Raw genomic sequence first — 100,507 nt, 5'->3', positions numbered from 1 at the left:
CTACTTCTGCGACCCCCACAGTCCCTGGCAACGCGGCACCAACGAGAACACCAACGGGCTCTTGCGCCAGTACTTCCCCAAGGGCAGCTACGACTTCCGCACCATCGACCAGAACGGCCTGGACAACATCGCCCACGAACTCAACACCCGACCCCGCGAAACGCTGGGCTGGGCCACCCCAACCCAACGCCTCGCGGAAGTCATCGCGCCCTAACGATTGCACTCAACCCTTGACCCCAAGCGGCGTGTCAGGGCAATAACTTCATGATCACCGGGGTTGGAGCTGCGGTGGCACTGTCCACTGTGGTTGATGGGTATGGTTACGGGGATACTTCGGGCGCGTTTCATTGATTGTCTTGACAGGGGTTGTTAGCGATAACACGATGGCCTTCACGCCGCTCTCGCGTTTGGAGCTCGCCTTGGCCGTGTCGGTTCGCTCGCGTGTCCTGAACTCCGCCCGCAGATTCGCTGTGAACAGGCTGAACGTTGTCGCCCGCCGCACCTCGCAGGCGCTGGTCGGCTGGGTGTCCACAGTGTTTCCGCGTCGTTTTCGTCCGCTGTGCGCGTTCGCATCGGCAGCCGTTCTCGTCGGTGCGAGCCTGGTTGCCGCACCCGCTGCCGCGCACGGCGACGACGGATGGTCGCCCCGGTCGTCGTACACCTCGACCGACACCGGCGCCGGCACCTACTCGGTGCCACTGCTCAACGCCGACGTGCCGGACATCAGCGTCGAGCGGGTGCCGGCCGCCGAGAACGACGAGGGCCGCGACACCTACTACATGATCAGCACGACAATGCACCTGAGCCCGGGCGCGCCGATCATGAAGTCGTACGACCTCGTCAACTGGGAGATCGTCAACTACGTCTTCGACCGGGCGAGCATCGGCGACTCGTTCTCGCTGCGCAACGGCCAGAACTCGTACGGCCAGGGCCAGTGGGCGTCGTCGTTGCGCTACCACGACGGCATGTTCTACGCCGTCTTCAACACCAACAACCTCAGTGGGGCGTACCTCTACCGCACCGACGACATCGAGAACGGTCCGTGGCAGCGCACCGCCCTCGGCCGTGGCCTGCACGACCCGTCGCTCTTCTTCGACGTCGACGGCACGCCGTACATCTTCTACGGCTCCGGCGGCACCAGTGCAGTACGCCTCAACGCCGACCTGACGGCCATCGCGCAGGACTACCCGAACATCTTCACGGCCAACAACTACGCCGGGCAGCCGTTCATCGGCGGGCTCTTCGAGGGCGCGCAGGTCTACCACATCGACGGCTGGTACTACGCCGTCATCATCACCTGGCCGTCCGGGCAGGGCCGCCAGGTCGTGATGTTCCGGTCGAAGGACCTGCTCGGCCGCTACACCTCGGCCGGTGGGGTCAACACCTACGAGGCGCGCGGAGTGCTCAACTCCAACGGCTTCGCGCAGGGCAGCCTGGTGCCGATCAGCCGCGCGGGCGGCGGAACCGACTGGCACAGCATGTTCTTCCGGGACACGTTCCCGATCGGTCGGATCCCGGCGCTCATCCCCGCCACCTGGCAGGACGGGTGGCCGACCTTCGGCACCAACGGGGTCGTGCCGGTCAACGGCCTGTTCGACAAGCCGATCCGGCTCAGCCCGGCCGAGGAGGCGTTCGAGCGGCAGAAGAGCATCGTCGCCTCGGACGACTTCGCCAACGACGCGCCGCACAGGGCGTACCAGGACGAGCAGTGGACGGTCCCCGCGCCGCTCGACCCGGCGGAGATCGCTCCGAACGGGTCACGGCTGGACCTGGCGTGGGAGTGGAACCACGCCCCGGACAACAGGTACTGGTCACTCACCGACCGCGAGGGCTGGCTGCGGTTGACGGCCGGCACTGTGGTCACCGGCCAGTACGTCTACACGAAGCTGTCCAACCGGGCCGAGTTGGCGTGGTTCGAGGAGGCGCGTAACACGCTCTCGCAGCGGACGTTCGGGCCACGGCAGTCGGTCCAGACCCGGATGGACATCTCCGGGATGAAGAACGGCGACGTGGCGGGCCTGGCGGCCTACAACCGCGGATTCTCGTACGTGGCGGTGAAGCGCGTCGGCGGGGTGAACGCCCTCGGCGTCGTGAACCGGTCGCAGCCGTTCGCTGTCGACCTCGACCAGTCGACGCTGGAGAACTTCGTGTCGGGCACCACTGTGTCGCTGGACGACGCGACCGAGGTGCACGTGAAGGCGGACCTCGACTTCTCGTCGCCGATGGGCCAACTGTGGACGACGTTCTACTACAGCCTGGACGGGGTCCAGTGGACCCGGCTCGGCAACCGCGTCGGCCCGCAGGCGCTCGACGGCAGCCTCGCGCACTTCATGGGTCACCGGGTGGGCCTGTTCAACTACGCGACCCAGGAGACCGGTGGCCACGTCGACTTCGACGACTACCTGCTCAGCGACGTGCTCACGGCGCAGGCCCGGCCGCTGGACACCACAGCCCTCGACGCGGCCATCGCCCACGCGCGGTCGCTCGACGCGCGCCACTACCCGGCCGACGCCTGGGCCGTGACACAGGCCGCGCTGGCGGCGGCGACGTCGGCACGGGCCGGCCAGTTCGGCACCCAGAACGAGATCGACGCACCGGAGCGGGCGCTCAGCTACCAACTGGCCCGACTCGGAGTGCTGGCGGCGCTGCCCGTGACGGCCACCGCTCAGGTCCGCTGTCTGAGCGGCAAGGCGTACGTGGCGGTGCAGGCACGCAACGACTCTTCCGAGCCGGTCGAGATCACGGTGGAGACCCCGTACGGGAACCGGTCGTTCGCGGCCGTCGCGCCGGGAGCGAATGTCTACCAGTCGTTCAACACGCGTGCGGCGTCGGTGGCGGCCGGCTCGGCGACGGTTCGGGTCAGGGGCACTGTCGCCGCCCGGGACGTGACCACTGTCCACTCCGCACAGCACCCCGCCAACGCCTGCGGCGGATAACCCCACCACCAGCCCTCGGCTCACCGACCAGCACCACCGGCGACCGGCGACCGACCGGCCGGGCGGCGCGGCACAGCGGAACTGTTCCGCGCCGCCGGCCACTGTCGGACCGGTGGCGGCGGTCGACCCCTGATGTCCGGACCACCCACGGAAGCGCACCCACCGATCCCCCGTACACCGATGACCGCACGTCAGAGATGAAGGAGGATGTCTCGTGGAACAACGAATGCGACGGGCGACCCGAGGACGGGTCGCAGCGCTCGCGACAGTCGGCCTGATGCTGGCCACGGGGTTCGTCGCCCCGGCGGCGCCGGTCCAGGCCGCCGACACGAACCTCGTCGTCAACGGCGGGTTCGAGGACGGCCTGACCAGCTGGTTCGTGAACAACGGAAACGCCACCGACGGCGCCCAGTTGTCGGCCACGTCGGACGCCTACGCAGGCGCGAACGCCGCGCTGGTCACCAGCCGGACGACCACCGGATCCGGCCCGATGCAGGACCTCAGCGGCAAGGTGCAGGCCGGTCAGGCATACACCCTCACGGCCCGCATCAAGTACGAGAACGAGAGCGGACCGGCCACGAAGCAGTTCTTCGCCACCATGCACTACGGCGGTGGCACCTACACCAACCTGGTCAGCGTGACGGCGACGAAGGGCCAGTGGGCGCAGTTCAACGGGACGTTCACGATCCCGACGACGCAGAGCGTGTCGACGGCGCGTCTGTTCTTCGAGACCCCCTGGACGAGCACCCCGTCCACGGACCCGGCTCTGCACCTCATGGACTTCAAGCTCGACGACGTGTCGGTGGTCGGCGCCGCGCCGCCCGCGCCGGCGTCGAAGACCATCGAGGTCGTCGGCAAGCTGCCGGGAGAGCACAACCCGTTGATCGGGCACAAGTTCGGGGCCGACGGCTTCGGCCTCGTGCACGACGGCCGGGTGTACATGTACATGACAAACGACACCCAGGGCTACGCCCCGAACCCGACCACCGGCGTCTCGCCGGGGATCAACTACGGCGACATCAACCAGATCACGGTGATCTCCTCGGAGGACCTCGTGAACTGGACGGACCACGGTGAGATCCAGGTCGCCGGCCCGAACGGGGTGGCCCCGTTCACCGCCAACTCGTGGGCTCCGGGCATCACCAAGAAGGTGGTGAACGGGGTGGAGAAGTTCTTCCTCTACTACGCCAACGGCGGTGGCTCCAGCAACGTGATCACGGGTGCGTCGCCGCTCGGCCCGTGGACCAGCGAGCGCACGAGCACGCTGATCGACGGCCGTACCCCCGGTGCCGAGGCCGTCGCGTGGAAGTTCGATCCGGCCCCGTTCGTCGACGACGACGGCCAGCCGTACCTCTACTTCGGTGGTGGCCCCGCGTCGACGAGCATGCCGCCGGCCGAGCGCTTCAACAACCCGAAGAACATCCGCTCGATCGAGCTCGGCGACGACATGGTCTCGACCGAGGGAACCGCGGCGGTGGTCGACGCCCCGGTCGCCTTCGAGGCGGGTCACGTCTTCAAGCGCCAGGGCAAGTACTACCTCTCGTACTCCTCGCACTTCGGTGGGAACGACTTCGGTGGCAGCCAGCAGCCGCTTCCGGGTTACCCCGGGGGTGGCCAGATCGGCTACATGATCTCCGATGGCCCGATGTCGTGGCCGAAGGAGACCTACGCCGGTGTGCTCTTCCCGAACCAGTCGCAGTTCTTCGGGTCCGGCACCGGTGGTAACAACCACCAGTCGGTGTTCGAGTTCGGGGGCAAGTACTACTTCACCTACCACGCCCCGACGCTCAACAAGCGCATCAACGGCAACACCACCCAGGGGTACCGCAGCCCGCACATCCAGGAACTGACCTTCAATCCGGACGGCACGATCCAGCAGGTCGTCGGCACCTACGCCGGCGTGGACCAGGTCCGGGACTTCGACCCGTACCGCGTCTTCGAGGCCGAGACCTTCGGCTGGAGCAAGGGCGTCGCGACCGTGACTGTCGACGGCAGCTCCGCGCAGTTCGGTGGCGCGGCGCCGAACCTGGTGGTCCGTGACATCGACAACGGCGACTGGACCGCGCTGTCCTCGGTGAACTTCGGGGACAACGGTGCACAGAGCCTGACGGCGCGGGTGCGTGCGCTCGCCGCCGGCGGGCAGATCCAGGTCCGGCTGGACGACGTCAACGGTCCCGTCGTCGGCACTGTCGCGGTGGACACGCCGGCCGGGCAGTGGGCCGAGGTGACCGCCGAGCTTGAGGGCGTCAGCGGCGTGCACGACGTCTACTTCACCTACACCGGCCCGGCCGGCGTCGACCTCGTCGAGATCGACAACTGGGCCTTCCAGGCGGCCACCCTCGACGTGCCCGTCACGGTCACGGCGTCGACGCGGTGCGTGGGCGGCAAGGTGTACGTGGCGGTGCAGGCGCGCAACGACCATGACGCGCCGGTGGGCATCTCCCTGGAGACGCCGTACGGCGAGCGGTCGTTCGCGGCCGTCGCGCCGGGCGGGAACGCCTACCAGTCGTTCAACACCCGTGCCGTGTCGGTGGCGGCGGGTTCGGCGACGGTCCGGGTGACCGGGGCGATCGGCGGACAGGACGTGACGACCGTCCGCACCGTGCAACACCCCGCCGGCACCTGCGGCGGCTAACCCCTCATGGCGGAGAACGGAGATCACATGAACACATACAAACGGCGGCAGATGCTCGCGGCCTGCGCCGTCGGCGCGGTGCTGACCGGGGCGGCGGTGCTGCCGTCGCCCGCACTGGCCGAGCCCGGTGACGACGCCAGCGTGCGGGTCACCGTCGACATCGACGAGATCAGGGAACCGGGAGTGCTCGCCCTGTCGATCGCCGGCGACGCGGTCGCGCTGTCCGAGGACGGCTCGACCCTGCTGGTTCGCCAGTTCGTCGGTACGCTGCCGACGGTGACGGTCACCGACACCCGTGTCGCCGACGAGGTGCCCGACGGCGCCGGCTGGGCGGTGCTCGGCAGCGCGACCGACTTCGCGGGCGCCGCCGGCCAGGGGCCGATCACCGCCGACCACCTCGGCTGGAAGCCGCGCCTGCTCGACGGCGGGGAGACCGGCCTGGTCAGCGAGGGCGAGGAGGTGGTGACCAGCCTGGACGAGGCGACCCAGCCGGGTAACAATGTCGGCCTCGTCGACCAGGAGCTGTTGGTCTCGGCCTTCGACTCCAAGGCCGTCGTCAGCGACTCGTACTCGGTGAACGCCGACCTGTATCTGCGGACCCCCGCGGAGGTCGCCGCCGGCGAGTACAGCTCCACCCTCACGCTCTCACTGTTCGAGTAGTGGCCTGGGCGGGGGCCCAAACCGGGCCCCCGCCCAGCCCCGTGCCGAAGGGCCGCCCCATGACCGTCACCCCGCTGCGCCGGGCGCTCGTCGTCCTCGCCGTCGCGTCCCTCACGGTTGCGGCCGCGCCGACCGCGGCGGCGGCGGAACCGGACCCGAAGGCCCTGACCTGGACGGTCCAGCCGGCCACCGCGAGTGGCCCGGACCAACGTCGGTGGATCAACGCCAGCCTCGACCCGGGGCAGGCCGTCACCGAGCACCTGGCGGTACGCAACTTCAGCCGCACCGCTGTCGCCTTCTCCCTGAAGGCCGCCGACGGCTACCTCACCGACAAGGGCCGCTTCAACATGCTGTCGTCCGACCGGCCCTCGGTCGACGGTGGCACCTGGATCGACGTGCAGGAGAAGGTCACCGTCGGCCCCAACGAGACGCGGGTGGTGCCGTTCAGGATCACCGTGCCGAAGGGCGCCACACCTGGCGACCACCCGGCCGGTATCGCCGCGACCGTCACCAGCACCGGAGGCACTGTCAACGTCGAGAGCCGCGTCGGGTTCCGGGTCATGCTGCGGGTCAACGGTTCCGCGCGGGCGGCATTGACCGTACGGGGCCTCGGCGCGACGTACTCCCCGTCGTGGAATCCCTTCGCTGGCGGCACGGTGCGGGTCCGCTACACCGTCGAGAACGACGGCAACGTCTGGGTCAGCGGAACGAGTCGCGTGGGGATGTCCGACCTCCTCGGCCGAACCAGCCACGACGCCACCAGCGCCGTCGAGGAGTTGCTTCCCGGCGGCGCTCGGACGGTGGAGACCCGGGCCGACGGCGTCTGGGCCCTGGGGCGCCTCCGCACGACAGTCACCACGTCGCCAACGCCGGTCGGCGACGGCCCGGCCGGCGTCGACCTCCGACCGGCCTCCGCCACCGTCACCACCTGGGTCGTACCGTGGGCGCAGCTCGCACTGCTGGGTCTGCTCGCCGGCCTGCTCCTGGGTCTGCGGGCGGCGGCCCGGCACCGGCGGCGTCGGCTGGCCGGGCTGCTGGCCCGCGCGCGCCAGGAGGGCCGCCAGGAGGGCCAGGAGTCCGTGCTCGTCGGGGGCGCGCCCGCTGGTGCCGAGCCCGACGCGGGCGACGCCCGCCGGTAACCCGTCGACGCGATCAGATCGCGCCACCGGATCGCGGCGGGGCGTCGCCCGGCCCGCGACCCTAGGGCTTGGCCTGGTGGAGCAGCCAGCGCAGGATGCTGGCGTCCTCGTAGGTCGGTCCGAACGCCGCGTGGTAGTCCGGCAACGAGAAGGCGGCGTCGGCGTACTCGGTGTAACGCACCAGGTCGGCGGCCTGCTCTGGCGTCTTACCCCGGGTGACGTACGCCTGCCGCAGCACGGCCGTGGAGTTGCGCGCGCCCGAGACGTTGAGCAGGTGGTCGTGCTCGCCGTGCGTGATCCACACCGGCACCTCGGCCGCCGCGATGGCGGTCGCCTGGGTGGCGTTGACGGGGAAGCCGCCGGTCACCAACCCGCCGGCGAACAGGTCCGGGCGCTTGGCGAACGCTTCCCAGAGCAGCTGGGAGCCGTACGACACGGTGGTCGCGTACACCCGGTTGGTGTCCACCGCGAACTGGTCGACGAACTGGTCGAGCAGCTTGACCAGCAGGTCCGCCTCGGCGGGTCCACCGACCCGCTGGTGCTGGGGCGCCAGGACGATGACGTCCTCGGAGGTGCCGGTCCAGCGCGGTTGGAGCCACGCGGTCGCCGGGATGTCGGCGGCGAGTTGGACGCCGAGGTTGTCGCCGTCCCAGCCCATCCCGTGACCGGGCAGGACGACCATCAGTGGGTACTTACGCCCGGGCTGGTAGTTCTTCGGCAGGTGATAGTGGTACGGCAGAACCATTCCGCCACTGAGGAACGAGCCGTAGGTGAACTCGTCGACCAGTTGGTTGACCGGCTTCGCGGTGACCGGTCGCGACTCGCGCGGGGCGCCCCGGGCGAGGACCGGCCCCTTGCCGACCCCGCGACCGGGCTGGCCGTGCACGTCCTTGCGTTGCACGACCCGGGTCGGCAGCTCGGGATTGACCTTCACGGTGCAGAGGAAGGTCGGGCACTTGGAGACGATGACAGTCGAGCCGCCGGTGTCGGCGGGATTCAGCTCGACGATGACGTACCTGCCCGGCGCCGATCGGTGGTCGGCGCGGGTGCCCGGTGACCCGTTGGTGTAGGTGTGGGTGATGGTCCGGTCGGCGAGCTTCGGCAGGTCCTCGATGGGGTTGAAGCGGAAGTTGTAGATGGTGTCGGTCACCGAGAACGTGGCGGTGTCGAGGGTGCGGGGGTTGACCGTGGCGCCGTACTCGATCGCCACCGCCGAGACCTTCTGGCCGTACGTGTAGACGGTGGTGATCGGGGTGATGCTGCGGATTCCGTCCGTCCGCGGTGCCCCGGCTGTCGCTCGCGCTGCCGTACGCGGTACCGGAGGCGCCGGCCAGGACGACTGTGGCGGCGAGTGGGATCAGTCCTTTTCGCAGTCTCATGCGGGTCCTTTCTCGGGGGTGGTGCGCTCAGCCAGCGATCCCGTGCGGGTCCGGGAGTGGGACGGGTCGGAACGAGCCGGTCGCTAAACTGATTTAGCAGAGCATCGACGGTGGGCCCGGCGGTGTCAATGCCGAGCGCTGCAACAAACCTGCAAGCGTCAGCTATTGCCTTCAGGGAAACCGCTTTCCTACGATTGCGTTACATCGATGTTTCGTTTAACGATCGTGCGAGCGGCGTCACCGGGCAAACCCCACTCGCGCGGCACATCCCCGCTTCCACCAGGGCGTGAGAGACCTCGATGACATTCTCGCGATTGACTGTCGCCAATTCTTCAATGACGTCGGTCGGCAGGCGCGGTCGCGACGACCGTCGAGGCGAAGCCCTGGAACGAGACGAATGCGAAGGTGAGGCGACATGAGACGACCAGTCGTGCTGCGACGTCAGGCGGTGCTGGCCGCGGCGGCCGTGGTGATCGCGGTCGGGGTGGCCCTGCCGACCCCGCAGGCGTCGGCGGCGGTCGGCAGCGCCACCGGCTACGCCACCCAGAACGGCGGGACCACCGGCGGCGCGGGCGGGCAGACGGTGCGGGCCACCACGGGCACGGCGATCCACGCCGCGCTGTGTGGTCGGACCAGCAGCAGCACCCCGATCACCATCGAGGTCACCGGGACGATCAACCACGGCAACACCAGCAAGGTGTCCGGGTCGAGCTGCAACACCGCGGCGGGCGTGATCGAGCTCAAGCAGATCAGCAACGTCACCATCATCGGGGTCGGTAGCGGCGCCGTCTTCGACCAGCTCGGCATCCACATCCGCGACTCCAGCAACATCATCATCCAGAACGTCACAGTGCGGAACGTCAAGAAGTCGGGCTCGCCCACGTCGAACGGTGGGGACGCCATCGGCATGGAGAGCACGGTCCGCAACGTCTGGGTCGATCACGTCACCCTGGAGGCGTCGGGCGGGGAGTCCGAGGGGTACGACGGCCTCTTCGACATGAAGGACAACACCCAGTACGTGACGCTGTCCTACAGCGTCCTGCGCAACTCCGGTCGCGGCGGCCTCGTCGGGTCCAGCGAGAGCGACCTGTCGAACGGCTTCATCACGTACCACCACAACCTCTACGAGAACATCGACTCCCGCACGCCGCTGTTGCGCGGCGGTGTCGCCCACATCTACAACAACCACTACGTGAGCCTGCACGAGTCAGGTATCAACTCCCGGGCGGGCGCCAGGGCCAAGGTGGAGAACAACTACTTCCGCGACTCCAAGGACGTCCTGGGCACCTTCTACACCAACGAGCGCGGCTACTGGCAGGTCGGCGGCAACGTCTTCGACAACGTGACCTGGTCCAGCGCCGGCAGCGAGAACTACCCGGCCGGCCCCAACCCGACCTCCAACACCACTGTCAGCATCCCGTACCCGTACAGCCTCGACGGGGCGAGCTGCGTGCCGGACATCGTCCGCCAGACGGTCGGCGCCAACACGGGCCTGAAGGTGTCCAACGGCAGTTGCTCGCCGCAGACCCCGCCGCCCACCACCCCGCCGCCGACCACGCCACCGCCCACGACGCCCCCGCCCACCACGCCGCCGCCCTCCGGCGGGACCAACCTCAGCCTCGGTGCCGGCGCCGACGGCTCCAGCAAGGCCAGCGGGACCAGCTACGGCAACGTGCGCGACGGCAACCTGAGCACCTACTGGTCGCCGGCCGGGTCGACCGGCACGATCTCGATCAAGTGGGGCTCGGCGACCCAGGTGTCGCGAGTGGTGATCCGCGAGCCGTCCGGCACCCAGGGCTCCATCGGGTCCTGGCAGCTGATCAACAACGACAACGGCGCCGTCCTGGCCTCCGGCAGCGGGGCCGGTTCGATCACCTTCTCGGCCACCACGACGAGCAAGATCAACTTCAAGATCAACAGCTCCGGCGGTACGCCACGAATCGGTGAGTTTGAGACGTACGCCAGCTAGCTGGGCGCGGGCGGGAGCGGCAGGCCATGCCGCTCCCACCCGCGGGCGCCCATCACGAATCCGTGGCCGGCAGGGTGTCCATGAAGGAGCTGACCGAGAAGACCGCTCGGCCGGGCCCGGCGGGGCCGTACCCGGGCGGGCTGGACAGGCCGTGGGCGTCCATTGTCGCCCGGTAGACCTCCAGCAGGCGGACGTGGTATTCGAGCGGTGCGCCCTGCGGGTTCGTCCGGCCCAGCGGTGTGGTGGGCTCCGGGCACCAGGTGGTGAACCGGGGCGTGATGCCCCGGGACATGAAGTACTCAAGCCCCTCGGCGGTGGAGTCGATCGCCTCGTCGACGCTCGTGAAACCGTGCGGCGCGGCCATCTCCACGCCGGCCACGAAATTCGGGATCACGTTGCGCGGCCCGAACACCTCGGCGGAGTCGAGGATGCGCCGGTGCCACTCCTCCCGGCCGACGTACCGCTCCTTGCCGGGGCAGTGCAACTCGAACAACCGCTTGTCCCACACCTCGTAGTTGGGGTGGTAGATGCGGATCCCGTAGTCGTGGAACCGCTGCACATCGGCCCGGGGCAGTGCCTGGGCCACGACCTTGCCGATCCACCGTCCCGGAAACCGCTCCTCGATCGCCTGCGCGTACTGGCCGTAGAAGTCGGCCTCGGCCAGCCCGTTGACCTGCGAGGTGATGCTGCCACCGGTCAGCGTGTACGCCTGCGACGCGCGATCGACGTCGTGCCGGTTGATGATCTCCAGGGCCTCGAGGACCTCGTCGACGGGCTTGACCCCGGTGTAGGGCCGGCCGGCCTGCTTGTGCTGCCGCCAGTTGTGGTTGATGTCGCAGTACTGGCACTCCTCCTTGGCCCCGAAGTACTGACAGACCCGGAACGCGGTGAGGTAGATCAGATAACCCCACTGGATCGTCGGGGCGACCTCCATCACCGACTTGCCGTTGGCGAGCGTGTGGCGGTAGTACGCCGGCATGGGGGGCAGCCCGACATCGGCGATCGGCCGTCCGTCCAGGAACAGGCGCAGGCGACCGTCGCTGTCGGTGCCGACACGGTACGGCGAACTGGGGTTGGTGCGGACCGACACGACGGTACGGCGCAGCTCGTACGGGCCGCCGGTCAGCACGATCTCCTCCGGTGGCCGGCGCAGCGCGGCCGTCCCCAACTCCGGCAGTGTCCGGTGATCGAAGGAGAAGATGAAGTACGACTTCGGCTTGACGTCGCCGTGCTCGTTGTCGGTCAGCGCCGCGTCGTCGAAGGCCAGCCCGCCGCGCAGCAGGTCCTCCTTGAGGACCGCCTCCCGTGGCACGTGTGGAAAACGGGTCATCAAGTCTTCGACGAGGTCGGTTCGCGACTCCATGCGGTTCCTCCCGAATGTGGTACGCCGCACCGGGTGGCCCGCGCCACCCGGTGCCGGTTGATCAGCCCTGCTTGGTCTCCCAGAAGATCTTCGAGATCTCCTCGATCTTCCCGAGTAGCTGCTCGGCGACCGCCGGGTCCGCGGCGCCCTTCGCGCCGCCGGCACCCGCCAGCTTGGTCGCCTCGTTGAAGAGGCGATGCAGCTGGGGGTACTTCTCGAAGTGTGGCTGCTTGAAGTAGTCGGTCCACAGGACCCAGAGGTGGTGCTTGACCAGCTCGGCCCGCTGCTCCTTGATGAGCAGCGAGCGGGTGCGAAACTCCGGGTCGTCGCTGGCCTGGTACTTCTCGGAGATCGCCTTGATCGACTCGGCCTCGATGCGGGCCTGCGCCGGGTCGTAGACGCCGCAGGGGAGGTCGCAGTGGGCGCTCGCGACGGTACGCGGGCGGAGAAGGCGAGACAGGTACATCGGAATCCCTTCGACGGCGTGCACAGGTGACGCACGTCCGGACGCCACGGCCCCGACGTGATCATCTAGGGACGCTAGAACCTCAACCGGACTTCATGTCAAGGCAGAGTCGATCACGAGCCCTGTTTCCGGATGAGCGTCAGCAGGGCGGCGTGCGTCCGCTCGTCCGCGGCCGCGACGAGACCGTCCCCACCGGCGTGCAGCGGCTGGCCGTCGAGCCCGGTGACCACGCAGCCGGCCGCCTGGCAGAGCGCGATTCCGGCCGCGAAGTGGACGCTGTTCCGCAGGTCGTGTCGGTCCGTCACGTAGGCGGCGCGGCGACCGGCGGCGACCCAGGCCACGGCCAGGCTGGTGGAGACCACCCGGGGGCGGAACTGTTCGGTGAAGCCCTCGTCCACGAGCATGCGGGCGGCCAGGAAGACGTCCCGGTTGGGGAAGGGCGGGTCGAGATTGACGTCGACAAGCGTCGACTCGGCCGACGGGACGAGTCGCTCGTCAGTTCCCGCACCCCGGACGTACGCGGTGGTGCCGTCGGTCCAGAACACCTCATCGGCGAACGGATCGGCAGAGGCCGCCACGGCTACCTCCGACCCGGTGCGCAGAGCGACGTTGACCGAGGCCAGCGTGGTCCGTGCGGCAAAGTTCAGCGTGCCGCACAGCGGGTCGACCAGCCAGGTCCGTCCGTTGTCGCCCGCACCCGTGCGCCCGCTCTCCTCGGCCACCACGGCGTCGCCCGGACGCGCCCTACCCAGGACGTCCAGGATGGCCTGCTCGGCCTCGACGTCGGCGGCGGTGGCGAAGTCACCGGCGGTCTTCATGACGCGCGTCATCGTCGAGCCGTACCGGGAGCGGACAACTGCGGCTCCAGCTTCCGCCGCCTCGATGGCCAGCGCATGGTCTGTGATCGACATGCACGAACCATAGGAGCTGGGGGGCAACGTCGATGCCCCCCGCGCCGGGCTGTGGGCGCAGGGGCAGGTCAGTCCGGCAGTTCGATGATCGGTAGTTGACTGACGACCGCCGTCATGATCATGGGAGCATCGCCGTCACACTGGTTGACCGAGACCGCGACCCACCGGCCCTCGGCCACCGTCGGCCCCCAGACGGTCAGGTCGCCGTAGCAGTCCAGGTCGCAGAGCGACTGGAACAGCGCCGGCATGGGTTCACCGGCCTGATCCCGAAACAGCGGCACCCGCATCGAGACCCTGCGGTGCGCGCCCCACCTCTGGTCCAACTCCGCTACGACGAGGGCCAGGTTCGCCTCGGCGGCCTCCTCGGCCTGGTTCCATTCGGCGCCGTACACACCCGTCAGGGCTTCCTCGCCGGCCCGGCCGGTCATCGGGCGACCCGTCGTACCGCCGGCGGCCCATACCGCATCGTCCGCACCACCTGTCTCCGTCGGCTAGGGTCCTCGATCATTGCACCGTGAGCGAGCCAACGAGGGGGCGGGCGTCGGTCAGGAAATGGCTGCCCGCACCAGCTCGGTGATCTTCTTCTCCACGGCCGGGCTCCACTGCTGCAACGCGTACGCCACCGGCCAGAGGTCTCCGTCATCGAGGTTGGCCGCGTCCTGGAAGCCCACCGTCGAGTACCTGTAGTTGAACTTGCCGGAGTCCTGGAAGAAGACAACGATCTTGCCGTCCTCGTTCGCGTAGGCGGGCATCCCGTACCAGGTCTTCGGCGCGAGACCCGGGGCGGCGGCGGTCACCGTCACGTGCACGCGCTCGGCGAGCGCGCGGTCCTCCGGCTCCATCTGCGCGATCCGGTCGAGGACGGCCTGCAGCCCGTCCGCCTTTTTTGCGCCCTTCTTGCCCTCGGCGCGCAGTTCGTCGGCGCGCTCCTTCATGGCGGCCCGCTCCTCGGGGCTGAAGCCGTCGGACTTGGTAGTGGTCTTCGCGGGCATTCTCGGGCTCCCTCTCGTCGTCCAGTTTCGGCGTGCAGCCGTTCACCTGGGGAAAGGCTAGGTCGCTCGGCGGTCTCGGGCTTCTCGATTCCTGATCGGTTCGAACCCGGAAGGCGGGTGGCGGTCCTCATCCGCTGGATTTGCTGGTCAGCGTGCTTGGTGGCTAGGTTTGTCGACTTGAGCAGAACGACCGGTCTAGGGGGCCGTCATGACCATCACCGCCGATCGGATGGCGCGGGCGTACTTCGACGCCTTCGAGACGCTGTGCCGGGCGACCCCGAAGGGCGGGTACGCCGAGCGGGGCACCGCCCGAGCGGGGGTGACCGGGGCCGGCGTCGCCACGCTCAACGCGGCCTACGACAGGTCCACCGAGCCTGATCTCGGGTCGCTCGACGAGATGGCGACCGAGGTCGGCAGGCAGGCCGCGCACTGGTCGATCATCGTCCGGGGTGCGGCCGGCGACCAGGTCGCCGACCTCGCGGCCCGACACGGCCTCCTCGAACGCACCGAACTGCCCCTGCTGGCCTGCGCCGCGAGTGACCTCGCGTTCCGTGCCGGCTCGGCAGAGCGCCCCTCGGTGCGCCAGGTCAGCGCCGCCGAGAGCGACCTCTACACCGAGACCCTCACCCGCAGCTTCGAGGTTCCCGACGGCCTCTTCGGCTCACTGATGGGTGGTGCCGTGCTCGACGCCGAACCCATCACCGGCTACCTGGCCGAGGAGTCCGGGCGGCCCGTCGGCACCGGGCTCGGAATGCGGACCTCCGGGGTGGTCGGCGTGTTCAACATCGCCGTCGTTCCGTCCGCCCGGGGTCGTGGCCTGGGTCGGGTACTCACCGAGACCGTTCTGCGGGACGGCATCGCGGCCGGCGCGGACGCCGCCTACCTGCACACCAGCGCGATGGGGCAGCCGCTCTACGAGTCGATGGGCTTCACGCTCGTGGAGACCTGGACCATGTTCCACGCACGCTGACGGTCTGCTGTGCGGTGCCAGTGATGGGGGAGAGGGACATGACCTTCGGTGCGAACGTGCGCTCGGCCTTTCGCCGAGGCGAGACCGACGCCGTGGTGCGGATGAGCGAAGCCGAGATCGAGCGGGCCCAGGCGGCCGGTGACCCGGCGGGCGAGGTGGAGGCCCGGTACAGCCTGGCCCGGGTCGCGATTCGCGGCGGCGACCTGCCGGGCGGAGAGGCGCGGGCCCGGGAGGCTCTCGCGGTGGCGCTGCGCTCCGGCGACCGGGCCCTGGAGGAACGGCCGAGGCACGTGCTCGCCGCCGTGGCGCGCATGTCCGGCGACCTGCTTCGTGCTCGGGAGTTGTACCGGGAGAGCATCGCGCTCAACGAGGCGCTCGGCCAACCCACGACGGTCAACTCCGAAACTCACAACCTCGCGTTCTGCGAGCTGGGGTTGGGCAACCTCGACGTGGCGAGAACGCTGTTCGCCGAGAACCGCGAGCGGGTGTTCCACAACGGCTGGACCGACTTCGTGCCGTACGTCTGCGTCGCGGGTGCCGCGCTCGCGTCCGCCGAGGGTGACCACCTGCGCGCGGCGCGGATGATCGGCGTCGCGGATGCGGCGTTCGCGGCGCTCGGCCAGGTGCCGGACCCGGACGACGCGGCGGACCTCGCCAGGATGCGCGCCGCCGCGATCGAGGCGCTCGGCCCGGCCGCCTTCGACGAGGAGTACGCCGTGGGCCAACTCCTCGAACCGAAGGCGGCCTTCGGCTAAGCGGCCTCGGGTGAGGTCGAGGCTCGGGCCGCGGTGATGGTTCGTCCCCGCTCCGACAGCGGGAAGCGGTCGAGCATGGCGCGTACCTCGTCGGCGCTCACGTTGGCGCCGAACAACTCGCTGCCCGGTTCGAGCCGTACCCCCTCGGCCAGCGGGCCGGCGACGACCGGATCGAAGCCGAGCGCGTCCACCAGGGCCGCGATCTCGGTGAGGTCGGCGCTGTCGTCGCCGGCGATCGCGATGGCCTTGCGGCCGGCCACCCCCGCCGGCCGGGCCTCGTCCTCCAGGTCGTGGTACCCCATGTGGTTGAACGCCTTCACGACGCGCGAGCCGGACAGGAACGCCTGGACGGTCTCGCTCGACGAGGTACGCGGGTTGGTGAGGTCGTCGCGGATGCCGTCGATCTCCCACCAGTAGTTCATGGCATCGACGACGAGCTTGCCGCGCAACGCCTCGGCGGGAACGCTGGGGTACTTGCCCAGGGGCAGGGCGAGGATGACGATGTCGGCGTCGGCCGCCGCGTCGACCGACGTGGTGGCCTCCGCCCCCGGGGCGAGGACCTCGACGGTGAGGGCGATCTTCGCCGGGTCGCCGGAGCCGGCGACGCGTACCCGGTAGCCGGCGGCGACGGCGAGCCGGGCGAGCACCGTGCCCACCTTGCCTGCCCCGAGGATGCCGATCGTCGCCGGCCGGCTCCGGTCGTTGTCGTTCATGTCGTCCTTTCGCTGGGAGGTGCTGATCAGGCCAGCAGTTCGCGGACCATGGGGATCACCTTCGAGCCGTAGAGCTCCACGGCGCGCATCCGGGCGCTGGCCGGTTGCGCTCCGGCCGAGTAGATGAGGTCGAACCGGCCGACGCCGAGGCTGCGGATCGCGCGGGCCATCCGGCGGGCCACCGTCTCCGGCGAACCGATGTAGAGGGAGCCGTTCTCCACCTCGGAGTCGAACTCCTGACGGCGGATCGGGGGCCAGCCCCGCAGTTTGCCGATCCGGTCCCGCATGATCCGGTAGTGCGGCCAGTAGATCTCCTTGGCCTGCTCGTCGGTGTCGGCGATGAAGCCCGGCGAGTGCATCCCGACCGGGTGCGCGGTCGTACCGAGCTGGTCGGCCGCCCGGCGGTAGAGGTCGATGTAGGGCGCGAAGCGCTCGGGGGCGCCGCCGATGATGGCGAGCATGAGCGGGAGCCCGTACTTGGCGGTGCGGACGACCGACTGCGGCGAGCCACCCACACCGACCCAGGTGTCCAGGTGACCCGATTCGGTCTTCGGGAACACGTCGGCGTTCTCCAGCGGGGCGCGCAGGGTGCCGCTCCAGGTCACCGGCTTCTCGTCCAGCAACTTCACGAACAGTTCGATCTTCTCCTCGAACAGCGTGTCGTAGTCGCGCAGGTCGTACCCGAAGAGCGGGAACGACTCGGTGAACGAGCCGCGACCGAGGATGACCTCGGCCCGACCGTTCGACAGCGCGTCCACTGTGGCGAAACGCTGGAACACCCGCACCGGGTCGTCCGAACTCAGCACTGTCACGCCGGAGGCCAACCGGATCCGCGAGGTGCGGGTGGCGATGCCGGCCAGCACCGTCTCCGGCGTGGAGACCGAGTACTCCGGCCGGTGGTGCTCGCCCAGGGCGATGACGTCGACCCCGAGTTGGTCGGCGAGCACGGCCTCGTCGACGACCTGCCGGATCGCCGCCGCGTGGGAGACGAGCTTGCCGGCGTCGTCCTGCGGCACGTCGCCGAACGTGTCCAGGCCGAACAAGAGATCAGACATGGTTGGGCTCCTTCGCCAGCAGCTCCCGGACCCGCGGCGCGACCACACTGCCCAGCAGTTCGATGGTGCGCGCGCGTGCCTCGCGGGGCAGGTGCATGATGTCGTACTTCAGGTCGAAGCGGCTCAGCCGCAGGTCGCGGGCGACAGTGGCGATCTTCTGCGCCACCGTCTCGGGTGAACCGACGAAGAGCGCCCCGTGGTCGATCTCGGCCTCGTAGCGCGCGCGGTCCGGTTTGTAGAAGCCGCGTTCGGCGGCCAGGGCCGCCACGACCGGCTGCCAGTATCGCCACCACGTCTCCACCGCCTCCTCGTCGGTGTCTGCGACAAGGCCGAGTGAGTGCTGCCCGATTGGCTGCAGGGTATGCCCGGATTGTTCGAGCGCCCTGGTGTAGAGGTCGACGTGGCCGGCGAAGCGCTGGGGACGCCCGCCGATGATCGCGAGCATGAGCGGAAGTCCGTGCCGGGCGGCGCGGATGACCGAGTTCGGGCTTCCCCCGACACCGATCCAGGTCGGGATGCCGCCGGCCCGCATCCGTGGGTGCAGGCGCTGCGCGGTCAGGGGGCTTCGCACCGTGCCGGACCAGGTGACCGGTTCGTCCTGCTGGAGCCGCAGGAAGAGGTCGAGCTTCTCCTCGAACAACCGCTCGTAGTCGGCCAGGTCGTAACCGAACAGCGGAAACGACTCGGTCGCCGACGCACGCCCGAGGACCATCTGGGCGCGCCCGTTGGAGACGGCGTCGAGGGTGGAGAACTCGTGGTAGAGCCGTACCGGGTCGTTGGTGCTGAGCACGGTGACCGAGGTGCCGAGGCGAATCCGCTCGGTCGCCGTGGCGGCCGCCGCCAGCAACACCGGCGTCGCCGAGTCGTTGTGACCCTCGCGGTAGTGCTCACCGACGCTGAACACGTCGATTCCGGCCGACTCGGCGAGCCGTGCCTCGTCCACGAGTAGCCGTACGGTCTCGGCGTCGCTCAGGACCCGGTCGCCGTCGGTGGCCACCTCCCCGAACGAGTTGAGCCCCAGCTCGAAGTCTGCAGCTGCCATCGTCTCCTCCTCGGTGCAATCCGCCGGCGGCCTGCGGGAGCGGACCTACCGGTTGACGTGTCAATGATGCTAACTTGGCGATTGACACGTCAATTCCCAGGAGAGTGAGATGACGGAGGCCACACCCGGCCGTCGCGGTGGACGCCAACTCCCGACCACCGACGAGCTGCGGATCTGGCGGGACTTCATCGAGACGACTGCTGCTCTCGGCTCCCGGCTCGAGTCCCGCCTACAGAACGACTCGTCGCTCTCGACGGGGGACTACGCCGTGCTCCTCGCCCTCAGCGAGGCGGAGGGACAGGCCATGCGGTCGTCCGAACTCGCCGCGCACATCGGGTGGGAGCGAAGCCGGCTCTCCCACCACCTCGGACGGATGGAGCGGCGCGGTCTCATCCGCCGCCAGGAGTGCGCGACGGTTCCCCGGGGGGCGGAGGTGTTGCTCACGGCGGCCGGCGCCGAGGCGTTCAAGGGGGCCACCTTTCCCCACCTGCGCGCCATTCGTGAACTCTTCGTCGACGCCCTCACGTCGGAGCAGATCGTCGCGGCCGGCGAGATCGCCACGGCGTTGAGAGCACACCTCGACGTCCTGCACCGACCCGGACCGACCGCCCACTGAAGACCGTCCCCTGGCCGCCTCAGCGCACCCGTGTTGGCCTTCTGACCTGCGGTTTTGTCGGATCCGAGCAGTAGCGTTCGGGGCCTGCGAGTGGTACGACTGTTGCACCGCATCGCGTGGTGCGAGGGCAGTAGGAGATGGCGGATGCGTTTCACGAGCATTAGGCCCCGGCGGTCCTTCCGCCCGACGCCTTCGACGGTCCCACCCGGAGGCGGGATCGGACCCGCGTTCTCGTGGACGACGGATCGGCAGTGACCATCCAGGAGAACGCGGACGAAGCGGCGGCTGCCTATGCCCGCGGTGTGGACGCGGGCCGGATCGAGCAGCGTCTACAGGGGCATGACGAGCACCTGCAAAGGATCAACGGCTCGATCGACTCGATGACGCAGGCGCTCCGGTCTCTCACCGAGGAGCTACGTGCCAACGTCGTACTGTTCAGCGCCAACGTGACCGCGGGCCGCCGTGACGCCAGTGAGCGGGACAGGATAGCGGCGGTCCGGGTGGAGGAGGCGGGCATCGTCGAGTCCCAGAGGACGGTCCGGTGGACGGCGTGGCAGCGCCTGTTCGCTGTCGTCGGCGCGATCGTGCTGGTCGTGAACTTCGGCCTCGGTCTCTACCTCGCGTTCGGCCGCTGACCTGACGTCGGGGAGTCGCCATCGGATCTGGGCTCCAGCACCACCACAGTGGTTTCGGACGATCGCCGCGCCGCGTGGGCGTCGAAGTTCTTGTCGGCCTCGCTCCAGCGTGGCCACAGTCGCGACCGTTCGTCGCCGGTGGCGGCGCGACCGCGGACCAGCCGTCGCCCGTCGACCATTTCGACGGACGCGTCCGGGCGGGCCTGTAGGTTGAGCCACCAGGCGGGGGCACCCTCGCCCCACCCGTTCATCGCCACTCCGACCAGGTTCGGGCCATCCTCGAAGTACGCGATGATGACGCCGCGCTGCTGACCGGTGCGGCGACCGATAGTGGTCAGCCGCAGCGTGCCCCAGCGGGTCTCGCGCGGTCGCCACAACCCGACCCGGCTGCCGGTGACCCGGTACAGGCCCCGGTGCATTGACCAGGCCGTCCGGATGAACCACCGCGGCGGAAGCCACGGCGCCTTCGTTCCCTGACCATCCGACATGACGACCTCCTCCACCGACCACCGCCGATGGCCCGACAGGCTGCCATGTCCGGTCGCTGGCCGCCACTGTGGACCGAGATCCCCAAGTCTGCCGGCGCGAGCGCGGTCAGCGTCCCGCTGTCCATGATCTGACCATGGATCGAACCGATCGGTGCGGGCCCCGCGCGGGCGGCAGCCGGGTGAGTTACCGCTGCCAGGCGTCGATGGTGCGTACACCGTCGCGCACGACACGATCCAGGGTGGCCGGGTTGCCGCTGGTGCCCTCCCACCCCTGGTCGTTGAAGACCGTCACCACGCTGTCGACACGGGCCACGGCGATCTGGCTGGACGCGGTGTCGCCGGTGCGTTCGCCGTTCAGGCTCGTCTCGGGCCAGGTTCGGGTCAGCAGCAACGCCTCGTCGCCGACACCGGGCAGGGCCTTGCTCTTGACGGTGACGCGGTTCCCCGACTGGTCGTACGAGGGGCACGCCTGCACGGCGGCGCGGAGACGGCTCAGGTAGCCCGGGGCGCCGTCGCCGTCGAAGGTGAAGATGGTCTGGTGGATCATCCCCTGCGGCACGTTGCTGGAGGGCGCGCCGGCCGTCTGGTAGGTGACCGTCATCGCGGCGCTCGCGGTGACCTGCCGGCCGCCGGTGGCGAACTCGTTGCCGCACAGCTTCGGCAGGGCCTCCTCGACCGGGGTCGTCCGTCGGGGAGACTTCCGCAGCTCGGCGGGCAGCTCGACGAAGGCGGAGGTCGGGATGGTCACCGGGGTGCTCGCGCTCGGGGATGGTGAGTCTGTCGGGGCCGTTGACGCCGTCGCGGTGGCCGGCGCGGTCGTCGCCGGGGCGGAGCCGGGCGCGTCCTCGGTGGCGGTGCAGGCAGCGGTCAGTGCCATGGTCGCGAGCAGCGGGAGCAGCACGAGCGCGCGTCGCGCACGGGCCGCCGGCAGTGGTGCGTATCGGCTCATCATCACCCCTTGTGTATCCCGGGGCAGTTCCCCGCGCCGGGCCGGCCAAAACGACCACGCGGCGCCTCGGAGATCGACCGGACCACGGAAACGAATGTGTCGTCGCACCGGCCGGGCCGCTATGATGCCCGCATGACCAGCGTATTCGCTCAGTGCACCACCGGACTGTCGTGTGACGTCCAGGTCGGTGCGGGGCGACGCCGGCGATCCGTCGCCCGCCCGCGCTGACCTGTTTCCTGCGACCGGCGGATCGAGCCGCCGGTCGTTCGCTGGTCGTCCTCGGTCCGCCCGCATCTCCCCGTCAACGGCTCGCGTGACAGCGCGAGTCCGAGCGAGATCGGCGTACTCATGGATCTTGAAAAGCTGTTGTCCGACCGGCTGGCACCGGCGTTCGCGGCGGTGGCCGGCAGTCCGGTCGACCCGCTCGTGCGGCGGTCTCCGCGTGCGGACTTCCAGTCCGACGCGGCGCTGGCGCTGGCCCGGCGGCTCGGCCGCCCGCCGCGGGACATCGCCGCCGCGGTGGTGGCGCACGCGGTCCTCGACGACGTCGGCGTGTCGGCGGAGGTCTCCGGGCCGGGTTTCCTCAACCTGACGGTCAGCGACCTCGCCCTGGCCGACCTGGTCATCCGGCTGGCGGGCGACACCCGGCTCGGCGTGCCGCCGACGGCGACGCCGCAGACAGTTGTGGTGGACTACTCGGCGCCCAACGTGGCGAAGGAGATGCATGTCGGTCATCTCCGCTCCACTGTCATCGGCGACGCGGCGGTGCGGCTGCTGGACTGGCTGGGGCATCGGGTCGTGCGGGTCAACCACCTGGGTGACTGGGGGACACCGTTCGGCATGCTGATCGAGCATCTGATCGACCTCGGTGAGGCCGAAGCCGCGCGGAACCTGTCGATGGGGGACCTGGACACCTTCTACCGCGCGGCCCGGGTGAAGTTCGACGCGGACGAGGCGTTCCAGGAACGGTCGCGGCTGCGGGTGGTCGCGTTGCAGGGCGGCGACGAGCGGACCCGGCGGTTGTGGCGGCTGCTGGTGACGCAGTCCGAGCGGTACTTCCTGACCGTGTACGACCTGCTCGACGTGACGTTGTCCGCTGACGACTTCCGGGGCGAGAGCGCCTACAACAGCCTTCTCGCGGGCGTCGTCGACGACCTGGACCGGCTGGGGCTGCTGCTGCCCAGCGGTGGGGCCGCCTGCGTGTTTCCGCAGGGGTTCAGCGGTCGGGACGGCGAGCCGTTGCCGCTGATCGTGCGCAAGAGCGACGGTGGGTACGGTTATCCGGCCACCGACCTGGCCGCGCTGCGGCAGCGCGTCGGTGAGCTGGGAGCGACCCGGCTGCTGTACGTCGTGGGCCTACCGCAGCGGCAACACTTCGCGATGGTGTTCGCCGTTGCCCAGGCGGCCGGTTGGCTCCGTCCGCCGGCCCAGGCCGAGCATCTGGGCTTCGGGTCCATCCTCGGCGCCGACGGGCGGATGCTGCGCAGCCGGGCCGGCGGGTCGGTGAAGCTGGTCGGGCTGCTGGAAGAGGCGGTCGCCCGCGCCACCGACCTGGCCCGGAGCAGGAACCCGGACCTGGACGCCGCGGCCGCCGACGAGATCGGCCGGGCGGTGGGCATCGGCGCGATCAAGTACGCCGACCTGTCCGTCGATCGGACCAAGGACTACGTCCTGGACTGGGAGCGGATGCTCGCGCTGGACGGCAACACCGCGCCCTACCTGCAGTACGCGTACGCCCGGATCCGGTCGGTGCTGCGGCGGGCCGGGACCGCCGCGCGGCCGGACACGACGATTGTGTTCGCGCAGCCGGAGGAGCGGGCGCTCGCGGTCGAGCTGCTCGGCTTCGCCGGGGTGGTCGGCGAGGTGGAGCGGAGTCTCGAGTTCCATCAGCTCGCCGGCTACCTGCACCGACTCGCGACCGCGTTCAACGCCTTCTACGAGCGCTGCCCGGTGTTGCGTGCTGCGGACGAGCTGCGGGAGAGCCGCCTGCTGCTGGCCGAGCTGACCGCCCGGACCCTGCGGCAGGGGCTGCACCTGCTCGGCATCCGCACACTGGAGCGGATGTGACGAGCCAGCCTCCCGGCCCGGTCAGCGGGCCCTCTTGGTCGCCCGCTTCCTCGGCGGCGTCAACAGGTCGGCGATCTGCGCGATCGCGGCGGGCACCAGGCGGTAGTACGCCCAGACCCCGCGCTTGTCGCGTTCGAGGAGGCCGGCCTCGGTGAGGATCCGAAGGTGATGACTCACTGTCGGCTGGGAGAGATTGAGCGCCGAGGTGAGGTCACTAACGGACGCCTCACCTTCCGGCGCGGACTGGATCAGGCTGAGCAACCGGAGTCGCGCCGGATCGGCGAAGGCCTTCAGCACCCCCGCTAGCCGTTCGGCATCGGCCCGCTTGATGGGATCGCCGGTAAGCGGCGAGATCGCAGGCATGGCAGTTTTCGCAGTTCCCACGCCTGCCATAGTGACACCAACACCATCAATAAACCCGCAGAACCGGCACCAGTCCTTCGATGGCGTCCGGATGGCGGCACGGAAGCACCGAACGTGAGTCGAACGTCGACGTCCGTGGTGGCCACAAGGGCCGTGTGGAGCTGCGGGAAGCTCCACACGGCCCAACGGCGACAAGGTGCGTCAGCGGCGGGGTTTGGGTGCGATGCGGGGCAGGACGTACGGCGGCCCAGCGAAGATCAGGTCGGACTTCAACTCCTGGTACGCCCGCTTGGGCTGGTAGTTCTCGTCGTAGATGGTGGCCAGGCCCTCCGGCGGGTCGTCGAACCAGCCCGGCACCCACGAATGGTTGTCACTGAAACCCCAGACCGTGTACGACAGGCAGCTGCGCACGGCGAGGCACGCCTTCATCAGCACGCTGAAGTTGGCGGCCGACGCCTGTAGCCGAGGGTTGATCTCCTCCGAGTTGCCCGCCTGGACGCCCTCCGTCAGCTGGCTGCGGACGTCGACCTCGGTGAACGCGGTCGCGACGCCGAGCGAGGCGAACTTCTTCAGCGCGGCCGTCACCTGGAGGGTGTCGAAGTTGCCGTACTGGGTGCCCAGGTGGCCCTGGGAGCCGACGCCGTCGATCGGGACACCCTGGGCGCGCAGGCTCTTGGTCATGTCGTACACGAACTGGGTCTTGTCGTCCGCCGGGTTGCCCGAGCCGAACGCCTCGATGTTGTAGTCGTTGTAGAACAGCAGGGCCTTGGGGTCGGCGGCCCGCGCCCAACGGAACGCGTCGGCGATGTAGCCGGGCCCGAGGTTCTGCGCCCAGAAGCCCTTGTAGTGCAGGGTCGACGGGGTGTCCCACGGGTCGCTGACGGCCTCGTTGACCACGTCCCACTGCCAGATCTTGCCCTTGTAGCGGTTGACGACAGTGGTGATGTGCTTGCGCAGCAGCTCGCGCAACTCCTGCTTGCTGATGGAGCCGTCGGCGACGCCGCTGGTCAGCCAGGCGGGCAGCTGGTTGTGCCAGACCAGCACGTGGCCGCGCACACTCTGCCGGTTGCGCTTGGCGAACTCGACGAACTGGTCGGCCGGCGCCCAGTTGTAGCTGCCGCGGGTGGGTTCCAGGCTCTCCCACTTCATCACGTTCTCGGCGGTGACCGAGGCGAACTCGGTGGAGGCCAGCTTGCGGTACTGCGGGTCGCCGGCGTCGTTGAGGGCATCCATGCTCACCGCGGTGCCGACGTGCAGGCCGTGGCGCAGGCCGAGGGTGCCGAGGCTCTGCGTCGTGGGGTCGTACGGCCGACTCGCGGTCGCGGGCACCGTGTTCAGCGTGGCGATGGTCGCGACGGCGACCAGGCCGACGGTCGACCACTGTCTCAACTTCATGTGCCTGCCCTTCCAGACGATCAATAGATAGATGTCGATCTAGGAGGTGAGGGTCCGGCGTTGGTGGGGTGACGCCGGTAGTTCCGGCCGGAAACCGGAAACTTGCTCGAAACGTTAAGCCGATCTATGTCTGGGCGTCAACGCTGAAAACTTCCGGAAATTCATCACATGACCTGCCCAGCCCTGAGCGGCCAGCGGTCGAAACTTTCGGCGGCCGCAGGCCGGCAACCGGCGGCACGCCGCGCTCGGTGACGTCGGCACGACGCACGCCGCAGGCATCGTCGACGCGAGGGCCGACGATGCCTGGTGCCGCTGGGGGAGACCGGTCAGCGCAGACCGGCGAAGAGGTCGTCCTCGGGAATCGGCGCGCCGGTCCGGTCCCGGACCCGGAGGAATGTCTCCACGCCCATCAGCTCGGTGAACCGCTCCTGGCCCAGTTGCAGGAAGAAGATGTTCTCGGTCTGACTGGCGTGAGTGGCCAGCGCGTCGAACTTCTGCGCGCCGTACTTGCTCGTGTCCACCCAGGTGGTGATCTCGTCGTCGGGAAGGCCGAGCTGCGGCCCCGGCTCATCCGCCGCGTCCGGCTCGGCCCACTCGACGCCGAGCTCCTTCATGATCCGACCGAACTGCTCGAACGCCGTACGCGGCACCGTGGTCCAGTAGACCTTCGCCGGGACGTCGGTCTGCTCGACGGCGGCCATGGTGATCCGGTGGGCCTGGATGTGATCCGGGTGGCCGTAGAAACCGTTCTCGTCGTACGTGACGATCACGTCCGGCTGGTACCGCCGAATCAGCTCCGCGAGCCGGGCCGCCGCGTCCACCACCGGCGTCGTCCAGAACGCGCCGGGCAGGTCGTTTGTCGGCCAGCCCATCATCCCGGAGTCGGCGTAGCCGAGGGTCTCCAGGTGGGTGACGTTCAGAGTCGCGCAGCTGGCCTCCAACTCGGCCTGACGCATCGCCACGACGGCGGCCGGGTCGTGCCCCTCCTCGCCCGGCTTGACCCCACCCGGGCCATCCCCGCATCGCCCGTCGGTGCAGGTCACCAGCACGGTCGTTACCCCCTCGGCGGCGTAGCGGGCAAGAACACCACCGGTGCTCGTCGCCTCGTCGTCGGGGTGGGCGTGCACCGCCATCAGGGTCAGAGGTCGCTCAGCCATGCCATCACCCTACGGTCCTCCGGCTACGACCCTACGACCTCCACCGGGAAGGAGTCGGTCCTCGTCATCCCGACCACCGAGTACGACACGATGACGGTCTGCGTACCTGCGGTGGTGGGGTCGTACCCCGAAACCGTGTACCCGCCGTGGCCGTGCGCCAGTATCTCGTCCCGCACCCCGTCGGTGTAGTCGGCCGTGACCACGAGACCCGTGCGGTCGAGGGGCTCGCCGACGGCGTACGTGGTCCTGCTCGGTGGCTTCCGCACCGCGACGCTCGTCAGGTCGGCGCCCCGCATCGCGGCGTGCTCCGCCTGGGTGAGGGCGAAGACGGTCCCGTGGCGCAGCACGCCGTCCGCCAGGTCGTATGCGGGCTTCCGACTCCAGTCGATGGGCGTCCAGTCGCCCGACGCGAGGTCCGCGCTCCAGTACGGGTGCAACTGCTCCTCCAGGTGCCTACCGGAGGGCGACCCGGCCCAGATCTGGTCGGCCCAGAGGTAGTAGCCCGGTCCGCGTACGTCACCGGGGTTCGCCTTGACCACCATCGGCGCCTCGGCGTAGGTGGTGTTCATCGCCCGGTGGGTGATGCAGCTCGCCACCAGTTCCCACTCCTCCGGCGGAGCGAGGATGGAGGACGACCGCTCCTGATAGATGTCCTCCGAGCCGCACGACGGGACGTACGGTGTGACCCCGACGCCGGTGGACGTGCGGTCGCTGACGAAACGGTGGTACGACCCGTCGGTGTCGTCCCGGAGGATCACCGCGTCCAGCGTCCCGTGGTGGGGGCGGTTGCTCATCACCCGCGCCGGCGTGAACGTCACGAAGTCCCGGGTGGTGCTGTAGAGGGTCTGGTTCCGGGTGAGCGGGAAGCGGCCACGCGGATCGGTGCGATCCGGTGTGTAGTACGTGCCGGGGGCGTACATCGACGAGGTCCAGTAGACGACGTAGGCGCCGATCGACTCGTCCCAGATGGCCTCCGGGGCGAACGCCATGCCTGCCTCTTCCGGGGCCACCAGCACGTGTCGCTGCTCGGACCAGGTCCGCAGGTCGGTGGACTCCCACACCTCGATGTGCCGGCTCGCGCCGCTCTGCGCCCAGTCCCAGCCCTGCCACCCGTACGCCCGGCCATCGACGTTCAGATCGGTGGCGACGAGATAGAACCTGTCCCCCTCCGGGGAGCGGACGATGGACGGGTCGCGAAGGGCGTGCATGCCCCTGGCGGACCGGAGCACCGCCTGCCCGTCATTGACCGCGGTCCAGCTGGTCGGATCGTTGCCGATGCTCGCCGCGAAATAGAGCTGCTGCCCCGCCTGGCTGTTGGACCGAGCAAAGTTGACCATGCCGTAGCGCGAGAACGGGGCCAGCGTGACCCTGGGGCGCTCCTCGGTCTGTGTCACCCGATCACCTTCCGCCACCTAGGGCTCGCCGGAGTTGGCATTTTACCCAGTTCGGCATCCGCCGAGCGGTCCTTGTGTGAACGGTGCTCAGGCTCCGGGCAGGTCGTTAGATTCAGCCGTGGCCAGCACATCCGAGCAGGTCCGGACGCGGGGAGAAGTCGATGGCAAGGGCCGCTGGCGGGTTCACCGACCTGCGACAGGTCGAGGCCGGAGTCCTGAACGTCGGATACGTGGACGCCGGGCCGCCCGACGGGGACCCGGTGATCCTCCTGCACGGGTGGCCCTACGACATCCACAGCTTCGTCGACGTCGTACCGCTGCTCACCGCCGCCGGTCACCGGGTCGTCGTCCCGTACCTGCGGGGCTACGGCACGACCCGGTTCCTCTCCGACGACACGATGCGAAACGGCGAGCCGGCGGCCATGGGGCTCGACCTCATCGCCCTGATGGACGCCCTGAAGATCGACACCGCGACGCTCGCCGGGTTCGACTGGGGCGCGCGGACCGCCGATGTCGTCGCCGCGTTGTGGCCCGAACGCTGCCGGGGGCTGGTCTCGGTGAGCGGCTACCTGATCGACGGCCAGAAGTCGGGCACTGTGCCGTTGCCGCCGAAGGCGGAACTCGCGTGGTGGTACCAGTACTACTTCGCCACCGAGCGCGGTCGGGAAGGGTACGACAGGAACCGGCGCGACTTCGCCAAGCTGATCTGGCACACCGCGTCGCCCAGGTGGACGTTCGACGACGCGACGTTCGACCGCAGCGCGGCGGCGTTCGACAACCCCGACCACGTTGCCATCGTCATCCACAACTACCGCTGGCGGCTCGCCCTCGCCGACGGTGAGCCGCAGTACGACGAGATCGAGAAGCGCCTGGCCGCGAAGCCGAAGATCACGGTGCCCAGCATCTCCCTGGAGGGCGATGCCAACGGCGCGCCGCACCTGGAGCCCAGCGTCTACGGCAAGCAGTTCGCCGGCCGGTACGAGCACCGGACCGTCGGGGGCGGCGTCGGGCACAACCTGCCGCAGGAAGCGCCGCAGGCCTTCGCGGACGCGGTGCTGGAGGTCTGAGTCGACGACCTCCCGATCACCGGGGCGTCGGACGTTCCACCCGCACCGGGTCGCCGCGAACCAGCCCGTCGTGGATGCGCCACCGGGCGGTGGTGACGGCACGCCGCGCCGCCTTGTCGCCCTGCTCGACGCGTTGGCGCAGCAGGTCCAGGGCGATCCGGCGGTTGAGACTGAACTGCCGCTCCTCGTCCACCACGACCACCAGGCCCGAGGGGCGGTGCGTTGCGCGTACCGCCGTGCTGGCCTTGTTCCGGTGCTGACCACCCGGCCCGCCGGTGCGGCAGGCGACGATGTCGACGTCCGCCTCGCGGAACGCCGTCGGCCGAGCGTCGCGTTCGGGCGGCTGGGCGGTGACGTACCAGTTCTTGCGGCCGGTGCCCGACCGGTACGGGCTGGGGGCCTGCCAGCACAGCGTCCCGGTCCACGAGGCCGCGAACGCCTCGGCGTCGACGCCGGAGATCCGGATCAGCACCGACCGGTAGGTGCCGGCGCGGTCACCGCGCACCGCCTGAACCTCCTGGATCGTCAGACCTCGGCGGGTGCCCTCGCCGCGCAGACGGTGCAGCAGCTGACTCAGCGCCCAGGCGCACTCCAGCGGCCCACGCCCGGCCGACAGCAGCAGGGACGCGCTCACGACCGGCCTCGCCGGCCGCGGTGGCCCCGCCGGTCCGGTCGCGCGGCGGACCCGAGATCGGGCGTCTTGTAGGTGACCAGGGGAGTCGTGCTGACCACCGGCGTGGCCAGGTGGTGCTCGACCAGGTCCGCGATCACCTGCTCGATGCGCTTGTACGCCGTGGGCGCCTCCTCGAAGAGCAGCTGCCGGTCACCACAGACCACAAGCGACCCCACCGGGGTACGGCGCAGCTCCTCGACCGTGTGCTTGGCCCGGCCTCGCCGCAGGGCGTCGGCGCGGGACATCTTGCGTCCAGCGCCATGGGCCACGGAGTGGTTGGCGTCCGGCCCGGCGTGCGCGGCCACCAGGTAGGACGCCGTTCCCCGGGTACCGGCGATCAGGACGTCGCGCCCGTCGCCCGGCGCCGCGCCCTTGCGGTGCAGGTAGACCCCGTCCCGGACCTCGACCAGGTTGTGGCACTGGTCGACGATCGGCGCGGTGGGCTCGGCCCCCAGCGCGTACGCCACCCGGGCGGCCAGGACCCGGCGGTTGAGCGATCCCCAGCGCACCGCGTCGTCGTGCATGCTCAGGTAGGCGGCGGGGTCGGGAGCCGCCCCGGCGCCGTGGACCTCGGTGTGCGCCCGCAGGATCCGCTCGCCCAGACCACGGGAACCGCTGTGCACGATGAGCACGAGATCGCCCACATCGAGCCCGAGCCGACCCGCGTGACAGGCGTCGAGGATGGTGTCGACGCGGGCCAGCTCCACGAAGTGGTTGCCCCGGCCCACCGTCCCGAGACCGTCCAGGTGACCCGCCGGAACATCACAGTCGACGGCGGCCCAGGCGGGGTCGCCGACGTCCCGTACCGGGTCGAGCGCCTGGTCGAGGTCGGGGAACCGGGTGGCGAGCCGTTCCGGTACGGCACGCTTGAGCTTGATCGGAAACACGGCGATGCCGCAGCCGATGTCGGAGCCCACCAGGAACGGGTACAGCACTGTCGACGCCATGGCCGCGCCGATCGGCGCGCCCTTGCCGGGATGCAGATCCGGCATCGCGGCGACGTGCAGCATGCCGTCCAGGGCGGCGACCTGTTGGCACTGCGCGAGCGCTTCGGACTCGATCCAGCTCGCGGGAGAGGCGAACACCGTGACGGTGGCCGGGGCGGGCGGGGGCAGGGGGAGGTGGTGCTGGGACAAGGGGGCTCACTTCTCGCTGCGAACGTGGGAACGGACGGCGTCACGGCCCCGGGAGGCATCACCGGTGGCGCGGAGCAGGGGGTGGTGTCCGTCAGTACGTCATGGACGTCACTCTGGCCGAGGCGCGTCGGGCACGACAACCGATTTTTCTTCGCGACGTACGCTGCCGCGATGAGCGCACCGCGCCGCATCCTGGTCTACGGGGTGTACGGCTCCGGCAAGTCCACCCTCGCGGCGCGGCTGGCCGAGCACCTCGGACTGCCCTGGTATCCGGTGGACGACCTGCTCTGGCAACCGGGCTGGGTGGAGGTGCCGGTCGCTGAGCAGCGCAGCCGGATCGAGGAGATCTGTCGACGGGACCGCTGGATCATCGACGGGGCGTACCACGGTTGGCGGGACGTCCCGATGGCCCGCGCCGACCTGGTCGTCGGCCTGGACTATCCACGGTGGCGTTCGTTCGGACGGTTGCTCCGCCGCACTGTCCGCCGAGTGGTCACCGGCGAGGTGATCTGCAACGGCAACCGCGAGTCACTGGGCAGCGTGCTGTCCCCGGACTCGATCCTGGTGTGGCACGTCACGGCGTTCGGCCGGGCTCGACGGCGGATGCGGGCCTGGCGGGCGGACCCGTCCGCGCCGCCGGTGGTGTTACTGCGCTCCCCGGCGGACCTGGACGTCTGGCTGACCGGGCTGCCCCGCCGGTGAAGCCGTGGGGCGGCGGCGCACCGACTGACGGGCCAGGGCTTTGAGGGCGCCGGCCCACCCCCTGGGGGGGTGCGGGCCGGCGACGTCGGGTGGCCCGGCCGGCAGTGCGCCGGCCGGGCCGTCGATCAGGACTCCAGGCGTCGACGCCGCGCGAGGAGGAACGCGACCGCGCCGAGTACGACCATCGCGCTTCCGACGCCGGTCATGGTCGGGACCACACCGCCACCGGTCACCGGCAGGATGGGGTGCTTGCCGCCCGGACCACCGGGTCGACCAGGTGGTCCAGCGGGTCCGGACGGGCCAGGTGCTCCGGGGCTACCAGGTGCGCCGGGGCTTCCGGGTGCTCCGGGGCTACCGGGTGCTCCGGGGCTGCCGGGTGCTCCGGGGCTGCCGGGTGCTCCGGGGCTGCCAGGTGCTCCGGGGCTGCCGGGCGCGCCAGGGCTTCCGGGTGCTCCGGGGCTTCCGGGTGCGCCGGGGCTGCCGGGCGCGCCAGGGCTGCCGGACGGACCGGGCGGCCCGCTGGGTCCGGGCGGGCCGCTCGGCGCGGCGCAGACCGGTGCGCTGATGACGTTGGTGTCCAGGGTGACGGCCTCGGTGCGGGCCAGCGCGCGGCCCTGGAGGGTCGCGCCCGTGGCCAGCGTGATCGCGGCCTGGGCCATGATGGTGCCCACGAAGGTGGTGCCGGTGCCGATCGTCGCCGAGCTGCCGATCTTCCAGAACACGTTGCAGGCCGACGCCCCGTTGGTCAGGACGACGCTGCTGTTCGACGCCGTCGTCAGCGAGGAGTCGACCTGGAAGATGAACACGGCCGACGGGTCGCCCTGGCCGTTGAGCGTCAACGCTCCGGTCAGTTGGGCGGCCCCGATCCGGTAGACCCCTTCGTTGAGCGTGTTGCCACCCAGCTCGGCCGGGAGGTTGGTGAACGGAGTCCGGCCCGCGGCGTCGTTGAAGGCGATGGTCAGGTCGCTCTGGGCCTGGAGTGCGACGGCGTCGCCGAGGTGCACCTCGCCGCCGATGGTTGCCGTTCCGAAGCCGGAGGCGGTGTTCCCGGGGAACCGCCCGAGGCTCTGGGCCAGGAAGCTGGGGCCGGTGTTGGTGGGCTCCGCTCCGGCCAGGACGGAGAAGTCGGCCGCCGTCCCGAGGTTGACCGGTGCCTCCTGTGCGTTGGCGGCGGTCGAGCTGAAGAGCAGCAGGCTGGCTGCCACAGTGGCGGCTGCGCCAGCCGCGAGCGACGGCAGGACCACTCGCCGCCGTAGCCAATTCTTGGGTATAGCTGTCACAGAACACCCTCCGTGGGTACTACTCGCAGGAGACGGCCAGCGAGTGGCGCCCTGCGTGATACGGCCTGTATGGCGCCGATAAGCGCGCTGACCACCACATCACGTCAGCTGTTCAAATGAGGGCAAATTGGGACAATAGCCAAAGTGCATCTATCTGAATTGGAGCGACCTTCGCATTCCTGTTCGCCGTTCCCACGGCGGGTGGGGGAAGCGGTCGAGCGAACCTCGGCCTATCGCCGGACCGCCGGGACCGGCCTGATCGCGCGGCCGAGGACGCAGGGGGAGGAGGGGCTGTTGCTGGTGGCCGGGAAACGGAACGTGCGCAGCGCCTCCACCTCGAAGCCAGCCGCGCCGATGGCGGCGACGGTGTCGCGATTGGTGTGGCAACCGGCGAACAGCTTCGGCCACAGTGTGGCGTCGACGAGTCGTTGGGCGCGGTGCAGACGTGTGGCCTCCTCGGCGGCCACGTGTTCGAAGAACCGCACCTGGCCCCCGGGGCGCAGCACCCGGCTGATCTCGGCCAACGCGCTCGCCTGATCGGGCACGGTGCACAACACCAACGCGACCACCGCCGCGTCGAACTCGCCGTCCCCGGCGGGCAGCGCCTCGGCCAGACCGTCGACGACAGTGACCGGAACCGGCGCGTCCGACGCGGCGCGCTCGGCAGCGGCACGGAGGCGCCGTTCCGGTTCGACCGCGAGGACCTGGGTCACCCCCGGCGGATAGTGGGAGAACATCCGCCCGTTGCCCGCACCGATCTCGATCACCCGGCCGGACAGGCCGGCGACCAACTCTCGCCGGAACGCCGCCGTGCCGGCGCGGTCCATGGCGACGCTGAGCCGCTCGTACAACCGGGCGTGCACGGGGTGGGACACCGTGGCCACGTCGACCTCCTGATCTCCGTTGAACCGTTCTCCGGCGATTGTCCTTCATCCGCGCACGCTTTCCGTCTTACTGATTGGCAGCACGATCCAACCCAGCGCAGACAGGACGTGGTGCGAGCATGAAGATCGTCGTCATCGGGGGCAGCGGCCTCATCGGTTCCAAGCTCGTGGACCGCCTCGGTGGTCAGGGCCACGAGGCGGTGCCGGCATCGCCGAAGACCGGCGTGAACACCCTGACCGGCGAGGGAGTGGCCGATGTGCTCACCGGCGCCGAGGTTGTCGTCGACGTGTCGAACTCGCCGTCGTTCGAGGACGCCGCCGTGCTGGAGTTCTTCGAGACATCCACCCGGACGCTCCTCGCCGCCGCGTCGGCCGCCGGGGTGAATCACTACGTGGCGCTCTCCATCGTGGGGTGCGACCGGATCCCGGACAGCGGGTACATGCGCGCGAAGGTCTCCCAGGAGAGGCTCATCGTCGCGTCCGGACTCCCGTACTCGGTGGTGCACGCCACCCAGTTCTTCGAGTTCCTCCAAGGCATCATCGACACCGCCACGGACGGCGACACCGTGCACCTCGCGCCGGTGCTCATTCAGCCGATGGCTGCGGACGACGTCGCGGCCGCGGTGGCCGAGGTCGTGCTCGGCGCGCCGACGAACTCCGTGGTCGAGGTCGCCGGCCCGGAGCAGTTCCGCCTCGACGAGTTGGGCCGATCCCTCCTCGCCGACCAGCAGGACCGTCGTTCGGTGGTGACCGACCCCGACGCCCGGTACTTCGGCGCCAAGCTGGGCGAACGCTCGCTCGTCCCCGCCGACGGCGCGCGCATCCCCGGCACCAGCCTGGACGACTGGCGTACGCGGGCGAGCCGGGGGCAGTGAGCCGGCCTACCACCTCGGCGTCCCGGGCGGGTCGGCCCGCCCACCGAGGCGTCGCACCAACTCCCTTACCACCTCGGCGAACGGCTCGTCGGACTCACCCGGCCAGTGACCGTGGATGGGTGGGGAGACGCTGTCCCCGGGGGGCGTCACCACGTCGCGCGGATCACGCTGTCGGCGATCCATTCCGGCAGCCGGGTCGCCGCTGGTGGCCGGCCCGGGTGACGGCTGCGGTGAGAAGATCCAGCCGCCGATCGGGTCGGTGTCGCGCCACAGGTTCACCCAGCGCCAGCCCACCCGACGGCCGATCTCGCGCAGTGCCGCGTCGTCGACGTAGGCGGGGAAGAGCCGGGCGTAGAGGCGGCGTAGCGGTGATCCATGGGTGAGCAGGGCGACCCGGTCGCTGATCTGCGGCGGCAGTTGGAGCACCGTGGCGGCGAGCAGGACCGAGCCGTGGCTGTGCCCGGTGAGCAGCACCGTGTCGCCGCGTTCGACGAGGTAGGTGATCCGGCGGACCAGCTCCGGCACAGCCCGCTCGGAGTAGCAGGGCGGCGCGAACGGGTGGGCGGCCCGGGGCCAGAAGGTGCCCAGGTCCCAGAGGACACCGATGTGCCGGCGGTACGACTCGGTCCGGTACGCGAAGATGCCGCCGATGATCAGACCGAGGATGATCGCCGCGATCACCCAGCTACCGAACGCGATGCCGAACGTGACCGCGTCCGCCGGCAACCTCGCGTTCCGCTCGATGACGTCGCTCGGGAACTGCCCCAGCAGGCCGACGGTGGTGGTGGCCGTGGCGAGACCGGCGAGACAGCCGTAGAGCACGGCCAGTGGCACCAGTTTCTCGGTGAAGCGAGCCCGGGCTATCGCGTCTCGGACCTGCCGCAGTCGGGGCCCTGCCTCGGCCGGCGGGTCGGGGAAGTCACGCGCGACGATCGCCGCCGCGGCCCGACGTCGACTCCGGCGGGAGAGCAGGACGACGAGGCCAGCGACGACGACCGTGATCAGCAGGGCGCGGAAGAAGCCGTAGATCGCCCAGGTGTAGGCCCGGGGCGGGCCGGAGGCGATGCCCTCTCCGGTCGGCACGTCGCGGTCCAGGAAGTCCGCCACCCGGTAGACCAGCTCGGCGGAGTACGCCACCGCCATGCTGATCCCGGTGGCGGCGACGACCAGAGCGCCCAGCCCGAACAGCGGGGTGCCGTCGCGCTCCCGGCGCCGGTGCCAGAGCAGCACCACGCCGAGGGCGGCCAACAGCGTCGTCTGCGCCACGAACAGACCGGCCAGGGTCGTGTCGTAACCGGGGAGCCCGTGCTCTTCCGGCCACGGCCGAGAGCTGGTCAGCACGTGTGCCACGACGACGACGGTCAGGATCATGGCAGCGGTCCGCAGGGTGCGGGTGACCCGGTCGAGTCGTTTGTCGCCGGCGGCCCGGTCGATCAGCGGCGGCGTGCAGAGCAGCCCCACGCAGCCCGTCAGGATCACCCCGGTGACCGCCGTCAGCGCGATAGTGGCCGCCGAGGTGCCACCCGCGCCGCGGGCCAGGAGCAGGACGAGGTCCAGCGTCGCGAAGGCGGCCGCTACGTGGATGGCGCGCAACCGGCCCACCAGCGGCTCGGCGTCCCACTGACCGACTGTGCCGAGTCGGGACGCGGAGATGTTCTCATCGGGTGCGCGAAACGCCTCGAACGTCCGCCCCGGACGGCAGCTGACCCGCCAGATCAGGCCGATCGCGGCGGCCGGGACCACCGCTAGCACCGCCATCCGCAGCCCGATCGGCCGTCCACCGAACCACGACAACCAACTGCGTCCGGACAGGCAGTCCGTCGAGGCCAGGCACTTCCAACCGACGAGGTCCAGGGCGACCCCGGCGATGGCGAGCACGTACAGCACGGTGAGCGTGAGCGCCAGCAGCCGGCACAGCGACTTGACCGTCGCCTCGGAGCCGGGGTTCGCCGGGCGCATCCAGATCGCGACGTTGACCAGCATGAAGGGGAGCAGGAAGACCACCGCCAGGGTGCGGGCCACGGTCCCGGAGGGCAGGTCACCCCAGCGGTACGCCTCCAGCGTCACCCCGTGCACGCCGGTGTCCGAGTATCGGGGGCGCGGCCGGTAGAACCCGCCACTGCGGTCACCGGCGACCTGCCCGGTCTGTTGCAGGTCCAGCACCTGTGCGGCGCTCGCGCCGGAGACTCCGTGCACCCGTAGCTCCACGACCTCACCGGAGCTGTCCGGCCCGCTCAACCGCGCTGATCCATCCGATATCCCCCGAGGCGTCTCGCAGCCCTTGTCCCGCGACCCGGCCCCGATGGCACGCGCCGTGGCCGCCGACCGCGGCGACGGCAGAGCGGGGTCTACCCGAACCGGACGCCCTCAATCGCGGCGGGTCGGGGCGGCTACCGCCCCGCCCCGCCCCGCCCCGGCCGGGCCCGACCGGCGGGCGTCGTCGGTTCGGGTACGTCGTTCCACGGCCGACCGGCTCTGGGCGTACGCCGGGAGGGCGCTCACCTCGCGCTGAGCGCGGCCGGCCCGTGCCGGCGAGGATTGATCGGGTCGTGGCGGGGTAGGTGCCGCCATGGTCGCTGCCCGGCGCGGAGCGGACGCGGGCCCGTCGACCGTGCGGCTTCGGGACCGCGTGGTGGAAACCTGGCGCGACCGGGTCCGCCGGGTACGGACCATCGGCGGCCTCGCCCTGCAGGCCGGCCTGGCGGCAGGGCTGTCCTGGTTCGTGGCGCACTCGCTGCTGCAGGTGTCGCAGCCGGTCTTCGCGCCGATCTCCGCCGTCTCGACGCTCGCCGCGTCCGTCGGCCAGCGGTTGCGTCGCACCGTCGAGCTGATCATCGGTGTCACGGTCGGGGTGTTGATCGGCGACCTGCTGCTGGTGGTGATCGGCACCGGGTGGTGGCAGCTCGCCCTGATCGTCGTGCTGGCGATCGTCGTCGCCCTCTTCCTCGTGGGCAGCGCGGCGGTGGTGGTCCAGGCCGGGGCGACGGCTGTGCTCATCGCCACGCTCAGCCCGGCCGTCCGTGATCTGGAGATCCCCCGGTTCGTGGACGCGCTCATCGGGGGAGGGGTGGCGCTGCTGGTCACCGCCGTTTTGCTGCCGCTGAATCCGCTGCGGGTGCTCAACCGGGCCGCGCGGCCGGCGTTGGATCTGCTGGCGGCCCAGCTCGATGCCACCGCCGAGGCGTTGACCGAGCGTGACGCCGATCGCGCCCGTACCGCCCGGGGTGAGCTGCGACAGAGCGCCGGCCGGTTGAAGGCGTTCGTCGAGGCGACCCAGGGTGCCCGGGAGGCGAGCGTCCTCTCACCTGTCTACTGGCACCAACGGCACGGTCCGGTGGGCCGCTACGCGCAGGCGGCGGAGCCGATCGACCGGGCGATGCGCAACAGCGGCACCCTGATCCGACGTTCGGTGACGCTCATCGAGGACGGCGAGCCGGTGCCGGAGTCGTTGCCGACGGCGGTGGCCGATCTCGCCGAGGCCGTCCGCCTGCTCAAGCGGCAGTTCGCTGCGGGCGCTGAGCCGAATCGGGCGCGCGAGCAGGCACTGCGGGCGGTCCGGACGGCCGGGCACGCCTATCGGGACGGTGTCGGCTTCTCCGGTGCGGTCGTGGTGGCACAGGTCCGGACGACCGTCAGTGACCTCCTGGTCGCCTCCGGCCTGCGTCAAGAGGACGCGAATCACCTGGTCCGAAGGGTTTTTGGCGATCTTTGAGAGCCTGGTGACCCGCAGCGGAGCCAGACGGAGGCACCTTCTTGAGCCATGACTGTTGCATTCTGAGCCAGAGTGGTGCCATGATGGTGCCATGGAGCTGAGGTCATACGTCGAGAACCTGCGTAACGAGTTCGCCGTGGCCGCGGAGGGCGTGGACCCGGAGGCCAGAGCGCTGGCCGAACGACTCTTCGCGCAGTTGGAGGCGGCCACCCGCCTCACGCTGCTGGAAGCGCTGTCCGACGCGGCCGACGAGATCACCCGTGACCTCGCACCCGGCTCGGTGCACGTTCGGTTGCGCGGGCGCGAGCCCGACTTCGTGGTGACGCCGGCCAGCCCGCCGGTCGAGGTGACGAGCGAGCCGAGCGGCCCGCCACCGCTGTCGGTGCCGGTGTCCGTGCCCGACGGTGAGGAGGGCGGCACCTCGCGGATCAACCTGCGGCTCCCCGATCACCTGAAGGCCAGCGTCGAGGACGCCGCCGGCCGCGCCGGGCTCTCGGTCAACGCCTGGCTGGTGCGCGCTGTCGCCGGTGCCATCGGGGCGGGCGACACGCAGCGTCGTCCACCGCGCCGGGTGGAGCCGACCTCCGGCCAGCACTTCACCGGCTGGGCCCGCTAACTCCCCGTACCCCTTCCACCATCACGCCGCTGACCAGCGGCGACCTCCGCCGACCACATTTCGGGAGACCACCATGCCTGTTTTCGAGACGCCAGAACCGATTTCCGTCCAGATCGAGCTGCCGATCGGCGATGCCTGGATCGCCGCGAGCGACCGCACCGACACGGTGGTGACGGTGCGGCCCCGTGACCCGTCGAGCAAGGCCGACGTGAGCGCCGCCGAACAGAGCACCGTCGAGTTCGCCGCCGGGCGACTGGTGATCCGGGTGCCTAAGAGTTGGCGCCGCTACGGTTTCGGCCCCGGGCCGTCGGTCGACGTCCAGATCGAGGTGCCGACCGGGTCACGGGTGTACGCCGAGGCGGCGTGGGCGGCGTTCCGCTGCGAGGGTCGGCTCGGCGAGTGTCGGATCAAGACCGGCAGCGGCATCCGACTCGACGAGACCGGACCGTTGGAGATCGACAGTAGCCACGGCGACGTGGCGGTCGAGCATGTGCTGGGCTCCGCCCGGGTGAAGGCCTCGTCCGGCAAGGTGCGCATCGGCGCTGTCGACGGCACCGCCGAGATCAAGAACTCGTCCGGCGACTGCTGGATCGGCCGCAGCGGTGGCGACGTCCGGATCAACACGGCCTACGGCGACATCACGGTGGACGCCTCACAGGCCTCGGTGACGGCGCGCACCGCCTACGGCAACCTCCGGCTGGGCGAGGTCACCCGCGGCGCGGTCGACGCACAGACCTCCTTCGGCGCGATCGAGGTTGGCATCCGTCGCGGGACCGCCGCCTGGCTCGACGTCAGTTCCAAGCACGGCCGCGTGCACAACGCGCTGGAGTCGACCGACAGCCCGGCGCAGACCGACGAGACGGTCGAGGTCCGGGCGAACACCTCCTACGGCGACATCATGATCCGCCGCGCCTGACCCACAGCCCGCCGACCACAAATGAGGAGACCATGACCAGCTCCATGAACCCCGCGATCGTCGCCACCGACCTGCGCAAGTCCTACGGCGACAAGGTCGTGCTGAACGGCATCGACCTGATGATCACCGAGGGCACGATCTTCGCGTTGCTCGGTCCCAACGGCGCCGGCAAGACCACCACAGTGCAGATCCTCTCCACCCTGATCGACGCCGACGGCGGTAACGCCCGCGTCTTCGGCCACGACCTGACCCGAGAGCCCGACGCGGTACGCGCGCTGATCGGCGTCACCGGCCAGTTCTCCGCCGTCGACAACCTGCTCACCGGTCGGGAGAACCTGACCCTGATGGCCGACCTGTGCCACCTGGACAGGGCCGCCGGTCGGCGACGGATCGCCGACCTGCTCGACCAGTTCGACCTGACCGAGGCGGCGGCCAAGCCGGTGTCGACGTACTCCGGTGGCATGCGCCGCCGGCTCGACCTCGCGATGACCCTGGTCGGCGAGCCCCGCGTCATCTTCCTCGACGAGCCGACCACCGGCCTCGACCCGCGCAGCCGCCGGGCCATGTGGCACATCATCCGCGCACTCGCCGCCGAGGGCGTCACCATCCTGCTCACCACGCAGTACCTGGAGGAGGCCGACCAGCTCGCCGACCGGGTGGCGTTCCTCGACCACGGCCGACTGATCGCCGAGGGCACGCCACGCGAGCTCAAGCGGCTCATCCCGGGCGGCCACGTCATGTTGCAGTTCGCCGACCAGGAGGGGCTCGACTCGGCCGCCCGAACGTTCGAGGCCGGCACCCGGGACGACGCGGCGCTCACCCTCCAGGTGCCGAGTGACGGCGGGGTCGGGTCGCTGCGATCCCTGCTCGACCAGCTCGACGGCGCCTCGATCGGCGTTGCGGGGCTCTCCGTGCACACCCCCGACCTCGACGACGTCTTCCTCACCCTCACCGGTCAGCCCGACACCCGGGCCGACCGACCCGACCACGAAAGGGCTCCCGCGCGATGAGCACCCTCTCCCTCGCCGTCCGCGACTCGAGCACCATGCTGCGGCGCAACCTGCTGCACATGCGGCGGTACCCGTCGATGACGTTCCTGCTCATCGGCATCCCGATCATCATCCTGCTGCTCTTCGTCTACGTCTTCGGCGGCACGCTCGGCGCCGGCCTCGGCCCGACCGGCGACCGTTCCCAGTACGCCAACTACGTCACCCCCGGCATCCTGCTCATCACTGTGGTCAGCGCCGCGCAGGGCACGGCCATCTCGGTCGCGATGGACATGACCGAGGGGATCATCGCCCGGTTCCGGACGATGTCGATCTTCCGACCGTCGGTGCTGACGGGCCACGTACTGGGCAGCCTGGTCCAGACCATGCTCAGCCTCGCGGCCGTCACCGTCGTGGCGCTGCTGGTCGGGTTCCGGCCCACGGCCAACGCTGTCGAATGGCTCGCCGCGGTCGGCGTGCTCGCAATGATCACTTTTGCGCTCACCTGGCTGTCCGTCGCCCTCGGTCTGGTCAGTGACAGCGTCGAGACGGCCAGCAACCTGCCCATGCCCCTGATCCTCCTGCCGTTCCTCGGCAGCGGGTTCGTCCCCACCGACTCCATGCCGGCCGCGGTGCGGTTGTTCGCGGAGTACCAGCCCTTCACGCCGGTCATGGAGACCCTTCGCGGCCTGCTCCTGGGCACCGGGATCGGGAACAACGGGATCATCGCGGTCGTCTGGTGCGCCGTCATCACCGTTGGCTGCTTCCTCTGGGCCAAGGCTCTGTACAACCGCAACCGGACGTCCTGATCCGAACGGCCCGCGGTTTCGCATCGCGAGAGAGAGCCGGCGGCTCGGCCCAGCGGGGTCGGGCCGCCGGCTCGTGGCGTCATGCGACCTGAGGACCGGGGCGAGCGCGTGATCGGGCCGCGGGCCGGCGATCATCGCATGATCCGCTTGCGGACCGACGGATGATCACATGATCGGCTCCGATGTCGTGGAGCCGGCCGGTCGTGCCGCCGCGGACCCCACGACTTCAGGAAACACGAGTGGACCTTTTTCGCCGGCGCGGTCCGAAGGGCGGCCGACCCGGGCGACGGGGGCGCACCAAGACGTTGAATGTTATCGATAACACAGTCACGTCGGCCGGCTGCGCGCGGCGCGGCTCGCCCCTCCGGAGTGCTCAGTCATGAGCCCGTATGGTCATCTATGGCCGTGGCGCGGATCTGAGCACGCGAGCGCGACGCCCGGCCGATGTTATCGCTGCCATCACCGCCGAAAGTTACGTGGTCGCTATCGCACGGTCGTCCCGCAGTGTCCGGCGCGGTGACCCTGCCGCCCCACCTGTCGAGGGATTCCCGGGCGGCAGCGATTCCATGAGGTAGCCCCTTTCGTCGCATGTCTGCCACGGTTGACGCCGGAATCGCGCGTTTTGCACCGGTCCGCTATCGACCCTCCCGAGTCGGTCCGCCTTCTGCGTTCCGTTACGGAGCTGTTGCGGGTAGATGTCTTGACGAGCCTGGATGTGAGCGTTAACACTATCCCCGTTAACGGTGGAGGTGAACATGAACCGTGTGGACGGAGCTGACGACCGCTACGTCGTCGGTGTCGACTACGGCACCCTGTCCGGGCGAGCTCTGGTGGTCCGTGTCGGCGATGGTGCCGAGTTGGGGACCGCGGTGCACGAGTACGGCGATGGCGTGATGAGCACGGCGCTCCCGGGGGGTCGATCGCTACCCCCGGACTGGGCCCTGCAGAACCCGCAGGACTACCGCGACGTGCTGCGGTACGCCGTCCCGGCGGCGGTTGCCGCCGCGGGGGTGGACCCGGCGGCGGTGGTCGGCATCGGCATCGACTTCACCGCCTGCACCGTGCTGCCGACGCTCGCCGACGGCACCCCGCTGTGCGAGACGCCCGAGTTGCGCGACCGACCGCACGCCTGGGTCAAGCTGTGGAAGCACCACGCCGCGCAGCCGCACGCCGACCGGATCAACGCGCTGGCCCACGAGCGGGCCGAGCCGTGGATCGGCCGGTACGGCGGGAAGATCTCCGCCGAGTGGCAGTACGCCAAGGGCCTGCAGATCCTGGAGGAGGACCCGGAGGTCTACGACCGGGCCGAGCGCTTCATCGAGGCGGCCGACTGGATCGTCTGGCAGCTCTGCGGCGCCGAGACCCGCAACGTCTGCACGGCCGGATACAAGGGCATCCTGCAGGATGGTCACTATCCCTCCGAGGGCTTCCTGACCGCGCTCAACCCCGACTTCGGCGACTTCGTGGCCAAGTTGGACGGCCCGTTGCTGCCCCTCGGCGCCCGGGCCGGCGCGCTCACCGCCCAGGCCGCCGCATGGACCGGTCTGCCGGAGGGGATCGCGGTGGCCGTCGGCAACGTCGACGCGCACGTCACCGCGGCGTCCGCGCAGGCGGTGGAGCCCGGTCGTCTGGTCGCCATCATGGGCACCTCGACCTGCCACGTCGTCAACGGGGCGGAGGTCGCCGAGGTGGCCGGCATGTGCGGTGTCGTGGACGGCGGCATCAGCCCTGGCGCGTGGGGTTACGAGGCCGGGCAGAGCGGCGTCGGTGACATCTTCGGCTGGTTCGTCGAGCACGCCGCCCCGGCCGGGATCGACTCGCACGAACGCCTCACCGAGTTGGCCGCGAGTCAGCCCGTCGGCGCGCACGGCCTGATCGCCCTGGACTGGTGGAACGGCAACCGTTCCCTGCTTGTCAACCACGACCTCAGCGGGATGGTCGTCGGCATGACCCTGGCCACCCGGCCGCAGGACATCTACCGGGCCCTGTTGGAGTCCACCGCGTACGGCACCCGGATGATCATCGAGGCGTTCGTCGACGCCGGAGTCCCGGTGAACGACCTGGTGATCGCCGGTGGTCTGACCAACAACGCGCTGCTCATGCAGATCTACGCCGACGTGACCAGGCGACCGCTGAACATCATCGCCTCGGCGCAGGGGCCGGCGCTGGGCTCGGCGATCCACGCCGCCGTCGCCGCCGGTGAGTTCCCCTCGATCCACGAGGCGTCGCAGGCGATGGGTCGGGTGCACGAGGCCGTCTACCGTCCGGACCCCGAGCGGGCGCGCGCCTACGACGCTCTCTACGCCGAGTACCGGGCGCTGCACGACCACTTCGGTCGCGGCGGCAACGACGTCATGCTCCGCCTTCGGGCGATCCGCAACGCGGCGGTCGAGACCGCCGCGGCCACGCACGAGGCCCCGCTGGAGGTGGTGGCGTGAACGCCGAGGTGACCCGACAGATCGGCGGGCTGCGCGAGACCGTCGCCCGCCTGCACGCCGAGCTGACCCGGTACAACCTGGTCGCCTGGACGTCCGGCAACGTCTCCGCGCGGGTCCCCGGCCAGGATCTGATGGTGATCAAGCCGAGTGGGGTCAGCTACGACGACCTCACCGCGGCCACGATGGTGGTGTGCGACCTCGACGGCGTTCTCGTCGAGGGCGACTTCGCCCCGTCCAGCGACACCGCCGCCCACGCCTACGTCTACCGGGCCATGCCCGAGGTCGGCGGGGTCGTGCACACGCACAGCTCGTACGCGACCGCCTGGGCCGCGTGTGGGGAGTCGATCCCCTGCCACCTCACCGCGCAGGCCGACGAGTTCGGCGGGGAGATCCCGATCGGCCCGTTCGCGCTGATCGGCGGCGACGACATCGGCAAGGGCATCGTCGCCACGCTCTCCGGGCATCGCTCGCCCGCGGTGCTGATGCGTAACCACGGCGTGTTCACCATCGGCCGCGACGCCCGCGCGGCGGTCAAGGCGGCGGTCATGTGCGAGGACGTGGCCCGTACCGCGCACCTGGCCCACACCCTCGGGCAGCCGGTCCCGATGGCGCAGGCCGACATCGACTCCCTCTACGACCGCTACCAGAACGTCTACGGCCAACAACCAGTCGCACCAGCGGGTTCCTGACCCTGCACCGATCATCCGGGCCCGTCGGTCTGCACCACGACGCACCAGCACGCACCACCCGCGTTCGCCGCTCTTTCGCACCTCGGCGGTCGGCGCGGTTACCCACCACATCCAGCCAAGGAGATTCGATGGGAAAGATGCGAACGCAGTCCGCTCCGTGGCGCGCTGCCGCGGTCCTCGCCAGCGTGCTGCTGGTCGGCGGCGTGGCGGCCTGCGGCAACAGTGACACGGGCGGCGGCGGCACCAAGGACGACGGCAAGATCACGATGGGCTTCTCCCAGGTCGGCGCGGAGAGCGGATGGCGTACGGCGAACACCATCTCGATCAAGGAGGCCGCCACGGCAGCCGGAATCGAGCTGAAGTTCGACGACGCACAGCAGAAGCAGGAAAACCAGATCAAGGCGATCCGCAACTACATCCAGCAGAAGGTCGACGTGATCGCCTTCTCGCCGGTGGTCGAGTCCGGGTGGGACACCGTGCTCAAGGAGGCCAAGGACGCCAAGATTCCGGTCATCCTGACCGACCGCTCGGTGGACTCGGCCGACAAGTCGCTGTACAAGACCTTCCTCGGCTCGGACTTCGTCAAGGAGGGCAAGCTCGCGGGTGAGTGGCTGGTCGAGCAGAAGAAGACCGCCTCGGGTCCCGTGAACATCGTCGAGCTGCAGGGCAGCACCGGCGCGGCACCGGCGAACGATCGCAAGAAGGGCTTCGCCGAGGCGATCGCCGCCAACCCGAACCTGAAGGTCATCGCGTCGCAGACGGGCGACTTCACCCGGGCCGGCGGTAAGCAGGTCATGGAGCAGTTCCTCAAGGCCAACCCGAAGATCGACGTGCTGTTCGCGCACAACGACGACATGGGCCTGGGTGCTCTCGAGGCGATCACCGCCGCGGGCAAGGTGCCGGGCAAGGACATCACCATCATCACGATCGACGCTGTCAAGGACGGCATGCAGGCTCTCGCCGACGGGAAGTTCAACTTCATCGCGGAGTGCAGCCCGCTGCTCGGCCCACAGCTGATGGACCTCGCCAAGAAGGTCAAGGACGGCCAGGAGGTGCCTGCTCGGATCGAGACGCAGGAGACCACCTTCACGTCCGAGCAGGCCAAGGAAGCTCTGCCCAACCGTAAGTACTGATCGACGACGGGGTCGCCGCGCTCGCGTGGCGGCCCCGCCGCGTCGCTTTCCTACCCGAAACGGACCGGGCTTGGCCCGCGACGACCTCCGAACCGCGCCCGCCCGAGCGGCCCCCAGGGGACGACCGGGCGGGCGCGGCGGGAGCGTAGCGGCCCTTCCGTGTCGACAACCCAGAAGAGGTCTGATGGGATGACGGATAGCCGTCCGGTCCTGACGATGACCGGGATCAGCAAGTCCTTCCCCGGGGTGCGTGCACTCCACGACGTCAACTTCCAGCTTTTCCCCGGCGAGGTGCACGCCCTGATGGGCGAGAACGGCGCCGGCAAGTCGACACTCATCAAGGTGTTGACAGGCGTCTACGACACCGACGAGGGCGCGATCACCCTCGATGGCGAGCCCGTGTCGTTCACCGGGCCGATGCAGGCGACCGCCGCCGGTGTGAGCACCGTGTTCCAGGAGGTCAACCTCTGCACCAACCTGTCGGTGGCGGAGAACATCTTCATCGGCCGTGAGCCTCGACTCCTCGGCGCGGTCCGTTGGGGTGAGGTTCGCCGCCGCGCCCGAGCGCTGCTGACCCGCCTCGACCTCGACCTAGACGTCAGCGCGCCGCTCGGCTCGTACTCCCTGGCGATCCAGCAGATGGTCGCCATCGCCCGCGCCATCGACATCAAGGCCCGGGTGCTGATCCTGGACGAGCCGACGTCCAGCCTCGACGCCAGCGAGGTGGCGCAGCTGTTCCGCATCATGCGGCAACTGCGCGACCAGGGCATCGCCATCCTGTTCGTGACCCACTTCCTCGACCAGGTCTACGAGATCGCCGACCGGATCACCGTGCTGCGCAACGGTGGGCTCGTCGGCGAGTACCTCACCACCGAGCTGCCCCAGCTCTCCCTGGTCGAGAAGATGATCGGCAAGGAACTCGACGTCCTGGAGGGCATCGAGGAGCACTCCCGGCGAGACCTGGCCGCGCTCGAGGAGGGCACCCCGCTGGTGGCGGTGTCGAACTTCGGTCGGGCGGGCGCTGTCGAGCCGTTCAGCCTCACCATCCACGCCGGCGAGGTGGTGGGCCTGGCCGGCCTGCTGGGCTCGGGGCGTACCGAGGTCGCGCGGTTGTTGTTCGGCGCCGACCGGACCGACGGCGGTCAGGTCGCGGTCGACGGCACGGCGAGCAGCCTGCGCACCCCCGCCCAGGCCATCGACCACGGCGTGGGCTTCTGCTCGGAGAACCGCCGCGCGGAGGGGATCGTCGCCGACCTGTCGGTCCGCGAGAACATGATCCTCGCCATGCAGGCGGCCCGCGGCTGGCTGCGGCCCATTCCGCGTCGTCGCCAGGACGAGCTGGTCGACAAGTACGTCAAGGCCCTCAACATCCGGCCCGCCGACCCGGAGGTTCCGGTACGCAACCTCTCCGGCGGCAACCAGCAGAAGGTGCTGCTGGCCCGGTGGCTGATCACCGAGCCACGACTGCTGATCCTCGACGAGCCGACCCGGGGCATCGACATCGGCGCGAAGACCGAGATCCAGAAGCTCGTGACGCAGTTGTCCGACGGGGGCATGGCGGTGCTGTTCATCTCCGCCGAGCTGGAGGAGGTGCTGCGCCTCAGCCACAAGGTGGCCGTTATGCGGGACCGGCAGATGGTCGCGCAGCTCGCCAACGACGAGAGCCTCGACGCCGACCGCATCATGCAGACCATCGCCAGCGGATCGCACCGGGAGGAGGCAGACCGATGAACGACACCATGAGCCGCTATCGGACGATGATGGGTCACCGGCTGTTCTGGCCCGCCGCCGTGCTCTTCGTCATGCTCGCCGCGAACACGATCTACCGGCCCGGGTTCCTGTCCATCGAGCTCAAGGACGGGCACCTGTACGGCACGCCGATCGACATCCTGCGGCTGAGCGCACCACTGATCCTCGTCGCGTTGGGCATGACCCTGGTCATCTCGACCGGCGGCATCGACCTGTCGGTCGGCTCGCTCTGCGCTATCAGCGGCGCGATCGCCTGCATGTACATCAGCAAGCAGCCCGACCAGAACAGCGTCGGCGTGGTGGTGACCGCCCTCGCGATGGCGATGGGGGTGTCGCTCGTGCTCGGCGCCTGGAACGGGGTGCTGGTGGCCGTGATCGGCATCCAACCGATCATCGCCACCCTGATCCTGATGGTCGCCGGCCGGGGTCTCGCCCAGCTGATCACCGAGGGCCAGATCATCACCATCAACTCCGAGCCGTACCGGGCGATCGGCCTGGGCCACGCGTTGACCCTGCCGCTGGCCATCTTCATCGCCCTCGCGGCGGCCCTGCTGGTCGCCGCGTTCACCCGGCGCACCGCACTCGGCATGATCATCGAGTCGGTGGGCGGCAACGCGGTGGCCAGCCGGCTCGCCGGCATCCGGTCTAGCCGGGTCATCTTCCTCGCGTACGTGATCAGCGCCGCGTGCGCCGCTATCGCCGGCTTCATGATGACGGCCAACGTCTCCAGCGCCGACGGCAACGCCGCCGGCCTCTGGGTCGAACTGGACGCGATCCTCGCTGTCGTCATCGGCGGTACGTCCCTCGCGGGAGGGCGGTTCTTCCTCAGCGGCACGATCATCGGCGCGCTGATCATCCAGACCCTGACCACCACGGTGTACGCCATGAACATCTCACCGCAGACCTCGCTGCTGTTCAAAGCGGTGGTCGTCATCGCCGTCTGCCTCATCCAGGCACCGGCCTTCCGGGCCCGGTTCGGCCGCCGTAGGCGCAACGCCCCGCCGGCCGCCAACATCGCCGACAAGCCGAAGGAGCAGGTGCCGGCATGACCACTGGAACGCTTACCGCCGGTCGTACCCGGTTCCGGCTGCCGAGGAAGCAGATACCGGTCCTGGCGACGCTCGCCCTGCTGCTGGTGATGTACGGCATCGGCGTTTCGCAGTACTCGGCGTTCTCCAACGTCCAGGTCATCTTCAACGTGTTCATCGACAACGGCTTCCTGCTCGTCGTCGCGGTGGGCATGACCTTCGTGATCCTCACCGGTGGTATCGACCTGTCGGTCGGGTCGGTCGTGGCCATGACGGCGATGGTGTCGGCCGCGTTGCTGCAGGACGGCATGCCGGCGGCGCTGGTGCTCGTCATCGCGCTGCTCATCGGCCCGACGCTCGGCCTGTTGATGGGCTGCGTCATCCACTTCTTCGAGATCCAGCCGTTCATCGTCACGCTCGCCGGGATGTTCTTCGCCCGGGGCATGTGCACGTTCATCTCCGGCGCGTCGATCCCGATCACCGACGGGTTCTGGACCTCGATGTCGCAGGAGCGGATCGGTAACCCGCAGGGCAACTTCGTGTCGGTCAGCGTGCTGATCGCCTTCGTGGTGGTCGTCATCGCCGCGTACACGCTTGCCTACACCCGGTTGGGCCGCAACGTGTACGCCATCGGCGGCAACCCGCAGTCGGCGCTGCTGATGGGCCTGCCGGTGGGGCGGACCCGGATCGCCGTCTACACGATCAGTGGCCTGTGCTCGGCCATCGGCGGGATCCTGCTGTCCTTCTACACCCTCTCCGGCGCGCCTCTGATCGCGGTGGGGATGGAGCTGGACGTCATCGCCGCCGTCGTCATCGGTGGCACGGTGCTCACCGGCGGCGCGGGTTACGTTTTCGGCACGGTGCTCGGCGTACTGGTCCTGGGCGTGATCCAGACCCTTATCACCTTCGATGGGAGCCTGAACTCCTGGTGGACCAAGATCGTGATTGGCGGCCTGCTCTTCGCGTTCATCCTCCTGCAGCGCCTCATCGGAATCCGTTACAAGTGACCGCCCCTCTCGCGGAAGGCAACCCCATGGCACCACACACAGAACCCGAGATCTGGTTCCTCACCGGCAGCCAAGGCATGTACGGCGAGGAGACGCTCCGCCAGGTGGCCGAGCAGTCCCGCCAGATCGCGGCCGCGCTCGACGACTCGCCGCAGATTCCCGCCCGCGTGGTCTGGAAGCCCGTCCTGACCAACAGCGGTGAGATCCTGCAGGTCTGCCGGGACGCGGCCGCTCAGGGTGCCGTCGGGGTCATCGCCTGGATGCACACGTTCTCGCCGGCCAAGATGTGGATCTCCGGTCTGGACGCGTTGCAGACACCGCTGCTGCACCTGCACACCCAGGCCAACGTTCTGCTGCCGTGGAACGACATCGACATGGACTTCATGAACCTGAACCAGGCCGCCCACGGCGACCGCGAGTTCGGGTACATCCAGACGCGTCTCGGTGTGGCCCGTAAGACGGTGGCCGGGCACGTCAGTGACCCGCGGGTGACCACCCGGGTCGGGGCGTGGGCGCGCGCCGCGCTGGGCTGGTCGGCGATGCGGTCGCTGCGCCTGGCCCGTTTCGGTGACAACATGCGCGACGTCGCGGTGACCGAGGGCGACAAGGTCGAGGCCGAGCTGCGGTTCGGGGTCTCGGTCAACACCTATGGCGTCAACGACCTGGTCGAGGTGGTCGGCGAGGTCACCGACGCGCAGGTGGCCGACCTGGTCAAGGAGTACGAGGACACCTACCGCATCGTCGGCGAGCTGCTGCCCGGCGGCGAGCAGCACGACTCGCTGCGGTACGCCGCACGCCTGGAGCTGGGCATGCGCGCCTTCCTGGACGCGGGTGGGTTCCGGGCCTTCACGACGAACTTCGAGGACCTCGGGGGGCTGCGTCAGCTGCCGGGCATCGCCGTGCAGCGGCTGATGGCGGACGGCTACGGCTTCGGCGGCGAGGGCGACTGGAAGACCTCGGTCCTGGTCCGCACCCTCAAGGCGATGTCGGTGGGCGTGAGCGGCGGCACGTCGTTCATGGAGGACTACACCTACGACCTCACCCCGGGCAACGAGTTGGTCCTCGGCGCCCACATGCTGGAGGTCTGCCCGACCATCGCCTCCGACGTGCCCAACGTGGAGATCCACCCGCTGAGCATCGGTGGCCGGGAGGACCCGGTCCGGCTGGTGTTCGACGCCGCACCCGGCCCGGCCGTGGTGCTCGGGCTGTCCGACATGGGGGAGCGTTTCCGGCTGGTGGCCAACGAGATCGACGTGGTGGCCCCGCCGCAACCGCTGCGCCGGTTGCCGGTTGCCCGTGCCGTCTGGCGTCCGCGCCCCGACCTGCCGGTCTCGGCCGAGGCGTGGATCACCGCGGGCGCCCCGCACCACACGGTGCTGTCGCAGGCGGTGGGCGTGGAGGAGCTGCACGACCTGGCGGAGATGAGCCGTACCGAACTCGTCGTCATCGACGCCGCCACGGAGCCCCGCCGCTTCGCCGACGAGCTGCGCTGGAACCAGGCGTACTACCGGCTGGCCCGCGGCTTCTGATTCGCGCGGCTCGGCCGCGCCTCGGACGGGTGGTCCGTCCCTGCCTGACATCCCTCGGGCAGGGGCGGGCCACCCGTTTGCGTGTCCGCTAGCACGGCCGCGAGCCGATTGGGTTACGTCTTGACTAAGGCCGTGTTATCGCTCACAGTCTATAACCAAGACGGTCGATGTCTGTGGCTGGCCCGGCCGCGATCATCTCTCTTCCCGTGTTCGGTAGCTCAGTGGCATGGACCACGAAGAGTGATGTTAACGATCACATTCTGCGATCAGGCCAGCTCGGCACACCGCCCAGTGCCGCGGATGACGACCCGGGCCGTTCGGAACGCATAAGGAGGATCATGGTTGCCATCGGTCGGGTTCCCTGGACAACACCAGCGCGGGGGCGTGGTCGGCTGTCGCGGCTCGTCGCCGCCGCAGTCGCGGTGGTGATCGGCGGCGCCCTGGCGGCTGTCGCGCCGACCGCCGCGTCAGCGGCGACGGTCGACACCAACGCCTCCTACGTGTTGGTGAACCGGAACAGTGGTAAGGCGTTGGATCTGTATGCGTCGGCTACCAACGATGGGGCGCGGATCAGTCAGTGGACGCGTAACAACGGGGTGAATCAGCAGTGGCAGTTCGTGGACTCTGGTGGTGGTTATTACCGGGTCAAGTCGCGGCACTCGGGCAAGGTGCTCGACGTCAGTGGTTTCTCGACCGCTGACGGTGGGGCGATCGTGCAGTGGGCGGACCTCAATGGGACGAACCAGCAGTTCCGGTTGGCTGACTCCGATGGTGGCTATGTGCGGTTGATCAATCGCAACAGCAACAAGGCCGTCGAGGTGCAGGGCGCGTCCACCGCTGATGGTGGGAACGTCGTGCAGTACGCCGACTGGGGCGGCACCAACCAGCAGTGGCAACTCGTCCAGGTGGGCGGCAGCGACCCCACGACGCCACCCCCGTCCAACGGCACGTACTCGAACCCGGCGATCTGGCAGGACTTCGCCGACGTCGACATCATCCGCGTGGACAACGCCTACTACATGTCGGCGTCCACCATGCACTACTCGCCGGGCGCGCCGGTCCTGCGCTCGTACGACCTGGTCAACTGGGAGTTCGCCGGCCACTCCGTGCCCAAGCTCGATTTCGGGTCGAAGTACGACATGAGCGGCGGTAACGCGTACGTCGACGGGATCTGGGCGTCGACGTTGAACTATCGGCCGAGCAACAAGACGTACTACTGGGCCGGCTGCATCGACTTCGCGCAGACCCACATCTACACCGCGTCGGCCGTCGACAGCACCTGGAGCAAGCACACCACCATCCCCAACTGCTACTACGACGCGGGGATGCTGATCGACGACAACGACACCATGTACGTGGCGTACGGCAACGGCACCATCAGCGTGGCGCAGCTGTCCGCGGACGGAAAGTCCCAGGTCCGCGCCCAGCAGGTGTACCAGACGCCGTCGAGCATCGGGACGCTTGAGGGTGCCCGCTTCTACAAGCGCAACGGCGCCTACTACATCTGGCTCACCCGCCCGGCCAACGGCCAGTACGTGCTGAAGTCGACGAACGGCCCGTTCGGCCCGTACGAGCAGCGTCAGGTGCTGCTCAACCTGCCCGGTCCGATCTCTGGCGGCGGCGTGCCGCACCAGGGTGGGCTGGTGCAGACCCAGAACGGCGACTGGTACTACATGTCCTTCGTCGACGCGTACCCCGGTGGTCGGATGCCGGCCCTGGCCCCGATCACCTGGACCGGCGACGGCTGGCCCGTGCTGCAGACGGTCAACGGCACGTGGGGCAGCTCCTACCCGAAGCCGAACCTGCCCGCGCCGCCCCGGGCGGTCAAGCCGCTCACCGGCAGCGACACGTTCGCCGGCACCACACTCGGCCCGCAGTGGGAGTGGAACCACAACCCCGACAACAGCAAGTGGTCGGTCAACAACGGGCTGAACCTGCAGACCGCCACCGTCACCGGCGACCTGTACAAGGCGCGCAACACGTTGACCCACCGGATCCAGGGCCCCACCTCGACCGCGACCATCGAGCTGGACTACTCCACGATGCGCGACGGTGATCGCACCGGCCTGGCGGTGCTGCGCAACTCGTCGGCCTGGATCGGAGTCCGACGGGACAACGGGTCCACACGTCTGGTCATGCAGAACGGCCTGACGATGGACGGCAGTTGGAACACCACAAGCACCGGCAGCGAGGTGGCGAGCACCGCCGTCTCCGGTGGCCGGATCTGGTTGCGCGCCAACGCCGACATCAGACCCGGCTCCGGCCGGCAGGCCCGGTTCTCGTACAGCACCGACGGGGTCAACTTCACCTCGTTCGGCAACGCCCTGACGCTGGCGAACAACTGGCAGTTCTTCATGGGTTACCGATTCGCCATCTTCAATCACGCGACGCAGTCGCTCGGTGGCGCGGTCACCGTGCGGCGGTTCGACCTCACCACCCCGTGACACCAGTCACACGACTACCGGTCTGACCGGTGGCGCTGACAACGCGTGCCTGACGGCATGTCGAGTCCGCGCCACCGCGTTAGGTCCTCGCCGGCCTGCTCCACGCTCCGTCCACGAGCGAGGGCAGGCCGGCGTGCCACGTCGCGGCCGTACCCGCACCGGTTGGCTGCGTACTCCGGGTGGTGCGCGACGTTGAACGGCTTCGGCGCCTCATACAGTCCACGCGCAGCCGTACCGTGTTCAGCACCGTCGCTGGCGTAGACTGTCGGCGATCCAGCGCTGGTCACCTGGGATTCAGCACCGGCGTGGTGACTGAGCGAGGGGGATCGGGCCGGGCCGCTCCAGTCGACGTCGACGGGCCGCGGGCCGGAGATGTAGCGGGGGGAGCGAAATGGCCGTCCACGGTCCCGCGATGACGGACGTTGCTCGTCTCGCCGGCGTCTCCCATCAGACGGTGTCACGGGTGCTCAACGGGCACCCCAACGTCCGTGAGCAGACCCGGCTTCGGGTACGCGCGGCGATCGCCGAACTCGGCTACCGCCCCAACGGCGCGGCACGCGCCCTGGTGACCGGTCGATCACAGGTCATCGGTGTGGTCGCGCAGAACACGACGCTCTACGGTCCGGCGTCGCTGCTGGCCGCGTTGGAGCAGACCGCCGCCGAAGAGGGTTTCGCGGTCAGTGTCGGCAGCGTGCGAAACCTCGACCACCGCTCCATCTCGGCGGCCGTCGAGCGGCACCTGTCGCACCGGGTCGCGGGCATCGTGGTCATCGCCCCGGTCGAGTCGGCCGGTGAGGCGCTGGAGCACCTGCCCAAGGATGTCCCGCTGGTCACGGTCGACGGTGACCCGAGCCGGCCGGTGCCGCTGGTGACTGTCGACCAGGTGGCGGGCGCCCGGGCGGCGACGCAACATCTGCTCGACGCCGGGCACCGCACCGTCTGGCACGTCTCGGGGCCGACCGACTGGTTCGACAGCGTCGGCCGGATCGACGGCTGGCGGCAGGCGTTGCTGGCCGCCGGGCTGGATCCGCCGCCGCCGATGCCGGGGGACTGGTCCGCGGCGTCGGGTTACCGGTGCGGGCAGATGTTGGCGCGGATGCCGGAGGTCACCGCCGTCTTCACCGCCAACGACCATCTGGCGCTGGGCGTGTTGCGGGCGCTGCACGAGTTCGGCCGACGGGTGCCGGACGAGATCAGCGTGGTCGGCTTCGACGACGTGCCGGAGGCGGCATACTTCATTCCGCCGCTGACCACCGTCCGACCGGACTTCGACGCGGTGGCGCGGGCGAGCCTGCAGATGCTGCTGTCCCAGATCGAGTCGGGCACCGGCGGGGCGCTGCGGCAGACCATCGCCCCGGCTCTGGTCGCCCGCGACAGCGTCGCCCCACCTCGTCGCTGACGGCCGGACCAACTGGAGTTCGCCCCCGCCGCTCCCCGCCCCGGTGGGCAACGCGTGTGCGGGTCCGCGCCAGCCTGCGCCAATTTTCGGCTTCCGCGTCGATAAGACGTGACTCGATGGGTTGCGTAGTGTAGTCAATCGATGTCAAACGATACGGCTACGGCAAGGTATTGAACCTCGTGAAATGTCGCCGTAACATGATGTGCGTCTCTGTTAACGCTAACAAAAATTGGCGTCCAACTATCGGCGCACCGACCAGGGATCGTAGTCACCGGCGGGCGCCACCAACAAGGAGGCTCGATGAACCGCATTACCCGAGGTCGTCGCTGGGGGAGCATGCTGGCGGCCGGAATACTGCTCGCCGGCGCCCTGGTCGGCTTTCGCGCCCCGACGGCGCAGGCACTGGACAACGGCGTGGCGCGCACTCCCCCCATGGGTTGGAATTCGTGGAACTCGTTCGGCTGCAACATCAACGAGGGGCTGATCCGGCAGGCGGCCGATGCGATCGTCAGCAGCGGCATGCGGGACCTGGGCTACAACTACGTAGTTGTCGACGACTGCTGGTTCAACCCGAACCGGGACAGCTCCGGCAACATCCAGGGCGACCCCAGCCGGTTCCCCAGCGGAATGAAGGCGCTCGGCGACTACCTGCACGCCCGGAACCTGAAGTTCGGCATCTACCAGGTGCCTGTCGACAAGACCTGCGCGCAGTACTTCGGCGCCTACCCCGGAGCGACCGGCAGCCGTGGCCACGAGGTGCAGGACGCGCGCCAGTTCGCCGCCTGGGGTGTCGACTTCCTCAAGTACGACTGGTGCTCGCCGGAGGGCAGCATCAGCGACCAGGTGACGACCTTCGCCAAGATGCGTGACGCGCTGGCCGCCACCGGCCGACCGATCGTCTACAGCATCAACTCCAACAGCATCCACGCCAAGACCGGCCCGCAGCGCAACTGGGGCGACGTGGCGAACATGTGGCGAACCACCGAGGACATCACCAACGCGTGGGACACCGGGCAGAGCAACGGCTACCCGATGGGCATCCAGAACATCATCAACGTGACAGTCCCGATGGCGTCCTACGCGAGGCCGGGAGGCTTCAACGACCCGGACATGATGGAGATCGGTCGCGGCGGCATGAACGACACGGAGATGCGCAGCCACTTCGCGATGTGGGCGATCATGGCGTCTCCGCTGATCGCCGGCAACGACGTACGGAACATGAACTCCGCGACGCAGACCATCCTCAAGAACGCCAACCTGATCGCGATCAACCAGGACTCGCTCGGGTTGCAGGGGGCGCAGGTGTCGTTCGACGGCACGCGTCGGGTGTTGGCCAAGCGGCTGGCCAACGGTGACGTCGCCGTGGCCCTCTTCAACCAGGGTGGCTCGACGACGACGATCTCGACCACGGCCGCGGCCGTCGGCAAGTCCGGCTCCTCGTTCACGCTGGTGGACGCGTGGACCGGTGGCACCAGCTCCAGCAGCGGGACCATCAGCGCCAGCGTCCCCGCGCACGGCACGGTGGTCTACCGGGTCAGCGGTGGCGGGACGACTCCTCCGACGACGCCGCCGCCGACCACGTCGAGCGCGTACGCCAGCGCCGCCTCCGGCCGCTGCCTTGACGTGCCGAACAGCAACACGACGAACGGCACGCAGCCGGTCATCTGGGACTGCAACGGCGCCGCCAACCAGCGCTGGACCAGCAGCGGCCAGACCCTGCAGGCCCTCGGCAAGTGCCTGGACGCGCCGCCGAACGCCACGGCCGGCGCCAAGGTGCAGATCTGGGACTGCAACGGCGGGACCAACCAGCAGTGGACGGTCAACGCCAACGGCACGATCAGTGGCGCGCAGTCGGGGCTCTGCCTGGACGTCAACGCCAACGCCACGGCCAACGGCACCACGGTGATCCTCTGGACCTGCACCGGTGCGGCGAACCAGCGGTGGTCGCAGCGGTAGCCGATCGGGTCGGCCGGCCCCCGAGGTCGCGGCGACCCACCTGATCCGGCGGTGGTGCCGATGCCCGCGGACGACAGACGTCGTCCGCGGGCATCGGTCTGTAGGGTGCTGCGGGTGACCACGCTGAGTTGCCGCGTCCTGCCCTTCCGGCGGATCGGCCAGATGGCTACGCTCGCGTGGATGCTCCGTTACGAGACCGTGACACCGGTATTTCGGATCAGGTGTTGACGCAATCTATGTGAGCGCTAACACTACCCGAAAGATGACAGTTGGCCCCGGCAGTCGGCGGGGGAGTCCAGAGAGGAGAAGCCCGTGGGCAGGAAATTCCTGGTTGCTCTCGGCGGCGCGGCACTCGCGCTGAGTATGGCGGCGTGCAGCGGCGGGGGTGCGGGCAGCGGTGACAAGACCGGCGACGAGAAGCCCAGTGAGCTGACCATCGGCGTGTCGATGCCGACCCAGACCTCGGAGCGGTGGATCGCCGACGGCAACGCGGTGAAGTCGAAGCTTGAGGCCAAGGGCTACAAGGTCGACCTCCAGTACGCCGGCGACGACATCCCCACGCAGTCGCAGCAAGTCGACCAGATGATCACTCAGGGTGCGGATGTCCTGATTGTGGCGGCGATCGACGGCACCGCGCTGAACAGCCAGCTGCAGGCCGCCGCGGCCGCGAAGATCCCGGTCATCTCCTATGACCGGCTGATCCGCGGCAGCAAGGACGTCGACTTCTACGTCAGCTTCGACAACTACAAGGTTGGCGTCGCCCAGGGCACCGCGCTGCTCGTCGGACTCGGCCTGCTGAACAAGGACGGCTCGAAGGGCACCGCCAAGGGGCCGCTGAACGTCGAGCTCTTCGCCGGATCACTGGATGACAACAACACCCAGTACTTCTTCGGCGGTGCGATGGACACCCTGAAGCCGTTCATCGAGAACGGCACGCTGATCGTCAAGTCCAAGCAGACCACCCCCGAGCAGGTCGCCATCCTGCGGTGGCAGCAGGAGACCGCGCAGAAGCGGATGGAGAACCTGCTGACCTCGGCCTACAACGACGGCTCGAAGGTCGACGGGGTGCTCTCGCCGTACGACGGCATCTCCCGCGGCATCATCACCGCCCTGCAGAACGCCGGCTACGGCAAGGGCGCGAAGAAGCTCCCGGTCGTGACCGGCCAGGACGCGGAGATCGCCTCGATCAAGCTGATCAACGACGGCGTGCAGAGCTCCACGGTCTTCAAGGACACCCGCCTGCTCGCCGAGCAGGCCGTGAACGCCGCCGAGGCGTTCCTGCAGAAGAAGCAGCCGCAGGCCAACGACACCGAGACGTACAACAACGGCGTCAAGGTCGTCCCGGCGTACCTGCTGCCGATCGCGACCGTCTACAAGGACGACATCAAGGCGACGCTGATCGACTCCGGCTACTGGACGGCGGAAGAGGTCGCCGCCGGTCAGGCCAAGAAGTAAGCCACTCGTCGGGCCCGGCGGTCATCCGCCGGGCCCGACGCCTGGGCGCGTACCACGTCCAGACCTGACGGAGGACAGTGACCATGGACGACACCATCCTCGAGATGCGTCGCATCACCAAGACCTTCCCCGGCGTGACCGCGCTGGAGGACGTCACCCTCGCAGTGCGCCGGGGTGAGATCCACGCCATCTGCGGTGAGAACGGCGCCGGCAAGTCCACCCTGATGAAGGTGCTGTCCGGCGTCCACCCGTCCGGCTCGTACGACGGCGAGATCCTCTTCGACGGCAAGCCGATGCAGTTCCGTGGCATCCGCGACAGCGAGGCCAACGGCATCGTCATCATCCACCAGGAGCTCGCACTGGTGCCGTACCTGTCGATCGCCGAGAACATCTTCCTCGGCAACGAGCGACGCGGCCGCAGCGGGCTCATCGACTGGAACCTCGCCAACGCCGAAGCGGCGAAGCTGCTGGCGTCCGTCGGGCTGCACGAGAACCCGCTCACCCCGGTCATCCAGCTCGGTGTCGGCAAGCAGCAGCTGGTGGAGATCGCCAAGGCGCTGTCGAAGAAGGTGCGCCTGCTCATCCTGGACGAGCCGACCGCCGCGCTCAACGACATCGACTCGGCGCACCTGCTCGGCCTGTTGCGGGCCCTCAAGGAGCAGGGCATCACCTGCATCATGATCTCGCACAAGCTCAACGAGATCACCGCCATCGCCGACTCGACCACCGTCATCCGTGACGGGCGCGCGGTGGAGACTCTCGACATGAAGTCCGACGACGTGACCCAGCAGCGGATCATCCGGGGCATGGTCGGGCGCGACCTGGACAGCTTCTACCCCGACCGCGAGTCGTCCCCCGGCGACGAGGTCCTCCGCATCGAGGACTGGACGGTGCGGCACCCGGTCCAGGACCGGATGGTCGTCGAGGGCGTCGGCCTGTCCGTACGCGCCGGAGAGGTCGTCGGCATCGCGGGCCTCATGGGGGCCGGGCGGACCGAGCTGGCCATGAGCGTGTTCGGTCGGTCCTACGGGCGCGACATCCGGGGCCGACTCTTCGTCAACGGGCGGGAGGTGCAGGCCCGTACCGTCGCCGAGGCGATCGACAACGGCATCGCCTACGTCACCGAGGACCGCAAGCGCTACGGCCTCAACCTCATCGACGACGTGCGGCGCAACGTGTCCGCCGCCGCGTTGGACCGGCTGTCCCGCATGGGCTGGGTGAACGGCAACGAGGAGATCAAGGTTGCCGAGACGAGCCGCAAGGAGATGAACATCCGGACGCCGAGCGTCATGGCGGTGGTCGGCAAGCTCTCCGGCGGCAACCAGCAGAAGGTCGTGCTGTCGAAGTGGCTGTTCACCGACCCGGACGTGCTGATCCTCGACGAACCCACCCGCGGGATCGACGTCGGCGCCAAGTACGAGATTTACACGATCATCAACCGGCTGGTGGCCGCCGGTAAGGCGGTGATCGTCATCTCCTCCGAGCTGCCGGAGCTGCTCGGAATGTGCGACCGCATCTACACCCTCGCCGCCGGCCGGATCACCGGCGAGATGCCGGTGGCCGAGGCGACTCAGGAGAGCCTCATGGAGCTGATGACCAAGGACAAGGAGCTCGTCGGATGACAAGCATCAAGACCCCTTCGACGGAGCGCCCCACGCCGCCGGACAGCACGCCCACCGCCGCCCTGCACAGCGGGACGAGCGACCTGCGGGCGCTGGTGTTGAACAACCTGCGGCAGAGCGGGATCTACGTCGCCCTGGTCGTCATCGTCGCGCTCTTCGCGGTCCTGACCGACGGGGTGTTGCTGAGCCCCGGCAACATCACCAACATCGTCCTCCAGTACTCGTACATCCTGGTCCTCGCGATCGGGATGGTCATCCTGATCATCGGCGGGCACATCGACCTGTCGGTCGGATCGATCGTCGCGCTCACCGGGGCGGTCTCCGCCGTCCTGGTGATCCAGCAGGGCCATCCCTGGTGGATCGGCATCGTGGCCGCGCTGGCCGTCGGCCTCGCGGTCGGCGCCTGGCACGGGTTCTGGGTGGCGTACGCCGGCATTCCGGCCTTCATCGTGACCCTGGCCGGCATGCTCCTGTTCCGGGGTCTCACCCTGCGGGTGCTCGACAACATCTCGCTGTCGCCGTTCCCGTCCGAGTACCAGCAGGTCGCGGCGGGCTTCCTCAACGGCCTGCTCGGTGGTAACGGCTTCGACGCCTTCACGCTGCTGATCGGCGCCATCGCTGTGGCCGGCTACGCGGTCAGCGGCTTCCGCACCCGCGTGGCGCGTATCCGCTACCAGCAGCCCGTCGAGTCGTTCCCGCTGTTCGTCGCCCGGGTCGTGCTGGTCGGTGCGGTCCTCATGTACTTCGCCTGGCAGCTGGCGCACGCCCGAGGGCTGCCGATCGTGCTGATCATCCTGGCGTTCCTGGTGCTGGTCTACGGCCTGCTCACCCGGCGTACCGTCTTCGGTCGCCAGGTCTACGCGATCGGTGGCAACCTGTCGGCGGCGGCGCTGTCCGGGGTGAAGGTCCGCACCGTCAACTTCTGGATGTTCGTCAACATGGGCTTCCTGGCGGCGGTGGCCGGCGTCATCTACTCGTCGCGGTCCAACGGCGCTCAGCCGGCCGCCGGCAACATGTTCGAGCTGGACGCGATCGCCGCGGCCTTCATCGGCGGCGCGGCCGTCACCGGCGGCGTGGGCACCGTGGTGGGCGCGATGGTCGGTGGTCTGATCATGGCGGTGATGAGCAACGGCATGCAGCTGATGGGCATCGACCAGTCGACCCAGTCGGTGGTGAAGGGCCTCGTCCTGCTCGTCGCGGTCGCCTTCGACGTCTACAACAAGCGTCGCGCCGGCACCGCCCGCTGACGCTCCGACGGTACGAACGTGCCCCCTGCCCGGGACTCGGGCAGGGGGCACACGTCTGTCAGTGGCAGGTGGCGGTGCCGGTGTCGGTGTAGGTCTGGCCGGCCACCGGCAGGAACTGCCAGTCGTAGCTGTTGGAGTGCAGGGTGAACTTCAGCAGGCCCCACGCCGAGCTGTTGCGCGCCTCGCTGTTGGGCTGGATGGTGCCGAAGCCGTAGTGCCCCGCGCCTCCCATTCCGGCGACGAAGCTGCGCATGCCCCGGCTGGAGTCGGCGCCACCGGCCGGGTTCATCGGCGCAAACCGCTCGTACACGTGGTTGTGCCCCCACACCACGACGTCGGCGTTGTAGTCGTACAGGGCCTGGTACAGCGGACGCGTCGACGTCGACGGCGCGTGGTTGGAGCTGGACGTGAACAACGGGTGGTGCCAGTACGCGAGCGTGCACGGCCTGCTGCTGGCGGCCAGGTCCGCGCGCAGCCACTGCTCCTGCGTCGAGCCGGCCGACATGCTGATGTTCGAGTTCAGCGACACGATGTGCCAGTTGCCGAGGTCGAACGAGTAGTAGCCGCGACCGCTCGGGCCGGCGGACGTACCGAAGTAGTTGTAGTAGCCGGTCGCGCCCGACGTGTTGTAGTCGTGGTTGCCCGGCGACGGGCGGGTACGGGACTTGTGCCGGCCCCAGGTGGGCTCGTAGTAGCTGTTGAACTGCGACGCCGTCCCGCTGTCGTAGACGTTGTCGCCGGTGGTGAAGACCGTTCCCGGGGTGTTGTCGAGCAGTGTCGCGGTGGCGCTGTCGCCGGAGCCCGAGTCGGCGATGTCGCCGGCGCCGACGAACACCGGGTCGCCCGACGTCGGTGGCGTGGTGGTCCCGGTGGTGACCACCAACTGCGGAGCGTCCGCGCCGCTCTCGCGGGTGTCGTAGTAGGCGCCGTCACCGCTGGCCGAGGTGGCACCGAAGCTGTACGTGCCGTTGCCGGTGACCGCGGCCGTGACGTCGACCTCGTACCAGGTGTTGCCGCTGACCGCGCCGATCGTGCCGAGCGTGGCCCCGTCGATGGTCGGCTGGTTGTTCCAGGTGGTGCCGGTCTCCGACCAGGTCGTGTTGGACATCCGGCGGAACGTGCCACCGGCGTCGCTGCCGCTGTTGCCGCTGATCGTGCGCAGCCGCAGCTTGGCGGTGGTCACCGTGCCGCTGACGCCGCTCACTGTGAAGCGCAGGAACGAGCGCCGAACTGGCGAGTTGTCGACCACTACCTGCGTGGACGTGCCGTAGTTGGTGGCGGCCGTGTCGCTCTGGACGTAGGTGTCGGCGACCGGCGTGAAGGTCACGCTCGCCGCCGACGCCGCGCCAGCGCCGGTCACGACGACTGCGGCGGTCGCGGCGACGACCACCGTGACCACCCCCAGCGTCACCGACGGACGGGGGAATCGAATGTCCATCCAGGACTCCTTACCTCGTGGGTAGAGCGCAAGGAATGTAGGAAGGTCGATGAGCCGACGGGCGACGGGCGGATGAACAGTGCGTCCCGGCAGGCGAACACCTCGCTGTTGGGGGCCCGTTCATCCGCCCATCGCCCGGATGCCACGCGCGGTCCGTTGTGGGCTCTCCACTGAGTGCGGACGATGGCTGCCCGGCAGCCGTCGATCCGAGGAGATGCTCGTGTACCTGTCGACCGTCTCCCGACCGGTCGCCGATGAACCCGGGTCGGGGCCTCGACGTCGCCGGTTCGCGATGGTCAGCGGAAACGTCGTCGCGCTCGGCACGGTCAGTCTGATCACCGACGTGTCGGCCGAGATGGTGGCCGCGGTCCTGCCGCTCTACCTGGTGCTGGGCCTGCACCTCAGCCCGGTGGCCTTCGGCGTGCTGGACGGCGTCCACACTGGCGCCACCGCGCTGCTGCGGGTCGTCGGTGGTTTCGCCGCCGACCGGTTCCGGCGGCGCAAGCTGATCGCCGGCGTCGGGTACGCGCTCTCGGCGGTCGCGAAACTCGGCCTGCTGCTCGCCGGCCGGTCGATACCGGCGATCGGCGCCGTCATCGCCGTCGACCGGCTCGGCAAGGGGGTGCGAAGCGCCCCGCGCGACGCGCTGATCACGCTCTCCACGCCGCCCGAGGCGCTGGGTCGGGCGTTCGGGGTACACCGGGCGATGGACAGCGTCGGCGCGTTCCTCGGGCCACTCGCCGCGTTCGCGGTCCTGCTGGTCGTCGGGCAGTCGTACGACGCGGTCTTCGTCACCAGCTTCTGCGTCGCGGCCCTGGCCGTCGTGGTGCTCGTGCTCTTCGTCCGGGAACGACCAGCCGGCGAGGCGGCGGACGGGTCGAACGACCCGAAGGTCTCCGTCCGCGAAGCGTTCGGTCTGCTGCGCGGTGGGCCGGCCCGGCGGCTGGTGCTGGCCGCCACGATGCTCGGGCTGGCCACCGTCGGCGACGGCTTCGTCTACCTGCTGCTGCAACGCCGGCTGGACCTCGGTCTGCGCTGGTTCCCGCTGCTCGCGGTGGGGACCAGCCTGGCCTACCTGGTGCTCGCCGCCCCGCTCGGCGTACTCGCCGACCGGATCGGTCGCCTGCCCGTGGTGATCGGCGGCTACACCGCCCTCGGGGCGACGTACCTGTTGCTGGCCGGCCCGGTCGACGGTTGGCCGCTGATCGCCCTGGCGCTGACGCTGTACGGGGCCTTCTACGCGGCCACCGACGGTGTGCTCATCGCGCTCGCCGGCCCGGTGCTGCCGGCGCGCCTGCGGACCACCGGAATCGCGCTGGTGCAGACCGGGCAGGCCCTCGCGTACCTCGTCTCCTCCGTGCTGTTCGGTCTGGCCTGGCAGGCGTGGGGGCCGGAGAACGCGATCCGCGCGGCGGCCCTGGCCGTCGCCGGTGTCCTGGTCGGCACGCTGCTCCTGCTGGCCTCCCCGTCCCGACTCACCACCCGGAGGGTGCCCCGATGACCGCGATGTCGACCCGAGCGAAGCTCGGCGTGGTGGTCGCCTCGGCCGTGCTGTTGGGCGCCGTGGCGGCCGGCTACACCGCCACGGCCGCGGAGGCTCCCCGGACGCCGCCGCCGGCCGGCGGCGAGCAGGCGGTCACCCTGGCCCCCGGGCCGCGCCTGCTGGCGATCACCGACCGGCACGTCTCCACCGTCGCGGCGACCGACCCCGCCGGGCCGCGTACCGTCGCCGGCCTGGAATGCCTTCGGGTGTACGCCGCGGCCGGCACCGGGGTCTGCCTGAAGCCGGAGACCGCGTGGTCGTACCAGGTTGTCGTGCTCGACGCGACGCTGCGCGAGACCCGGGCGGTCAGTGTGCCGGGTCTGCCGAACCGGGCCCGGGTCTCGGCCTCCGGCCGGATGGTCTCCTGGACCACGTTCGTCGGTGGTGACTCGTACACCTCCGGTGGCTTCTCCACCCGCACCGGGATCCTCGACACGCGCACCGGCGCCACGGTGGCCTCGCTCGAAGGGTTCGCCATCACCCGGGACGGCCGGGGTTACCGCAACCCGGACGTCAACTACTGGGGCGTCACCTTCACCGCCGACGACAACCGCTTCTACGCGACCATGTCGACCCGGGGGAAGAGGTACCTCGTCCGGGGCGACCTCGCCGCCCGTACGGTCGAGACGCTGAAGGAGAACGTCGAGTGCCCGTCACTGTCACCGGACGGCGCCCGGCTCGCGTTCAAGGAGGCGGTCGACGCCGACCCGGCGAAGGGTTGGCGGCTGTCGGTCCTCGACCTGTCGAGCATGCGGGTCAGCGCGACCGCCGAGGTCCGCAGCGTCGATGACCAGGCCGCGTGGCTGGACGGCGGAAAGCTGGCCTACACGCTGCGCCGGGACGACGGCCAGCCCGACGTCTGGAGCGTTCCGGCGGACGGGTCCGGCACGCCGGCGCTGGTGATCCCCGGCGCCGAGTCGCCGTCACCGCTCACCTGACAGCCCGGCCCTCGGGTCCGGCGGTCCGGACACCTGAACGCCTTGGCGCGGACAGCATTCCGTCATGTCGGATTCCGCCCCGCAGCCATCGCCGTTCATCGACGTTCCCGAAGCTGTTGACCATGACAAGGCTGAGCCGTCGCATTTTCGTCCTCGGTGGACTGGTCACCGCCGGAGTCGCGGTGACACCCCGCCAGGGTGCCCGCGCCGCGGTGCCGTACCCCTTCAAACTCGGTGTGGCGTCCGGTGATCCGGCGCCCGACAGCGTGGTCCTCTGGACCCGGCTGGCACCGTCCCCGCTCAACGCCGACGGGCAGGGCGGCATGGCCAACGCCGACGTGACGGTGGAGTGGCAGGTGTCCACCACCGATCGGTTCACGTCGCTTGTCGCCTCCGGCTCGGTGGTCGCCAGGTACGCCGACGCGCACTCCGTGCACGCGATAGCGGGCGGGCTCGCCGCCGACTCCGACTACTACTACCGGTTCCGGGCCCAGGGTCAGATCTCGCCGGTCGGACGTACCCGGACCGCCCCGGCGCCCAGCTCCTTCGGCCGCGACCTGGTGATGGCCTTCGCCTCCTGCGCCCACTACGAGGCCGGCTACTACACCGCCTACCGGCGGATGGCCGAGGACAACCCCGGACTGATCCTGCACCTCGGCGACTACATCTACGAGGGCGGCGTCGGCACCTCCACAGTGCGGCAGCACGTCGGCGCCGAGATCGTGTCGCTGGCCGACTACCGCCGCCGGTACGCGCTGTACAAGTCCGATCCGGACCTGCAGGCGGCACACGCGGCGGCCCCCTGGCTCGTGGTGCCGGACGACCACGAGGTGGAGAACAACTACGCCAACATGGTCCGCAACGACAGCAGCCCGACGCTCACCGCCGCCCAGTGGACCGCCCGGCGGACCGCCGCCTACCGGGCCTACTACGAGAACATGCCGCTGCGACCGGCGTCCGCAGCCAACGGCAACAGCATCCCGCTGTACCGGCGTGTCCGGTGGGGGCAACTCGCCACCTTCCACATGCTCGACACCAGGCAGTTCCGCGACGACCAGGCCTGTGGTGACGGCTGGAAGGTCTGCGCCGACGCGGACCTGGCCTCCCGGTCGCTGACCGGAGCGAACCAGGAGGCGTGGCTGCTCGACGGGCTGGCCCAGCGCTACGGCACCTGGGACATCCTCGGCCAGCAGGTCTTCTTCGCCCAGCAGCTGGACGCCAACGGCGCGACGAGCATGGACGCGTGGGACGGCTACCGGGCCTCCCGCAGCCGGATCCAGACCGGCTGGCAGCAGCGCGGGGTGCGCAACCCGCTGGTGCTCACCGGCGACGTGCACCGGTCGTGGGCCAACGACCTCAAGGCCGACTACGCCAACCCCTCCTCGGCAACCATCGGCACCGAGCTGGTCTGCACCTCGATCAGCTCGACCGGCAACGGCAGCGGCAGCACCACGGTCCCGAACGCGGCGGCCAACCCGCACCTGAGGTTCTACTCGGACCGGCGCGGCTACGTCCGTACCACCATCAGCCGCAGCCAGGTCCGCGCGGACTTCCGCGCGGTGAACACCGTGACCGAGCACGGCGCGGCGGCGTCCACCGTGCGCTCGTTCGTCATCCTCGACGGCCAGCCCGGCCTGCAGGCCGGGTAAGGGAGAGAGCCACCATGACCGCGATCACCGCACTGCTCACCGCGTCTCTGCTGGTCCCGAACGTGGTGCCGGCCCCGACAGCGATGACCGCCGAGGCGGTCACCTGGACCACAGCGAACAGTGTCGCCACCGGCGACCAGGATCTGCCCTCCATCGCCATGAACCGCAACGGTCACGTCGCCGTGGTGTGGGAGGACGACCGGGACGGCACCGCCCCGGATGACGACACCCACAGCGAGATCTACCTGCGGCTGTTCCGCGACGGCACGCCCGCGTACGAGCTGAAGCTCAGCACCGGGGGGACCAGCGGGGCCGCCTGGCGGCACATCAGCCCCGACGTGGGGCTCGACGACCGGGGCAACGCCGTGGTGGTCTGGGCCGCCGACGGCGACGGCAACGGCGTCTACAACATCCAGTACCGGGTGGTGTCACCCGCCGGCGCGGTGCTCGGCTCGGGGCAGGCCAACGCCAGTGACGCCGGGCAGCAGATCTGGCCGAAGGTGTCGGTCGACCCGGACGGCGCGCCCACCAACGCCGCCGCCGTCGGCTTCACGGTGGTCTGGGAGGACGTGCAGGGGACCGCTCCCGCCACCGTCAAGGCCGCCGGCTTCACCGCGGCCACCACCAAGGCGTACGAGGTGACGGCCTCGCAGACGACGGGCACGCACCACCGTCCCGACGTGGCGGTGTCCGCGTCCGGCGAGGCGCTCGTGGTCTGGGACGAGGACGCCGACGCGAACGGCTCGTACAACATCGGGCTGACCCGGCTGGCCCGGGCCAACGGTGCCGTGGCGCTGTCGCGGCGGACGGCCAACGCGCAGAGCGGCGGGCAGCAGCAACGTGCCTCGGTCGCGGCGAACTTCGCCAGCGACTTCAGCGTCGGGTGGGAATCCGACCACACCGGCACCCGGGGTGTCTGGGCTCGGTCGTTCACCGCGACGGGCACGGCCCGACACGACGAGGTCCCGGTCTCCAGCGGCGCCGGCGCCATCGCTCCGGGGGTCGGCATCGACGACCAGGACAACGTCGTGGTGGGCTGGACGGTCTCCGGCGCCAACCCGGACGTGTGGGCGCGGGGCCTCAACCCGGACGGCAGCTCCACCGGCCGGCTGGCCGCACAGGCGCTGAGTCAGACCACGACGGGTCGGCAGGAGCACTTCGCGGTCGCCGCGTCGCCCTGGGGTGAGGTGAGTGTCTGCTACACCGACGACAACGACGGCAACTCCTTCGACCAGGTGCTCCTCGGTCTCGGCACGACGAACTCCACCTGGCTCATGTCCGCCGCCGAGCTGCGCCGGCTGAAGGCGCGGGCGGGCGTCACGAACCACTGAGCCCGGTGTGACCCACTCGCGTTCGGTGAAGTCGCGGTGTCCCACTACCGGGGACACCGCGACTTCGGCGCATCCGACGGAATCAGCCGAAGAGCAGGTCGAGGTGGGCGTCCAGCGCTCCCAGCGCCTGTTCGGCGGTGTACTGCCCGCCCAGCAGGTAGACACCGAGCCCCTCCATCAGCGCCAGCAGGCCGGCCGCGGCGGCGGCGCCGTGCCGGTCGGGCAGGACGCTGGCGATGAACCCGGTGAACTGCGCAGTGTCCTCGTGCAGGCTGGGCGCGGCCGATGGTCGCACCGCCGTGTAGGCGAGGAACGCGAGCGCCACCCGTCCGTCGTCGCGGGTGTTGTCGTCGAGCGGCAACAGCGCGGCGAGCATCGCGCGCAGCAGCAGTCGAGGCGGCGGGGTCTCGCCCAGCCGCGCCACCGCATCGGTGACCCGGAGCTGGCTGCGCTCACGCACCACGCTCAGCGCGAACGCCATCATCTCGTCCTTGGTCCGGAAGTAGTGCTGGACCATCCCGGCGGACACTCCGGCCGCGGCGGCCACGTGTCGGAGGCTGACGGCCTCCAGGCCCTGGTCCGCGGCGACCCGCATCAGCGCGTCCGCGATGAGAGTGCGGCGCTCCTGGTGATCGACCTTCTTGGGCATGGCCTCGATCGTTTCACAGTGGGTGGCCCGGAGACTCCGCCAGCGCGGCGGTCACCGGCTGACGGTCTGGCCCACCGGAGTGCCCCGCGCGCTGCGCAGCAGGCCGTCCGGGTCGTCGGCGTACAGTCGCAGCTCGTTCATCGCTGTGGAACCGGTCTTCGGAAGGTCGAAGATCAGCGGACGGCGTAGCAGGACGTCGATACTCGTCTGGCTGCCGACCGAGATGGACACCACCCGACGGTCGCCCTCCTGCTCGACCTGCACGGACCTGCTCGACGGCAGCGAGCGGTAGCGCTTGCGCAGCGCCTCGACGTCCGTCCACGGGATCCAGATGTCGATGCCCGAGCTGAGGCGTACCCGCAGCCCTCGATCGCCCACCACGTGGGGATGGATCGTCATGCTGGCGAACAGGCCGATCATCCAGAGCAGACCCCAGATGCCGAGGCCCAGCACGATCCAGCGGGCGGGCCGCCACGGCACCACGTGGGTGACCACGACGTCGAAGATCGGAATCTCCACGACCGACAGGCCGATGAAGATGCCCAGGATCGGCTTGACCACGCCGAGGTAGCCGAACGGCTCGTCGCCGGGCCCCAGCGGCAGTGGGCGGCGGCGCGCCCACGCGTACAGGCTGCGCCACGTCGCGGCCTCGGCCTCGGCCGCCCGCCGCAGCAGCGGGCCCACCCGCGCCCTGGTCGACGTCTTCGTGTCGGTCATGGTCGTCCTTCTCCCTCGGGGGCCGACGGTCGGTGGAGCGTGACGGTTCCGGCGCCTCCGTCCACTGTGACGAGCTGCCCCGTGATGATGGTCCGGGTGGCGTCCGGCACGCAGATGACGGCGGGAATGCCGTACTCACGGGCCACCGTCGGGCCGTGCGCCATGATCGCGCCGGTCTCGGTGACCAGCGCCGCCGCGGTGAGGAACAGCGGGGTCCAGCCGGGGTCCGTGGTCGCGGCCACCAGGACGTCGCCGGGTTCGACGTGGGCGGTGGCCGGGTCGTGGACGACCCGGGCGGGACCGGTCACCCGGCCCGCCGACGCACCAACTCCGGCGAGCGTCCCGTCGCCGGCCGACACCCCCGGCAGGACGGTCTCGACATCCGTGCCGTCGGACAGCAGTGCCACCGGCACCGTCCGACGCCGCAGCTCCCGACTGTGCACCGCCCGTCGGGCGGTGACGGCACCGCGCAGATCAACACCCTGGTGTACGGCGGTGTGCACCTCGTCGAGGGTCAGGAACATGATGTCGTCGGGCTGGTCCAGCAACCCGGAGCCGTGCAGGTCGGCGCCGATGAGCAACAGTTGCCGGCGGGTCTCGCGCAGTGGGTACAGCCCGGCGAACTTGCCGGACTCGCGTAGGCCGGCCAACGACCGCGCCCGGCGCAGCAGGAAACCGGCCATCCTGCCCCGCACCGGCCGCCGACGGCGGGCTCGCGCGATCAGGTCCCGCAGCGCTGTCTCCGCCGCCGACGCGGCTCGCTGGAAGCGCTGGTCGGGGCCCTGCTGCGGATCGGTGACCCGCAGGTAGTTGGCGACCGCGGCGAAGACCGGCGTGGGGTCCTCCGCCCAGCGCGGCACACCGAGGTCGACCTCGGCGACGCCGCGGTGACCGTAGACGTCCAGGAAGGCCGCCATGCCGATCTCCGGCAGCGTGCCGCGCAGGTAGCGTGCGGCCAACTCGGCCGGTGGGGTGTCGAGGAGAAGCTGACTGTGGTCGCCCGCGCCCTGGGCGAGCCGCCACAGGGCCAGGTCCATCTCGATGGTGACGTTGTGCGGCATGCCGCCCAGCACGGCGTGGATCTCGTCCGGGCCGGCGACGCCCTTGAGTAGCGCGGTCGGCAGCGCGGAGGCGAGCATGCCGGCGACGATCGGCCACATGATCGCGTCGGCGCTGTCGTCGGCGTCCCGCGCCTGCACGAAGCGCAGCCGGTCGGCGGCGGTACGCAGGTCGTCGGGGGCGGCTGCGCGTACTCTCATCTGCTCGATCGCCTCGAACATCCGGGTCCGCGCGGCCTCGGGACGGGCCAGCGCCCGCAGGATACCCACCACCGCGCGGCCGGCCGTCCGCAGCGACGCGGCCCCCGGCGCCCCGCCGCGCCGGGCGCCGCCGCTGGTCGGGGCGAACCGGGGATCCGCCAGCACGTGCCGCATCACCGCCTGGGCGCGCGGCCCGAAGTCGACAGCCAGGAGCTTCACCAGTCGCCTGCGGGACGACCTGTCGCGTGCGAGGTCGGTCAGGTCGCCGTAGAGGCGGCCACCGATGTCGACGATCTCGACCCGCACCCCGAGCGCTGCGAGCATCGCGGCGATCTGCTCCCGCAGGGTCGACATGCCCATCGGGGTGACCGGTTGCAGCATGCCCTGGACGTGCCCGAACTCCAGGTAGACGCGGGGGAGGGGCTTGCCGCTGCGCGGTGGGGCGGGGAACAGGCTGGTGATCGGCCGGGACTGCAGGAGCCACAGCACGTCGTCCGCGTCGATCGCCCACTCGACATCCTGCGGGCAGCCGAAGTGGGCCTGCAACCGCTCGCCGGTGGCGCGGAGGCGGGCCAGCTGCGCGGAGGTGAGGCATCCGGCGTCGGCGCGCGCGACGTCGTCGAGGACGTAGTGGTCGACGGCCGCGGCGCCGTCCACCACTGTCGTGCCGAGGCCGGGAGCGGCGTCGACCGCTATCTCGTCGCGGCGCCCGGTCAGCGGGTTCGCGGTGAACAGCACTCCGGCCACCGCGGGTGCGACCATGCGCTGCACGACGACGGCCATTCGCACCGTTTGGTGATCGATGCCGCGGGCCTCGCGGTAGGCGGTCGCGCGGTAGGCGTGCAGCGAATCCCAGCACTTCTCGATGGCGGCGATCAGCTCGACGGTGCCGGTGACGTCGAGGACGGTGCCCTGCTGCCCGGCGAAGCTCGCGTCCGGCAGGTCCTCGGCGGTGGCGCTGGAGCGCACCGCCACCGGGCCGGCGCCGAGCCGCTCGTACGCGGCGACGACCTCGGCCGTGGGGATGACGCCGAGCCGGTGCGCCTCGGTGGTGACGCAGAAACCGTCGGGGACCTGCTCGCCGTACCGGATCAGCTCGCCCAATCCGGCCGCCTTGCCGCCGACCACTGCGGTCATGGCGGCGGTCACCTCGGACAACGCGATCACGTGCATGGCAGCCCACTCTCTTCGCAATACAACTGCATTGCATCCGACCGTATCTCGTTTGCGATGCGACTGCAATGTGTCCGTGCCCAGGTGCGGCCCGGAGTCGGGAGGTTGCCCGGATCTGCCATGCTCGGGCCGGTGACGACCGGCCGCCCGACCACAGCCCGTTCCCACCGCCGCCCCCGAAGCCGTGCCATCCGGGTTCTCCTCGTGCTGATCGCGGTGGCGGCCGTCCTGGGCATCGCGGTGGTCGCGGTGCCGATGCTGCGACCGGCCGGGCCGCGCCCGCTCTTCCAGATGCCGGTGACCTGCGGCGAGACGTGGCAGCTCAGCACCTACCCCGGTCACGACGACTACGACGTCGACTTCTTCCCGGTCGAGGGCGAGACGTGGGGGCGGCCGGTGCTCGCGTCGTACGCCGGCACGGTCACCGTGGCGGGCATCAACGGGTCGCTGGGCGGCCGCACCCCGGAGAACCCGGAGGGCCCACGGGGGCGCGGCGGTGGCTACTGGGTGAAGATCGACCACGGTGGCAAGTGGGAGACGCAGTACCTGCACATGCTCGAACCGCCACTGGTCACTGTCGGTCAGAAGGTCGCCCAGGGGGACCAGATCGGGCGGCTCGGCAGCACCGGCAACTCCGGCGCGCCGCACCTGCACTACGAGCAGCGCCGCGGCTGGGACAAGGTCGAGACCCACTTCGACGGTACGCCGTCCGGCATCACCACCGACGAACGCGAACAGATCCTCCGGCGGGTGAGCAACAACTGCCCGGCCGTCTCCTGAGGACCGCAGTTCGCCCGCCACGATCGGGGAGAAGAACACCTACCCCCGCAGCCGCGACCCCCGGGACATCGAGGGCTGACAGCTTCCAGTCTCAGCGGACCGGCCTCCTCGGCGTAACCGAGGGGGCCGGTCCGCTTCGGTGTGGCCCGGTACCGAGCCAGCTTTATCGGCGTCTGTGAAATATGGGTGTTTTAGGGGGATATAGTCCGGTTCGGTGCTGGAGTGAAAGCTGGGAGTGGGCATGTGGTTTCGAGGCCGGAGTCGTCGGGGCGGCTTCGCGGCGCTGACGGTAGCCGTGACCGTGGGAACCCTCGCGGTCGCGCCACTCCCGGCGTCGGCGGCCGGTTCCGTCCTGTTCGACCAGCCCTTCCACAACAACACCCCGAACGGCATCGGCGCGGTGGCGGTACCAGCCGTGCCCAACGCTCTCGCCACCAACGCCGCCTGCCTGAGCGCGGCGGGCAACACCACAGTCGGCCCACTGCTCAGTTGCACCAGTTCCACCGACCCTGAGGGCGCGGGCAAGCTGCGCCTCACCCCCGCCGCCGCCACCCGCCAGGGTGGGGTGTTCGGCGCGGTGAGCGTGCCCACCTCGCAGGGACTGCACGTCACCTTCAACACCTACCAGTACGGCGGCAACAACCCGGGGGCGGACGGCCTCGCCTTTGTCCTGGCCGCCGTCGACCCGGCCAACCCGAGACCCCCGTCCACCCTCGGCCAGCCGGGCGGCTCGCTGGGCTACTCGGCAGCGTTCAACGGTGGCTCGGTGGGTCTGTCCAACGGATACCTGGGCATCGGGCTCGACGTCTTCGGCAACTTCAGCAACAGCCTCTACCAGGGCACGGGATGCACGAACCCGCCGTACATCTCGACCACGAACATGCGGGTCCCCGGCCAGGTCGTGATCCGTGGACCGGGCCGCAACGGGGTCGGCTACTGCGCGATCAACAGCACCGCCACCACCACATCCTCGCCGGCACTGGCGTTGCGGGCCGCCACCCGGCCCGCCTCGGTGGTGCCGGTCGAGGTGGTCGCCAACACCACCTCGTCGCCGTTCACCACCGACACCGGCATCACCGTTCCGGCCGCGGAGTACCGGGTCAGGTTCACCCCCGTCGGCGGCGCGGCGCGGACCCTGGCCGGCGCCCTCCCGGTCGTGTCGCCGAGCCTGTACCCGTCACCGACCTGGCTGAACGCCAGCGGCTACCCCCGGCAACTCGCATTCGGCTGGGTGGGCTCCACCGGCTCGGTCACCGACTTCCACGAGGTCGACAACGCGCGCACGGTCAGCTTCAACCCGGTACCGGACCTGAACGTGGCGCAGACCAGCGCGGTCGGCGCCACCCCGCAGCCCGGTGACCCGGTCACCTACACGATCACCGCCGGGGTCGACGCCGGCGCCGCCGAGACGTCCCCGATCTCCGTCACCCAGACCGTGCCCACAGGTGTCGTGCCCCGCGCCGCGTACGGCTCCGGCTGGGTATGCGGCGCACCGTCCGGGCAGACCATCACCTGCACCAACAGCAACGGCCCGTTCGCCGGCGGCAGCACCCTGCCGCCCATCACCGTCGTCGCGACAGTCACCGGCACCGGCGTGACGCCGACGCTGATCCAGACCGCGACGGTGGCGACCTCGTCGTCGATCGACGCGAACCCGGGTTACTCCACTGTCGCCACGGCGGTTGCGCCGGCCACCGCACCGAGCGGCGTCACCGTCACCCCGGCGCAGAGCTCGATCTCCGGGGGCGTCGCGGTCACCGTCGGCGGCAGCAACCTCACCGGCGCGACCGCGATCACCATCGGTACGGCCGCCGAACAGCAGGCCGGCACGTCGGTACTGCTGGTCCCGTGCACCTCCGGCCCGGCCGCCGGCTGCTTCACCGTGAACCCCGACGGCACCCTCGGCATCTCCACCATGCCCGCCCGCTCCAGCCCGGCGACGGTCACGGTCAGCGTCGTCACCCGAGGCTCCGCCGGGTCGGCGAACTTCGTCTACGCGTCCGCGCCCGGCACACCGACCACGCCCACCGCGGTCGCGGGTGTCACCAGCGCCACCGTGAGCTGGACCGCGCCGGCGGACAACGGCAGCCCGATCACCAGCTACCTGATCACCCCGATCCGGGACGGCGTCACCCAACCGACAGTCACGTTCGACGCCTCCACCACCAGCCGAACCCTGACCGGGCTGACCGCCGGCGCGTCGTACACCTTCCGGGTGGCGGCGGTGAACGCCTACGGGACCGGCGCGGCCAGCCCACCCTCGGCGGCGGTGGTTCCGTACACCCTGCCGGGAGCGCCGACGAACACCTCGGCCACGGCGGGGACCAACGCCGCCACTGTGAGCTGGACGGCCCCGGCCAACGGGGGCTCGCCGATCACCGGTTACACAGTGACGCCCTACCTCGGCGGCGTGGCGCAGACCCCGCAGAACTTCACCGGGACCGCCATCACCCAGATCGTCGCCGGGCTGACCGCCGGTGCCACGTACACCTTCCGGGTGGCCGCGACGAACGCCGGCGGGACCGGCCCACAGTCGGCCTCCTCCGCGTCGGTGACCGTCAACGCGCCGCCGACGCTGGACTTCCCACCGCCGCCACCCGGCCGGGCATACGACCCGTACCAGTACCAGCTGACGGTGACCGGTGGCACGGGTCCGTTCGCCTGGACGGTCAGCGCCGGGAGTCTGCCCGCCGGGTTGACCCTCGACCCGGTCACCGGCCTGCTCGCCGGCACGCCCACCGCGTCCGGGACGTTCCCGTTCACCGTTCGGGTGACCGACTCGTTCAACCAGTCCGCGACCCGACCTGTCGACCTGGTCATCACACCGCTCGGTGGGCTCTCCATCAGCGTCCCGGCGATCTCCGCGCTCGGCACCGTCACCTCGGACGCGACAGGCGTCTCCGGCCAACTCGGGCCGGTGACCGTGACCGACGACCGTGGGCCGTTCTCCGGAAACTGGGTCAGCGTCGTCGCCAGCACGAACTTCACAACGGGTTCCGGCTCGGGCGGCGAGATCATCCCCAACAGCAACATCACGTACGCCTCCGGGGCCGCCCTGGCCAGCACCGGGGTCGGATCCTTCGTCCCGCAGTCGGGGGCGGCGCTGAACACCCCGCGTACGGCCGCCGGGTGGTCCGGCCAGACGGGAGGCCCGAACTCGGCCACCTGGAACCCCACCCTGTTGGTGACCCTCCCGTCGGGGTTGGTGGTCGGCGACTACGTGGCGGTCGTGACGCACTCCGTCATCTAAACCCCCCGCCAGACGTCGCTGCCCGGCCGTTCCGGGGGGGAACGGCCGGGCAGGTTGCTTGGCCGGGACGGTGGTCAGGCCAGCTGGGTCCGCTGCCGGCGGACGAGGTACCAGCCGCCAAGGGTGACCAGCAGCAGCAGCAGCAGGGCGATGCCGCCGACCGTGTAGACCAGCCAACTCGGCCCGGCGGACGTCGCGACCGTCATCGGCGCCGCGACGGGCAGGACGATCTTCCCGCTCGCGGTGCGCTCCACGGTGCCGCTGGCGAGCTTCGCGTGCACGTCCCAGGTCCCGGCGGGCAGGGCCTGGTTGACCTCGATCCGCACCTGACCGCTCTGGCCGGGCAGGATCGTCACGCCGTTTGTCACCTTGAACGGCCCGGCCTGGACCGCCGCCTTGCTCAGCGACAGGGTGCCGGTCATGTCCAGCGCGCGTTCACCGGTATTGGTGACCTTCGCGGTGACCACCGGGAACTCGCCGGCGCCGGGCTCCGCGGCCAACCCCTCGACACGGAAGTCCGTCGGCGGCTCACCGCCCGGACCGATGTCGAGGTAGACCCGGATACCCACCCGGTGGATCTGGGTGACGTTGCCGGTGCGTTCCTTGGCGCTGGTGACCTGCGCCCAGATCGCGCTGTACCGCTCGCCCTTCGATGCCTTCTTCGACACGGCGATCTCGACCTCGACCGGTCTCCGCTCACCCGGGTCCAGCTCCATCACGGCGGTCCTCAGCCGGATCCACCCGCTGAGTTCGTTGCCCGCGCGGCCCTCGGGCACTGTGAAGGCGTTGTTCTCGACCGACGCGGCGCCGGAATAGAACTCGATCTTCTGGGTCTCGGCGGAGGTATTCCGCACCTCGACCCTGCGGTTGATCGTCGTCCCGGGCTTCAGGTGATCCACGATGTAGACCTGGGCGCGGGGGTCCTGCACCCGGCTGGCCGGGATGTCCAGCATGCGGATGCTGATCGCGGCCTCCTCGGCCGGCTCCTGTCGCTGCTCCCGCACGGCAACGGCTGGTGCCGCCGAAACCCCGAGCGCCACGAGGGCGACCGAGGCCAGCAGCACCAGCCGGCCGAGCGGCTCAGAACACCGAATGTGTCACCGTCCCCGTGTAGACACCCTGGACGGTGCCGACGGGCACGTTCACCACCAGAGTGGGGTTCCAGCTGGCGAAGTTGTTGCCGGTGCCGCCGGTGTGGCTCATCGCCGTCTGGGGAACGTTGATGATCACCTGTTGGGCGGAGGTCGGCTGGCCCGGTGTGAAGGTGCCGCCGCCGGCGGTCGCCGTCGCGGGACCGGACCAGTACAGGACGTTGATGTTCGGGATCGTCTCCCCGGAGGAGCCGCCGCCGGTGGAGAAGTCGGTGGAGACGACGTTGGCGGTCCAGTTGGGGGTGAGCGATCCGCGCTGGTCCAGCACGGTGACCGGGCCGAGCAGACCGGAGACGGTTGTGCCCTCCACGCCGCTGCCGATGTTCGCCGTCGCCGGCACCGTGATCGACAGACCACCGGCGGCGTCGACGGTGAGGGTCACGATCGTGTTGCCCGTCGTGTCCGCGGCGGCCGGTCCGGCGAGCGCGACGACGGCGGCAACACCGGCCAAACCGGCCAGAATCCTTCTACGCATCGAGTCTCCTTGTCCTAAAAAACCCTGGGAAGCGCTTCAAAGACTAACTACGCAAAACGCCCATAAGTGGGCGAATGGCCCGAGTTTCATTCCGCTGGGCGGTCGATCCGTGGCCCTGGTGGAGGGCGCACGGCAAGGGCCCGGCGCCGTTCTGGCCGCCGAGCCCCGCGAGCAGCTTCAGGCCGGGACCACGTAGGGGAACGTGGCGGAACGGGCGGCCTTCGTGGCCTCCGACGTGAGTCCGGACGTGGTGCCGGTGTTGAGGACCAGGGAGAACATCACCTCGGGTACGTTGTCGGCCAGGGTGCGTCCGTTGCGGACCGCGAAGCCGAAGTTCGCGGCCGTGCCGACCTTGTACGACAGCAGGTCGGGGTAGAGCTGCCGGGCGACGCTCCAGCCGTACGCCTGTGGGTCCGGTGCGGTGCCGTTCGCCTTGACGACCCCGGCGACAGCGTTCGCGATCTCCTCGCCGCCTTCGGTGAGGTCGATGCCGGGGTGCCGGAAGTTGGCCGGGTCGGAGAAGTCGGTGTCGTGGGGCCAGAAGATCGGCCACATCATGGGGTGGCCGGCGCGGTTGATCTGCCGCCATCCGCCGGCGTCGGTGGCCAGCATGGTGCGACACCACACGCCGATCTCGGTGCCGTCGCGCAGCAGTGGCTCGTCATGGGAGACCTCAAGGACTATCGACTCGACAGTGGTGCCGGCGAAGCTGTTCTTGGCCTGGTCCACCCGCCAGGCGGAGCGGTCCACCCGGGAGCCGTTCTTGACCGCGCCGTTGATGGTGGCGAGTTCGTCGAGGTCGATGAAGAAGGGATCGGTGATCCGCCCGGCCCAGATCCGGACGTTGCCGCCGGTCGTCACCTCGCCGGTGTGCCCCTCGGCTACGGGGGTGCCCATCGCGGCGTCGTCGCGCGCGTCCGCTCCGGTGAGCTCGTACAACTGGAGGGTCTGCCGGGCGTCGCCGTCGGGCTCGCCGAAGGCGAACCGGTAGGTCAGGTCCTCGACCTCGGTGCCATTGATGTGAATCTTGATCTCGTAGCGCGCCTCGGCGTGGAAGCCGCGCTTGATGTCGGCCTTGGTCACCGAGCTGTTGACGTCCATGACGAACACGGTGGCGCGGTCACCGTTGAAGACGAAGAGGTCGTCGATGAACAGCTGACCGCCCTGGGCGGCCAGGGGCGTGTCGAGGTGGTGCGACATGAGCTCACTCCCGGAACTGCCGGATTATGGACTAATCCGACCATAGTGGGCGTAAGCCTGCCCTCCCCGCTCATCGAGCCAATCCCGCCCTTGAGGTGAGCGGCGGAGCGCACGGCGGTGGGCCGCCCGAGCAGTTCTCGGACGGCCCACGCGCTGGTGACCGGGGTGGTCAGACGCGAGACCACTTCTGGTTGGCGGCGCCGAGGCAGTCCCACAGGTGCAGCTTGCCGCCGTTGTTGGGGTTGGCCTCCCGTACGTCCACGCACTTGTTGGCGTTGAGGTTGACCAGATCGCCGGCGGCGTTGAGGGTGAAGCGTTGCGCCGTGTTGCCGTTGCAGCTGACCAGGTTGACCTCGGTGCCGTTGGCGGTGCCGGCCCAGGCCGGGTCCATGCACTTGCCCATCGCGCGGATGGTCCCGTCGGAGGCGAAGGTCCAGCTCTGGGCCGCAGTGGTGTTGCAGTCCCAGATCTGGAGTTTGGCGCCCTCCACCGGGTTGGCGCTGGGGATGTCGATGCAGCGACCGCTCTGCGCACCCCGGATGCGGTTGGTGCCGGGAGCCGGGTCGCCCCCGCCCCCCGAGGTGTAGCTGGACACCCGGACGTAGTCGACGAGCATCTGCTGCGGGAACTGGGTCGAGCCGTCCGGGTAGCCGGGCCAGTTACCACCGACCGCCACGTTGAGGATCATGAAGAAGGGGTGGTCGAACACCCAGCGGCTGCCGCCGAGCCGGGCGGGATCGACCCGGTGGTACTGCACCCCGTCGACGTACCAGGTGATCACGTTCGGCTCCCAGTCCACCCGGTAGGTGTGGAAGGTGTCGGCGAGCGGCGCGCCGAGGGTGCGGCTGCCCGTGATGCCGCCCCCGCCGGAGTAGCCGGGCCCGTGCACGGTGCCGTAGACGGTGTTCGGCTCGCGGCCGATGTTCTCCATGACGTCGATCTCGCCGGCGTCGGGCCACCCGCCGCCGGTGCCGAGCATCCAGAAGGCCGGCCAGATGCCCTGACCGCGCGGGATCTTGATCCGGGCCTCGAATCGCCCGTACGTCTGGGTGAAGGTGGCCGCCGTCAGCAACCGCGCCGACGTGTACTCACAGCGCCCGTAGTGGCACTGGTAGTTGGCGGGGTTGTCCCGGCGGGCGGTGATGACGAGGTTGCCCTGCCCGTCGTGGACGGCGTTGCTGGTGCTGTTCGTGTAGTACTGCCGCTCGTTGTTGCCCCAACCGCCACCGCCGATGTCGAACCGCCACTTGTTCTGGTCGACGGGCGTGCCGGCGGGGGAGTTGAACTCGTCCTGCCAGCTGATGGGGCCGATGGCGGCCTCGGCCCGGTCGGGGTGCGCCGGGAGGACGAGCGCCGTCGTGGTCGCGACGAGGGCGACCGCCAGGAGTGCGAGGGGGCGGAAGCGGAGGCTGGGCCGGGCTGTGAACACGGGAGGCTCCTCAGCGTGGGGGTGGGGTGATGAAGGCGGTTTACCAGGATAGAGAGCGCTCTCTAAAGCGAAGCATGTCGATATCGGCTCTTTCTGTCAAGAGTGTTTCCAATATCACGACCGTCCGTTACCGCCCGATGCTGACCAGTGAGCGGCAGAGCGCCGACCCGGGCAGTCATCGTGGGGTCGATCGATGCCTCCCAGGTGGACGGCACCGACCCATCGAAGGAGTTCGGCGCGGCCGAGGGTTACTCGATAGCCGTTGAATTGACCCTTCCTATTGCCGTGGGGCGTCCACGCGGGACAGGATGACGAGGCGTGCCGGAAACTTTCCCGTAACCTGCGCGCTGCTGGTCTCTGTCACAAGGAAGTGGGAGTCAGTCATGAGCGAGGCGTCGACGGCGCTGGGTGTGCGCCTCTACCCGGATCTGGTCGAGCGGGGTGGCCTGGCCCCCGCGCTCATCGAAACCGCTGCCCACCACGGGCTCGACGTCGGCCGGGTGACCGCGCCGGAGCAGGGGCGGGCCCGGTTCACCTGCGCCGAGCTGCACTCCGACGAGGGCGTGGTCTGCGTGGGCCTGGGCTCACAGGCCCGATACTTCATGATCGACATTCGTGTCTCGGGAGAGGTTCTCGCGCGCGGTGACGTCATGGACCTGGCGCAGGTCGCCCAGGTGGCCGCGGCCTGGCGGGCCGGCCTGACAGTCGCCGAGCTGACCGCCCGGTTCCCGTTCATGGAGGAGATCAAGCACCGCTCGGCGCCTGTGGCCCAGGTCAGCTAGCCGGCGCGGTCGGGCAGGTCATCAGCAGCGCAACCGAGGCGGCAGCGCTGACTCGGCGCCGACGCCCCGGTTGAGGTAGGTCGACTGGGCGAAGGCGACGAAGCGTTCCGCGTCGGTCGCCGTGGAGGCCAGTCCGAACGAGACACGGACCGCGCCACCCGTCGGCAGGCGTAGCGCCGCCAGATACTTGTCGATCGTGTCGACCGACGCCAACAGTCGCTGCCGGGTCGACCTCCGGCTGATCCCGAACGCGCCCTCGCCCGCGCCCGGGTTGCAGAAACAGCCGGTACGCAGGGAGAAACCGGCCGCCGCCGCCTCCCGCGCGACGAGCCGCTCGTCGACAAGCGTGCCGTCCGGGTGGCGGAGGTTGAACGTCACAGTGCCACCACGCCCCGCGCCCGTTGTCGGCCCGTACACCTGGACCAGCGGGCCGCCGGTGTCGTGGCGCAGGGTGACCAGCCGCTCCAGCAGCCATTCGGTGAGCAGGCCAACCCGGGAGTGGACGAGGTCCACGCCGATCGAGTCGAGCCAGCGCAACCCGACCTCCACGTCCGGAATGCTCAGGAAGTTGAGCGTGCCGTCCTCGAACGCCGACTCGTCGTCCATCGGCCGGTGCCAGTCGCCCTGCACGCTGACCGCGCGGATCGTGCCGCCGGCGAACCACGGACGGCGCAACCGGGCCAGCGCCGTACGGCGGGCCAGCAACGCGCCGACCCCGGTGGGGTAACCGAAGAGCTTGTACCAGCTCAGGCACACGAAATCCGGCCGGACGACGCTGAGGTCCAGCCGGTTCGTCGGCGCGAAGGCGGCCGCGTCGAGCAACACGTCGTAGCCCTGCCGGTGGGCCAGCTCCACCCAGCCGAGCGGGTGCTGCACCCCGGAGAAGTTGCTCTGCGCCGGATAGGCGAACAACCCGCGACGACCGGGCCGACCCCACCGACGGGCCAGGCTGCCCCGGCCGGCGCCGAGCGCCGCGACCAGGTCCGACTCGGTCACCCGCAGCTCCGGCCCACTCAGCGGCACGTAGCGTACGGACGCGCGGGCCGACCGGGCGTACTCGCGGATGCCATTTACCGAGTTGTGGTTGTCCCAGGTCAGCACCAGCGGCGCGGCCCGGCCGAAGTCGTACGCCTCACCGACCAGCCGGCAGGCGCCGCTGGCGTTCGGGGTGAAGACGACCGCGTACTCGGCCGGGTCGGCGCGGAAGAAGTCGAGCACCGCGCGTCGCGCCGACTCCACAAGCGAACTCGCCGCCGCACTCGTGGGGTTCTCCGAGTGGGGGTTGCTGAACAGCCCGGCGAGCAGCCGATCGTGATGGGCGCGCACCTGGGCCTGGGCCGCCACCCCGGACCCGGCGTAGTCGAGGTACACCTGACCGCCGGCGTCCAGGTGCCGGTACTCGGTGGCGCGCAGCTCGTCGATCCGGCCGGTGGCGGCGTACCCCGCCAGCGATGCGGGGGAGGCGTGCGGGATCGAGTCAGGACGCACGACGGAACTCTCGTCGGACCAGGACCGCCCAGGCCGCGCCCAGGAAGAGCAGCACGAAACCGCCGAGCACCAGCCAGTCGACCCACACCGGCCGGGAGAAGCTGTCGCCGTACGTGGCCAGCAGCGGCGGGCCGAGCGGGGAGCCGCCGTCGCGCCAGAGCCGCTCCACCCCGGCGGTGTGCCCCAAGCCCTCGAACGCCCACCGGTTCGACATCGCGTAGCTGATCCACTGACCGCCGACCGCCATGGCCGGCACCGGCAGGATCGCGCCAACGAACAGCACCTGGGGGAAGCACAGCATTGGCAGTATGAGCGTCGCCTGGGCCGCGTCGGACACGGCCGCCGAGCACAGCAGACCGAGGGCGAGCGCCGCCGCCGAGGAGAGCAGCAGGGTCACGTACAGCCCCGCGAACTCGGCGCCGCCGGTCGGCGGCAGCCGGTCCATGCCGCGCAGCACCCCGAGCAGTGCCAGGTCCACCAGGGCCAGCAGCGGCAGCAGCACCGCCACCTTGGCCATCAGGTACGGGGCCAGCCGGACACCGGCCAGCCGCTCCCGGCGCAGGATCGGTAGCTCGGTGCAGATCTGGAGGAGCCCGTAGGTCAGCCCGAAGAAGAAGCCGCCGAACGCGATCCAGAACAGGATCATCACGGTCACCGTCGGGCTGGGGCTGCTCGGCTCGAACGCCCCCGGACGGAACAGCAACGCGAACATGCCGAGCACCATCACCGGCGAGCCGAGCAGGATCGCCAGGGTCAGCCGGTTGCGGACGACGATCTCCGCGTTGCGCGCCGTGAGGACCGCCCACTGGCGCAGCCGGCCGACAGACCGAGGCGGCGTCGCGGCGATGTCACAGTCGTCGGTGGGCTGCTGCTCGGTGTCGCCGTGCTCGGTGTCGCGTTGCTCGGCGAATCGATCGGGCCACTCGGCGGGCCGCGTCGCCTCGTCGAGCCGGAGGTGCACCTCGACGAGGGACCGCAGGCCGAAGAACTCCCGGGCGGCGGCCGGGGTGCCGGTGAACGCCAGGCGGCCCTGACGGGTCAGCACGACGACCCGGTCGCAATGGTCCACGTCGGTGACCTGGTGGGTGGTCAGCACGACTGTCGCTCCCGTGTCGGCGAGCGCGCGGAGCACCCGGAGCAGCTCCAGGGCGATCGCCGGGTCCAACCCGGAGGTGGGCTCGTCCAGGAAGAACACGCCGGGCCGGGTGAGCAGCTCGACGGCGATGCTGGCGCGCTTGCGTTCACCGCCGCTGAGCAGGCCGACCGGCGTGGCGGCCCGGTCGGTGAGTCGCAGCTCGGCGAGCACCTCGGCGACCCGGTCACTGATCTCGGCCGGCCCGGTGCTGGAGGGCAGGCGCAGTCGGGCGGCGTACCGCAGAGTGCGGGCCAGGGGCAGCTCGCGGTGGATGATGTCGTCCTGCGGAACGACACCGATGCCGCCGGCCGCGGCCGTGCCGTCGTACGTCACGGTGCCCGCCGCCGGTCGCCGCACCCCGGCGAGGATCTCCAGCAGGGTGGTCTTACCGGCGCCGCTGGCACCGACGATCGCGACCAGCTCGCCCGGCGCGATGCTCAGGGAGATGTCGGTCAGGATCTGGCGACCGCTCCGGACGCTCTGGCCCAGCCCCTGAGCGGCGATGCCGACACCGGCGCGCGGGGGAGACGTGGTCTGCTCGGTCGTCATGTCGAGTGCTCGATCCGGTCGGTGCGGGGTCCGCCTGAATATCGTGCCTCGCCGATGTTACTGAGTGGCCGGAGTCTCGGCAGGGCCGGAGCGTCGGCAGGGCCGGAGCCTCGGCTAGCCCGCCGGGGCCTCGGCGAAGGACTGCCGCAGGGCGTCGGCGACCAGGGTGGGCGCCGTCATGGTCACGAAGTGCGACTGGCCTGGCCAGACGACGTGGCGAGCCGCCGGGATCGTCGTCGCGAGGGCGTTCATCGTGGTGGGCATCGGCTCCCAGGTGTCCGCGCCGGCCAGCAGGAGAGTCGGCACGGTCGTGCCGGGTAGGCATGAACGGCCCAGTCGGGGGAAGACCGGCCGTTCCACAGCCGAACGGGAGAGTCGGGATGAGAGCCGTCGTCTACGCGGACGTCCGGACGGTCGAGGTGCGGGAGGTGCCCGACGCGACGCTGGAGGCGGAGACCGACGCGCTCGTGCGGATCACCTCCACCGCCCTGTGCGGCACCGACCTGCACATGTACGACGGACGGACCAGCGCCGAGCCCGGCCTGGTGCTCGGTCACGAACCGTTGGGTGTGGTGCAGGAGGTGGGCGCCGCGGTGCAGACCGTCCGGCCGGGCACGCGGGTGGTGATCCCCACGCACCTGTTCTGCGGCACGTGTGTGATGTGCGCTCGCGGGCTCTCGGCGGCCTGTCTGCGGGCCCGGGCCGAGGGGCCGGGCGCGGCGTACGGGTACGCGGGGATGGGTCCGTACCGGGGTGCGCAGGCCGACCTGCTGCGCGTGCCGTGGGCCGACGCCAACTGTGTACCCCTGCCCGGTGAACCGGGGGATGCCTCCGAGGACGATTTCGTGCTGCTCGCCGATGCGTTCGTCACCGGGTGGCACGCCGCCGCCACCCTCGCCGAGGTCGGGCCCGGTGACACCGTGGCGGTGTTCGGCGCCGGCGCCGTCGGGCTACTCGGCGCCTACTCGGCGCTGCTGCGAGGGGCCCGGGTCGTGTACTCCGTCGACGGCGTCGACGCCCGACTCGACAAGGCCGGCGAGATGGGCGCGGTGCCGATCGACTTCCGCCGGGGCGACCCGGTCGAGCAGATCCGCGCCGACCGGGCCCGGGCCGGGTTGCCGCTGGGCGAGGAGAAACTGGGCGGGGTCGACAAGGTCATCGACGCGGTCGGGTTCCAGGCCCGCGACCGGGAGCACCCCGACCGGGAGCGCCCGAACCAGGTCATCGCCGACGCGGCCCGGCTGGTCAACGCCGCCGGCGCGATCGCGGTCGCGGGTGTCTACCCGGACCGGGACCCCCACCCCGGCCCCGGCGCGGACCGCCACGAGGACCTGGTCGCGCCCTGGGGAGCGTTGTTCAGCAAGGGGGTCGCCGTCCGGTTCGGCCGCACTCACGACCGCCGCTACACGGTCCTGCTGCGGGACCTGGTCGTCGCGGGCCGAGCGCGGCCCAGCATGATCGTCACCCACCACGGCACCCTTGCCGACGCCCCGGAGCTGTACCGCCACTTCGACAGGCGGGAGCACGGCGTGATCAAGGCGGTGCTGCGCCCGAGCTGACCGGTGCGGCCCCGGGTGCGGCGCGCCGTTCCGAACTGCGCTTAACGGACGTTAGGGCACTGACCTGTCGTCCGGTGACCGTCATTCCGAAATGACGATTGCCGATGCGTCCGGGCGGCAGAGGCGTGGGTCACATCAGGTGCCCGAGGCCCGCCGTGTGCCTCGCGGGCGCCGCTGCGGCCGGTGCCCGATCACCATCGTTCGATGCCGTGACGTGTGCGCTGTGTTACCGGAAGCACCTACCCGGCGTGTCTTGCCTGGTGGGAAAGCTGCGGGAATGGCCGGGGTCGATTGGCACGTTGTCGCAGGTGGGCATAGGTGCTGCGGTCGGACCGGGAGGCCGGGAGGGGCTGCGGTGGCCACCGTGACGGGCGAACACTGTGCGACATCTATATTGCCGGATTGTTACCTTTTCAACAGTCCCTCGCCTTGCGGATGGCCCTGCGGCCGCAATACGTTGCCGTCAACAACAAAACCAAGTGAAGGTTCAACCTTCCGGAGGCAACCGATGACGTTGGCGAGGTGGTACAAGCGATGAGCGACGTGCCCACCCTCCTTGAGATGCGCTCCATCACCAAGGAGTTTCCCGGAGTCAAGGCCCTCTCCGACGTCAACCTGGTGGTTCGCGCCGGCGAGATCCATGCCATCTGCGGCGAGAACGGCGCGGGCAAGTCCACCCTGATGAAGGTGCTCAGCGGGGTGTACCCGCACGGCACCTACGACGGCAAGATCGTCTACCAGGGGTCGGAGACCAAGTTCTCCGACATCCGGGCGAGCGAGAACGCCGGCATCGTGATCATCCACCAGGAGCTCGCGCTCATTCCAGGAATGTCGATCGCCGAGAACATCTTCCTCGGCAACGAACCGCGCAAGCGGGGCGCGATCGACTGGAAGGCCGCGAACCGGATGGCGCTGGACCTGATGGCCCGGGTCGGTCTGGAAGAGGACCCCGACACCCTGGTCAAGGACATCGGGGTCGGCAAGCAGCAGCTCGTGGAGATCGCCAAGGCGTTCGCCAAGGACGTCAAGCTGCTCATCCTCGACGAGCCCACCGCGGCGCTCAACGAGGCCGACTCCAAGCACCTGCTGGACCTGCTGCGCGGGTTCCGCTCCCGTGGCATCACCTCGATCATGATCTCGCACAAGCTGAACGAGATCGAGGCGATCGCCGACCAGATCACTATCCTGCGCGACGGCCGGACCGTGGAGACCCTCGACGTCAAGGCGGACGGGGTCGACGAGGACCGGATCGTGCGGGGCATGGTCGGCCGCGAGCTGAGCAGCCGGTTCCCGGACCACACGCCGAAGATCGGTGAGGTCTTCTTCGAGGTGCGCGACTGGAACGTCCGGCACCCGATCTCCGCCGAGCGGCAGGTCTGCAAGAACGAGAGCTTCGTGGTGCGCCGCGGCGAGATCGTCGGCTTCGCCGGTCTCATGGGCGCGGGCCGTACCGAACTCGCGATGAGTGTCTTCGGCCGCTCCTACGGGGTGTTCGAGTCGGGCACGATCATCAAGGACGGCAAGGAGATCGTCCTGAAGTCGGTGGCGGATGCCATCGACAACGGCCTTGCCTACGTCAGCGAGGACCGCAAGGCGATCGGCCTCAACCTGCTCGACGACATCAAGACGTCGACGGTGGCCGCCAAGCTGTCCAAGATTCGGCACCACGGCGTCCTGAACGAGGTCGAGGAGTACCAGGCGGCTGAGTCGTACCGCAAGGAGTTGCGGACCAAGGCCCCGACGGTCGACGAGGGCGTCTCCAAGCTCTCCGGCGGCAACCAGCAGAAGGTCGTCCTGGCCAAGTGGATGTTCACCGACCCGGACCTGCTGATCCTCGACGAGCCGACGCGCGGCATCGACGTGGGTGCCAAGTACGAGATCTACGGCATCATCCAGCGGCTCGCCGACCAGGGGAAGGGCGTCGTCGTCATCTCCTCGGAGCTGCCTGAGCTGATCGGGCTGTGCGACCGCATCTACACCGTGTTCGAAGGCGCCATCACGGGCGAGATCGCCCGGGCGGACGCCACCCCGGAAAACCTCATGAAGCAGATGACCTCGACGAAGAAGATGGCCACACGATGAGCCGATTGAAGGACCTTCAGAAGAACCTGTTCGGCGGTAGCAGCTCCAACGCCCGGCAGTTCGGGATGATCTTCACCCTGGTGGCGATCGTCGTCCTGTTCCAGATCCTGACCGATGGCCTGACCCTGCAGTCGAACAACCTGATCGCGCTGTTCCAGCAGAATTCGTACATTCTGATTCTGGCCATCGGCATGCTCATGGTGATCGTCGCCGGGCACATCGACCTCTCGGTCGGCTCGATCGCCGCCTTCGCGGGCATCCTGGTGGCCAAGTCGATGGCCGACTGGTCGCTGCCGTGGCCCGCCGCGATCCTGTTCGGCCTGGTGATCGGTGCGATCATCGGTGCCTGGCAGGGCTTCTGGGTGGCCTATGTGGGGGTGCCGGCGTTCATCGTCACGCTGGCCGGCATGCTGCTGTTCCGCGGCGGCAACCAGTTCATCGGTAACGCCAGCACCATCCCGGTGCCCGAGGGCTTCCGGCAGATCGGCTCCGGCTTCCTGCCCGAGTTCGGTCCGAACACCGGCTACAACAACGCCACGCTGTTGCTCGGCCTGGCCGCGGCGGTGGCGGTGGTGTGGCGTGAGATCCAGGCCCGCAAGACCCGACGGGCCATGGACGCCGACCCGGCGCCCATGTGGATCTCCATCCTGCGGATGGCCATCATGGTCGGCGTCATCGCCTTCGCGGCGCTGCGCTTCGCCAGCGGTCGCGTCGGCACCAGCTTCCCGATCTCCGGCATCATCCTGCTGGTCCTGGTCATCGCGTACTCCTTCTACACCCGCAACACGGCCGGTGGCCGGCACATCTACGCGGTGGGCGGCAACTCCCGGGCGGCCGAGCTGTCCGGTGTGAAGCTCAAGCGGGTCAACTTCTTCGTCATGATGAACATGTCCGTCCTGGCCGCGCTGGCCGGCATGATCTTCGTGGCCCGTTCGGCGGCCTCCGGACCGCAGGACGGCAACGGCTGGGAGCTGGACGCCATTGCCGCCGTCTTCATCGGTGGCGCGGCCGTCGCCGGCGGTATCGGCACCATCAGCGGCTCCATCGTCGGTGGTCTCGTCATGGCCGTGCTCAACAACGGCCTGCAGCTGATGGGCGTCGGCACCGACCGAGTCCAGATCATCAAGGGCCTGGTCCTGCTGCTGGCCGTGGCGATCGACGTCTACAACAAGAGCCAGGGGCGCTTCTCCATCATCGGGAGCCTGACGCGGCCGTTCCGCCGCGACGACTCCGCCCCACCCGCCTCACCGCCGGACGCGGAGCGCGAGCCCGCCAAGGCAGCGGTGTCCGGCTGACGGCCACCGACCTCTCCACCCCGTCTCACACCCAAGAAAGGCAAGTCCTCACCATGCGTAAATTCTTCGGCACGTCGGTGGTGGCCATCAGCGCCGCCGCCATGCTGGCCCTCGCCGGCTGCGGCTCCGGCCGTGACGGCGACAGCGGCTCCGGCGGCGAGGCCGCCAAGGGCTTCGCGGCGAACTCGCTGATCGGCGTGGCCCTGCCGGCCAAGACCTCGGAGAACTGGGTCCTCGCCGGTGACCTGTTCAGCAACGGCCTCAAGGAGGCCGGCTTCCAGGGTGACGTGCAGTACGCCGGCGCGTCGACCACTGTCGCCGACCAGCAGGCCCAGATCACCGCCATGGTCACCAAGGGCGCCAAGGTCATCGTCATCGGCGCGACCGACGCCGCACAGCTGTCGACCCAGGTCGCGGCGGCCCACACGGCCGGCGTGAAGGTCATCGCCTACGACCGGCTCATCACCAACACGCCGGACCTCGACTACTACGTCGCGTTCGACAACTTCAAGGTTGGCCAGCTCCAGGGCCAGGCCCTGCTGGACGGCATGAAGGCCAAGAAGCCGAACGGCCCGTACAACATCGAGCTGTTCTCCGGCTCGCCGGACGACAACAACGCCGGTGTCTTCTTCAACGGCGCGATGGACGTGCTCCAGCCGGAGATCGACAAGGGCAACGTGGTCGTCGCCTCGGGTCAGAAGGACGTCAAGCAGACCGCCATCCAGGGCTGGAAGGCCGAGGGTGCGCAGGCCCGCATGGACCAGCTGCTGACCTCGACCTACGGCAACAAGGAGCTGGACGGCGTCCTCTCCCCGAACGACACGCTGGCCCGCGCCATCCTGACCTCGGTCAAGGGTGCTGGCAAGCCGACCCCGATCGTCACCGGCCAGGACTCCGAGGTCGAGTCGGTCAAGTCGATCGTCGCTGGCGAGCAGTACATGACGATCAACAAGGACACCCGCAACCTGGTGAAGGAGACCATCAACATGGTCAAGGCTCTCCAGGCCGGTGACAAGCCGCAGGTGAACGACACCAAGTCCTACAACAACGGCAGCAAGGTCGTCGACACGTACCTGCTCCCGCCGGTCGCCGTCACCAAGGCGAACGCGGCTGAGGCGTACGCCACCGACCCGAAGCTCGCGCCGCTCACCAAGTAATCACCGCACGGTAGGTAGTAACGCCGATGGGTCCCGGGTCTCCTCTACCGGGACCCATCGTCGTCCCTGCACCCCCGCACCAACCGGCCTCGACCCGGAAGGAGGTCTGACCGTGGCGACACCAGTACGGGCCAGGCCAGCCGGCGTCGGCCGCAACGCCGAGTCCCCGCTGCCGCCGGTCCCCGGCGCCAGCCAGGAGGAGATCCGGCGGCAGAACCTCGGCGCTGTACTGCGCTACGTCCACCTGCACGGACCGACGTCCCGCGCCGAGCTGACCAGCAGGCTCGGCCTCAACCGAAGCACCATCGGTGCCCTCGCGGCCGACCTGGTCACCAGCGGCCTGGTCACCGAGGAGGCGCCGACCACAGCCCGCCGCGCCGGCCGTCCCTCGCTGGTGGTCAGTCCTCGCTCCGACCGGGTGTACGCACACGCGTTGAGCATCGACGCGGACCGGCTGCGCGCCGCCCGGGTCGGCCTCGGCGGGCAGATCCTCGACCTGCGGGAGATCCCCCGACCCAGCGGCATGTCGGCGATCGACGCCGTCGGGCCCCTCGCCGACCTGGTCCGCGACATGGAACGCTCCGTGGCCGGTGACGCGCTGCTGGTCGGCGGCGCCGCTGCGGTCACTGACACCACCCGCGACCCGGACGGCAGGATCCGGATCGCCAGCATCGACGAGACGCTCGGCGCCGCCCTGGAGGCAGAGTTCAGCGCCGGCCCCGGTTTCGTGGCGGGTGACCTGGCCGACATCGCCGGCCTGGCCGAGCACGTCCGGGGCGTCGCGGCCGGCATCGACGACGTCATCTACCTGCACGGGGACCTGGGCATCAGCGCCGGCATCATCGTCGGTGGCCGCCTGGTGGTCGGCCACCGGGGTCACAGCGGCAAGGTCGGCCACATGGTCGTCAACCCCAACGGCCTGCCCTGCGGCTGCGGTTCACGCGGCTGCTGGGAGACCGAGATCTCCGAAGCCGCGCTGTTGCGGCACGCCGGCCGTGACCCGAGCGACCGCGCGGCGGTGGCCGAGGTGCTGCGCGCGGCGGCGGACGGCGACCCGACCGCCCGCGCGGCCGTCGAGCAGGTGGCGGACTGGCTCGGCTTCGGCGTGGCGAACCTGGTCAACGTGGTCAACCCGGACGCCGTGGTGTTCGGTGGCTCGCTGCGCGACATCTTCACCGCCGGTGCGGACGTGGTCGGGGACCGGCTGGACACCATGCCACTGCCCGCCTCCCGCGAGCACCTGCGGTTGCGCGCGGCGGCACTCGGCCGCGACGCGGTCCTGATCGGTGCCGCCGAGTTGGCGTTCGACAAACTCCTGGCCGACCCGCTGAACGTCGGCGTCGCGGGCCAGGTCGGGCCCGCACACTCGGCGTAACCGTCGCGTGCCGGCAGGAACGTCGCGGTGGCTGGCGGTGGTCTGGCCGCTCGTTGTCGGTGGTCGCCGTTAGGCTCGCCGGCGTGGGTGTGCACCGACTCGATCGGGCCCAGGCGCGACGGATCGCCATCCGGGCCCAGCTGCTGGCCGCTCCGCGTCCGACCGATCTCCTGACCGTGGTCCGCCAGCTGACCCTGGTGCAGATCGACCCGACCGCCGCCGTCGCCCCCAGCGCCGACCTCGTCTGCTGGAGCCGGCTCGGCTCGTCGTACCAGCCCTTGCACCTGCGGGAGGCCCTCGAACGGCGCCGGACGCTCTTCGAGCACCAGGCGATGGTGCGACCGATGGACGACCTGGGGCTCTTCCTCGCGGCGATGGCGGCGTCGCCCGGTCACGAGCGCCACAGCGAGTGGCTGCGCGCCAACGACTCGTTCCGGCGGGACGTGCTCGACCTGCTGGGCCGCTCCGGTCCGCTGCTCTCCCGCGACATCCCGGACACGAGCGCCGTGCCGTGGCCGTCGTCGGGCTGGACCAACAACCGCAACGTCACCCAGATGCTGGAGTTCCTGGCCCTGCGCGGCGAGGTCGCGATCGCCGGCCGTCAGGGCCGACAGCGGCTCTGGGACGTGGCCGAGCGGGTCTACCCGGCCGGCACACCCGTCGTCGAGCTGGAGCAGGCGCGCCGACTCCGCAACGAGCGACGGCTGCGGGCGCTGGGCGTCGCTCGGGCGAAGGCGGTGGTCGTGCCCGGCGAGCCCGCCGACGTCGGCGACGTCGGTGAGCCCGCGGTGATCGAGGGCGTCGCGGGGGAGTGGCGGGTGGACCCGGCCGCGCTCGGGCAGCCCTTCACCGGGCGCACGGGGCTCTTGTCGCCGTTCGACCGGCTGGTGCACGACCGGGTCCGCCTCGCGGACCTCTTCGAGTACGAGTACGTGCTGGAGATGTACAAGCCCAGGGCGAGCCGCCGGTGGGGCTACTTCGCGCTGCCGATCCTGCACGGTGATCGGCTGGTCGGAAAGGTGGACGCCACGGCCGAGCGTCGGCGCGGCACGCTCACCGTGCACGCCGTTCACGAGGACGTGCCCTTCACCCCGGCTGTGACCCGGGCCGTGCACGACGAGCTGCACGACCTTGCGTCCTGGCTGTCGCTGACCGTCGAGGGCCTCCGCTGACGGGTGCTCGCCGAGGCCCCCGCTCCCCGACGAGCACCCGTCGCCCAGCTAGGCGATCCGGCGGACCCGACGCACAGCCAGGTAGACCAGGAGCAGGGCGAGGGCGACGAAGATGCCCGTCTCGATGCCCTGGAACAGCCAGAACCGATCCGCCGGCTGGTACAGCTCCCAGTTGTACGCGCCCGGCTTGAGGCCCAGTTCGGCGCCGCAGGCACGGCCGTCCGGGCCCTTGCCACCCGGCGGGCACTGGATCCGGGTGTCCTCCGCCACCATCGCCCCGTCGGCGTTGCGGATGCCCACGGAGAGGACCCAGTCGCCCCGGTCCCCCTCCGGTATCCCGCCCCCGTCGATCGGGAATGTCTGGGTGAGGGCCGGCTGGTAGTGCGGTCGGGCCAGGACCGCGATCGCCGCCCGAACGCCGATGAACCCGGCGAGGGTGATGCCCATGGCAGGCAGCATCCGTTTCCACACGGTGCCGGCGAAGATGCCGAGCGCCACGGCGAAGAGGGTGTAACCGATCGGGACGACACCCTGCAGGTCGAAGACGATCAGACCGAACCGGCCCTCGCGCGCGGTCTGGGTGAGCGGCTCGACCCACCAGGACATGCCCAGCCCGTAGCCGACCGCGAGGACCAGCACGCCCGCGCCGACCAGGCCGAACTTCACAAGGGCCCACTGGTTCCGGCCGACACCCTGGGTCCAGACGAACCGGTGCGTGCCCTGCTCGACCTCGCGGGCGACCAGCGGGGCTCCCCAGAACAGACCGACAAGCACCGGCAGGGTGATCAGGAGTACGGCCAGCAGGTTGAGGCTGCCGTACTGGTTGGTGAAGCGGTGGAAGCCCGCATCGCACGTCTCGCGGGTCGTCTGCGCCACGTCGGCACGGGCGAGCTGGTTGACGCAGTCCGTCAGCCCGAGGTCGGCGAAGGTGTTCCGCATCGACAAACCGATCGGCACCAGCACGGCGGCCAGCACCGCGAACCCCAGCAGGGTGTAGAGCGCCTGCTTGCGGTGTTGCCGCCAGGTCAACCAGATCATGCCGCTACCCCCCACTCGCTGTGATTGGTCTTCGTGGTGCCGTCGGCCAGATAGGCCAGCACGACGTCCTCCAGGCTGACCTCGCGGACCGTCCAGGCCGGATCGGTGACCGGCCCGTCGGTGCGGACCAGCAACGTGGACTGCCGATCGGTGTGGCTGGCCCGGACCACTGCGGCGACGCCCCCGATTGCGCCGCCGTCGTGGCGCGGCCCGACGAGTTGCCGGTGCTCGGCGACCAGGTCGTCGACCGCGCCGGTGAGCTGCACCTGGGAGGCGTTGAGCACGATCAGGTAGTCGCAGACCCGTTCCAGGTCCGCCAGCAGGTGCGAGGAGAGCAGGACTGTGGTGCCCGACTCCGCGACGCTGCCCATCAACGACTGGAGGAACTCCCGTCGAGCCAGGGGGTCGAGGCTGGCGACCGGTTCGTCGAGCAGCAGCAGCCGCGGCTGCTTCGCCAGCGCCAGGGCAAGCGCCACCTGGGCCCGTTGACCGCCGGAGAGCTTGCCGACCGGCTTGTCCGGCGGGATGCCGAGCTGCGCCAGCCGCTGGCGGGCCAACGCCGCGTCCCACCGCTTGTTCAGCTTGCCGCCGGCGACGACCAACTCGGACGCCGTGAAGTCCCGGTACAGCGGGGTGTCCTGGGCGACGAAGCCGATGTCGGCCAGGCCCTCCGTGTCACCGTAGGGGGACCGGCCGAACACCCGGACCGTGCCCGCGTCGGGCTTGAGCAGCCCGACGGCCAGGTGCAACAGCGTGCTCTTGCCCGCGCCGTTCGGCCCCACCAACGCGGCGATCCGGCCGGCCGGTAGATGCAGCGAGCAGTCCCGCAACGCCCAGGTACTGCCGTACCGCTTGCCGAGCCGGTCTGCTTCCAAGACCATGTCCATCCGTTGTCCTCTCGTTCCGCTCATGCGTGCTCCTTGTGCGGGGCGTCGTCGGCGAGGGTGGCGCGCAGCGTCGTCTCCACCAGGGCGATGACGTCCTCGGCCGTGAGGCCGGCAGCTTGCGCCCGGTGCAGCCAGGCGACCAGGTCGTCGCGTAGCTCGGCCTGGTTGGGCAGGGACGCGCCGGCCAGGGTGCGCTGGACGAACGTGCCCACCCCGGGTCGGCCGCCGACCAGACCCTCGATTTCCAACTCCCGGTACGCCTTCAGCACCGTGTTCGGGTTGATCGCCAGGGATTGCGCGACGTCCCGGACCTTCGGCAACTGGTCGCCCGGTGTCAGCAGGCCAACCCGCAGCGCCTGTTTCACCTGCTGCACGAGCTGCATGTAGGTGTTCACCTTCGACCGGCTGTCCAGTACGAACTCGATCACTCCCGATGATCCTTCCTGTTGTCCTACGACAGTAGGACTAATAGACAGCTTCATCGGTGACCCACCGGCTGTCAAGTCCGTCTTGTTCGATGCGCCGCGTCCTGTCGGGCGCGGAGGCCCGACCCCGGTGGCACCGGCAGGCCAGCGGTTGGCACCGACGGGTCAGCCCGATGGGAAGGGACCGGCAGCGATCCGGGGGACGGGGAGGTGTTCGGTGGTCACCAACGAACTGACGACGTCGAGGGCGACTCCACTACAGGCCGCTCGCGCCCGGGGCCGCGTACGCGGGCGGCTGATCCTGCTCGGCCCGGCGTTCGTTGCCGCCGTCGCGTACGTCGACCCCGGCAACTTCGCCACCAACTCCGCCGCCGGCGCCCGCTACGGCTACCTGCTGGTCTGGGTCGTGGTGGTGGCCAACCTGATGGCGATGTTGGTGCAGACGCTCACCGCGAAGCTGGGTCTGGCCACCGGGCGCAGCCTGCCGGAGCTGTGCCGGGAGCGCCTACCCCGGCCGGTGAACCGGATGATGTGGGTGCAGGCCGAGTTGGTCGCCATGGCCACCGACCTGGCCGAGGTGATCGGTGGCGCGGTTGCCCTGTACCTGCTCTTCGGCATCCCCCTGCTGCCCGGCGGGATCATCATCGGCACGGCCTCGTTCGCTGTGCTCGCGTTGCGCTCGCGCGGCTACCGCGCCTTCGAGGTCGCCATCGCCGTCCTGCTCGGTGTGATCGTGCTGGCCTTCGCGGCCAACCTGCTCGCCTCCGGCTCCGACCCCGCCTCGGCCATGGCCGGTCTGGTGCCGCGCCTGCAGGGCACGGACAGCGTGCTGCTGGCCGCCGGCATCCTCGGCGCGACAGTCATGCCGCACGTCATCTACGTGCACTCCGCGCTCACCCGTGACCGCATTCCCGCCGCCGACGACAGCGAGCGCCGGATCTTGTTCCGCGGCCAGCGCACCGATGTGCTGCTCGCCCTGAGCGCGGCCGGCGCGGTCAACCTCGCCATGCTGCTGATCGCCGCGGCCAGCTTCCGGGGCGGCGGGCCGGGCGGTGCGGACAGCCTGGAGGGGGTGCACGCCGGGCTCGGCCAGACCATCGGCACCGCCGCCGCGTTCGGGTTCGCCGTCGCCCTGCTGGTGTCGGGGCTCGCCTCCACGAGCGTGGGCACCTACGCCGGAGAAGTGATCATGCAGGGCTTCCTGCGGCGGCGGGTTCCGCTGCTGCTGCGTCGGCTGGTCACCCTGCTGCCCGCGTTGGCAGTGCTCGCCATCGGCCTCGACCCGACCCGGGCGCTGGTGCTGTCCCAGGTCATCCTCAGCTTCGGCATCCCGTTCGCGCTGATCCCTGTGGTCGCCTTCACCCGCCGCCGCGACCTGATGGGCAACCTGGTCAACCACCCGCTCACCACCGCCGCCGCGTGCCTGGTGGCCGTGCTGGTGGTCGCGCTCAACGCGTTCCTCCTCTGGCAGGTCGTCGCCGTGGGTTGAGCCGACCGGTTGCCTGGGTCCAGGCACCCCCACGAGCGTGATGTCTGTGAGTCATATTGATGACTCACAGACATCACGCGTTGGGCGAGCATCCCGGGCCGGACCGTCGTGTGCGGCCAGGCCGGCGAGCGCGGGCGTGGTCAGGTGCGACGCCCCTCGTCGCGGGCCGGGATCTCCTGGCGCTGTTCGAGGGCGTCCGCCGGGTTGGCGTCGGCCGGCAGCGACGTCACCTCCTCGAGCGTGCCCGCCGGGAAGGCGCCCTGCTCGGCCAGGTCGGCCTCGGACGCCTCCGGGTCCACGTCACCCGACACCTGGTCCGGCGCCCCGACGTCGAACGCGTCCTGCCGTTGTTCCAGGGCATCCGCCTCCGGCGGAGGGAACGTGCCGCCCTGTTCATCCCGGTACGTGCTCATCGGAGCCTCCCACCCGGCGGGTGTCGACATGCCGCCGGGCCGCTGCCTACCCGCCACCGCCGCGCTCAGGCCGCCACACCGGGCAAGATCTGGGCAGTTTCCGGGATAGTGCTGCCTCCGCAGCGCCTGAGGCTGCACGTTCCCGGTGGTTGCGCGGATCTTGAGACGGCGGGGCAGGCGGAGCGACAGTACATCGACCGGGGGATCCGACGCGTCCCCCCGATGACCGCCGCCGGTGGCCGGGATCGGCCAGGATGGGCGGGTGGCCGGTCACGGCCGCGACGAGGAGGGTGGGCGATGCGGGTAGGCGGACGGTTGACCTGGGGGCGGCGTGTTCGCGCGGGGGCGGTGCTGACCGCGTTGCTCGCGGGCGTGGTGCCGCCGGCCGTGGCGCTGGTGCCGGCCGCCGCCACGGCGGGCGCGGCGGCGGGGACGCCGGTCTGTCAGGTGCGCGACGACCGGCTCCGCGAGATCTCCGGGATGGTCGCCACCGACGACGGGTACGTGGTGATCAACGACGGCGCCGACGACGAGGCGCGCCGCCGAATCTTCTTCCTTGACCAGCGCTGCGCTGTGGTGCGAACGGTCTCCTTCCCGTCCCGCCCCCGCGACACTGAGGACCTGGCCATCGGTCGGGACGGCACCGTCTGGGTCGGCGACATCGGCGACAACGACCGGTCCCGGCCGACGGTCGGCGTGTGGCGGCTCGCGCCGGGGGCGAAGCAGCCCGTGCTGCACCGCATGACCTACCCGGACCGCCCGCACGACGCCGAGGCGCTGCTGCTCGACGCGTCAGGTCGGCCGCTGATCGTCACCAAGGGCGGCAGTGGCACCGTCTTCCTGTACGCGCCGAGCACCGAGCTGCGGTCGGGCGCGACAACGCCGCTGACCGCGCTCGGCCAGGTGACAGTGCCGACGACCACGACCAGCAACCCGTTCTCGTTCCTGGGGCGTGGGGTGATCACCGGCGCGGCGAGCGCACCGGACGGACGGCGGGTGGTGCTGCGCAGCTACGCCGACGCCTTCGAGTACGACGTGCCCGACGGCGACGTCGTCCGCGCGTTGACCACCGGCACCCCGCGGATCACCCCGTTGCCGGACGAGCCCCAGGGCGAGTCGATCACCTACAGTCGCGACGGCCGGTCGTTGCTCACCGTCTCCGAGTCCGCCGGTCAAGCAGCCGGCACCCGCTCGACGATCCTGCGCTACCCGGCCACGGCCACCACGGTCACCGCCGCGCCCTCCACGGAGTCCGTCGACCCGGCGGCGCCCACGTCGGTCCGTCCGGCCGCCGGGGAGGTAGGCGGCGTGGATGGCCGGACCTGGCCGCTGGCGGTCGGCGCCGGGACGCTGCTGGTCCTGCTCGGGCTGGCCGGCGTGCTGTGGTGGAGGCACACCGTGCGCCGGTGACCGGTCCGGGCCTGCGGCAGGATGGGGCTATGTCCGTCCTGTCCACGTTGCGCCACCCGATCATCGCCGCCCCGATGGCTGGCGGCCCGTCCACGCCCGCGCTCGTGGCCGCCGTGTCCGCGGCGGGTGGGTTGGGCTTCCTCGCCGCCGGGATGATCGACACCGACCGGCTGGTCGCCGACGTCGCCGAGGTCCGCGAACGTACCGATCGGCCGTTCGGTGTCAACGTCTTCCTGCCCGACCCCGGTGGCGTCGACGAGGCCGCCGTCCAGGCGTACGCCGAACGGCTCGCCCCGCAGGCGGCCCTGCGCGGGGTGCGCCTGGGCGAGCCGGTGGGAGGCGACGACGCGTACCCGGAGAAGCTGGCCGCCCTGCTCGCGGACCCGGTCCCGGTCGTGTCCTTCGTGTTCGGGCTGCCCGACCGGGCGGCGGTGACCGCCCTGCGCGAGCGGGGCACCGAGGTGTGGGCCACCGTCACCCGCCCGGACGCGGCGACCGCCGCCGCCGACCTGGGTGTGGACGCGGTGGTGGTGCAGGGCACCGAGGCCGGTGGGCATCGCGGTGGCCTACCGGACGATGACGACTACGGGCTGCTGCCGCTGCTCCGGCTGACCGCCGCCCGCTGTGACCGGCCGCTGGTGGCCGCCGGCGGCCTCGTCGACGGCCCCGCGGTGGCCGCCGTGTTGGCTGCCGGCGCCGCCGCCGCGCAACTCGGCACGGCCTTCCTGCGCTGCCCGGAGGCGGGCAGCTCGCCGATGCACCGGGCGGCGGTGGCCGGTGCCACGCCGACCGCGTTGACCCGGGCGTTCACCGGCAAGCGGGCCCGGGGTGTGGCCAACGACTTCCTGCGCCAGCACGACGCGGTGGCACCGCACGGTTACCCCCAGGTGCTGCACCTGACGCGTCCACTGCTCGCCGCCGCCCGGCGCGACGGGGACGCGTCGGTGGCCAACCTGTGGGCCGGGCAGGCGCACCCGCTGGCCCGGGACCTGCCGGCCGCGCAGGTCGTCGCCGAGGTGAGTGCCGACGCGCGGGCCGCGCTGGCCACAGTTGTCGAGCGGTACGGCCGCTGGGGCTGAGCAGGCCGCCGGCAACCGGCTCGGGCGGGCGGGACAGGCCTGGCGGGCAACCCGTTAGAGTCTCGCCGTGATCGAGATCGGTGCGCAGGTCGACCTGTCCCACCCGCCTGAGCGGGTCTGGCTCGCGCTGACCGATCGGGAGTTGCTCGGCCGGTGGTTCGCCGAGGCCGAGACGGTCGAGGGCGTACCGGACCGGATGCTGCTGCACACGGCCGACCTGCCCGGCTTCGAGGCCGACGTCGAGGTCGAGGTGACCGAGCGGCAGGAGCCGGACCTCCTCGTGCTGGCCTGCGACGAGGCCGGCCGGCTCAGCGAGCTGACCTGCACGGTCACCGCCACGAAGCAGGGCTGCCGGCTGGAGCTGCGGGAGGTCAGCACGCACGGGGCGTGGTCCGCCGAGCAGCACGAGCCCCGCGAGCAACAACTCCGGCAGGGGCTGACCGTGCGGCTGCCGGCCATCCTCGACTGGCTCGCCTTCCAGCAGGTCGACCTGCGCCGCGCCGACGGTGGGATGACCACGGAACTGCCGCTGATCCGCGTACGCGACGGGGCCGGCCGCAACCCCCGTCGGCGTCGCACGCTGGTCGCCGTGGTCGCCGGGGCCGTGCTGGTGGCGGGGACGGCGGCGTGGGTGACGTTGCCGCCCGACCCGAAGCCGGCCGCCGCGCCCGCACCGACAACAACCGCGTCGCCGACCACGACGGCCGGCACGACCACAGTGGCAGCGCCCCCGGCGACCCAGTCGGCGCGCCCCACTCGGACCACCGCGTCGGCGACCACCCGCCCGAG

Annotated in this window: 84 protein-coding genes (1 of these 84 running past the window's edge); 49 read left to right on the top strand and 35 right to left on the bottom strand. The window is 70.1% G+C overall.

Annotation, left to right across the window (positions count from 1 at the left end):
• From KBX71_RS06110 to KBX71_RS06090, 5 genes are all read left to right on the top strand, one after another.
• Positions 1 to 214, top strand: a 214-nt coding sequence (locus KBX71_RS06110) for an IS30 family transposase (protein WP_210817016.1), incomplete at its 5' end; no start/stop codon positions are given.
• Between the two features lie 256 nt (positions 215 to 470).
• Entirely contained in the window at positions 471 to 2,936 is a 2,466-nt protein-coding gene (locus KBX71_RS06105) for a glycoside hydrolase 43 family protein (RefSeq protein WP_307846975.1), read from the top strand.
• 214 nt (positions 2,937 to 3,150) lie between these two features.
• The gene (locus KBX71_RS06100; RefSeq protein WP_210817015.1) at positions 3,151 to 5,571 is read left to right on the top strand and encodes a family 43 glycosylhydrolase; all 2,421 of its coding nucleotides are present in this window, start codon (positions 3,151 to 3,153) and stop codon (positions 5,569 to 5,571) included.
• A 27-nt stretch (positions 5,572 to 5,598) separates the two neighbouring features.
• On the top strand, positions 5,599 to 6,231 hold the full coding sequence (locus KBX71_RS06095) for a hypothetical protein (RefSeq protein WP_210817014.1): 633 nt from the start codon (positions 5,599 to 5,601) through the stop codon (positions 6,229 to 6,231).
• Positions 6,232 to 6,290: 59 nt separating this feature from the next.
• Positions 6,291 to 7,370: a hypothetical protein gene (locus KBX71_RS06090; protein ID WP_210817013.1), complete on the top strand. Its 1,080-nt coding sequence runs from the start codon at positions 6,291 to 6,293 to the stop codon at positions 7,368 to 7,370.
• 61 nt (positions 7,371 to 7,431) lie between these two features.
• Here KBX71_RS06090 and KBX71_RS06085 read toward each other — a convergent pair whose 3' ends face one another.
• Complete coding sequence (locus KBX71_RS06085) at positions 7,432 to 8,619, bottom strand: hypothetical protein (RefSeq protein ID WP_307846978.1); 1,188 nt, start codon at positions 8,617 to 8,619, stop codon at positions 7,432 to 7,434.
• A 545-nt stretch (positions 8,620 to 9,164) separates the two neighbouring features.
• Here KBX71_RS06085 and KBX71_RS06080 point away from each other — a divergent pair.
• Positions 9,165 to 10,718: a polysaccharide lyase family 1 protein gene (locus KBX71_RS06080; RefSeq protein ID WP_210817011.1), complete on the top strand. Its 1,554-nt coding sequence runs from the start codon at positions 9,165 to 9,167 to the stop codon at positions 10,716 to 10,718.
• A gap of 52 nt (positions 10,719 to 10,770) precedes the next feature.
• Here KBX71_RS06080 and KBX71_RS06075 read toward each other — a convergent pair whose 3' ends face one another.
• The 5 genes from KBX71_RS06075 to KBX71_RS06055 form a co-directional block, all read right to left on the bottom strand.
• Entirely contained in the window at positions 10,771 to 12,081 is a 1,311-nt protein-coding gene (locus KBX71_RS06075) for a radical SAM protein (protein ID WP_210817010.1), read from the bottom strand.
• Positions 12,082 to 12,142: 61 nt separating this feature from the next.
• Complete coding sequence (sodN, locus tag KBX71_RS06070; protein ID WP_210817009.1) at positions 12,143 to 12,547, bottom strand: superoxide dismutase, Ni; 405 nt, start codon at positions 12,545 to 12,547, stop codon at positions 12,143 to 12,145.
• A gap of 113 nt (positions 12,548 to 12,660) precedes the next feature.
• Positions 12,661 to 13,458: an inositol monophosphatase gene (locus KBX71_RS06065; RefSeq protein WP_210817008.1), complete on the bottom strand. Its 798-nt coding sequence runs from the start codon at positions 13,456 to 13,458 to the stop codon at positions 12,661 to 12,663.
• Between the two features lie 68 nt (positions 13,459 to 13,526).
• A complete protein-coding gene (locus KBX71_RS06060) occupies positions 13,527 to 13,886 on the bottom strand; it encodes a hypothetical protein (protein WP_210817007.1) in 360 nt (119 codons plus the stop codon).
• Between the two features lie 117 nt (positions 13,887 to 14,003).
• Positions 14,004 to 14,450, bottom strand: a complete 447-nt coding sequence (locus KBX71_RS06055; RefSeq protein ID WP_210817006.1) for an iron chaperone — start codon at positions 14,448 to 14,450, stop codon at positions 14,004 to 14,006.
• 208 nt (positions 14,451 to 14,658) lie between these two features.
• Here KBX71_RS06055 and KBX71_RS06050 point away from each other — a divergent pair, with 208 nt between their 5' ends.
• Together KBX71_RS06050 and KBX71_RS06045 are read left to right on the top strand one after the other, a co-directional pair.
• Positions 14,659 to 15,420: a GNAT family N-acetyltransferase gene (locus KBX71_RS06050; protein WP_210817005.1), complete on the top strand. Its 762-nt coding sequence runs from the start codon at positions 14,659 to 14,661 to the stop codon at positions 15,418 to 15,420.
• 38 nt (positions 15,421 to 15,458) lie between these two features.
• Positions 15,459 to 16,175: a tetratricopeptide repeat protein gene (locus KBX71_RS06045; protein WP_210817004.1), complete on the top strand. Its 717-nt coding sequence runs from the start codon at positions 15,459 to 15,461 to the stop codon at positions 16,173 to 16,175.
• On the opposite strand, the gene KBX71_RS06040 is transcribed toward KBX71_RS06045, so the two are convergent.
• The 3 genes from KBX71_RS06040 to KBX71_RS06030 are packed head-to-tail and all read right to left on the bottom strand — an operon-like array spanning position 16,172 to position 18,985.
• Positions 16,172 to 16,888, bottom strand: a complete 717-nt coding sequence (locus tag KBX71_RS06040; protein WP_210817003.1) for an NADPH-dependent F420 reductase — start codon at positions 16,886 to 16,888, stop codon at positions 16,172 to 16,174. The genes KBX71_RS06045 and KBX71_RS06040 overlap by 4 nt on opposite strands.
• 26 nt (positions 16,889 to 16,914) lie before the next feature.
• Positions 16,915 to 17,943, bottom strand: coding sequence for an LLM class flavin-dependent oxidoreductase (locus KBX71_RS06035; protein ID WP_196927614.1), 1,029 nt, complete (start codon positions 17,941 to 17,943; stop codon positions 16,915 to 16,917).
• Positions 17,936 to 18,985, bottom strand: coding sequence for an LLM class flavin-dependent oxidoreductase (locus tag KBX71_RS06030; RefSeq protein WP_210817002.1), 1,050 nt, complete (start codon positions 18,983 to 18,985; stop codon positions 17,936 to 17,938). The genes KBX71_RS06035 and KBX71_RS06030 overlap by 8 nt, the downstream gene beginning before the upstream one ends.
• A 109-nt stretch (positions 18,986 to 19,094) precedes the next feature.
• Here KBX71_RS06030 and KBX71_RS06025 point away from each other — a divergent pair, with 109 nt between their 5' ends.
• Entirely contained in the window at positions 19,095 to 19,601 is a 507-nt protein-coding gene (locus KBX71_RS06025; RefSeq protein ID WP_210817001.1) for a MarR family winged helix-turn-helix transcriptional regulator, read from the top strand.
• Positions 19,602 to 19,852: 251 nt separating this feature from the next.
• The gene (locus KBX71_RS06020; RefSeq protein WP_210817000.1) at positions 19,853 to 20,236 is read left to right on the top strand and encodes a hypothetical protein; all 384 of its coding nucleotides are present in this window, start codon (positions 19,853 to 19,855) and stop codon (positions 20,234 to 20,236) included.
• Here the strand turns inward: KBX71_RS06020 and KBX71_RS06015 are convergent.
• A complete protein-coding gene (locus tag KBX71_RS06015; protein ID WP_210816999.1) occupies positions 20,215 to 20,724 on the bottom strand; it encodes a nitroreductase/quinone reductase family protein in 510 nt (169 codons plus the stop codon). The genes KBX71_RS06020 and KBX71_RS06015 overlap by 22 nt on opposite strands.
• A gap of 184 nt (positions 20,725 to 20,908) precedes the next feature.
• Positions 20,909 to 21,673, bottom strand: a complete 765-nt coding sequence (locus KBX71_RS06010; RefSeq protein ID WP_210816998.1) for a hypothetical protein — start codon at positions 21,671 to 21,673, stop codon at positions 20,909 to 20,911.
• A gap of 348 nt (positions 21,674 to 22,021) precedes the next feature.
• On the opposite strand from KBX71_RS06010, the gene argS reads away from it, so the two are divergent.
• Positions 22,022 to 23,740: an arginine--tRNA ligase gene (gene argS / locus KBX71_RS06005; RefSeq protein ID WP_210816997.1), complete on the top strand. Its 1,719-nt coding sequence runs from the start codon at positions 22,022 to 22,024 to the stop codon at positions 23,738 to 23,740.
• A gap of 21 nt (positions 23,741 to 23,761) precedes the next feature.
• Here argS and KBX71_RS06000 read toward each other — a convergent pair whose 3' ends face one another.
• From KBX71_RS06000 to KBX71_RS34510, 4 genes are all read right to left on the bottom strand, one after another.
• A complete protein-coding gene (locus tag KBX71_RS06000) occupies positions 23,762 to 24,103 on the bottom strand; it encodes a helix-turn-helix transcriptional regulator (RefSeq protein ID WP_030333934.1) in 342 nt (113 codons plus the stop codon).
• Positions 24,104 to 24,304: 201 nt separating this feature from the next.
• Positions 24,305 to 25,498, bottom strand: a complete 1,194-nt coding sequence (locus tag KBX71_RS05995) for an endo-1,4-beta-xylanase (RefSeq protein WP_210816996.1) — start codon at positions 25,496 to 25,498, stop codon at positions 24,305 to 24,307.
• Between the two features lie 326 nt (positions 25,499 to 25,824).
• Complete coding sequence (locus tag KBX71_RS05990) at positions 25,825 to 26,655, bottom strand: PIG-L family deacetylase (protein ID WP_210816995.1); 831 nt, start codon at positions 26,653 to 26,655, stop codon at positions 25,825 to 25,827.
• A gap of 23 nt (positions 26,656 to 26,678) precedes the next feature.
• Entirely contained in the window at positions 26,679 to 28,049 is a 1,371-nt protein-coding gene (locus tag KBX71_RS34510; protein ID WP_210816988.1) for a bacterial Ig-like domain-containing protein, read from the bottom strand.
• Between the two features lie 161 nt (positions 28,050 to 28,210).
• On the opposite strand from KBX71_RS34510, the gene KBX71_RS05980 reads away from it, so the two are divergent.
• Positions 28,211 to 29,116, top strand: coding sequence for an alpha/beta fold hydrolase (locus KBX71_RS05980; RefSeq protein WP_210816986.1), 906 nt, complete (start codon positions 28,211 to 28,213; stop codon positions 29,114 to 29,116).
• Between the two features lie 16 nt (positions 29,117 to 29,132).
• Here KBX71_RS05980 and prfH read toward each other — a convergent pair whose 3' ends face one another.
• Together prfH and KBX71_RS05970 are read right to left on the bottom strand one after the other, a co-directional pair.
• Positions 29,133 to 29,750: a peptide chain release factor H gene (gene prfH, locus KBX71_RS05975; protein ID WP_210816983.1), complete on the bottom strand. Its 618-nt coding sequence runs from the start codon at positions 29,748 to 29,750 to the stop codon at positions 29,133 to 29,135.
• Positions 29,747 to 30,925 (bottom strand): RNA ligase RtcB family protein, encoded by a 1,179-nt coding sequence (locus KBX71_RS05970; protein WP_210816981.1) that lies wholly within the window; start codon positions 30,923 to 30,925, stop codon positions 29,747 to 29,749. The genes prfH and KBX71_RS05970 overlap by 4 nt, the downstream gene beginning before the upstream one ends.
• A gap of 171 nt (positions 30,926 to 31,096) precedes the next feature.
• On the opposite strand from KBX71_RS05970, the gene KBX71_RS05965 reads away from it, so the two are divergent.
• Entirely contained in the window at positions 31,097 to 31,627 is a 531-nt protein-coding gene (locus KBX71_RS05965; protein WP_210816979.1) for an AAA family ATPase, read from the top strand.
• A gap of 125 nt (positions 31,628 to 31,752) precedes the next feature.
• Here KBX71_RS05965 and KBX71_RS05960 read toward each other — a convergent pair whose 3' ends face one another.
• Together KBX71_RS05960 and KBX71_RS05955 are read right to left on the bottom strand one after the other, a co-directional pair.
• Positions 31,753 to 32,907: an ice-binding family protein gene (locus KBX71_RS05960; RefSeq protein WP_210816977.1), complete on the bottom strand. Its 1,155-nt coding sequence runs from the start codon at positions 32,905 to 32,907 to the stop codon at positions 31,753 to 31,755.
• 230 nt (positions 32,908 to 33,137) lie between these two features.
• Complete coding sequence (locus tag KBX71_RS05955) at positions 33,138 to 33,791, bottom strand: methyltransferase domain-containing protein (protein ID WP_307846974.1); 654 nt, start codon at positions 33,789 to 33,791, stop codon at positions 33,138 to 33,140.
• Between the two features lie 119 nt (positions 33,792 to 33,910).
• Here KBX71_RS05955 and KBX71_RS05950 point away from each other — a divergent pair, with 119 nt between their 5' ends.
• On the top strand, positions 33,911 to 34,666 hold the full coding sequence (locus KBX71_RS05950) for an SDR family oxidoreductase (RefSeq protein WP_210816975.1): 756 nt from the start codon (positions 33,911 to 33,913) through the stop codon (positions 34,664 to 34,666).
• A 6-nt stretch (positions 34,667 to 34,672) separates the two neighbouring features.
• On the opposite strand, the gene KBX71_RS05945 is transcribed toward KBX71_RS05950, so the two are convergent.
• A complete protein-coding gene (locus KBX71_RS05945) occupies positions 34,673 to 36,904 on the bottom strand; it encodes a hypothetical protein (RefSeq protein ID WP_210816974.1) in 2,232 nt (743 codons plus the stop codon).
• A 331-nt stretch (positions 36,905 to 37,235) separates the two neighbouring features.
• Between KBX71_RS05945 and KBX71_RS05940 the strand changes: the two genes are divergently transcribed.
• The 18 genes from KBX71_RS05940 (at position 37,236) to mmsB (KBX71_RS05855) (ending at position 61,401) form a co-directional block, all read left to right on the top strand.
• Positions 37,236 to 38,378: an FUSC family protein gene (locus tag KBX71_RS05940; protein ID WP_210816973.1), complete on the top strand. Its 1,143-nt coding sequence runs from the start codon at positions 37,236 to 37,238 to the stop codon at positions 38,376 to 38,378.
• Positions 38,379 to 38,469: 91 nt separating this feature from the next.
• Positions 38,470 to 38,994, top strand: coding sequence for a hypothetical protein (locus KBX71_RS05935; protein ID WP_210816972.1), 525 nt, complete (start codon positions 38,470 to 38,472; stop codon positions 38,992 to 38,994).
• 73 nt (positions 38,995 to 39,067) lie between these two features.
• A complete protein-coding gene (locus KBX71_RS05930; RefSeq protein WP_210816971.1) occupies positions 39,068 to 39,910 on the top strand; it encodes a DUF4097 family beta strand repeat-containing protein in 843 nt (280 codons plus the stop codon).
• Between the two features lie 32 nt (positions 39,911 to 39,942).
• Positions 39,943 to 40,920: an ATP-binding cassette domain-containing protein gene (locus KBX71_RS05925; RefSeq protein WP_210816969.1), complete on the top strand. Its 978-nt coding sequence runs from the start codon at positions 39,943 to 39,945 to the stop codon at positions 40,918 to 40,920.
• A complete protein-coding gene (locus KBX71_RS05920) occupies positions 40,917 to 41,705 on the top strand; it encodes an ABC transporter permease (protein WP_210816963.1) in 789 nt (262 codons plus the stop codon). The genes KBX71_RS05925 and KBX71_RS05920 overlap by 4 nt, the downstream gene beginning before the upstream one ends.
• A 755-nt stretch (positions 41,706 to 42,460) precedes the next feature.
• Positions 42,461 to 44,143, top strand: a complete 1,683-nt coding sequence (gene araB, locus KBX71_RS05915) for a ribulokinase (RefSeq protein WP_210816961.1) — start codon at positions 42,461 to 42,463, stop codon at positions 44,141 to 44,143.
• Positions 44,140 to 44,832: an L-ribulose-5-phosphate 4-epimerase gene (locus KBX71_RS05910; protein ID WP_210816959.1), complete on the top strand. Its 693-nt coding sequence runs from the start codon at positions 44,140 to 44,142 to the stop codon at positions 44,830 to 44,832. The genes araB and KBX71_RS05910 overlap by 4 nt, the downstream gene beginning before the upstream one ends.
• Positions 44,833 to 44,960: 128 nt before the next feature.
• The gene (locus KBX71_RS05905; protein WP_374102581.1) at positions 44,961 to 45,965 is read left to right on the top strand and encodes an ABC transporter substrate-binding protein; all 1,005 of its coding nucleotides are present in this window, start codon (positions 44,961 to 44,963) and stop codon (positions 45,963 to 45,965) included.
• A 189-nt stretch (positions 45,966 to 46,154) separates the two neighbouring features.
• Entirely contained in the window at positions 46,155 to 47,696 is a 1,542-nt protein-coding gene (locus KBX71_RS05900) for a sugar ABC transporter ATP-binding protein (RefSeq protein WP_124820271.1), read from the top strand.
• Entirely contained in the window at positions 47,693 to 48,763 is a 1,071-nt protein-coding gene (locus KBX71_RS05895) for an ABC transporter permease (protein WP_210816957.1), read from the top strand. Before KBX71_RS05900 ends, KBX71_RS05895 begins: the two co-directional genes overlap by 4 nt.
• Positions 48,760 to 49,749: a galactofuranose ABC transporter, permease protein YjfF gene (yjfF, locus tag KBX71_RS05890; RefSeq protein ID WP_210816955.1), complete on the top strand. Its 990-nt coding sequence runs from the start codon at positions 48,760 to 48,762 to the stop codon at positions 49,747 to 49,749. The genes KBX71_RS05895 and yjfF overlap by 4 nt, the downstream gene beginning before the upstream one ends.
• Positions 49,750 to 49,775: 26 nt before the next feature.
• On the top strand, positions 49,776 to 51,278 hold the full coding sequence (araA, locus tag KBX71_RS05885) for an L-arabinose isomerase (protein ID WP_210816952.1): 1,503 nt from the start codon (positions 49,776 to 49,778) through the stop codon (positions 51,276 to 51,278).
• A 338-nt stretch (positions 51,279 to 51,616) separates the two neighbouring features.
• A complete protein-coding gene (locus KBX71_RS05880) occupies positions 51,617 to 53,722 on the top strand; it encodes an RICIN domain-containing protein (protein ID WP_210816951.1) in 2,106 nt (701 codons plus the stop codon).
• Between the two features lie 412 nt (positions 53,723 to 54,134).
• A complete protein-coding gene (locus tag KBX71_RS05875; protein WP_210816948.1) occupies positions 54,135 to 55,121 on the top strand; it encodes a LacI family DNA-binding transcriptional regulator in 987 nt (328 codons plus the stop codon).
• Between the two features lie 336 nt (positions 55,122 to 55,457).
• The gene (locus tag KBX71_RS05870; RefSeq protein WP_210817037.1) at positions 55,458 to 57,077 is read left to right on the top strand and encodes a glycoside hydrolase family 27 protein; all 1,620 of its coding nucleotides are present in this window, start codon (positions 55,458 to 55,460) and stop codon (positions 57,075 to 57,077) included.
• A 312-nt stretch (positions 57,078 to 57,389) separates the two neighbouring features.
• Positions 57,390 to 58,532, top strand: a complete 1,143-nt coding sequence (gene chvE, locus KBX71_RS05865) for a multiple monosaccharide ABC transporter substrate-binding protein (RefSeq protein ID WP_307846973.1) — start codon at positions 57,390 to 57,392, stop codon at positions 58,530 to 58,532.
• Positions 58,533 to 58,615: 83 nt separating this feature from the next.
• Positions 58,616 to 60,154 (top strand): multiple monosaccharide ABC transporter ATP-binding protein, encoded by a 1,539-nt coding sequence (gene mmsA / locus KBX71_RS05860; protein ID WP_210816946.1) that lies wholly within the window; start codon positions 58,616 to 58,618, stop codon positions 60,152 to 60,154.
• Positions 60,151 to 61,401, top strand: coding sequence for a multiple monosaccharide ABC transporter permease (gene mmsB, locus KBX71_RS05855; RefSeq protein WP_210816943.1), 1,251 nt, complete (start codon positions 60,151 to 60,153; stop codon positions 61,399 to 61,401). Before mmsA (KBX71_RS05860) ends, mmsB (KBX71_RS05855) begins: the two co-directional genes overlap by 4 nt.
• A 58-nt stretch (positions 61,402 to 61,459) precedes the next feature.
• Here the strand turns inward: mmsB (KBX71_RS05855) and KBX71_RS05850 are convergent, their stop codons facing one another.
• The gene (locus KBX71_RS05850; protein ID WP_210816942.1) at positions 61,460 to 62,839 is read right to left on the bottom strand and encodes a DNRLRE domain-containing protein; all 1,380 of its coding nucleotides are present in this window, start codon (positions 62,837 to 62,839) and stop codon (positions 61,460 to 61,462) included.
• A gap of 220 nt (positions 62,840 to 63,059) precedes the next feature.
• Between KBX71_RS05850 and KBX71_RS05845 the strand changes: the two genes are divergently transcribed.
• The 4 genes from KBX71_RS05845 to KBX71_RS05830 all read left to right on the top strand — a co-directional run bounded on the left by KBX71_RS05845 (position 63,060) and on the right by KBX71_RS05830 (position 68,300).
• On the top strand, positions 63,060 to 64,340 hold the full coding sequence (locus KBX71_RS05845; protein WP_307846972.1) for an MFS transporter: 1,281 nt from the start codon (positions 63,060 to 63,062) through the stop codon (positions 64,338 to 64,340).
• On the top strand, positions 64,337 to 65,320 hold the full coding sequence (locus KBX71_RS05840) for a PD40 domain-containing protein (protein ID WP_210816939.1): 984 nt from the start codon (positions 64,337 to 64,339) through the stop codon (positions 65,318 to 65,320). The genes KBX71_RS05845 and KBX71_RS05840 overlap by 4 nt, the downstream gene beginning before the upstream one ends.
• Before the next feature lie 122 nt (positions 65,321 to 65,442).
• Positions 65,443 to 66,969 (top strand): alkaline phosphatase, encoded by a 1,527-nt coding sequence (locus KBX71_RS05835; protein WP_210816938.1) that lies wholly within the window; start codon positions 65,443 to 65,445, stop codon positions 66,967 to 66,969.
• Between the two features lie 14 nt (positions 66,970 to 66,983).
• Positions 66,984 to 68,300, top strand: coding sequence for a hypothetical protein (locus tag KBX71_RS05830; RefSeq protein WP_210816937.1), 1,317 nt, complete (start codon positions 66,984 to 66,986; stop codon positions 68,298 to 68,300).
• 82 nt (positions 68,301 to 68,382) lie between these two features.
• Here KBX71_RS05830 and KBX71_RS05825 read toward each other — a convergent pair whose 3' ends face one another.
• Genes KBX71_RS05825 through KBX71_RS05815 form a run of 3 tightly spaced genes read right to left on the bottom strand, consistent with a single transcriptional unit; the run spans position 68,383 to position 72,098 of the window.
• Complete coding sequence (locus KBX71_RS05825) at positions 68,383 to 68,949, bottom strand: TetR/AcrR family transcriptional regulator (protein WP_210816935.1); 567 nt, start codon at positions 68,947 to 68,949, stop codon at positions 68,383 to 68,385.
• Positions 68,950 to 69,000: 51 nt separating this feature from the next.
• On the bottom strand, positions 69,001 to 69,666 hold the full coding sequence (locus KBX71_RS05820; RefSeq protein WP_210816934.1) for a hypothetical protein: 666 nt from the start codon (positions 69,664 to 69,666) through the stop codon (positions 69,001 to 69,003).
• A complete protein-coding gene (locus tag KBX71_RS05815) occupies positions 69,663 to 72,098 on the bottom strand; it encodes a PEP/pyruvate-binding domain-containing protein (RefSeq protein ID WP_210816933.1) in 2,436 nt (811 codons plus the stop codon). Before KBX71_RS05815 ends, KBX71_RS05820 begins: the two co-directional genes overlap by 4 nt.
• A 120-nt stretch (positions 72,099 to 72,218) precedes the next feature.
• Here KBX71_RS05815 and KBX71_RS05810 point away from each other — a divergent pair, with 120 nt between their 5' ends.
• A complete protein-coding gene (locus tag KBX71_RS05810; protein ID WP_210816932.1) occupies positions 72,219 to 72,878 on the top strand; it encodes a M23 family metallopeptidase in 660 nt (219 codons plus the stop codon).
• A 241-nt stretch (positions 72,879 to 73,119) separates the two neighbouring features.
• Entirely contained in the window at positions 73,120 to 76,128 is a 3,009-nt protein-coding gene (locus tag KBX71_RS05805) for a fibronectin type III domain-containing protein (RefSeq protein ID WP_210816924.1), read from the top strand.
• 74 nt (positions 76,129 to 76,202) lie between these two features.
• Here KBX71_RS05805 and KBX71_RS05800 read toward each other — a convergent pair whose 3' ends face one another.
• The 4 genes from KBX71_RS05800 to KBX71_RS05785 form a co-directional block, all read right to left on the bottom strand.
• Positions 76,203 to 77,192 (bottom strand): hypothetical protein, encoded by a 990-nt coding sequence (locus tag KBX71_RS05800; protein ID WP_210816921.1) that lies wholly within the window; start codon positions 77,190 to 77,192, stop codon positions 76,203 to 76,205.
• 16 nt (positions 77,193 to 77,208) lie between these two features.
• Positions 77,209 to 77,754 (bottom strand): hypothetical protein, encoded by a 546-nt coding sequence (locus KBX71_RS05795; RefSeq protein WP_210816920.1) that lies wholly within the window; start codon positions 77,752 to 77,754, stop codon positions 77,209 to 77,211.
• 177 nt (positions 77,755 to 77,931) lie between these two features.
• Positions 77,932 to 78,954: a DUF4331 family protein gene (locus KBX71_RS05790; RefSeq protein WP_210816918.1), complete on the bottom strand. Its 1,023-nt coding sequence runs from the start codon at positions 78,952 to 78,954 to the stop codon at positions 77,932 to 77,934.
• Between the two features lie 169 nt (positions 78,955 to 79,123).
• Positions 79,124 to 80,383 (bottom strand): glycoside hydrolase family 16 protein, encoded by a 1,260-nt coding sequence (locus tag KBX71_RS05785; RefSeq protein WP_210816916.1) that lies wholly within the window; start codon positions 80,381 to 80,383, stop codon positions 79,124 to 79,126.
• Between the two features lie 383 nt (positions 80,384 to 80,766).
• Here KBX71_RS05785 and KBX71_RS05780 point away from each other — a divergent pair, with 383 nt between their 5' ends.
• On the top strand, positions 80,767 to 81,165 hold the full coding sequence (locus KBX71_RS05780) for a hypothetical protein (protein ID WP_196927567.1): 399 nt from the start codon (positions 80,767 to 80,769) through the stop codon (positions 81,163 to 81,165).
• 21 nt (positions 81,166 to 81,186) lie between these two features.
• Here the strand turns inward: KBX71_RS05780 and KBX71_RS05775 are convergent, their stop codons facing one another.
• From KBX71_RS05775 to KBX71_RS05765, 3 genes are all read right to left on the bottom strand, one after another.
• Entirely contained in the window at positions 81,187 to 82,653 is a 1,467-nt protein-coding gene (locus KBX71_RS05775; RefSeq protein WP_210816914.1) for an aminotransferase class V-fold PLP-dependent enzyme, read from the bottom strand.
• Positions 82,643 to 84,337 (bottom strand): ATP-binding cassette domain-containing protein, encoded by a 1,695-nt coding sequence (locus KBX71_RS05770; protein WP_210816909.1) that lies wholly within the window; start codon positions 84,335 to 84,337, stop codon positions 82,643 to 82,645. Before KBX71_RS05770 ends, KBX71_RS05775 begins: the two co-directional genes overlap by 11 nt.
• 114 nt (positions 84,338 to 84,451) lie before the next feature.
• Entirely contained in the window at positions 84,452 to 84,643 is a 192-nt protein-coding gene (locus KBX71_RS05765; RefSeq protein ID WP_210816905.1) for an alpha/beta fold hydrolase, read from the bottom strand.
• A 74-nt stretch (positions 84,644 to 84,717) separates the two neighbouring features.
• Here KBX71_RS05765 and KBX71_RS05760 point away from each other — a divergent pair, with 74 nt between their 5' ends.
• From KBX71_RS05760 to KBX71_RS05735, 6 genes are all read left to right on the top strand, one after another.
• Positions 84,718 to 85,896, top strand: coding sequence for an alcohol dehydrogenase catalytic domain-containing protein (locus tag KBX71_RS05760; RefSeq protein WP_210816903.1), 1,179 nt, complete (start codon positions 84,718 to 84,720; stop codon positions 85,894 to 85,896).
• A 534-nt stretch (positions 85,897 to 86,430) separates the two neighbouring features.
• Positions 86,431 to 87,978: a multiple monosaccharide ABC transporter ATP-binding protein gene (gene mmsA, locus KBX71_RS05755; protein WP_210816902.1), complete on the top strand. Its 1,548-nt coding sequence runs from the start codon at positions 86,431 to 86,433 to the stop codon at positions 87,976 to 87,978.
• The gene (gene mmsB / locus KBX71_RS05750; RefSeq protein ID WP_210816901.1) at positions 87,975 to 89,273 is read left to right on the top strand and encodes a multiple monosaccharide ABC transporter permease; all 1,299 of its coding nucleotides are present in this window, start codon (positions 87,975 to 87,977) and stop codon (positions 89,271 to 89,273) included. Before mmsA (KBX71_RS05755) ends, mmsB (KBX71_RS05750) begins: the two co-directional genes overlap by 4 nt.
• Positions 89,274 to 89,326: 53 nt before the next feature.
• On the top strand, positions 89,327 to 90,430 hold the full coding sequence (locus tag KBX71_RS05745; RefSeq protein ID WP_210816899.1) for a sugar-binding protein: 1,104 nt from the start codon (positions 89,327 to 89,329) through the stop codon (positions 90,428 to 90,430).
• A 112-nt stretch (positions 90,431 to 90,542) separates the two neighbouring features.
• On the top strand, positions 90,543 to 91,805 hold the full coding sequence (locus tag KBX71_RS05740; RefSeq protein ID WP_210816896.1) for an ROK family transcriptional regulator: 1,263 nt from the start codon (positions 90,543 to 90,545) through the stop codon (positions 91,803 to 91,805).
• Positions 91,806 to 91,888: 83 nt separating this feature from the next.
• Entirely contained in the window at positions 91,889 to 92,977 is a 1,089-nt protein-coding gene (locus tag KBX71_RS05735; protein ID WP_210816894.1) for a DNA glycosylase AlkZ-like family protein, read from the top strand.
• 48 nt (positions 92,978 to 93,025) lie between these two features.
• On the opposite strand, the gene KBX71_RS05730 is transcribed toward KBX71_RS05735, so the two are convergent.
• Genes KBX71_RS05730 through KBX71_RS05720 form a run of 3 tightly spaced genes read right to left on the bottom strand, consistent with a single transcriptional unit; the run spans position 93,026 to position 95,330 of the window.
• Positions 93,026 to 94,015 carry an ABC transporter permease gene (locus tag KBX71_RS05730; RefSeq protein ID WP_112624873.1) on the bottom strand — a complete coding sequence of 330 codons (990 nt, stop codon included), beginning with the start codon at positions 94,013 to 94,015 and terminating at the stop codon, positions 93,026 to 93,028.
• Positions 94,012 to 94,902, bottom strand: coding sequence for an ABC transporter ATP-binding protein (locus KBX71_RS05725; RefSeq protein ID WP_124822429.1), 891 nt, complete (start codon positions 94,900 to 94,902; stop codon positions 94,012 to 94,014). The genes KBX71_RS05730 and KBX71_RS05725 overlap by 4 nt, the downstream gene beginning before the upstream one ends.
• 20 nt (positions 94,903 to 94,922) lie before the next feature.
• Entirely contained in the window at positions 94,923 to 95,330 is a 408-nt protein-coding gene (locus tag KBX71_RS05720) for a GntR family transcriptional regulator (RefSeq protein WP_124822414.1), read from the bottom strand.
• Between the two features lie 214 nt (positions 95,331 to 95,544).
• Here KBX71_RS05720 and KBX71_RS05715 point away from each other — a divergent pair, with 214 nt between their 5' ends.
• Positions 95,545 to 96,816, top strand: coding sequence for an Nramp family divalent metal transporter (locus KBX71_RS05715; protein WP_210816893.1), 1,272 nt, complete (start codon positions 95,545 to 95,547; stop codon positions 96,814 to 96,816).
• Between the two features lie 140 nt (positions 96,817 to 96,956).
• On the opposite strand, the gene KBX71_RS05710 is transcribed toward KBX71_RS05715, so the two are convergent.
• A complete protein-coding gene (locus tag KBX71_RS05710) occupies positions 96,957 to 97,229 on the bottom strand; it encodes a hypothetical protein (RefSeq protein ID WP_210816887.1) in 273 nt (90 codons plus the stop codon).
• A gap of 297 nt (positions 97,230 to 97,526) precedes the next feature.
• On the opposite strand from KBX71_RS05710, the gene KBX71_RS05705 reads away from it, so the two are divergent.
• The 3 genes from KBX71_RS05705 to KBX71_RS05695 form a co-directional block, all read left to right on the top strand.
• Positions 97,527 to 98,639, top strand: a complete 1,113-nt coding sequence (locus KBX71_RS05705; RefSeq protein WP_247682956.1) for a hypothetical protein — start codon at positions 97,527 to 97,529, stop codon at positions 98,637 to 98,639.
• Between the two features lie 29 nt (positions 98,640 to 98,668).
• On the top strand, positions 98,669 to 99,718 hold the full coding sequence (locus KBX71_RS05700; protein ID WP_210816885.1) for a nitronate monooxygenase family protein: 1,050 nt from the start codon (positions 98,669 to 98,671) through the stop codon (positions 99,716 to 99,718).
• Between the two features lie 67 nt (positions 99,719 to 99,785).
• Positions 99,786 to 100,507, top strand: partial view of an SRPBCC domain-containing protein gene (locus tag KBX71_RS05695; protein ID WP_210816883.1) — the 5' portion only. Its footprint extends 376 nt past the window's final position; only the first 722 of its 1,098 coding nucleotides appear in the window; it begins with the start codon at positions 99,786 to 99,788; the stop codon falls past the right edge of the window.

Source organism: Micromonospora sp. D93 (assembly GCF_018070365.1).
GTDB lineage: Bacteria > Actinomycetota > Actinomycetes > Mycobacteriales > Micromonosporaceae > Micromonospora > Micromonospora ureilytica.
The sequence above is the reverse complement of the archived record's forward strand: the minus strand, read 5'-3'. Positions and strand labels throughout refer to the sequence as shown.

What these genes read in the sequence shown, in the direction of transcription:
- mmsB (WP_210816943.1), top strand. Translation starts at nt 60,151, where the DNA reads ATGACAAGCATCAAGACCCCTTCGACGGAGCGCCCCACGCCGCCGGAC.
- KBX71_RS06055 (WP_210817006.1), bottom strand. Translation starts at nt 14,450, where the DNA reads ATGCCCGCGAAGACCACTACCAAGTCCGACGGCTTCAGCCCCGAGGAG.
- KBX71_RS05990 (WP_210816995.1), bottom strand. Translation starts at nt 26,655, where the DNA reads ATGGCTGAGCGACCTCTGACCCTGATGGCGGTGCACGCCCACCCCGAC.
- KBX71_RS05895 (WP_210816957.1), top strand. Translation starts at nt 47,693, where the DNA reads ATGAACGACACCATGAGCCGCTATCGGACGATGATGGGTCACCGGCTG.
- KBX71_RS05700 (WP_210816885.1), top strand. Translation starts at nt 98,669, where the DNA reads ATGTCCGTCCTGTCCACGTTGCGCCACCCGATCATCGCCGCCCCGATG.
- KBX71_RS05790 (WP_210816918.1), bottom strand. Translation starts at nt 78,954, where the DNA reads ATGTCGCACCACCTCGACACGCCCCTGGCCGCCCAGGGCGGTCAGCTG.
- KBX71_RS05710 (WP_210816887.1), bottom strand. Translation starts at nt 97,229, where the DNA reads ATGAGCACGTACCGGGATGAACAGGGCGGCACGTTCCCTCCGCCGGAG.
- KBX71_RS05950 (WP_210816975.1), top strand. Translation starts at nt 33,911, where the DNA reads ATGAAGATCGTCGTCATCGGGGGCAGCGGCCTCATCGGTTCCAAGCTC.
- KBX71_RS05795 (WP_210816920.1), bottom strand. Translation starts at nt 77,754, where the DNA reads ATGCGTAGAAGGATTCTGGCCGGTTTGGCCGGTGTTGCCGCCGTCGTC.
- mmsA (WP_210816902.1), top strand. Translation starts at nt 86,431, where the DNA reads ATGAGCGACGTGCCCACCCTCCTTGAGATGCGCTCCATCACCAAGGAG.
- KBX71_RS05940 (WP_210816973.1), top strand. Translation starts at nt 37,236, where the DNA reads ATGGTCGCTGCCCGGCGCGGAGCGGACGCGGGCCCGTCGACCGTGCGG.
- KBX71_RS05930 (WP_210816971.1), top strand. Translation starts at nt 39,068, where the DNA reads ATGCCTGTTTTCGAGACGCCAGAACCGATTTCCGTCCAGATCGAGCTG.
- KBX71_RS06035 (WP_196927614.1), bottom strand. Translation starts at nt 17,943, where the DNA reads ATGTCTGATCTCTTGTTCGGCCTGGACACGTTCGGCGACGTGCCGCAG.
- KBX71_RS05880 (WP_210816951.1), top strand. Translation starts at nt 51,617, where the DNA reads ATGGTTGCCATCGGTCGGGTTCCCTGGACAACACCAGCGCGGGGGCGT.
- KBX71_RS05835 (WP_210816938.1), top strand. Translation starts at nt 65,443, where the DNA reads ATGACAAGGCTGAGCCGTCGCATTTTCGTCCTCGGTGGACTGGTCACC.
- KBX71_RS05850 (WP_210816942.1), bottom strand. Translation starts at nt 62,839, where the DNA reads ATGGACATTCGATTCCCCCGTCCGTCGGTGACGCTGGGGGTGGTCACG.
- KBX71_RS05935 (WP_210816972.1), top strand. Translation starts at nt 38,470, where the DNA reads ATGGAGCTGAGGTCATACGTCGAGAACCTGCGTAACGAGTTCGCCGTG.
- KBX71_RS06030 (WP_210817002.1), bottom strand. Translation starts at nt 18,985, where the DNA reads ATGGCAGCTGCAGACTTCGAGCTGGGGCTCAACTCGTTCGGGGAGGTG.
- KBX71_RS05705 (WP_247682956.1), top strand. Translation starts at nt 97,527, where the DNA reads ATGCGGGTAGGCGGACGGTTGACCTGGGGGCGGCGTGTTCGCGCGGGG.
- KBX71_RS06095 (WP_210817014.1), top strand. Translation starts at nt 5,599, where the DNA reads ATGAACACATACAAACGGCGGCAGATGCTCGCGGCCTGCGCCGTCGGC.
- KBX71_RS06065 (WP_210817008.1), bottom strand. Translation starts at nt 13,458, where the DNA reads ATGTCGATCACAGACCATGCGCTGGCCATCGAGGCGGCGGAAGCTGGA.
- KBX71_RS06060 (WP_210817007.1), bottom strand. Translation starts at nt 13,886, where the DNA reads ATGACCGGCCGGGCCGGCGAGGAAGCCCTGACGGGTGTGTACGGCGCC.
- KBX71_RS06080 (WP_210817011.1), top strand. Translation starts at nt 9,165, where the DNA reads ATGAGACGACCAGTCGTGCTGCGACGTCAGGCGGTGCTGGCCGCGGCG.
- yjfF (WP_210816955.1), top strand. Translation starts at nt 48,760, where the DNA reads ATGACCACTGGAACGCTTACCGCCGGTCGTACCCGGTTCCGGCTGCCG.
- KBX71_RS05725 (WP_124822429.1), bottom strand. Translation starts at nt 94,902, where the DNA reads ATGGACATGGTCTTGGAAGCAGACCGGCTCGGCAAGCGGTACGGCAGT.
- KBX71_RS05770 (WP_210816909.1), bottom strand. Translation starts at nt 84,337, where the DNA reads ATGACGACCGAGCAGACCACGTCTCCCCCGCGCGCCGGTGTCGGCATC.
- KBX71_RS06010 (WP_210816998.1), bottom strand. Translation starts at nt 21,673, where the DNA reads ATGAGCCGATACGCACCACTGCCGGCGGCCCGTGCGCGACGCGCGCTC.
- KBX71_RS05920 (WP_210816963.1), top strand. Translation starts at nt 40,917, where the DNA reads ATGAGCACCCTCTCCCTCGCCGTCCGCGACTCGAGCACCATGCTGCGG.
- KBX71_RS05840 (WP_210816939.1), top strand. Translation starts at nt 64,337, where the DNA reads ATGACCGCGATGTCGACCCGAGCGAAGCTCGGCGTGGTGGTCGCCTCG.
- KBX71_RS05925 (WP_210816969.1), top strand. Translation starts at nt 39,943, where the DNA reads ATGACCAGCTCCATGAACCCCGCGATCGTCGCCACCGACCTGCGCAAG.
- KBX71_RS05965 (WP_210816979.1), top strand. Translation starts at nt 31,097, where the DNA reads ATGAGCGCACCGCGCCGCATCCTGGTCTACGGGGTGTACGGCTCCGGC.
- KBX71_RS05810 (WP_210816932.1), top strand. Translation starts at nt 72,219, where the DNA reads ATGCTCGGGCCGGTGACGACCGGCCGCCCGACCACAGCCCGTTCCCAC.
- KBX71_RS06045 (WP_210817004.1), top strand. Translation starts at nt 15,459, where the DNA reads ATGACCTTCGGTGCGAACGTGCGCTCGGCCTTTCGCCGAGGCGAGACC.
- mmsA (WP_210816946.1), top strand. Translation starts at nt 58,616, where the DNA reads ATGGACGACACCATCCTCGAGATGCGTCGCATCACCAAGACCTTCCCC.
- KBX71_RS05900 (WP_124820271.1), top strand. Translation starts at nt 46,155, where the DNA reads ATGACGGATAGCCGTCCGGTCCTGACGATGACCGGGATCAGCAAGTCC.
- KBX71_RS05745 (WP_210816899.1), top strand. Translation starts at nt 89,327, where the DNA reads ATGCGTAAATTCTTCGGCACGTCGGTGGTGGCCATCAGCGCCGCCGCC.
- KBX71_RS06090 (WP_210817013.1), top strand. Translation starts at nt 6,291, where the DNA reads ATGACCGTCACCCCGCTGCGCCGGGCGCTCGTCGTCCTCGCCGTCGCG.
- KBX71_RS06015 (WP_210816999.1), bottom strand. Translation starts at nt 20,724, where the DNA reads ATGTCGGATGGTCAGGGAACGAAGGCGCCGTGGCTTCCGCCGCGGTGG.
- KBX71_RS05780 (WP_196927567.1), top strand. Translation starts at nt 80,767, where the DNA reads ATGAGCGAGGCGTCGACGGCGCTGGGTGTGCGCCTCTACCCGGATCTG.
- KBX71_RS06040 (WP_210817003.1), bottom strand. Translation starts at nt 16,888, where the DNA reads ATGAACGACAACGACCGGAGCCGGCCGGCGACGATCGGCATCCTCGGG.
- KBX71_RS05820 (WP_210816934.1), bottom strand. Translation starts at nt 69,666, where the DNA reads ATGACCGACACGAAGACGTCGACCAGGGCGCGGGTGGGCCCGCTGCTG.
- KBX71_RS05760 (WP_210816903.1), top strand. Translation starts at nt 84,718, where the DNA reads ATGAGAGCCGTCGTCTACGCGGACGTCCGGACGGTCGAGGTGCGGGAG.
- araB (WP_210816961.1), top strand. Translation starts at nt 42,461, where the DNA reads ATGAACCGTGTGGACGGAGCTGACGACCGCTACGTCGTCGGTGTCGAC.
- KBX71_RS05980 (WP_210816986.1), top strand. Translation starts at nt 28,211, where the DNA reads ATGGCAAGGGCCGCTGGCGGGTTCACCGACCTGCGACAGGTCGAGGCC.
- KBX71_RS06025 (WP_210817001.1), top strand. Translation starts at nt 19,095, where the DNA reads ATGACGGAGGCCACACCCGGCCGTCGCGGTGGACGCCAACTCCCGACC.
- KBX71_RS05830 (WP_210816937.1), top strand. Translation starts at nt 66,984, where the DNA reads ATGACCGCGATCACCGCACTGCTCACCGCGTCTCTGCTGGTCCCGAAC.
- argS (WP_210816997.1), top strand. Translation starts at nt 22,022, where the DNA reads ATGGATCTTGAAAAGCTGTTGTCCGACCGGCTGGCACCGGCGTTCGCG.
- KBX71_RS05730 (WP_112624873.1), bottom strand. Translation starts at nt 94,015, where the DNA reads ATGATCTGGTTGACCTGGCGGCAACACCGCAAGCAGGCGCTCTACACC.
- KBX71_RS05905 (WP_374102581.1), top strand. Translation starts at nt 44,961, where the DNA reads ATGGGAAAGATGCGAACGCAGTCCGCTCCGTGGCGCGCTGCCGCGGTC.
- KBX71_RS05870 (WP_210817037.1), top strand. Translation starts at nt 55,458, where the DNA reads ATGCTGGCGGCCGGAATACTGCTCGCCGGCGCCCTGGTCGGCTTTCGC.
- KBX71_RS05995 (WP_210816996.1), bottom strand. Translation starts at nt 25,498, where the DNA reads ATGAAGTTGAGACAGTGGTCGACCGTCGGCCTGGTCGCCGTCGCGACC.
- KBX71_RS05815 (WP_210816933.1), bottom strand. Translation starts at nt 72,098, where the DNA reads ATGCACGTGATCGCGTTGTCCGAGGTGACCGCCGCCATGACCGCAGTG.
- KBX71_RS06000 (WP_030333934.1), bottom strand. Translation starts at nt 24,103, where the DNA reads ATGCCTGCGATCTCGCCGCTTACCGGCGATCCCATCAAGCGGGCCGAT.
- KBX71_RS06050 (WP_210817005.1), top strand. Translation starts at nt 14,659, where the DNA reads ATGACCATCACCGCCGATCGGATGGCGCGGGCGTACTTCGACGCCTTC.
- araA (WP_210816952.1), top strand. Translation starts at nt 49,776, where the DNA reads ATGGCACCACACACAGAACCCGAGATCTGGTTCCTCACCGGCAGCCAA.
- KBX71_RS05875 (WP_210816948.1), top strand. Translation starts at nt 54,135, where the DNA reads ATGACGGACGTTGCTCGTCTCGCCGGCGTCTCCCATCAGACGGTGTCA.
- KBX71_RS05805 (WP_210816924.1), top strand. Translation starts at nt 73,120, where the DNA reads ATGTGGTTTCGAGGCCGGAGTCGTCGGGGCGGCTTCGCGGCGCTGACG.
- mmsB (WP_210816901.1), top strand. Translation starts at nt 87,975, where the DNA reads ATGAGCCGATTGAAGGACCTTCAGAAGAACCTGTTCGGCGGTAGCAGC.
- KBX71_RS05825 (WP_210816935.1), bottom strand. Translation starts at nt 68,949, where the DNA reads ATGCCCAAGAAGGTCGATCACCAGGAGCGCCGCACTCTCATCGCGGAC.
- sodN (WP_210817009.1), bottom strand. Translation starts at nt 12,547, where the DNA reads ATGTACCTGTCTCGCCTTCTCCGCCCGCGTACCGTCGCGAGCGCCCAC.
- KBX71_RS06075 (WP_210817010.1), bottom strand. Translation starts at nt 12,081, where the DNA reads ATGGAGTCGCGAACCGACCTCGTCGAAGACTTGATGACCCGTTTTCCA.